Here is a 115,343-nt window from a genome sequence, read left to right on the forward strand (position 1 = left end):
GTACAAAACAATAATCGAATTTGAACAACTAAATAATAATCAAAGAATAGCAGCGTAGCGCTTAACTAGCCGTACAGTTTTTTGTTGCATATCCAAAACCCACTAAATTCGACAAAGACATCAGGTTCAACATAGCGTAAATTCGATGTTCCGTCAGAACTCCACTTTTCCCAGAACCTAATCCCAATCAACTCACCACTTATCCCTGGGAGTTTATCGTGGTATAACGACTTCTTCAAGATCTTCCAAAAGATTTCTGTTGGGAGATATTTTAGCAAATCGAACACGCTGGCTGTAAGGCTATCTTCGCAAATCTTCAGATGCCCTTTGCTTTTTGTAAAAAAACTTATCACTGGTTATTCTTTTATTTAATGTCCTGTCTATAGATTGTTTACTCCCCTGTCCGGGAATCCCCACCTTCGCTGTCCCACTTTTGTAAAGCTGCCTCTGTTTCTCACCTTGCTTGTTTGTTCCAAACAAAGCACGAATCACAGATTCGCGCTAGCGAGGGGCATCAGAAATCACTAACTTTTCAAGCCGCTAGGTAGCCGAGACGCAGGTTTGACACCTGTAATTTGGACTCGCCGTCGAAACTGCGTTTCGGCGGTGCTATAGAAAGCACCCATGCCTCAAATACTCACTTCACGCCCTATGCACTATGACAGATTGTTAGCTGTTCGGCATTTATTCACAGTATTTTTTTGCATCATTAATTTCATAGCTATCATCTCTTGGTATTGTACTATAACAATTAATTATTACTTGGTCTTTTATCGATAATTTTTCAAATGGAACAAGTAATTTGGGAAATAGATTAATGTAATCTGCGATAAAAATCCCTCCCAAAAAAGCTGTTATTTTTAAATTAAAGTTTCATTACTGTCCCATTAAATTCTAATAACGTTCTTTGAAAACACTGAAGTTTAGTTAGTTGCAGGCGATTTTCGATTAAACGGATTTCAATTTGCATTTTCGCTATTCATCAACAGATTAGCAAATGCATAAGGATAAATACGTTTTTGCTCAGTTAGCATCGTTCCTTGATAGGAATAAGTTCAACTACATCGTTCGTAAGTATGACGGAGACAAATACGTGAAGCATTTCACTTGTTGGAACCAATTGCTTGCTCTGATGTTCGGGCAATTATCAAATCGTGAAAGTTTGAGAGATCTAATTGTCGCACTTGATGCTCATCATTCCAAATCTTATCATTTGGGCCTAGGCAAGAATGTTTCAAAATCTTCCCTAGCCAGAGCTAATCAGAACAGAGACTATCACATCTTTGAAGAGTATGCGTACTATCTGGTAAACGAAGCCAGGCAGAAACGAGTTTCTGACATCTTCAAGCTTGATGGTAATGTCTACGCTTTTGATTCAACCACCATTGACTTGTGCCTTTCCGTATTTTGGTGGGCGAAGTTTCGTAAGAAGAAAGGTGGAATCAAAGTACATACATTATATGATGTCGAGACGCAGATCCCAGCATTCTTTCACATTACTGAAGCTTCTGTACACGACTCTACAGCGATGAAAGAAATTCCATATGAATCGGGTTCTTATTACATATTTGATCGTGCATATAATCACTTCAAGATGTTGTATAAGATTCGTCAGATAGAAGCTTTTTTCGTTGTCAGAGCAAAGAAGAACCTTCAATACAAGATAGTCAAATGGAAACGAAGGTTGCCCAAGAACGTGCTTTCAGATCTTACCATTGAATTGACTGGCTTTTATCCCAGCCAATACTACCCTAAACATCTTCGCTTAGTCAGATATTGGGATGAAGAACAAAAGCGTGAGTTTGTATTTTTAACCAATGCAGTGCACATTTCTGCTCTTCAAGTTGCTGACCTTTATAAGAACCGATGGCAAGTCGAGCTGTTCTTTAAATGGCTAAAGCAACATTTGAAAATCAAGAAATTCTGGGGAACCACTGAAAATGCTGTTCGGATACAGATTTACGTTGCTTTATGTACCTATTGCTTGATTGCAATTGTCCAAACAGACATGCAACTTGACAGAAGTACACATGAGGTTTTACAAATATTGAGTATATCATTGACCGACAAAACTCATCTTCGAGACCTCTTTGAGAGAACTAAATTTCAAAATGACAAAGAACGTTTTAGGCTTAATGAGCCAAATTTGTTTAATTATTAATAACGTCCCAATTTTAATGGGACACTAGTGTTAAAGTTTGTTAAATCAAGAAAAGTCATTTCTTCTCTCTTAAACATATCGGCATATTGAAATACCGAAACATTTGTCGGATGAGCATACAATGAAAAATAAGAATAGAAGTTGTCAAAAAGTCCCTCTTTTATTTCCATTGTTTCTGTAAGTCTTTGCCAATGGAGAATCTCAATTTTATCACCATTAAAATGTAATAAATATTTTTTCTCTTTGATTGCTTGTTCTATTACACTTTTCTCACTATCTCCTTGTTCTAAGTATATTTTACTATTCCTAATTTCATCAATTATATTGTCTATGTCTTGTTTTTCTTGTGCTATTTTATTTAAGTTTTCTTCCATTATGGCTTGTTGTTCAAATCGTTGTCGATATTTCAGTCCAGAAAGAACCCATAATAAATAAATGATGTATCTAAAGTCACGATTATCTGTAGCTCTAAACATTAGGTTAAAAAGACCAACAGTTTCAAATATGTTTCGAACAAGTGATACAACAACTGTAGGGTCAATAATTCTATTAAGTTTTACTCCAGTGTTGTTTGAATAAGTAATTCCAGACACAGCACTTTTAAGGTGTAGTATCTTAGTGAAAATCATTTGTGAAATCATTGCAGCATCAGCTTCTTCTTGACTTGAAAAATCTAATTTATCGTGGTAATCTATAGATGATAATAGAAAGTTACTATAGATGTCTAGTAATTCACAACTATCTTCAATATTTCTACACATCATAAGTCTAAATACTGTTGCTCTTAATTCTAATAAATTTATCTTTTCCATATCTGAATAACTTATCTTGATGCACTGTTTTATGCTGACAGCTAACTAATATATGTGTATGATCAGGATTGCAATAAATCGCCAGAGGTTTTGATTTCTTGTTCGTGATCGTACCACAATGTATTTTTCTAACCGTTCCCGATGCTTTTCCGCAATTAGATTTTGTTTACCATATACTGCAAATACAATTTGAACAATTAGTTGGGTGTATGTATTGGCCATGATCGTTTCGTATAAATCAGTTAAGCTATTCTTTTTTTAAGAAACTAGCTCTATTGAATTTTATTGTATCTCCAGCTCCGGAGGAGCGCCATCTTTGTAGCTCAATCGCCCGATGCTGAAATCCGAGCTCCGGAGGAGCGGCACTTGCCAGGCTGTTGGTTTTAGTTACGCTCCTACGGAGCTCCTGGCGCTCAACGCCCGAGCTTTTTACAAAGATGCCGTCCCTCCGGGACTGGACCATGATTTTTTACTCCCTTCAATTGTTTGCACTCCGAAACAGACATCGAGTCACTCATCTTCAACTACTTTCTTATTCCGAATTGCATGCACCTCGTTTAGCAATTCAATGTTTTTCTTTATTGATTTGATGTCAACATTCAGCATAAATTCTTTATATCGATTATAAGTATACCCAATGTCGTTCTCCTCGAATTTCTTTTTTATTGCCTCAACTTTTTCATCATCTTTCACTGAAAAGAAAAGGGCTGAAGTTGGTTTCATTCTTTTACAAAGCCAATAAGCATTTCGTCCGTCAATATTAATGCTGATATAGCTTTGCGTATAACGAAGGTCAATTCGATCATGCTTATCTTTTAATAAACCATATATTTCTTTTGCATTTACATTAGTCCATGGAGAATCAGAATTCCACGTTGCTTCATTTACTTGTTTTGTATCCTCTTCATCTTCCTCCGGTTCAATATAAATATCAATGATTTTTGAAAAATTTAAAATTTTCTCTCCATTAACTTCCAACAAATCCGCTTGAATTGCAACCATTGGAATATTTAAACTCATTAATTGTATAACATTAAAATATCTTCGATCAAATGATTCTGCTATCAATACGCAGAAATGTTGTCTCTGCGGATATTTTCGCTTTTCATTATCCCAATATTCAATCGAACGAATGATATGAGAAGGATCTGTTTCTCCTAACATGACTTCTACTTCATACATCAAGTTCTCTGTTGGTTCCTTCAATAAAATATCTAGTCGTCCCCCGCTTGATTGCTTCTTTTCTTTATTTACAGCAACTAAATCTCCAAGACCTAAAACTTTAGGATTTTCATAAATAATATCTTGAAGCCAATATTCATCTTTTCCCGCATTCCGAATAAATATCTTTTTCCCGATTTTAATTTCACTTTCCATTTTGATCGTTTTTGATTATCGTTATGATTATTGCCTTGATCCCTCCTAGCTGGCGCACTTGTATAACAAGTACCTCAATCTGTCAACTTACTTGTTTGCTTCAAACAAAACACAAATCACAGATTTATGCCAGCAGAAGGGGGATTCTATTTATTAAGCTCTTTTTCTAATTTGTTCAGCCACCCAATTTACAAAATCCCTCCAAAACTTACCATAAGCTCCATTCAATTTAGCTTGATTCTTAATAATTATATTAATGCCTGATTAACAAGAATCCGGCAAGTCTTCATTTAAAAAAAATAGAGGCGATAAACCCTCCGGGTCCGATTAAAATCGGACGCTTCCGCTCTTTTAAGGCATCCCCGATGCGGTTGGAAACCATCACCCAAATAGATGTTTACAACAAACACAAACGCCTTTTTACTCTCCCCTGAATTAAATCAATCCGAACGGATCGATTTAATTCTGTCCCCTCTCTGCGGGCAGAGCGGGGAAATCCAGAAGCTACAAGTAGACTACAAAAAACACCATCAACGAATAAAAATGAAGTTTGATCAATTCCGAAAAGTCGGGAGGCGGTTGGCCTGGTTTTATCGAGACCGGAATCAAACGGAAAGCTTAGTGAACCCGGGAAGCTCAGACGCGAGTCGGAGATCACCCGGATGAACTTAGCTTTTCGGCAGATGGCGGTTGAAGATAAAAATCAGCCATGACCTTTTTGTTTCGTTTTTGTGTCACTACAAAAATGAAAACCCGTCCGGTAGGACAAAAGATCCGCGTTGATCAAGAGTAGGCGAAAAAAACAGCAGGCTCTGATACGCCCTAGAAGGAACTTTCAAAGTGCATACCAGCAGCCCGCTGTAACTCTCCCCTGAATTAAATCAATCCGAACGGATTGATTTAATTCTGTCCCCTCTCTGCGGGCAGAGCGGGGGAATCCAGAAGCTACAAGTAGATTACAAAAAACATCATCAACGCACAAGAATGAGGTTCGTTCAATGCCAAAAAGTCGGGAGGCGGTTGGCCTATTTTTATCAAAGCCGAAATCAAACGAAAAGCTTAGTGAATCCGGGAAGCTCCGCCGATAGAAGGAGATCACCCGGCTGAACTTAGCTTTTCGGCAGATGGCGGTTGAAGATAAAAATCAGCCATGACCTTTTTGTTTCGTTTTTGTGTCACTACAAAAATGAAAACCCGTCCGGTAGGACAAAGTTCCTCTTTAATCAAAAGTAGAAATAGAAAAAGCAGTCGCGTTTGGAACAACGCCCACCAACACAAGGTTGCTACGAAATGAGTCGTGGCTTTTGATTGGAGCAGAATCGACATTCAAAGCATCCCCGATGCAGTTGAAAATCGCATCACCCGGAGCGATTTTCACAAAAGACCTTCATGATTCGGAGGAAATCACCAACAAGAATGAAAGTTTAGTCTGTTTCGACGATGCTGTTGTCGTTGTCTCGAAAAGTTATCGGGTTGTCGTTCCTCATCTAATGCAAAACCAGTTATTGGCATGGCAATTTAGCCCCGCTGCGTCGTAATATATTCAAAAAAAAAAGAGTAGATCTCTATCTACCCTTTTCAAACCTAACTAAACCAATAAAACTAATCAAACCTAAACTTATGAAATAAAATCTACGACAAAGATAAAGCAGAATGCCGGTGTGTGCGTTAACACAGCGTTAAGGAAACATTAAAGAAATTGTAACTCGTACACGAAGCAATCGGCATTTCTGCCCGGAAAGCGCTTGTTCCCGCCTTATCGGGCTAAGGCAACCGAAGATTGCTCATGCCATCCCCGTTAAAACTCCGGGACCAATTGCGAGCTTCCGGCTTGTTAACCTCCCCAAACCGGAAAATAACGAGCCTAAACTGTTTTGCTCACCGCAATTGCTCATTTTCGATAAAAAGGTCCGGACATCGCTTCCGGACCTTTTAAGTCTATTCCATTTTGATAAAAGTACCAATCAATTTATGGTAAAAACAGCACTATTTCTGCTTCAGTAAATCACGAATTTCAGTTAGTAACAGCTCTTCCTTGCTGGGAGCCGGAGGTGCAGGAGGAGCTACGGGCTTGGCTTCCTCTTTTTTCTTCATATTGTTCATGGCCTTGATCATCATGAAGATTGCAAAAGCAATGATGATAAAATCGATGGCCGTTTGAATAAAGTTACCATACAGAATTGTCGCGCCCTTGGTAACGACCTCGCCGGCCTCATTCAACACATCTTCCCGAAGCACGTATTTGAACTCTTTAAAGTCAACACCTCCCAGAAGCATTCCGATCGGAGGCATTAATACGTCGTTGACAAAAGATGCAACAATTTTGCCGAATGCACCACCGATGATGATACCAACGGCCATGTCGACCACATTGCCTTTCATGGCAAATGTCTTGAATTCTTTCATAAAACTCATAAGTGAAGATTTAGGTAAAACAATATCTTCAAAAGGTACGATATAGATGTATGAAAAACAATAGGCTTTCAATGCCTTACAGCAGAAATACAAGATGGTTCCGGCATGCTGTTCGTAACATCGCCAACGGCTGGCATGGTACATAAAACCTAAATTTGGGAAGTGGAAGGTTCTTCGGTTTAGAGCAAAAAAAAAGAGTAGATCTCTATCTACCCTTTTCAAACCTAACTAAACCAATAAAACTAATCAAACCTAAACTTATGAAATAAAATCTACGACAAAGATAAGGCAGAATAGAAGTGTGTGCATTAACACAGCGTTAAGGAAACATTAAAGAAAATGTAACTCGTACAAGAAGTAGCGTAGCCCACTAGCGGCTACAAAAGCGTAACAAACTATACGGCAAGGCATTAAACCAACAGCCCGGATTTAATCGTCAGCAGAAAAATAACGTTCGGTATTTGTTGTTGAAACAATCGGCTTGCTAAAAACGAATCAACTTGTAGCAAACAGGCTAAAACGGTACGGGAGCGGTAAATTTCATTCGTTGCCCGGTTTGGGGATGAATGATTTCGATCGACTCAGCGTGCAAGTATAAACGATCGGCAGCAGTTCCGTACAGTTCGTCGCCGACAATCGGCGTGTTCAATCCATCGATATGCGCTGCATGAACGCGCAGCTGGTGGGTACGTCCGGTTATGGGGTAAAAGTAAACGCGCGTTTTGCCATTTTGCCGGGCAATAACTTCCCAGCGGGTTCGCGCCGACTTGCCGTGTTCGAAACAAACCAGCTGTTGCGGGCGGTTGTCCAGATCAACCCGAAGCGGCAAATCGATCACTCCCTGCTCCTGCTCCAATAAACCATTTAAAACAGCCACATAGCGTTTTCGGGTTGTTCGCTTCATAAACTGGCTCTGCAAGGCCTTGTGAGTTACCGGATCTTTGGCGACCAGCAAAATGCCCGAGGTCGACATATCCAACCGATGCACCAGCAGAGGTCCCTGTGCATCGGGGCGCATCTGCCGTACCCGTTGAAGCACCGAGTCGGTAATTTGCTTGCCCGGAACCGACAAAAACTGCCCCGGTTTATTGACCACCATAATCCAGGCGTCTTCGAAAAGAATTTCCAGCTCCCGCGGCTGGTTCAATTGACTGGTCAGCGGATCGGGCTCCATGTCCAGCCCTTTCAGCATCTGCTTCATAAGGGGAGCACACTTACTGCGGCAAGGCGGATAAAACTGTTTGTGTTTGCGAACTGCCGACTTTGGCGAGGCCCCCCACCAAAACTCGGCCAGCGCAATGGGTTTCAACTGTTGCTGAAAAGCGTATTGCAACAACTTGGGTCCGGCACAATCGCCGGCGCCAGCGGGCGGCAGCTCCTCGCCCTGCTCCCGAAAAATGGCGGATACGGTTTTCAGTTCCTGCCGGTAGTTCAACAAGCGAAACTGGTCGAATATTTCGCCCTGTAAGCGGGCTGATTGCTCTTTTCGTTGCTGCTTCATGGCCTCGAGAGGAGCCAGCAAACCGGCCAGTTGCTTTTGCAGCTGCTCCAATTGTTGCTTATGTTCCGCGATTGCTTTTTTCGAAGCCAGCTTCTCCAGCTGACTGTCGCGGTTTAGTTTTTCAAGTCGTTCTTCCAAAGCTGCGCCATCCAACATTGCTGCAGCTTCCATGCGCTGTTTTTTGCGCGCTTTCTTTCCGGCTTTCAATCGAGCTTTCCACTGGGTCTGAACAAACTCCAGCTCTTGTTGGCAAGCCCCCAGGCGTTCTTTCGCGGATCGAAGCTCATCGCTGTTTTCCAACTTCCCGATCGCCCTGTTTAATTCGTTCAGTTGCCGCTCTCCAAGCTTGAAAAAGCCCTGCGGATTGAGTAAATCGTAAACCGGAGGCACAAAGCCGGGAATAGCGTTCCGTCCGTCAATGGCTCCGGAAAAACCTGCCAGATAACCAAGCGAACCATCCGCGGCCTGTACCACCAAAACGCCAAACATTTTTCCAACACCGATACTTCCCTGCCCCAACCCAAACCAATCGTTCCATTCCGGATGCGATTGGATCGTTTGCTGCAACTCTTCCGCCGCAACACGGCACAAGGAATGCGGTTCGTAAGTAAACACATAAGGAAACCGTTGGGGAAGAGCGATATCACCAATATCGGATTTGAAAGCTGTAAAGGACGCTGTTTGCACGATTCTGAAAATATTTTTGCAAAGGTAGGGATTAAAGACAAGACTTGCTTAAATAGCCATCAGTATCGGGAGTGAAGTTAGAGTCGCTGCATTAAAGTGCCTCTGCACTTCGTTATTAGCTTGACCGGCACTTTCGGTTCCGGTCTTTTGAAACAACAGGACCCTCAAGCATGCGAGTTGACCTTCTTGGATCCCTTCTGCAACGAACAAGGCAACTGGCATGCAGTTATTGATATCAATTCTAAATAGATATCGTTTAGCGTTTGTCGACACCGAAGAAAAATCAACTCTTTAAACACGATACAACAACCACTTACACACAGCAACCACAATAAACAGCACCGAAAAAACAGCAATTATCCGAAATAAAACCGAATATGTTTTAGAACACTTATCGATTTGCTTAAACGTTTAAGCATTATTTTTGAACTATCAATCGTTGAAAGCTAATATTAAACATCGAATTCTGCCTGATATGAAAAAGACCGTTTCACTGAAAGACATAGCCGCTAAAGTTGGAGTTTCGACAGCTTTGGTTTCATACGTTCTGAACGGAAAGATGGAAGGCCGAATTAGTAAAGAAGTTGCTGCCCGCATTAAGGCTGTTGCCAAAGAATTAAACTACAGCCCCAACCAAATAGCCAAAAGCCTGAAAACAAACAGGACCCATACGCTGGGACTGCTACTGGCAGATATTGCCAACCCTTTCTCTTCGCAAATAGCTCGCATTGTTGAGAACGAAGCAAACAAGATCGGCTACACGGTTATTATTGGAAGCTCTGACGAGCAAGTCGATAAATCGAGAACCTTAATCGAATTATTCCTGAACCGGCAGGTTGATGGTTTAATCCTTTCATTACCGGATCACTCGGAGGAAATTGTTACCGACCTGAAAGAACGGGAGATTCCTTTTGTATTGCTTGACCGATACTTCCCGGAGATTCCTTGCAATACCGTTGCCGTTGACAATTACGCTGCTGCCAAAATAGCCGTAAAACACCTGTTGGATAATAAGAAAAGTAAAATCGGACTGATCAACTACGATACTAGCTTGGCTCATTTGAATGAACGCTTACGCGGTGCGGTTGACATCTGCCAGGGCAATGAAATGGTTGGTCTGGTTCGCTTGGGACATATTCAGGAAGATGTAGAGGCAGCGCTTAAAAGCTTCCTTGCAAACAATGTAGAAGCAATCTTCTTCATGTCCAACTTATTAGCGATATCCGGCCTGAAATATTTAAATAAACACCAAATTGCAATTCCTGAGCAACTTGCTGTTATCGCCTTCGATAAAACAGATGCTTTCGACCTGTTCTATACAACAATCACCTATATCAATCAACCACTGAGCGAACTGGGCGCCGAAGCAGTCAATCTGTTGAATGAATCCATCAAAAGGAAAGGCATCAACAAAACAGTTTATTTAAAAGCTGAGCTTGTAAAGCAAAACTCGACAGCTACTTAATATTTTTTTGCAAAACTGTTTAAACGTTTAAACTAAGTACACTTAAATACACAAGAATTATGGACGCCAAAAAATCAAACTTAAAAACAATCGTATGTTACGGTGAAGTCTTATGGGATATCTTCCCTGATGCCACAAAACCGGGCGGGGCCCCGATGAATGTCGCATATCATCTGAAGAAATTTGGCATTGACAGCCAAATGATCAGTAGTGTTGGTTCAGACTCGCTTGGTGAGGCGCTTTTAAACCAGCTGCAAGACTGGAATATCCCAACCGAAAACTGCCAGGTGAATGAAAACTTCCGCACCGGCTTTGTTGAAGCCATCGCTGGTGAAGATCATGAAATGACCTATGTGATTCACGAGGATGTTGCCTGGGATCAAATTCAACCGTCAACCGCTTATGATACGCTGGTTGAGCAAGCTGATGCCTTTATTTTTGGCACTTTGGTATGCCGGAATGAAAGGTCGCGCAACACACTTTACAAACTGCTGGATAAAGCCACGTATAAAGTGTTCGACATCAACCTGCGCCCTCCGTTCTACTCGCAGGAAATAATTGAGCATTTATTGGGCCAGTGTAACCTTTTGAAATTAAATCACTCGGAACTGGAACTGATTATCTCGTGGTACACTAGTAACCATCGCGATGAAGCGAGTGCCGTTCAGTTTCTTCAGGAGAAATTTGATATTGGTGAAGTGATTGTTACCAAAGGAAGTCGTGGGGCTACCTACTACGATGGCAATCAATCGCATACGTCCCCTGCCTGCAAGGTCGAAGTAAAAGATACTGTTGGCGCCGGCGATTCTTTTCTGGCTGCTTTCCTCTCGAAAAAAATTCAAAATGAAAGCATTGAAACAAGCATGAGCTACGCAACAGCTCTTGGAGCCTTTGTAGCCTCTAACGAAGGAGCTTGCCCTGCCTATACAATCGATCAAGTTGAGCGATTTGCAAACCTGAACACACGCGTTTCCGCTTAAAATCAATACATAAACCTTAACGAATCAATCATGACAACACTTAATTTAGCAGCAAAATTAAAATCAAAAAATTATGGGCAGATTCTTACCGAGTCCATGAGCATTTCCCGGAATAACATCATTCCTTTCATTTTGGTGACCCTTCTATTTGGCCTTTGGGGCTTTGCGAATGCAGTAACCGACCCCATGGTACAAGCTTTCAAAAAAGTGCTGGAGTTGTCAAACTCACAGGCTGCCTGGGTTCAGATGGCTTTTTATGGTGGTTACTTTTGTATGGCACTTCCCGCGTCCATCTTTATGAAAAAATACTCCTATAAAGTTGGGATCCTGATCGGATTAGGATTATATGCAACAGGCGCCTTATTATTTTACCCCGCTGCAATAAACGAACAGTTTTGGTTCTTCTGCTTAAGCCTCTATGTTTTAACATTTGGATTAGCTTTTCTTGAAACAGCGGCTAATCCGTACGTGCTTGCCCTGGGAAGTCAAAAAACAGCAACAAGACGTTTAAACTTAGCCCAGTCTTTCAATCCACTGGGGTTACTTGCCGGATTGCTGGTTGCCCAACAATTTGTTCTTCGGAATTTAAAATCAGATGATATTGCTGATTTCAGAGTCTTGGATGAGGTTTCTAAAGTAATGATAAGAACCACTGATTTAATGACGATCCGTAATCCCTATGTTATACTGGGATTGGTGATTATTGGCGTTTTTGTTTTGTTTCTTGTCAATAAAATGCCACAGTCTAGGGATAACAATGAAAGTAGCTCTGAAAATACTTCACAGTCGATTAAGGCTCTGGTCAGAAATAAGAAATACATCACCGGAGTCTTGGCTCAAACCTTATATATTGGTGCCCAAATTATGAGCTGGACTTATATTTATCACTATGCTGAAGCAATAAACATCGATAATCTAACTGCCGGCTATTATCAATTCGCTGCATTTGTCCTGTTTACTGTTGGCCGACTGGTCGGCACGTTCCTATTAAAATACATTAGCGGTGCAAAACTGCTGGCTCTGTTTAGTCTGTTAGCCGCTTCCTGTATAGCCGGAGCAGTATGCATAAACAGTGGTGTCGGATTGTATTGCATTGTGTTGACCTCTTTCTTCATGTCGATTATGTATCCAACCATTTTCGCGACCAGCCTTGGAGGCTTATCGGAAGAAGAAGCGAAGATCGGTTCGGCAGGTTTGGTGATGGGAATCGTTGGTGGTGCTTTAATGCCCAAATTACAAGGTATGATCATTGATATTGCCGGTACAGGTGTAGCCGATATTCGAATCATGGGCCTCCCGGAAGTCAACCTCTCATTCATACTTCCCTTGATTAGCTTCGCTTATATTACCTGGTATGCGTTATATGGCTGCAAGGATAAGTCGGCAACTAAACTTCAGTTCTAATTTTTATTTGACCGATTTGTTTAAACGTTTAAACTTTTCCAAAAATATCATTCATTAAAACGATTCAATAAACAAAAATCACCGACAGGATCTCACCCCGTTTGGACTGTCAAACAAGGAGACCTTATTATGAAATTCAAAATCCAACTTATAGCAATGATGATCACATTTTGTCTCTCAGCGGGAGCACAAGTTGTGATAACCAACACAAACTTTTCGATGGGAACCACCGGCCGAATTGGTATCGGCATGTCTCCCAACGGAGAGGGAAATCAATGGAAACCTTTAAACCTGTCGGGACAGGGTTCATTGGCTGGTCGTATGGAACAATACGATTATATGGACTTATTACCGGCCATCCATTTTACACCGCAAACGGAGGATCAGGATGCGACGGATGTTACACTGCAGGTTCGTTTGGGAATGTACTCGGCCAATGGCCAGTTTATGGGTAATGTGAGCACCCGTTCTCCCGAAGGTTTAACCTTTATTCTGCCCGAAACTTATGTTGAAGCACGAAATATTATGGGAAGTGATTGGTCGGCCTGGGTAGGCGTTCGTTTCCGTCGTTACGACGACATCCACATCTGCGATTATTTCTATTTTGACGATCACTCGGCACAAGGAGCAGGCGTTAGCTATAAAGATACCGAATTCGCCATCTACATGCCTTCCTCTTCTGACTCTGCCGGCGTTTACCCTTACAATTATGAAGTTACTGTTGAAGGTGCCACAAACCCGGCCATTCGCCAACGGATGGTGTTCGTCGGTGAACATACCCTGCGCTTCCCGAATGGCAATTCTCTTAAGCTGTTGGGTGAATATCACACCGTTGCTGCAAATTCCTTAAACGCAAATTATTCCTATCCGTCGGATTATGGTTGGGTACTGGGAGCTAAATTCAATTCACTCCTAAAAACCAGAATGCCCGGATCGTTCAACCAGCTTGCGGTACGCTACGGTGCCGGAATTGCCAACGGTGGCGACAACGGGAATACCTGGACATGGGCGACTTACGGTGCACCTAACAGCTCGGGCAAATATACCGGCGCTTACTCATTCACGGCAGTCGAACACTTCCTGCTAAATCTTCACAAACGATTTAGTTTAAACGGATATGCTGTGTTTACCCAAAGTAAAGGTGGCGCATCAAGCATCAATAAAGCAGAGTTCTTCAACGGGAACCAAATTTTTAACCGCAAAAGAGATTTTGTGGTTGGCTTCCGCTCACTCTACTACGCAACCGACTGGTTGCACTTAATTAATGAAGCACATTATGCAACACGCAGAGATGGTGATAATCCTACGGCTGCAATGCTGAAATTTTCGTTCGCGCCGACGATTGTCCCTCTGGGGAAAAAGAATCCCTGGTGCCGTCCTCATATTCGCCTGGTATTCTCAGCTGCACGTTACAACGATTATGCCCGCGACAATCAATACTCGCCCTACCTGAGTATAAATCATCAGCGTTGGGGAACATACATCGGGATAAAAACGGAAATGTGGTTATTCTAACTTTTATTGACAATCAAATTTACAATCATGCCCAAATTCGGAACCTCTTATTTATCATTTATACCGTCCTGGTCGCCTGAAGGAGGCGCCTATGCCATCGGGAAAACAGCGGAATACGGATTCGACATGCTCGAAATCAGCCTGCCTCCCTCGCTAAACTTTGATACCCCAACGGTGAAGAAACAGTTGAAGACAGCAGGCATCGACTGTCGGTTAACCTTAAACATTCCGCGCAATTGTCATCTGCCGGCGCAGCCTAAAAAGGCGCTCCAGATGATCAAAGGTGCTCTCGACATCGTTGCTGAGATGGAAGGTGATTTTCTCGGGGGGGTATTGCATTCCGCTATTGGAGAATTCACGCGCAAACCGTGCTCTGCTAATGAGCGTGAAATCGTTAAAGAAGTCTTTTTTGAACTGGCCTCTTATGCTGCCGAGCGTGAAATTACAATCGCTCCCGAACCCATTAACCGCTATGAAAGCTATGTCCTTACTTCGGCGAGAGAGGTGTTAGATCTGATCGATGCGACACAAGCGAAAAATATCGGGGTTCACCTCGACACCTTTCACATGAATATTGAAGAAGCCAATTTCTACGATCCGGTTATTAGCTGCGGAAATCGCTTAAAGCATCTCCATATTACGGAGAGTGACCGGGGAATGACCGGGGAAGGAAACGTTTGTTGGGATGACTTTTTCAAAGCACTCAGCGAAATCAATTACCAAGGTCCACTGGTGCTGGAAAACTTTTCATCACAAATAAAAGAACTGGTTGGTCCAACTTCGTTGTGGCGCCCCTCAAAATACAATTCAGAAGACTTGGCGAAAGGGAGCCTTGCTTTCATGAAAGCAATGGTAGAAAAGTGGTATTAATACAGAGCGGGGCTAATCTTACCTCGCTCTTTTTGTTTACATCCAGATCGAACGCGTCCTTTTCGATATTCGAGATTGGCAAGAGAGATGTTCTGCCCGAAAAAGATGAGCCTGCTTTCTCAAATTCTCGCAGCTGGCCTTTCCTTCGGTTTGGAGCAAAAAAAAAGAGTAGATCTCTATCTACCCTTTTCAAACCTAACTAAACCAATAAAACTAATCAAACCTAAACTTATGAAATAAAATCTACGACAAAGATATGCTGAAAAACACAAACATCTGTTAAGCCAACATTAAGAAATGTGCTGCGCAGCATATTTTCAAATTTTGAGATTTCAATCCAATCATTTTCCCGGAAAGTTATCATCTCCCAAAAACCAGGAGGACCGTAAACCTGCTTCCCGTTCCCGCGGGTCGCCCGCAAAATCTTTTATCTTTGCCTGCAATGGTCTTTGTTGACGCAAAAGCCATAGATCATCATCGATCGTTAAGGTATAAAACGCTAAATCATATTCCCGTGGATTTACAGATAAAAGAAGAAGTTATTGGCTTATACGAAAATCATTTTGGCGAAGAAATGACCGCCTTTGAATTATTGCCGGGCTCGGGCTCCTATCGCGAATATTGCCGGATGAAAAGTAAAAACCATCAGGCTATTGGCGCCTACAATGCCGATGTGAAGGAAAATCGCGCCTTCATCAGCTTTAGCCATCACTTTTTTACCCAGGGGATGCCGGTTCCGGAAATTTATGCTGTCAATGCCGACGAGACCTGCTACTTACAGGAAGATCTGGGCGATTTAACCCTCTTCGATTATCTGAGTAAGACGCGTGAGCGCGAAGGTTTTTCGCCGAAGATTGTGCAGGTCTACAAGCGTGTTTTGCAAGAACTCCCCCGGCTGCAAATTTTTGCTGGCCAGGGCATTGACTACAGCGCCTGTTACCCGCGTGCTGCCTTCGATGAGCAATCGATGATGTGGGACTTAAATTATTTCAAATATTACTTTCTGAAGCTGGCCAAAATTCCCTTCGACGAACAACTGCTGGAAGACGATTTCAAGACTTTCACCCAATACTTGTTGCAAGCTGAGAACAATTACTTTTTGTACCGCGATTTCCAGTCGCGCAACATTATGCTTCGCGACAACAAAGTTGCTTTCATCGATTATCAGGGCGGACGTAAAGGGCCGCTGCAGTACGATCTGGCATCGCTGCTTTACGATGCCAAGGCGGATATCCCACAGGATATTCGCAACCAGCTGCTGGACTTCTACCTGGATGAACTGGAGAAATACCAGGCCGTGGATCGCGATCGTTTCAAGGCTTTTTACTCGGCCTATGTGCTGATTCGCATTATGCAGGCCATGGGCGCTTATGGTTTCCGTGGTTTTTACGAGAAAAAAGAACATTTCCTGAAGAGCATTCCTTTTGCGCTGGACAACTTGGACTATCTGTTGGCCAATCACAGCATTCCGGTTCCGCTCAAGGAGCTTTTCAAGGTTTTAAAGGCTGTTTCAGAATCGGATTACCTGCGCGAAATCGGGCAGCAGAAACAAGAGCTCACCGTTCGTGTGTGCAGTTTCTCGTACAAAAAGGGACTGCCCGAGGACCCGTCAGGAAACGGGGGCGGCTATGTGTTCGATTGCCGGGCCATTCACAATCCGGGTCGTTACGACGAATATAAGCAGCTGACCGGCAGAGACCAGGAGGTAATCGACTTTTTGGAAAGCCGCTCGGAGATTGCCGATTTCCTGAAGCATGTTTACGCTTTGGTCGATCAGTCGGTGGGAGTTTACCAAAAACGTGGTTTCACCAATCTTTCCGTCAGCTTTGGCTGTACCGGCGGCCAACATCGCTCGGTGTATGCAGCTGAACAAATGGCCAGGCATTTGGAGAACAATTTCAAGCTGAAGGTTGTTTTAACTCACCGGGAACAGGATTTTTAAGTTCGCTGGTTCCCGCCGATCATTAAAGAGAAAGAGGAATAGCAAGAATGGGAAAGACAGCATGTAAGAAAGACGACTACAAAGAACCGGAAAACCCGAAATACAGATGTAAAAAGTGCGGAAGCAAGGCCAAAAAAGAAGACAAACTCTGCAAACCGAAAAAAATAAAAGACGAAGACTAGTGCCAACCGGCCTTCTGGGGGCAGCCATGCTTGTTATGACTGCCTGGGGACCGCTTCCGGCCCAAACAAATGGCCGGCAAGCAAACAAGGCACCTGCCGACAGTATTCAACTTACCGAAATCAGGGTGCAGGCCTTCCACTATGGACAACGGTTAACTGAAACGCCCGGAGCCATCAGCCTGATTGGCAACGAAGAGATTTCGGCTGTTCCTTCGCAACAAATCGACCATGTACTCAATCAGCTGCCCGGCGTCGATATGCAAAGTGGCAGCCTGAATACCAACCGACTGAGCATTCGCGGTGTTGGCAGCCGATCGCCCTACGCCTCCAACAAGGTACGGGCCTATTTCGAATCGATCCCCCTGACCAACGGGAGTGGCGAAACCACGCTGGAAGATCTGGATCTTTCGCTGATTGGATTGGTTGAAGTTGTAAAAGGCCCCAGCTCGGGCTATTACGGCTCGGGACTGGGAGGCACCATCCTCATCCGGACGGATGACCGGCAAAACAGCGGATTTTATACCGAAGGAAGCCTGGCAAGCTATAACCGCCAAAACTACCGGGCTGGCATCCGCCTGAAGGAAACGTCCTGGAGCCACGCCTTCTTTATTGATCGGTTACAAGCGGATGGCTATCGGGAGAATAATGAGACCGAGCGAAGTAATTTCAGCTATCTTGGAACGTTTCGTAACGAAGATCATCGCTTTAAGCTCATCTTGTTGCAAACCGATCTGAAAGCCTTCATCCCCAGTTCGCTCGACTGGGATACCTTTCACGATAATCCGAGAGCTGCTGCTGCAAACTGGGCTGCGATAAAAGGTTATGAAGATTATCAAAAGCAACTCGCCGGCCTGTCGGTGCAGTCGAACTGGCATCATGGCCTAAACAGTACGATCAGCCTTTTTGGCCAGCGAAAGGCTCAGGAAGAGCAGCGTCCGTTCAACTTTCTCGAAGAAGACAACCACTACCAGGGCTTTCGCGCAATTATCGAAAAAGAGTATCCACTAAACGCCGTCCTGTTGACCACCAGTTTGGGCAACGAAAGCTTTTGGGAAAACTACAACTGGCACACATTCGAGGCTACTGACCATCGCAGGATCCTGAGCGACAACAAGGAGAAGCGCAGCTATGCCAACTTCTTTGCGCAAATCCTGCTCAAAACCGAAACGCTCCGACTATCGGGAGGCATCAACCTGAATACAACCAACTATCGCTATGGCGACCAACAAACTAACGACGGCGACCAATCGGCCAGCCATCGTTTCAATCCGGTGGTCTCCCCTCGCCTTGCTGCAAGCTATTCCGTATCGCCTGCTGTCGCGTTTTATGCAACAATGAGTCATGGCTTTTCGCCTCCCAGCCTGGAGGAAACGCTGCTTCCCGACGGTGAACGAAACCCGGACATTCAACCCGAAACAGGATGGAACTACGAATTGGGCAGCCGGGGAACGATCGGCACTTCTCTTTATTACGATCTTTCGGTTTATTACATGAAGATCGAAAACCTGCTGGTTGCCCGCCGGACTGCGGAAGATGCTTATATGGGAATAAATGCGGGAACAAGTGAGCACCCCGGAATTGAACTGCGACTGAACTACCGATGGATCAATCAGCCAACAATAAGCAGCAAGTTTCAGTTTAGCGGAAGCTACAGTCCCTATCGCTTTAAAAACTTCGTAGATGATACAAACGACTACAGTGGCAACGATTTAACCGGAAGTCCCAAAGAGCGATTCAGCGTGGCGCTGGATTCGAGCTGGCTGCAAAAGCTGCGGCTACTGATTCAGTACCGGTATACAGGCGCGATCCCGTTACGCGACGATAACAGGATTTATGCCGATGCCTGGCAGGTGGTTCATGTAACCGCGAGCTACAAAAAAAGCTGGAAACAGTTCGAGTTGAATTGCAGCGCATCGGCACTGAACCTACTGGATGAAAAGTATGCGTCGATGCTGCTAATCAATGCTTCTTCGTTTGGAGGACAACAGCCCCGGTACTATTACCCGGCTATGCCCCGCAGCTTTGCAGCCCGCATCAGCCTGAAGTATTTATTCCGTTAGTTGCGTTTTTTATCCGTTGCCCTCATCAATTGCCCCTGTTCCTGGATGGGTTTATCCATTTTCAAGTTCACGATCCAGCTAATTTCCCCGGCTCGGCAGGCAGCATAAATGCGTGAAGCATTCCGCAACGAAGGCCTGTTCGGTTTATCGTCCGTACCCCGATTTAACAATGATTAGCGGGACGTGCCGACATTGGGCAACGGACATCAAAAAAGGGCAAGCCATTGGCTCACCCTTTCATATATTCTCATGAAGATCGCTTACAATACTGTTTTACAAGCTTCAATCAATTTCTTCGCATTGGCGTTTCCGGCATCCAAAGCAACGGCTTTTTGCAGTACATCATAAGCCGCCTGGAACTCCACTTTAGAATCAGCTACAGCCTTTGTATAAGCCTCATCCGTTGTTTTGATGGTTCCGGCCTGAACTTGCTGGTTAGCACCATTCAGGATCTTCACACCTTTTTTATACAGCGAGTTCCCTTCGCCAACATAAACATTGGCCAGGGCACCTGTAATTTTATCGTTACCCGGGAATTTTTCAGCTCCAGCTACCAATACCGCTTTATACTCGTCGTTCTTTTTCAACTTACGCAAAGCCATCGCTTGATAGAAGATCGCATTTTCGCTGTTGTAAGCACCGGCATCGGCAGCAGCGAAGAAGGTTGCAGCCGCAGCATATTTTTTCGCTTTGTAGGCAACAATCCCTGCATTGTAGTTCAAAGCAGGAGCTTTGTCGGCATCAGCAGCAGCAATTGCTTCTTTGTAAGCGGCAATCGCGTCATCGTCTTTATCCAATTTAGCCAGCGAGTTCGCTTTATATTCCAGTGCCGAAGCCTTGTTGGCATCTGCGGCAATCGCTTTATCGAAATATTTTACGGCAGCGTCGTATTTCTCAGCTTGCATGGCAGCAAAGCCAATATTAAAGTTGATGGCGTCGTCAACCTGTACCTCTCCCAGATTATTCATCGCTTTGTCGTACAATTCGAAAGCTTTGGCATAATCTTTTGCCGTCAATGCGTCGTTCCCTTGGTTAATCAATTCTGCTGCATCCTGCGCAAATACGGTGAAAGCCCCCAACAAGAATACAACTCCTAATAAAATACGTTTCATAAACAATTCTTTTTTAGATATTTTAGATTACTTATTCAATTAATGTTTTCTGATTTTTTTTCGCGTGATTCCCAAAAATAGCAATAATGATGAAAAATCAAGCTTAAAAAAGCTTAAGAGTGAGATTTAGATAAACAAAACAGAGCTCGCCAGCCAGTGAACAGGCGAAATGAATATCGGAAAGCAAGGCTGTATACGGTCAGCAACATCCGCTAAAAATGTGCATTTGGCACCCCTCATCATCTCCCTCCCATTGAACATGGCAAAGCTGCTCGGCCTTTACGTTCGCCAACATTCAGTGGAAAAGCCGAACTGTGGGCACAGCTCGATTATTTAACGATGTCGGCAAGTTACGGACTGCAATCTTTCATGCCGGGCGAGTTTACAGGAACGAATAGTCTGGTGGGACTGCCCCGCACAGTGCAACAATTTGCTTGCGGGAGTTGAAGCTACAACAGGCTCATTGCTGTTCGATGGTGCCAAGCCCATCAACCGATTGGTTCACCTGCGGCGTACCGGAATAGCTTATTTTACCCATTCCTTCCAAGCGGGCATTCAGGTATTGGTTTACATGGATCGCAGCAAAGCCCACCCCCTCGATATGAATATCGGCTGTGTCGGTTTCAAATTCGGAAGCTTTCAAATACGACGCCCCCGACAAGCGAGCCGTAAGCTGCCGGCTCACGCCTTGCAGCTCGTAAACAACACCACCCTCCCCGCTCAGGTCGAGCTTACGGGCTTTCATCTTCATTTTAATATTGGCACCACCTTCAACGCTAACGGCCAAATCCTGCAAATCCAGATAACCGTCGGTTTTAATCGTTGCCCCGCCCTCAATGCGAATCTGGTTCAGATCGAGAAAGCGAAGGATCACTCTGGGACTATTCAAACTGAATTTATCGCGGGTTAAACGAAGCCATCCGGTGGAAGGATCACTTTTCACATCAACGGTTTCGAGCGTTTCTTTCAGCCCCCGAATCCGCAAACCGCTCTGCGGACCTTGTTCGAGCAGAATGTTGAAATTTCCCTTTACGTATAACTTATCGAAGGTTCCAGGGGCGAAAATCTTTTCTTCTTCATCCTCAACACGAGCGTAGTTGCAGGACGATAAAGAGATTCCCAACATCAGAATCCAGCATATTGAAATAAACAGGCGCATATTAATTTTCATGACGGCTTAAAGCTAGTTCGAAAAAACTCCTCCTCCGCGTCCCAATCGACTAAGAACGGATTAAAACAGGTAAGCTGCGCCAGAGGGCCGTATGTTGACCGAAAGCCGAAGCTGCCCTAGCGCAGGTAATCGCGGATCAGAATTTTAAAATAAACCAGCAGATAAACAATGCTAAGCAGAATGATACCGTAAATCAGCCAGTCGACCGTTTGCACCGCGGGCGGAAAACCGGTTGTCATGTAGCGGGTAACAAGCATAAAAATAAGCAGCAAAAACTGGAACAACACCATCTGATGCTTTTTGCGCTGAACGGCGAAAAACGCCACGGCAGCCCACAAAACAGCAATACCGCCATACACCAGCGCCAGCGACGGATAGCCATCAGCAAAACTTAGCGCACCGGTAATGAATGGAATTAACGCAACAAAATAAAACAGGCGCTGAATACTTTTAATCAAGTTCCGGGCCTTCGCGGCATCGGTAAAACGCGGGAAAATCCCTCCCCGGGAAGATGCCCCGGCAGCTTTCCCTTCCTCCGGGCTGAGACCTCGATCGTGGGCAAGCTCGCGCGCAACCTCCAGTGCAAGATCCTGATAGCCTTCGGGATGTTTCAGGATATGTAACAACTCCTGGTCGGTATACTTTTGGTAACGTTCAATTAATTCAGCCTTTTCGGGAAACTCCATGGTACGTATTTTCGGGTAAAAGTAAAGCTTTAAAACTTATTAACGGGAACAATGCCGCTGATTTTATACCTTTGAAGATAGCCATAAAAAGTATAAAATTTAAAACGATGAACAATTTTACATTTCAAAACCCGGTAAAGGTTTTGTTCGGCAAAGGACAAATCGCTCAAATTCGGGAACAACTTCCGGCGAACAGTAAAATCTTGCTGACCTACGGCGGAGGAAGTATTTTTAAAAACGGTGTTTACCAACAGGTTAAAGAAGCCACAAACGGTTTTAACATTTTGGAGTTCGGCGGCATTGAGGCAAATCCAAAATTCGAAACACTGATGAAAGCCGTGGCGATCTGCAAAGATGAGCAAATTGATTATCTGCTGGCAGTGGGCGGCGGCTCGGTGCTGGATGGCACCAAATTTATCGCCGCTGCGGTTTGTTTTGAAGGTGCCGACCCCTGGGACATTCTGGCCAAACAAGCTGAAGTGAAAGCCGCCTTGCCCATCGGTGCAGTGCTTACGCTACCCGCAACCGGCTCGGAAATGAATGGCAACTCGGTTGTCTCGCGTATCGAAACCCAGGAAAAGCTGGCATTCGGTTCGCCGATGGTGATGCCTCAGTTTTCTGTGCTCGATCCGGAAGTGATCTTTTCGCTTCCCGACCGTCAGGTTGCCAATGGTGTTGTTGATGCTTTCGTCCACGTGATGGAACAATACCTAACCTACCCGGTGAATGCCCCTTTGCAGGATCGCATGGCCGAAGGTATTCTGCACACATTAATCGAAGAAGGCCCCAAAGTACTAGCCAACCGCAACGATTACGATGCAGCTGCCAACTTTATGTGGAGCGCTACCATGGCACTAAACGGACTAATTGCTGTTGGTGTTCCGCAGGATTGGGCCACCCACCTGATTGGCCACGAACTGACGGCTTACCATGGCATTGACCACGCCCGCACGCTGGCTATTGTTCTGCCGGGAATGATGGATTTAAAACGCGAAAATAAAGAAGCTAAACTGCTGCAGTACGGCGAGCGCATCTGGGGCATCAACCAGGGTACAACGAATGAGCGAATTGACGCAGCCATTGCCAAAACCGTGGAATTTTTCGAATCAGTCGGCATCAAAACCAAACTTCCCGATTATGATGTGCCCTCTGAAACCATCGGTAAAATTGCGGAACGTTTCGAGCAACGAGGATACAAAGTTGGAGAACACGGCGACATTGGCCCAAAAGAAGTAAGTGAAATTCTGGAATCACGCTTGTAACCCAACTTCATATTTAATGAGCGGAGCGGGCGGTTCGGCATCACCCGCTCGTTAAATCCATTTGAGATCCCCTTAGTCCAACAGTTCGCGAGCTGTTTTTCGGGCGGTCTCCGAAGCATTGGCTCCACTCAGCATTTGCGCCAGCTCGTCAATCCGTTCATCAACGCCCAATTGCCGAATGGATGTATAGGTGCGGTCTGCTTCGTCATATTTATAAACCTTAAAGTGATGTTCGCCCTTGCCGGCGATCTGCGGCAGATGGGTAATGTTGATGATTTGCACATCGGTTGACATTTCCTTCAGAATTGCTCCCATCTTCAGAGCCACCTCGCCGGAGATTCCGGTGTCAATTTCGTCGAAAATAATTGTCGGCAGCGACTTACTACTGGCAACCAATGCCTTTAGAGCGAGCATTACCCGCGAAATTTCACCACCGGACGCAATCCGGGCGATGTCCTGAAGCGGCGCATTTTTATTGGCCGAAAAGGTGAAACTCAGATCATCCGTTCCCCAGGGGCCGGGCTGTTTTAGGTCGTCGAATTTTAAGCGAAAGACGGCATTCTCCATGCCCAGTTTTTGGAGCCCCTGCTCCACCATCTGTGAAATTTTTGCAGCCACCGCCCGCCGACGCGTGCTCAACTCGGCGGCCTGTTCATCCACCCGGGCTTTCAACTCGTTCAACCGGCTGGCTGCCGCTTCTATTTCCTCATCAAAAGAGCCAATCTGGCTAATCTTCTGATCATATTCATCTTTCAGTTGCAACAACTCATCTACCGAGTCGACCCGGAATTTTTGCTGCAAGGTGTAAAGGGTATCCAGACGATCGGCAACAAACTGAATGCGAGCCGAATCGTGCTCCGTACTTTCGGCCACATCGGTACTATCTCCAACCAAATCTTTCAATTCAAGATAGCAGGATTCGAGCCGTTCGGTTAGCTCGCTGGCTTTGGGCAACACATCCGCCAACTTAGCAAACTGACTGATATGTTCTTTTAAACGAACCAACAAAGCCCCTTCGTCGCCATCCATATCGGTCGCAAACTGTCCAAAGGTTGTTTTGATATCCTCGGCATGCTCCAGGGTTGCCTGCTCGGCTTCGAGTTCGTCCTGCTCGCCACTTTTTAAGCGGGCATCGTCCAGTTGCTGAAACTGAAACTGAAAATAATCCAGATCAGCTTTCGCCTTCCCGGCCTCTTCCTGTAAATTCTTTAAAAGTTGTGTTTGCTTTTGGCTGGCACGAAATGATTGACCGTATTCTTCTAAAAGCAGGCTGTTTTCGGCAACCAAGTCGACGAGGTTCATCTGAAAAGATTGATTCCCCAACTGCATGTTTTGATGCTGCGAGTGAATATCAATCAAACACACCGCCAGCTCTTGCAGTACCTTCAAGGTCACCGGCGTATCGTTAATAAAAGCACGCGATTTTCCCGCGGGGCTAATCTCGCGACGCAAGATCGTTTGGTCGTCGTAATCCAACTCCTCGCGCTCGAAAAAAGCCTGCAACCGGTAATCCTGAATATTGAAAATACTTTCAACCGTACATTTTCGCTCTTTATCCCGCAAGACGTTCAGATCGGCGCGTTGCCCCATAACAAGGCCCAGGGCTCCCAACACAATCGACTTCCCGGCACCGGTTTCCCCCGTAATAATATTGAAGCCCTTGAAAAACTGAATATGCAGTTCATCGATCAGGGCATAATTGGAAATATGCAACTCTAAAAGCACCTGTGATTCTTTTTATTCGTTATCTAAATTGAAGGTATTGTCCTGCTTAATTTTCTCGTATTTCGACCCGTTCGACGGATCAATCTCATTCAATATCGACAATACGCGATCCTTTTCGGAGGTATAGGAACCCGAGAAGATGTTTACAAGTTCATCGGCTTTGGCATCAAAAAATATGGGAAACAGGTAGATATTGGGTCTGTTTCGATACACGCGCTGCAACAACCGCAGCGACTCGGCAATTTCCGAGCGTCCATCTTCCAGCTTGTCGCTCATCAGATCGAGCCCCAGCCGATGGTAGCGGTAAATACATTGTCGAAAGCCGGAGTACGAGCGATTTAGCAAGTTCTCGGCCAGCCAATAGCGATTTCGTTCACTCTCGTAAGCTTTCCAGCCGGCATAAATCGAACTTTGCGAATTGTTGACAATCTGCTGCGCTTTCTGGAAATACTCGGTTCCTCCTTCCGGGGCAAACGAATCGTAATCCATACCAATAATAATATAGGCGTAGAAGGCCATAATATTGGTCAGGTTATCCCTGTTGGAGGTGATGTTGAAATCCATCGGCTGAAACTCTTCGTAACGCACGCGGAACTCCTTATCCTTAATATTGAGTAAGGTTGTTTCGTAGGTGGAATTGAAGACGGGGCGGCGCAGCTGTACGGTCATCGAGCCTTTGAACTCGTCGGACGAGATCATCTCGTCGAGCTGAATAAAAATGTTGCACTCAATACGTTCGTCGATATCGTAAACGTGATCGGTCCATTTTCGGTTGTTCATAAACTCGTACAAATCGGCCTGCATTGTACGGAAGACATTTCGATTGACTCCCTGAATTTTGGAAGCTGAAACACTCACATTACAACGCAATTCCTGCGCATGTACGGCGGAAAGCGCAAGTATAAAAACGACAAGCAGACTACTCAGTTTCTTCATAGCAGTTCGTTAGGGCGATGAAGTAAAATTAAGATAAAAATCCGGAAGTCGTACGGTAATTAAAAACAGCTTGCCAGCTGATCGACAATATCGCAGGCTACTTCCGTCTTCATCTTTAACTGAAAATCAATCGCTTTATTGTCTTTTGTTAAGATGGAAATTTTGTTGGTATCCACGCCAAAACCGGCACCTTTATCCTGTAAGGAATTCAAGACGATGAAGTCCAGATTTTTGCGTTTCATTTTCTTAAGTGCATTGGCCTGCTCGTCGCGGGTTTCGAGCGCAAAACCAACCAATACCTGCCCTTCCTTTTTCATTTGGCCCAGGCAGGCGGCAATGTCATCATTGGCCTCCAGCTCAATGGTCATGTCGGAATTTTGTCGTTTGATTTTTTCTGTTGCCGGAAATTTGGGCCGGTAGTCCGCTACGGCGGCGCACATCACCGCGCCATCGGTTTGAGGAAATATTTCCAGCGCGGCTTGTTTCATTTCCTCTGCCGACACTACATCAATCCGCTCAATATTGGGATGTTGAACTTGCAGGCTTACCGGTCCGCAAACCAGGCTCACACGGGCTCCCTGCTGTGCCAGCTCCTCTGCCAGCGCAAAGCCCATCTTGCCCGATGAAAAATTGCCGATGAAACGCACCGGGTCGATCTTCTCATAAGTAGGTCCGGCCGTTACCAGGAAGTGCTTATTCAGAAGCTTTTTTTTTTCGTCGAAGTAAGCGACAACCTCTTCAACAATCTTTTCGGGCTCCTGCATCCGGCCTTTACCATGCAGGCCACTGGCCAACTCTCCTTCGCCAGGCTCCAGGATGATATTCCCGAACGACTTCAAGGTCTCCAGATTGTTCAATGTTGAAGGATGCTGAAACATATCCAGGTCCATGGCAGGTGCAATCATTACCGGGCATTTAGCCGACATATAAGTTGTCACCAACAGGTTATCGGCAATTCCGGTGACGAATTTCCCCATCGTGGCAGCCGTTATCGGGGCTATCAACATCAAGTCGGCCCACATTCCCATATCGACATGCGAGTGCCAGGTACCATCGTTTGCGGCAAAAAATTCAGAGGCAACCGGTCTGGTCGACAAAGCACTCATCGTAACGGGGGTAATAAACTCTTTGGCTGCTGGGGTCATCACCACCTGCACTTCGGCGCCTTCTTTCACCAGTAACCTTAAAAGATAAGCCGCCTTGTAGGCAGCTATACTTCCGGTTACACCTAAAATGATATGTTTTCCTTGAAGCCTCATAAAGGCTGTATTTTTTGTTTGACGATTATTTGCTTCTTTCTTATTAACGTCCTGCTCAGCCGTTCCTTCTTATCATTCAATCGTGATTGCGAAATCTAAGCTTCAACAATGACAACAAATGATAATTCAGTGGCCTTCAGACGCGACAAGAAAACAGAAGCTTTCAATCTGAAATTATAATCCTTTGCGGTTTTCTTTAGCAGGGTTACGGTGATAAATCTGCTTTTGTTTATATTCTTCGCAAGCAATCAAAGTAGGCTTAGGCAAACGCTCGTAGTACTTTGAAATTTCAATTTGCTCACGGTTTTCAAAAACTTCTTCCAGATTATCAGAGTACGAAGCAAATTCCTGCAATTTTTGGCTCAGTTCTTCCTTCATTTCCGAAGAAATTTGGTTGGCACGTTTGGCAAGAATCATAACAGTCTCATAAACATTGCCTGTTTGTGATTCCAACTGCGTTAAATCTCGTGGAACTGTAGTGCTTTCAGCTTTGATCTTTTTGAAATCCATATTCTAATATTAATTAATATCTTCTTCGTAATGTAATAAGTTGGCCAGCGTTTTGTAGAACTTTTCAGCCTCTTTTCGGTGGTCACTACCGGGGTATTCGTCGACAAAGGTAAAATATTCATCCAAAGCATCGCTTAAACGAAGCTCCTTTTTTTCCTCTACCGATCTGGTTGCCAGATAATACTTCGCCCGCAGCAACATAAACATCAGCTCTTCGCGATACTTGGTATCCGGAAAATCTTTCAGCGAATTGGTCAAGGCAACAGTTGCAGCCTTGTAGTTTTCCAGGTCGTAATACAGTTTACCGGTCAGATAGGATTTGAAAACAAGCTTATCGCGCAATTCAATAATCAGGCGGTTGGCCTCTTCAACCTTATCGCTGTGCGGATACAGGTTAATAAATAATTGCAGGGCATCAATGGCCTGTTGCGACACTTGCTGATCGAGCCGCGGATTGGGGGATTGCTGGTAAAAACAATAGCCCACCATATATTGCGATTCTTCGGCGTATTTACTTTTCGGGAACTCGTTCAGCAAGGTCCGGAACCAGTGTCCGGCCATCATGTAATCTTGCATGCCCAGGAAACTTTTGGCATAATAATAATAGACCTCATCAGCCCGGCTGGTTCCCCGATATATATTCACCAGCTCTTTCAATAAAGTTGACGAACGAACATACTCGCCGTCCTCGTAGTATTCAAGAGCCTTTTTGTATTTAAATTCGTAATCAGTACTTTTTACGATCTTGTTAAAATCGCCACAAGCCGTTGTTAACAGCAGTAACATCAGACTTATGAATCCGTATTTCTTCAGACTTTTTAGCATGGCGGCAAAGATACATTTTTATTAAAAATTGAACGCTAAAATAGAGAAGAAAACTCTTTAAACGGAAAGCTTTAGTATAATTTAACAGATTTGGAGAGTGATTAAAAAAAATTACTTTTGTACCGTTTAATTTTAAAGCAAATAGAAGTGGATATTTTTGATAAGTTTACATCTAACAAAGGAAATATCGGCCAGTATATGAAGCGGGCTCATGGCTATTTCGCATTCCCCAAGCTGGAAGGTGAAATCGGACCTCGCATGAAATTTCAGGGTAAAGAAGTACTGACCTGGAGTTTAAACAACTATATCGGTTTAGCGAACCATCCTGAAGTTCGCGAAGCAGACGCCAAGGCAGCTGCTGAGTGGGGACTAGCTTACCCAATGGGAGCACGCATGATGTCGGGGCAAACCAACTATCACGAACAGTTGGAGCACGACCTGGCGGCTTTCGTAAATAAAGAAGATGCCTTCCTGTTAAACTTCGGCTACCAGGGGATGCTCTCGATTATCGATGCGGTATGTGGCCGTAACGATGTGATCGTATACGATAGCGAAGCTCACGCTTGTATTCTGGATGGTGTTCGTTTGCACATGGGTAAACGTTATGTATTCCCGCACAACGATATTGAAAACCTCAAAAAACAACTGGAGCGTGCTACCAAATTAGCCGAAAAACAAGGTGGTGGTATTTTAGTTATCACCGAAGGTGTTTTCGGTATGTCGGGCGACCTTGGAAAATTGGACGAGATTGCCGCACTGAAAAAAGACTTCAACTTCCGCCTGTTGGTTGACGATGCTCACGGATTTGGAACAATGGGTGCTACCGGCGCCGGTTCTGCCGAACATTTCCACGTTCAGGACGAAGTAGATATCTTATTCTGCACTTTCGCCAAATCAATGGCTTCAATCGGTGCTTTTGTTGCAGCTAAACGCGATGTGGTAAACTACCTTCGCTACAATATGCGTTCGCAAACATTTGCCAAATCATTACCAATGCCTTTGGTTATCGGAGCTCAAAAACGCCTGGAATTGTTAAAAAACAAACCTGAGCTGCGCGAGAAACTATGGACAATCGTTGATGCCCTTCAATCGGGATTGAAAGCTGAAGGTTTCGACCTGGGCCGCACCAACACGCCGGTAACTCCGGTTTACATGAAAGGTGGCGTTGTTGAAGCAACCAACGTTGTTGTTGACCTGCGCGAAAATTACCAGATTTTCTGTTCGGTTGTTGTTTATCCGGTTATCCCGAAAGGTGAAATCATCCTTCGTTTGATCCCGACAGCAACACACAGCCTGGAAGATGTTGCATACACCATTAAAGCTTTTGCTGAAGTACGCGACAAATTAGCTGCCGGCGAATATAGCGGCGAAGAGATTCAGGCTATGGGACACCTGTAGTTCGAAAATCACGTTTACAACACAATAAAAAAATCCCCTCGGAGCAAATTCCGAGGGGATTTTTTGTTTTATCAGCAAGGCGGCTTAGGCGTTTTTTTCGGACAAATACCGCTCGGCATCAATAGCAGCCATACAGCCCGAGCCGGCCGCAGTAACCGCCTGCCGGTAGTGCGAATCCTGTACATCGCCACAGGCAAATACACCAGCCACGTTGGTTTTCGAAGTTCCGGGAATTGTTTTAATGTATCCAACCTCGTCGGTGTCCAAATATTCGGCTACAAAATCTGAATTGGGTTTATGGCCAATAGCCAAGAAGAAACCATCGATTTTGATTTTCACCTCTTCCTCTCCTTCTTCTCCTTTATTCTTCACCAGCGTAGCTCCTTCAACCACACCATTACCAAATAACCCCTTGGTTTGGTGCTTCCACAGGATCTCCACATTGGCTGTATTTTGCACACGCTCGGCCATCACTTTGGAAGCACGGAGCTCATCGCGACGAACAATCATATAGACCTTATTGCACAAGCCGGCCAAATACATGGCCTCTTCAGCAGCCGTATCGCCACCACCAACAACAGCCACATCTTTTCCCCGATAAAAGAAACCATCGCAAGTTGCACAGGCCGAAACACCACTACCGGCATATTTTTGCTCATCTTCGAGCCCCAGGTATTTGGCCGTTGCTCCGGTTGCCAAAATCACCGTCTCAGCCTCAATCAGCTTCTTATCATCAATCCAAACTTTGTGAATCTCCCCGGAGAAGTCAACCTTCGTAGCCAAGCCAAAGCGAATATCGGTTCCGAAGCGCTCAGCCTGCTTCTTCAAATCTTCCATCATAGCCGGCCCAGTGATACCTTCGGGATAACCGGGGAAATTCTCCACTTCGGTGGTTGTTGTCAACTGACCGCCGGGCTGCAAGCCTTCATACATTACGGGACTCAGATTGGCACGTGCCGCATAAATTGCTGCCGTATATCCAGCCGGACCGGAGCCTACAATTAAACATCTTACCTTTTCAGCTCCTTCAGCAGGATTTGTATTTGATTTTTCACTTTCACTAAGATCTAATGACTTGAACATGTTTTACGCTTTAATAATTTTTCAGACAAAAATACACTTAAGCTCGCTAATTTCAACATTCAGATCTTCAATAATATTGAATATCTCATAGATTTGGTTTATTTAAAATTCTTCTGATTTTAATTCATTTTTATTTTGAAGTAAAGGATGGAATACTTACTTTCGCAGCACATTAATCAGAACACGGGATGTAGCGCAGCCTGGTAGCGCACTCGTCTGGGGGGCGAGGGGTCGCAAGTTCAAATCTTGTCATCCCGACAGATTGAAAGACAAAGAGTTACGAATTTATTTCGTAGCTCTTTTTTGTTTTCCTTGTCGCAGTTTTGTCGCGATATTCGTAAAACTAGATGCAAATAAATATTAACTCGGAACCTGTTAATGTGTGCTTTAAGAGCAGCTTTATTAATTATGCCGTCAGAGCAAGCACCCCTCACAAGCGCAAAAAGGAAATGATCTACTTGCCTTAAATCGGGTGGAATCTTCGTTAATGAAATCCAAATTTTTCCACAAACGTTATAAGCATCATATCAACCTAATCCTTGTTATTCCAGTAATTCACCGAAAACCTTAAACGATATCAGCCAATGCAAAAAGAACAGGAAGCAATTTCGAACTATCAAAAATGATTCAATTTCAAGTATAATAGGCTTTCAGTTTTCTCTCATATTCACCCTACTCCGGCATCTCCTGCTCCGTTAATCTTATCAATAATACTTACAAGCTTAACGACCTGGCCATCATCAAAAACACCTACTATCCCCTGATCATTGATATCGGTAAACGGAGGCTCAAATAACATTGCTTTATCGATTGTTCCGTTTTTCGTCAGATAACTGATGATGCTATTAATGAAAGTAACCTGATCGGCCGACAATGTTCCACTTTGAATGAAGTCAGCGAAAAGCTCGTTAGCTGTATTGATATCCAAGCCCAGAATACTGCGAATAAACGTCACCAGAGGTAGATCTCCATACTCCTTTTTAAAGTCGTCTTTCGTGCCAAGGCCATCTGCAAACAACAAATTCTCCAGCAGCTTGAGTTCGTCCTTCGTGATTACTTCATTCTTCTTGATCTTTTGAATGACCAGGAAGCTGGCATTATTCCGAACAAAACTTTCGACACGTTCCCGGTAACCAGGCATCGTTGAGACCTTTGGAATCAGCTCGTATTCCTGTATATCTGCATCGTGAATTTCATCCTGGAAATTTGTATAAACATCCTTGGTCTTATCGCGGTCCAAAAACTTGATCAACTCCCGCATATCCGTCCTCACTTGTTCCAGTCGCCGCATATTAACCTCTGACCAAAACTCATCAGTTTGCACAGCATTAAGTGTGACCATCTTATCTGCAATCGCAGGAATATTCTTTTTCTTAACCAGCTTTCTTGCTACACCGGCTATTCTTGTGATCAAATTCTGTTGTCGAGGTGATGTGTTGACAATCGCAAGCTGCAAGTCCAGGATGATCATATCAAATCGTTTCGCCAGCTCATCGCTATCTTCATTTAGTGCCGGAAGATTCGATAAGTGTTCACAGATTTCGGCGAAGTCAGTTTGACTTATCAACTCCCACCTGGCGCGGTTCTTAAATTCTTCGACATAGCGAATCTCTTTGCGAACGATAAAACGCTCACGATTAAGATTTGCGATTTGCTGATGAAGCTCATCCAACAAGACTTTAACATGTTTCAGATCGTCGTCTGTTGATTGTTCTGCGGCAACGAGTGCCAGTGCGAGTTCTAACTTGGCCTCGAATATCCGTTGAGAAAGGCTCTTGCCTACTGTTTGCAACACACCCTCCGGGAATTGATCGAAGAACTCGAAGTTCTCACAAAAATCAAAAATCAGGAAATAAGTTTTATCCTCATCAGGAGCAAACAGATCGGGGCACAGACGGGTTCCGCGGCCGATCATTTGCCAATACTTAGCAGCTGATTTTACAGGTTTGAAAAATACCAGATTCACAACACGCGGCGCATCCACACCGGTGTCCATCATATCAACCGACACAGCAATTTGCGGATCAATCTCTTCCTTTGGCAAACAAAAGCTTTCCAGTAAATCCTGAGCTTTCGTCTCATAATTGTCGATCACCCTTAAGAACTTACCACTGTACTCCGGATAGTTTTTATTAAACCGATCTTCAATAAACAACGCATGCTTATGACTCTTAGCGAAAATAATCGTCTTCCCGAGCTGATCACCACCATGCGTTTTGACCCCATTGGTCATCAAAAACTCTAGGACTTTGTCTACAGTATCGTTATTAAAGAGCCAGCTATTTAAGGCACTACCCTCAATTTCATCAGGTGATTCACCTTCTGTAGGATCTCCAAACTTCTCTTCATATTCTTCTTTTTCCGCTTCTGAAAGATCTTTATAACGAATACCTTCACGCGGAAACTTTATAGGAACTGATAACGCCTTCGGCGGCACTAAATATTTATCCCGAACCGCTTGATTGAGCTCATAAGCAAAAGTTGGATTATTATCCTCAATATCGAACAAGCTGTATGTGTTTCTGTCTACATCAGTCTTTGGTGTTGCTGTCAAACCAATCAGCAAGGAGTCAAAATATTCAAAAATGGCTTTATACTTCTGGTAGACCGAGCGGTGCGCTTCATCAATAATAATCAAATCGAAATGGCCCGGGCTATAAAACCGTCCGTTTTCCATCTTCAGACTATCAATTTTATTCATGATCGTCGGATAGGTTGAAAACACGACCCGGGTTCCAATATCTTCCTTCTCCTGGGTTAAGTCAATTGCTGAAAGATTCGGAACATGTTCCTTGAAGGCGTTCTTTGCTTGTGTCACCAAAGCATTCCGATCTGCCAGGAACAACACGCGCTTCACCCAATTACACTTGGTAAATAGATCGACCATGGCTGCTGCAGTCCGGGTTTTCCCGCTACCTGTAGCCATTACCAATAAAGCTTTTCTGGATCTGCCTTTTAGTTTCGAATGGTACTTATAAGCAAATGCTTCAGATACCCTTTTGATTGCTTCAAGCTGATACGGTCGCCCGACAATGCTTGTATTAACTTTGAAAGTCCGCAGATCCGTGCGTGATTTACGACGGTCAACTGCCAGCTGTAATTCCTCTTTTGTATAGAATCCCGAAACCTGACGCTCCGGATAAAAAGTATCATCCCACAGGTACGTTTCAAAGCCATTCGTATAGAAAATTATCGGCCGTTGCCCTGTCATCTGCTCTAAGCACTTCGCATACAGTTCAGCCTGATGCTTTCCTTTACGCGGATCCACCATGGTCTTCTTTGCTTCGATAACTGCTAAGGGCAATCCGTCATCGCCCCACAGCACATAGTCGGCATAACCAATACCGCTCGGATTTGTAGAAAGCGGCATACCTGTCACCTCAAATTCCAGCTCCCTACCGTTCCGCAATTTTTCCCAGCCGGAATCTTTGAGCAAAATATCTATAAAAGCCCTGCGAGTTTCAGCCTCAGACGGGCCTCCTGGGATTGCCTGTTCAGCAACCGAAAGTTTCTCACGCTGAGCTTTCCGTTCAGCAATAATCTCTAGTTGCTTTTCCTGTTGTAACTTTAACAGATCATTTTCACTGGCTAATTCCTTGGCTCTTTTTTGTTGCTCAACCAATTGCTTCTGCTGCTCTTCCAACTCCAGCAACAAGCGATCCCGTTCAGCCTTTTGCTTCTCTTGTTCTTTTCCGTCCGGAATCAACGTCTCATCAAAAGGTGGAATGACCGGGTTATCTTCACTATAATATCGGCTCAGGAAACCTAAAAAGTGGAATAGTGACTTTAAGGCAATTAGCGACTCATTGCGGCTGACAGTTTTCCCATGTGCAGCATTGTTGCCGGTCAACCGTATTAAATCAATTTCTTTTGATAAGCCAGTCCCCAATAAAGTGGTAAAATGGAAATCCTTGATTAAGCCAACCAAGTTCGGTTTATAAGGCAGTTCGAGGGAATGTTCGTTCTCGTATAACCAATAGACTGCTTGCTCCAATACACTTCGGCACAAAATTGCTCCGTACTTTGGAGCCGTAAACGCATACTTTTCTGCCTCTGCTGCATCATTCGCAATCTTAAACCAGTTATTCTTTAAAAAGTCAAAATTTGAAGCCATCTAAACTTATTCATTAGGGTGAAGCCGGCGCGTGCTTCGATAGCCCGAAGCAAAACGTGGACAAGCAATGGCGTAATTTATATATTTTTTTTGTTGCCTCCCAATATCGGGTGGCGGGAACTCCGCTTCCCGGCAATATCGGGTGGCGGGAACTCCGCTTCCCGGCAAATTGGGTGGCGGGAACTCTGCTTCCCGGCAATATCGGGTGGCAGGAACTCCGCTTCCCGGCGTTTTTTAAAAGCGGCGAAAAGGAATTCGCCGCACCCGGAATCCGCCTAACCCGAAATTCAACCACACGCCCACGAACCAGGCCATTGCCGCCAATCGTCCACCCACCCGGCTTTTACCGGATTATTCAGCGTATACATTACGGAACGATACAAATGCACATCATCGCGGATAGTGGTATCGAAATTCTCGGGCTGCCAGATGGATCCGCGGCGTCCGGCAAGCTGATTGATTTGGGTAGCCATGAATTTCTTCACCGAGTGCATCAGATCCTGCAAATAAACGGGCTTCCCGGCTTCATCGACAGGCAACGTTCGCAACACCCAATGAACATGGTTCGGCATGACACAGAAAGCAATGTTCTCAATTCGTTTGTCATTCCAAAAAGATAGTGTTTGGCGCATAATCGGGAGGTTTTCTGCGCTCACCAGGTTAATGGTAGGGTGTGTGCCACGGTCGAGCAGGCGGTTGTAGGCGGCCACATACTTTTTCCGGGTCGAACGATAGTCAGCCAGTATTTTGTTAATGACGTAGCTTGACGCACGCTGCTGTTTCAGCATTTGAAGTTGATTATCCAGCTCCTGCAAACGTTTGGTATACCGGGCACACGCTTTGGGTGGGACAGACTCCAGCAAACACCAGGTAACAAAATACGCTTGCCCGGGCTGCTGAAAATGGGGCAAATCGTTTCTGTAGTGTTCTTTTTTTTCCATGTCGGGCTATCATTTTAAAAAAAAGATACGCATTTTTTACAACAGCATCGGCTGCCGGGAACAAATTGGGTGGCGGGAACTCCGCTTCCCGGCAAATCGGGTGGCGGGAAATCCGCTTCCCGGCGTTTTTAAAAGCGGCGAAAAGGAATTCGCCGCACCCGAAAAGGAGCCGCAGCCTAACTCATACCAACTCCCCTTTAAACGCCCGTTGTAACAAACTTTGAAACAACTCCTCTGCTTTTTGCAGGCTGGCTTGTGCTTTTGCTTTTTGAGATGAAATTACCTCCAATGCCTCCTTGAAATCCACTTGTCTTTTTAATGGAGGAAGTATCATCTCAAATGATTTCATAATTGATGTATTCAAATTTGGTTGGGTACCATCAGGAGCTGACCTTCTAAAATATTCAGTGATTGAATTCAACGATTTCAACAAAAATATCTTGTCTAATTTTGTTTCATCAATATCTGACATAGCCAACCAACCATCATGAATACACCCCTCAAAAGAAATAATCCTCGCAAAACCTAGGCTAACACCACAATTCGCAAATATCAAACTTCCCGGAGGTAATAATCTTGTCTTTTTAAGACCTTCTTCTATAATATGCTCCTTGGTACTATGCAAATAAATATCATCTCCTTTTGTTGCATCGCCAATCTTTATCCATGGGTAAGATCCTCCCAAATAATTATCGATCGGCCTTGGTGACCCCCCACGAACAATTGTCATCAATTTTTCCAAGGGTTGTTTCTCCCACCCCTTCGGATTGCTAACCGGGTCGCCAAACAGATCCAGGAAGAGCGATTGGGCGAGTTGGTCGTATTTGGCCACCAAGGCTTTGGTTTTTTGCCGGTATTCGTCGGCTGCATCCAAAATCGCCGCTATCTTTTGCTGAACTGGTAATGGCGGGAGTGGAATTTGAATAGAATTTAATGCAGATTTGGTAAGCTTGCCTCGCGTTGCTCCGTTGATATAAAGATTAAGATCCGAATGATTTAGATAATACAAAAGGAACTCCAGATTCAAGTTATTCTTAGCTGTAAGGACATGTGCGTGGTTGTTGACCCATACCTTACCATTGTATATTGTTGCACATTTCTCATTGCGCCCCCAACTTCCACCATCTTCTGCGACACATAAAATTTTCTCGTCAAAAATATATTCGTCAATATATCCCATGATATTGTTTGCCCCGATGTAAGGATAGACAGGATTACTTTCTTTTTCGGCTCTTTGAGTCGAGTTAAGAGGAATCCTTCTGCTGTCTAGGTTATTAGTTACATCCTTAAGTTCTGTAAATTTCCAACCTTTCATCCCAACAACTCCTCCAACTTTTTTAGAGCGTCTGCACGTTCAGCATCCAATTGGCGTAACTCAACCATAATTTCTAATGGCGAATCGAACTGCACTTCCTCATGTTCAATTTCCTTATAGCGATTAATCGAGAGATCCCAATCGTTTGCCTTAATTTCCGCAAAAGGCACTAGAAACGACCGCTCGGTACGTTCGCGCTTAGCTTCGTTTTCTAGTTCGCTCCAGCGTTTCAGGATATCGGGAATATCGTTCTCCTTAATCGGGTTGCGCTTATCGTCGAGCGAGAGGCCGTCGGCTCGCATATCGTAAAACCAAACCTTATCTGTACCGCCCGAGTTGGTTTTTGTAAAAATAAGTACGGCTGTGCTCACCCCGGCATAAGGTTTAAACACCCCGCTGGGCATCGAGATCACAGCCTGCAAACGTTGCCCTTCAACCAACTCCTGACGGATCTGCTTATGCGCTTTCGACGAGCCAAACAGCACGCCATCGGGCACAATCACCGCACAACGGCCACCGGTTTTCAAGGCCCGTAACATGAGGCCCAGGAAGAGCAATTCCGTTTTCTTGGTTTTCACCTTTTTCAGAATGCTGCTTTCCACCGAGTCGTAGTCCAGGCTTCCTTTAAAAGGAGGATTTGCGAGAATCAGCGTAAACTGGTCGTCCATATCGGCATTGGCTTCACTCAGCGCATCCTTGCTAATCAAGGTCGGCGTTTCAATGCCGTGCAGCTGCAGGTTCATGGCTGCAATGCGCATCATGGTAGCATCGAACTCCGAACCGGTAAACATGCCGTTGTTGTAATGCTCGCGAAATGCCGCATCGTTAAACCAGTCCTTGTGGTTTTCGTGAATGTATTCACCGGCAGCCACCAGGAAACCCGCCGTACCGCAAGCCGGGTCGCATATTGTATCGTCCTGCTTGGGCTGCATCATCTCCACCATCATTTTAATAATGTGCCGAGGCGTGCGGAATTGCCCGTTGGTGCCCGCCGTAGCCGTTTTCGACAGCAGGTACTCGTACAGGTCGCCCTTGGTGTCGCGGTCTTCCATCTTAATCTTGTCGATCTGCTGCACCACCATATCAAGCAGGCGCGGCGTGGGAATCATAAAGGTGGCCCCTTTCATAAATCCGGCAAACACCGAGCCTTTGGCACCCACATTCTTCATAAAGTCGAATACACCATTCTCCTTTTGAAACAGGTGGTACATAACTTCAGGATCTGCATTTTTAAACGAACTCCATCGCAGCTCCTTTTGTTCGTCGGTATAAATCGGATCTTTTAAGGGTACTCCTACCAGGTTCGCCTTTTTCTCTTTCAGCAGCTGAATCTCGTCGAGCCGACGGATAAACAGCAGGTAAGTAAACTGTTCGATGACGGTGAGCGGGTTGGCAATACCTCCCGTCCAGAAGTCCGTCCATATCTTATCAATCTGTGATTTGATTTCTCCGGTTATCATGGGTTGTTGATTTTCAAAATTCAGGTAAAAATAGCCTTTTCAGCGGGCTTTGAAGCCGTTTATTTCGCTAAATCAACCCTGCTCGTGCGGACTTATTGACTGCGACTGATTTACCAGTCAGACGCAGCCATCATTCCACTATCAAGAGTTCGCTTATTTCTGACATCTTTGATCACGCTTTGTCATTCGAATCATCGTAGAATCCTTTTCTAAATCCTTATTCTGACGGTATGAAATTGAATACGACATCGAAAATCAGAGATATACAATGAACAAGAACGACATTAACCTTTTTAAAGAATATCAAGATCAAAATAACCCTAATTTAGGAAAAGGAAGTCCGACAGGCTCCTATCATTCTGGTATATTTATCGTATTGGTTATAATCGGAGTCGGCTTGAGACTGAATAAAATGTTTAATCTCGTGCAGCACAGTATCAACCAACTGTTCCGGTGTCGTATGGTTTTTTGTATAGATGCAAATTGAACCATTTAAATAGCCACTCCGACTTTTGCACTCATAATATCGAATTTCGAAACCAGATAAAACAAACCAAGTTGTGCCACCCATTTCGGGAGAAAGTGTGCCACTAATTTTAGATGTTTAACTTTCGTTTCGGATCAAGATGTTCGTAAGCAGTCGCTAAACTACCCCGTTATCATCCGGACGGCAAATTGAAAATGGACAACAAGCTAACCGAAAATGCCATCCGCCCCATCGCCCCGGGACGGAAGAACTGGTTGTTCTGTGGTAACGACAGCGCTGCCGAAAATGCGGCTGTTATCTATTCCATGATGGATTGCTGCCAGGCTGCCGGCGTGAACTTCCGAGACTGGATGGTTTTCGTGCTGGAAAATACCCACCACTACGACCATGATTACACGAAAGACTTGGCCAAACGACTGCCGCACAACTTCTCCCCCAAAGCCAAAGTCACTCTTAAACCGCTCAAAGTTCTCCGAACATTTTAGAGAAACCCGGATAGAAAACGACTCGGTTTATAAAAACAAGACGGGTTTTAGCCGAATGGTTAACCTCAATCCGTCAAAAACGCCGAATATCCAACAATCCGACTACCTGAACATCCGAGCATCACGCCATACAATTCCTTCGGAGATCCTCTAGAGATCCTTTACGGAAAGTCCGGGGTTTCTGTATGGTTTCTGTATGCTTTCTGTATGGTTCCTGTATTCTTCGATATAGAAAGCTAATAGAAACCTAAGCGTTATCTACTAAAAAGTACAGACCTTTCAAGAAGGATCTCTACGGCAAGGGTAAAGCTATCAGGATGATTTCAGCGAAGCAGTGAGCTGCGAAGCTCGCTGGCTTTTGTTCCTTATGGCGATGAAGTGCTTGTTCGGATCGGTTTCCATGTCGCAAGAGCTTCGGATGGCCCAATCTGCGGACGATTCGCCAGTTGCCCGTTTTCGATAGAGGATCAACCAGCTGAGCCGGCAAGCCCGAAAGGACGATGGCCTGCTGGGGAAATCGACCAGCAGCTTGAGTTCGTCGTTCGTGCTTCCTTCTTCTTGATCTTTTGAACAACCAGGATATTGTCCTTATTCGAGCAACACTCGCTACAATTTACCGGCGCCAGACATCGTTCATACCTCTGAAAATTCACCATCCTTTCATGGCCTGCCCATACTTCAAAACGCCCCCCAACGCCCCTCCACTGTGATTCGCAACGAAAAATTGACACAAAAAAACGAGTAATTACAAGAATGTGTTTGCAGGCAGGTTGTGAACTCCTTATTTTTTACCGAACTTGAGCCGGTCGCATTTTCTGCCGGTTTCTGGTGATTCCTTTGGGGGAAAATGACCATTTTGACGTTTTATTATTAACAGACGAATTAAATCAATTTATCAAACAATCATTATATCGAACAACAATGAAGAGAAGACTATTAGCTGTCGCCTTTTTGCTGGCGGGCATAGGGGCGCAAGCCCAGGACTACTGGCAAAATCCAAAAGTGAATGAAGTAAACAGAGCTCCGATGCACAGTGCATTTTTTGCCTACGAATCGAGCGATGCAGCCGCTGAGGCCTGCAAAGAAAACTCGGTCAATTTTATGAGTTTAAACGGAAGTTGGAAATTCAACTGGGTGCAAAATGCCTGGCAACGACCAACTGACTTTTACAAAGTTGACTTAAACGACCAGGGATGGGACAACATTCAGGTTCCCGGACTTTGGGAGCTAAATGGTTACGGCGACCCGCAATATGTGAATGTGGGCTATGGCTGGCGCGAACAGTACAAGAACAATCCGCCAATCGTGCCGGAAGAGAATAACCATGTAGGAACATACCGCAAGGAAATTACCCTTCCCGCGGGCTGGAACGGCAAAGAAATTTTTGCTCATTTTGGTTCAGTAACCTCCAACATCAACCTGTATGTAAACGGTAAATTTGTTGGGTACAGCGAGGACAGCAAGCTGGAAGCCGAGTTTAACCTGACAAAATATTTAAAGCCGGGAAAAAACCTGATCGCTTTTCAGTCTTTCCGCTGGTGCGACGGAAGCTACCTCGAAGATCAGGACTTCTGGCGCTTCTCGGGTGTAGGTCGCGATTGCTACTTGTATGCCCGTAATAAAACGCATATCCGCGATCTGAAAGTAACGCCGGATTTGGTGAATAACTATACCGACGGAACATTGACGGTAAAAATGGATTTGACAGCCAAAGCTTCGGTAGCGCTGAAACTAACCGATAACAAAGGCAATACAATAGCCGAAAAACAAGTTTCGGGTGCGGGCGAGCTCAGCACAACAATCGAGATTGCCAATCCCGAAAAATGGTCGGCCGAATCGCCGGTGCTTTATCAGCTTACCGCCAGCCTCATGCAAGGCGAAACAGTAAAAGAAGTGATTCCTGTAAAGGTGGGTTTCCGCAAAATTGAAATGAAGAACAGCCAGCTTTGCGTAAATGGCCAGCCCATCCTCATTAAAGGTGTAAACCGCCACGAACTGGATCCGGATGGTGGTTATGTGGTATCGAAAGAACGCATGATTCAGGATATCCTGATGATGAAAAAATTCAATGTGAATGCGGTGCGTACTTGTCACTATCCGGACAACTCGCTGTGGTACGACCTGTGCGATCAGTACGGTATTTACGTTGTTGCCGAAGCCAATGTCGAATCGCACGGAATGGGTTACGGCCCCGAAACGCTGGCTAAAAATGCCGACTTCGCCCTGGCACACCTGCAACGTAACGAACGTAACGTGCTGCGCAATTTCAACCATCCGTCGGTTATTGTGTGGTCGATGGGTAATGAGGCCGGTTTTGGTCAAAACTTCGAGGCTTGCTACAAATGGATCAAAGCCTACGATGCTTCCCGTCCGGTGCAATACGAGCAGGCTCGTGAAAATGAATTTACCGATATCTTCTGCCCCATGTACTACGGCTACGAAGGTTGCGAGCGCTACGGCCAATCGGACAGTAAAAACAAACCGCTGATTCAATGTGAATATGCCCATGCCATGGGCAACTCCGAAGGTGGCTTTAAGGAATACTGGGATCTGATCCGCAAATATCCGCTCTACCAGGGAGGCTTTATCTGGGACTTTGTTGACCAGTCGATTCACTGGAAAAACAAAGATGGCCAGTGGATTTATGCCTATGGTGGTGACTTCAATCCGTACGATGCTTCGGATAATAACTTTCTGGATAACGGACTGATCAGCCCCGACCGTAAACCAAACCCCCATTACTACGAGGTTGGTTATTACTACCAGTCGATCTGGACGTCACCCGTCGATTTGAAAAAGGGACAGGTGGAAATTTACAATGAATATTTCTTCCGCAATCTTAAAAACTTCTACCTGCAATGGGAACTGGTGGCCGACGGCAAAGTGGTAAACACCGGAATCGTGAATGAACTGGATGTACAGCCACAGCAAAAAGTAACCATCGATCTGGGTATGACTGTTCCTGCCGATCTGGATGCCCAAGAAGTATTTGTTAATGTAGCCTATAAGTTGAAAAATGCGGAGCAACTACTGCCCGCAAACTACACGCTGGCCCGTCAGCAGCTGGCGGTGAAAGACTGGGCTTTTGAAGCCATTCAACTAACCAACAAGCAACCCGTTAATCAAGAGGTTGTGACTCCAAAGCTGGTTGAAAACGATCGCAACTATCTGTTGGTAAAAGGTGAGAACTTCCAAATCGATTTCAGCAGACGATCAGGCTACCTGTGCCGCTACCTTGTTGACGGAACGCCTGTGTTGCAGGAAGGTGCCGAACTGAAACCGAACTTCTGGCGTGCACCAACCGATAACGATTTTGGCGCCGGTTTGCAATGGAAATACGGTGTTTGGAAGAACCCCAAAATTGAATTAAAATCGCTGAACGCAGAACTTACGGCCGAAGGTATGGTGGAAGTAAACGCAGCTTACGAACTGCCTCAGGTTGACGGCAAACTGCAATTAACTTACCTGATTAACAATGAAGGTGCCGTGAAAGTGAGTCAGCAGCTAACAGCAGGAGCCAAAGAAAAGGTTGCCGATTTATTCCGTTTTGGTATGAAACTGGAAATGCCCGCCGACTATCAGCATATCAAATATTATGGCCGTGGTCCGGGCGAAAACTACATCGACCGCAAGGATTCGGAGTTCATCGGCTTGTACGACCAAAACGTTTGCGAGCAAGCCTATGCTTATATTCGCCCACAGGAAACGGGCACCAAATCCGATGTTCGCTGGTGGGCACAAACCGCACACGATGGCACCGGTCTCTGCTTCAAATCGGACGCAGCATACTCTATTTCGGCTCTAAACTACACCATCAATTCGTTGGATGATGGCGCCGAAAAAGATCAACGTCATTTCGCGGAAGTAACAAAAAGCGACTTTGTGACTGTTTGCATCGATCAGAAACAAATGGGACTTGGCTGTGTAACCAGCTGGGGTACTTTGCCGCGTAAAGAATACCGCATGCCCTATCAGGACTACGAATTCAATTTCCTGATTCAACCGGTTAAGCAGGTTTACCCAATTTATTAAACCAAACCGGATTAAACATTTTATTCCGAAAAGGATGAATCTCACTTCTGAGGTTCATCCTTTTTTCTTAAAGTCTCACCACGCTGAAGCGCTAACTTGCCATGCCAATAACTGGTTCTGATTAGAGGTGAAACGACAACCCGACAACTTTTGAGAACAACGAGAACAACAGAGGCGAGAAACACGACCAGAATTTAAAAAACGCATCAAACGAGGCTACCAAAACACTAAAAATCAAGGCATCTCAAACATCTAAAATCTAAAAACCCAACGATCTATTGGTTAAGAAACGACATAAAAAAAGCCTGCAAATCGATTGACTTACAGGCCTTCATTATTTTTTATCTTTCAAATTGTCGGGATGACTGGATTCGAACCAGCGACCCCCACGTCCCGAACGTGGTACGCTACCAACTGCGCTACATCCCGATCGCTTAACGGGAGGCAAAAATAGTATTTTCATCGAAAACAAAATCAAATCTGCCGATTTAATTTCAGTCGAATTCAATATTTTTTTGATGGCTTCACCCCACGCCTCCACCGCTCTGTTCGCTTATCCAGACGTTTATTCCTGATTTATAATTCGTTTTAAATCGAACTTGTGCTCAACCGCGATAGTCGCCGCAACCGGGCGACGATCCTCAACGATTCCCGCTTTTCGGACCGAAGTAAGATTCGGCTATCCCTTTCCGTTCAAATAATCGCTCAGGTAGCGGTATTCTTCGGTCAGCTGACCATCTTTCAAAATAGTCGCCCGCTTTATAACCCCCTCCTCATCGGTTCCGAAAAGCGCCGGAAACACCTTGGTATACATATCTCGGGCAAACGATCGCGAAGCATCCATAGGTAGTGCTGTCGGTAAATTATCGACCGCCATAACGGTGATGTGTTGCGGGCTACTGAAAGGCGGCTGCTCTGTCAAATCATCCGGCTTAATATCGTAAAACGGATCGTCGATAGAGCTGGTTCGGATGGTTGTCGGAATTGGCCCCTCCAGGTCGCAGCTTATGTCGGCAATCAACGAAATGCCAAAATCCTTTTCATTCAAATCGTCGGCCGTAAAAAATACCGGCGATTTATCATTCCAAAAATGGCAGGCAACAAACACATCGGCCACCGCCAGGTAGGGATGAAAGTTGGAAATATAATCGATCGGATCATTATAAAACTCGTGCAGATTAAACGAGCCATCTTTCTTCACAACATAATCCTCCGGATCGAGGCGCGTAAAAACAGCGTGATCATACTTGTGTTCCAGAAAGTCGCGCGGGCTAACCTCTGCGATACCTTTCTCGCGGATAATCTCCAATGCCCCGGCTGCAACACGGCCGCCGCCCGTAACAACGATCTTTAACGGAGGCATTTCAAACTGCCTCAACTGGTGGTGCAACTCCTGCATATCGCGACACTGATCCGGTCCGGGAATGTCCAGTTTCAGAAAACGCCGGGCAATTCCTTTAAAGGCATAATAAGCCCCAACAACGCCGGCCCAAAACCCAAAGGCCACGAGACGGTTACCACTCGTATCGGTAAAATATTCGTAGTCGATCAGGCTGATTTTCTTTTCTGCCATCGCCGCAAAAAAAGACTGATTGTAGCCTTGCTTCTTGGCGACATGGGCAAACATGATGTATGTTTTGCCGGCTGTCATTGTCGCGGGTTCAACCTCTTTCACGCCGATTAACACATCGCAGTGCGATACATCTTCCACCACCGGAAATCCCAGAGCCTTATACTCTTCATCCGTGTGAACCCGCAACTCACTGGTTTGAACAAATAACTCAACGTCGGGGTAATTTTCCCGGATCCATACGGCAGTCTCGGGGGTAATAGCCACCCGTCGGTCCTTCCATCTTCTGGTTTCTCTCAATATACCAATTTTCATAGGCTGTACTCACGTTACGTTTAGCAGCAAGATACTCAAAAAGCGGTGCCCGACAAAGGCTGCAATCGATTTACAAACAGTAAAACCTTTTGAAATTGCACCAGTAAAACCGAATAGAGAGGCGTTCTTGCATATATTCCGGAAAATATGCTAAATTTGCAGCCCATTCTACCGGGGATGACTGGTTTTGACAGCGGGTAGAAGAGGTATGTAAGCATGCCGAGCTTTGTTTGTTGGCTCGCAAATCCTAATGATCAAACTTTTAATTGGCGAAAATAACTACGCTCTTGCTGCGTAATTCTACCGAGTAGATTACACTTAATCCCGGCACAAGGTGCCAGGACAAGACATTACCCGGGTGCTATTTTCCTGAAGCGGCCCGATCCGGTGATGCAAGTAAATCGGGAATAGTGAAAGTTTTGCTTCGGAGCTTTTGCGAAAATTTAGAAGCTAAGGCAGTGGTCGGTGGCCTTGATCCAGCCCCTGCTCGAAAATTAAGTCGAGGCTAAGCATGTAGAAAGCGTATTGCTTCCTCGTTTGGACCCGGGTTCGACTCCCGGCATCTCCACGAAAAACAAACGACACAACTGAAAGCGGGCACATTAAATGTGTTCGCTTTTGTTTTAGGCAACAATAAAAATTTAAAATACTGACCGAGTACATAATATATTCAAATCAATCCGCGAAAGGCGAATACTTTGATTTTAAAATATTTCATTGAAGATTCGTTCGATTTCAACTACTTCCTCATCCGTCAGCTCCACAAATTCCTTCGTACGTGCCCTTTTCAAGAGCGTGCCTCTCCCCTGCTCCAAAAATCGGACTAATGTTGCCACCAACTTATCCGGCATTTCAAACTGATCGTCGATGTACCGCTTAAATTCATCGTACTTTAGAATATAGTCCACCTCTTCCGGGATTATTCGATTGACGGTATCCAGTGCACATTCAAATAAGAACTCCGCTTGGCGAGTGCAGTCAAAATACCTGTAATAGTCAATCGTATCATTCAGAACTCTGACATTATTGTCCGGTGTCGCCTCCCAATCGATCAAGTCCAAAACCGGATGAGAATAGCTTTCCAAAACTTGTCGATACTCATCAATCTTATCCAGGATCGAAGCCGATATCGGGAAAATCACACCTGGATGAGTCAAATTCAGTTTCGCCAAAATGTGATGAATCAGATAACGATGAATCCGGCCATTTCCATCGGAAAAGGGGTGAATAAAAACAAAGCCGAAAGCAATTGCCGCAGCTGTCAAAACAGGATCGAACTTTTCGCTCTCCAAATACTGACTTGTTGATATCAATCCATCAATTAATTGATCCAAGTCTTCCGCCTTCGCTGAGACATGATCTGGTATCGGTTCACCAGTTGCACGGTCCCGATCTCCAACAAAGCCACCTTCGGTCCGAAAGCCCATCTTTGTAAATCGTTTACTTTCGATAATGATTTCCTGAAGGCGCAACAATTCCTCTTTTGTCAGTGAATGCACTCCCGCTTCTCCAATAGCTTTCCCCCATCGTAAAGCACGATTTGTTCCGGGATTTTCGCCTTCAATGGTAAACGATGCCTTGGAGTCCTTCAGCAACAAGAATGAAGCAGCCCGCTGCATAACATCTTTGTGAATACTACTTAAGTAATTGCTTTTCTGATCCTGCAATTTAGCCTCCAGGTAATTTTGAAGCTTTTCCGTTTTGTGAATTAACGGGCAAAAACCTGGAGTGCCCGGTAAATTATTTAGAATACGGTGACGAGACGATCTCACGCCTGATACTGCATACTGAAGTTTCTCGTCAATGAGAGGCACAAAATTCCCCTGCTTCAAGTCAGGAATATCAAGCATCTCTCCCATTAGCCATTCATACAGAAACCAAATTCTCCTGCTGTATTGGCTTGTTGGCTCTGACTGGACCATGCCAACAACACCTGCTGGCTGCAATTTTTGAAATAGTTTTTTGAAGATCAACAGGTTGATCCCTTCATACTTTAGGGCAAAAACTAATTTTCGATATAATGAATCATCTGTTTTATACTTCGGTGTAAAAACCATCCATCCATCGGCTTCATACTTTCTTCTTTTCTCACTAATCAAAGAAAGACTATCCGGGATAGGCACAGCCAATTCAAAATGATTAATGATGGCTCCATAGCCTTCCAAATACCCAACCTCAGGTGTAAACCGTCCGTGAAAAACAGTTATCTTAGGAGAAATACAATTATCTATCATGATATTTCGTGAAAAACGATTATTCCAAAGATAAGAGAAAAACAATTATTTGCTGTGAAAATTGATTACAAATAGACACAATGGGAGAAATTTGATTAAAATCATTTACCTAATTCATAAAACGGAAGAATAATTTGACTACCTTTAAAATGCCCGTGAAAGCAAATTGAAGTAGAAAAAGGCCTGTTTTCGAGGTGGCAATTCGGGAGCTTTCAGCTTATGTAAAAATAAAACATCAATATTTGCAGGGGTTTCAGGCTTAAGTTCCGTTCCCGGCATCTCCACATTCGCCCTCCTGAGCTTTAGCAACGGAGGGCTTTCCTTTTTTATAGCCAATGCATTAAGCAAAAACACCCGAGAACTCCGACAAACACGATCCATCAACTCGCTAAACGACTCCTCATCTGGGCTGTTTCGTTTGTAATCGGATTGAATAGTCCCCGTCAACCAGGCTGATGCCGAACCCTGCATCCTACTAATCGCCCCCCTGTCCAATATGCAAGAAGCGCGCAATGTTCATTACGCGCTTCTTTGAAGAGGTTTACTACAAGCCGTATTATTCAAAAATCTCCTTCTCGGTAACAAACCCTTCAGAAACAACAGTCATTTTAATGTTTTCCTTATAAACAACCTGGCCCTTCACTAAAACCGACGGCACCTGAACCTGCCCGTTGTTCACGGTAACCGCATAAACCGGCTCTTTGCCTTTAGCTAGTTTTATAGCAGCCTGTGCGGCATAATAGGCCATTTTTCCCAACGGTTTATACACGGTCATGGTTTGGCTTCCGATCGCAATGTTCTGCACCGCATTCAAATCCGCATCCTGTCCGGCAATCAGCATGGTTCCATCCAAATCCCGTTCGCGCAGTGCATTAATAACTCCGGTAGCGAGCACATCGGCTCCGGTTAAAACGGCATCAATTGTCGTATCCTTCTGCATTAACTCATTCATCACACGATAACCTTCCTTCGCATCCCATTTATTGGTAAACCCACTATAAACAACATGAACATCCCCCTTGTCGACCAAAGGTTGAAGGATATCCATCCATCCCAAATAAAGTTGATAAGAGTTATTATCGGACTCCGGACCGGTCATTAACACATAGTTCCCCGCTGGTTTGATTTTCGTCAGGTAGCCTGCCTGTAGCTCACCAACCTGTATATTATCGGCCGACACATAGAAATCAAGATCGCAATCGCGAATGATCCGGTCGTAAGCCACCACCGGAATATGACTTGACTTTGCCATCTTCACAATCCCTTGTGCAACAATCTTATCCGCGGGAATAATAACAAGAACATCAATCCCGCCATTAATCATCTCGAGGGCTTGCTGAAACTGAAGATCAGGATCTCCCTGGGCATCTTTAACCACAACATTACCTTTGAGTTCGTCAACCATTTTAACGAACGAATCCCGGTCCTTCGACCATCTTTCCACTTCGGTATTTGCTAACAAAAGCCCTATTTCCGGCTTTGTATTACAACTTGTCAAAATGATCAATATCAAAAAAGCGGTGTATAAAAACGAGTGCGATTTCATAACGGAGAGGTTTGAATTAATACTATTCTCCATTACGAAGTACACAACGAATATGTTAAGATTTTAAAAACATCTTTTAAAACGAAACAGCAGGTTGATCACGTGCTCTTTGCCCTCACCCATGAACATCAGGCTGATTATAGACTTAGCAAACGAATAAAACCAGATCGCACGAAGCTGAAGCCATACCAGTTTGTTACAATGTGAGTCGTGGCTTCAGCTTCAAGCTCAATCGCAATTCAAAGCATCCCCGATGCGGTTGGAAACCCTGCCTACCGCAGGCAGGCGCATCACCCGGAAGGACTTTCAATAAAGACACCGATGATTCCGGCGAATCACCAGCAGGGATGATAGTTTAGTATTTCTCGACGATGCTGTTGTCGTTGTTTTCAGCAGTTGTCGGGTTGTCGTCCCACCTCTGATCAACACCTTTATTGACATGACGCCTTAGCCCTCTGCGTAGTAAAACTTTCAGAAAAAAGAAAGACTATTGAAATTGAACGAATAGAACAGTTTGCCTTTCGAGGTTTTACGAATGAACGACCTTATTTTTTATGCTGCCAGCAGTATTTCGAGCCTTGTGCCGCCATTCGCTTGCATCGGCTTCCGGATTTTGTTTTTGCCGCGCACTGCACCGGGCTGCCGCTCTTTGGCGTGGCTGCCTTTTGAGCCGGCGCCTTAGCATGAAGTTGCGAATGACCGGCAAAGCCCCAACTTGCCGGATCAACCGATGCTTCGAGTTGCTTTTCCCGGGCATCGGGCAGCTTTGCGAAAAGATCCAGCTTGGTCAGCTCCTCTATCCGGTCTACCGAAACAATAAAATCGCTAACAGGCCGGTTCGAGCCCTCGTTGGGAAGCACAAAGCCAATCATCCCCTTCCCGGGACAATACACCGCCTTATAATAGTATCCGGGCACGGTAACCCGACCGGGACCGATGTGCCCTTTATTATTTGCCAAAATACCGCCAGTTACCACATAGGTCAGCTCGGCATCTTTTGCCCATTGCCGCACAAGAGCTTCGAGTTTCTTCCAAATGCCCCGATTAAATGAAGGTTCCTGCGGCGACATATTCGACAGATAGAACGATTCGGACATGGAGCGGGCATTAAACACCATGTCGCCGGCAGGGCACAAGTGCCCCCGATCGTAACCACTGCCGGAATAATCGGCCAGGCTGGCAGAGCCGGTGCGCACTGCCGGATCGGCTCGAAAAGCATCCTTGCGTGGCTGACTGCCGGCCAAAAAGTCGGGTGTCAACACATAATACACCCAATAAGGCTGTTCATCCTGCTCGGAATAGGCCAGGGTATAAAAACTATGCTTTACGATTTCGCCGCAGGCTGCCGGCGACAAATCAACAACAGAACGGTTAACGGGAGCTTTTTGCGCAAATACAATTTGGCTGAGTAAGATCGCCCAAACGAGCGTCAGAAACTTATTCATGGGGTGGTTGCTTCTAAAATTTATCGGTGTAAACAAAAAATCGCTTGATCCGCCAAGCAAATGCCTCAACAAAACCAGAGGCGATTAGCGCAAATGTGCTGACACCCCAAAGATTATCAGCACCCGCACCAACACAAAAAACCTTCATGATTCATGGGAATCACCAACAGGAGTGAAAGTCTACTATTTTAGACGATGCTGTTGTTGTTGTTTTCAAAAGTTGTCGGGTTGTCATTCCTCATCTAATCAGAACCAGTTATTGACATTGTGCCTTAGCATCTTTGCGTGGTGCACTTTCAGAAAAAACCTTCATGATTCATGGGAATCACCAACAGGAATGAAAGTTTAGGATTTTCGACCAGGCTGTTGTCGTTGTTTTCAAAAGTTATCAAGTTGTTGTCCACAACAGCGTCAACGAGCAAGGAGATCTTTTGATCAACGAGGAGTCATGGAGATCGGTTTCCCCTTTCATTTTTATAAAGAACGGAATCAAACGAAAAGCTTAGATCAGCCGGCGAAATTAGCTTTTCGGAAGAGACAGGTTGAAGATAAAAATCAGTCAATTGCTTCAGCCGATTACCCATCATTGTCTTATTCGCGCATCGCTTACATCAAAAGCCGGATTTAGCCCCCAGCCAACCGAAGAAAAAGCAAACAGACTGAACATCGGCCCGGCAATGTAAACTAAACCTTAACTAATCGATCTGTCAGCTAAGCTTGAATTAACACTACAAGACTCTCGACAAGCCCAGACTCAAACGACAATTTGCAAGCCATCTCGCCATTACAAATTCATTTAATCAGTCCGTGTACGAATCCGAATTACATTTCAAAACCAAGTACAACCTTAAACTATCAAAATGCCCGTTAGAGATCGATGAAAAGATGAAAACATGAACATTATTCTATATTTTCTAAGTGTAAATTTTAAAACATCTTATTGAAAAAGTCGATGAAAGTCATAAATAATTTCTATTGTTTCTTGTAATTTTGCCTTTGTAAAAACCAATAGGGTTACAATTATAACTTCAATTCATTAACATTTTTGATCACTACCTATGTCAAAAAAGCTTTTAATAAGAGATCTGACTCTGAGAGATGGCCAACAATCGTTGTTTGCCACTCGTTTGCGCCAGGAGCAAATCGACAGAGTTCTCCCATTTTACAAGTCTGCTAACTTTTACGCCATGGAGGTATGGGGTGGAGCGGTGCCGGATTCGGTTATGCGCTACCTAAACGAAAACCCGTGGACACGGTTACAAACCATTAAAAAAGCGGTGGGCGATGTTAGCAAACTAACTGCACTATCTCGTGGCCGTAACCTTTTTGGCTATACACCTTACACCGACGAAATCATTGATGGTTTCTCTCGCAATGCAATTCAATCGGGCTTGGGAATCATGCGTATTTTCGATGCCCTGAACGATATCAATAACGTTAAATCGACCATTAAATACGTCAAACAACACGGAGGTATTGCCGACTGTGCGGTTTGTTACACCATTGATCCGGAGCCGGAGAAAAAAGAAGAGCCGGTTGTTGAAGAACCTAAAAAAGGGTTCCTGGGCAAATTGTTCGGAAAAAAAGCACAAGCACCAGCAGCTGCTGCCGAGCCTGCTTACAAGCCCGTATTTACCGACGCTTACTTCCTGAACAAAGCCAAAGATCTGGAAAAGCTGGGTGCTGATATGATCACCATCAAGGATATGAGCGGTTTGATTCCGCCGATGCGTGTTGCCAAATTGATCTCTGAGTTCAAGAAAACCCTGCAAATTCCGGTTGATTTCCACACACACTGTACACCAGGTTACGGTCTGGCAGCTGTTTTGGCCGCAATCATGAACGGTGTTGATATTGTAGACACCAATATCTGGAACTTCGCGGGTGGACCTGCTGCTCCAGCCATTGAACTGATTTACATCTTCTGCCAAAAATTAGGCATCGAGTTGGATGTTAACATGGAAGCCGTTGCGAAGATCAACAAAGAATTGTACAATATCCGCAAAGAACTGGCCGACATCGATGCCGGCAAACAGTTCCCGAAAGCATTCAACCCATTAACCGATAAATTACCTGCTGAAGTAGATGCATTATTCAACAAGGCTATTGCAGAATGCAAAGCCGGAAACGAAGATGCTTTATTAGCCGCTTGCCACCAAATTGAAGCTTATTTCAACTTCCCAAAACCCAACAAACTGGTTCAAACAGCTCAGGTACCCGGAGGTATGTATACCAACATGGTTGCTCAGCTGAAAGCCTTGAAATCGGAAGACATTCTGGAAGATGCCATGAAACTGATTCCTCAGGTTCGTATGGACGCCGGTTTGCCTCCGCTGGTAACACCAACATCTCAAATTGTAGGTGCACAGGCCGTTAACTGCGCAATGGACGTTAAAAACGGAAAACCGATGTACACCAACGTATCCAACCAGTTTAAGAGCCTGGTAAAAGGTGAATACGGTGAAACACCAATTCCGGTAAACCCTGATTTCCGTGAGAAAATTTGTGGTCACCGCGATGAGCGCCCATTCGACACGTCGACTTACAAAATGCAGCCAAACCCAACATTAGATGAATTTGGCGGTGTTAAATTAGCCGAAAACGAAGAAGAAGTACTGTTGCTGGAATTGTTCCCGATGGTTGCCAAAGGTTACCTGACAGGGGTGAAGAAAGCTGCCTGGGAAGCGAAAAAAGCGTCGGAACCTCAAGCTGCCGCAACAACAGAAGCACCAAAAGCATCAGCTGCCAAGAAAATTGTTGGCGAAACAATTGTTACTCCACTGCCGGGTCGTTTACTGAACTACCTGGTTGCTCCGGGCGATAAAGTAAAAATGGGCCAGCCTGTGGCAATTGTTGAAGCAATGAAAATGGAAAATACCATTACCTCAACAGCTGAAGGTTATGTGAACAACCTGGTTGCTTCGGTTGGTGAAAACTTAGCCGGCGAAGCTGTTATCATGGACGTTGTTGCTGAGCCTGTAGCCAAAGCAAGTCAGGAAAAACCCAAAGCAGCAACAAAAGTAGCCGTAGGGCCTACAACCGGAGTTACAGTTCCGATGCCTGGTAAAATTCTGGACATCCAGGTGAACCCGGGCGACAAAGTACAACCGGGACAAGTTATCCTTGTATTGGAAGCTATGAAGATGGAAAACAGCATCACTGCTGAAGTTGGTGGTACTGTAAACGAAATCTTTGTTGAAGTTGGCGAAACGGTTGCCGCCGATACAAAAGTACTGGACCTGGTAGATGCTTAATTGACGAAGTATTCTCGAAAAACAACCATAAAAAAAGGTTTGGGGCTGAGCCTCAAACCTTTTTTACATTACAGGGTATTATTGATGCAAAAACCTTCATGATTCCGGGGAATCACCAACAGGGATGAAAGGCGAGGGTTGTCGTGGTTGTCACAAATTGTCGGGTTGTCATTCCACCTCTCATCAAAACCAGTTATTGACATTCGACTTAGTGTCTTCGTGTGGTCGACTTTCACCGAAAAAGCGGGGCATAGTGGCGCCCCGGCTTCTCAGACTTGCACTCCAGTAAAGAAAAAAGAAGATTTTACGGAAGTGGTGGCCAATACAAAAAGAGCTTACTTCAGCTCCCCTACAATCTTTTTCCCGTGATACTCGCTTGCGCCAATCGTCCGGCAAAGCTCATCAATATTCTCGCTGGTCACCTTTCCGGCAACAACAACCTTCAGCTTATCGCCACCCAAAGCGGTCATCTGTTGAAGCAGCTCAGCCCCTTCGGCAGCCGTTTGCGCTCCTCCCGAAGTCAGCACGGCATCAACCTCGGGTACTTCCCGGTATAAACGTTGAAAATCGGCCCACGGGTCCTTCACGCCATCAATGGCTTTATGCACACAGACATTCATCGGCTTTGCCGCCTGCGCCAAACGTCGGATTGCCGCAATATCCAATTCGTTATCGGCCGTGGTCATACCGAACACCACGCCATAAACGCCCTTGGCCTTAAAAAAAGCAATCTCTTGCTCCATTTGTCGGATCTCCTCTTCGGAATACAGAAAGCCTCCGGCTCGCGGTCGCACCATTGCTTTAATCGGAATATTGACCTTAAGCATCACCTGCTCCAGCAGTTCTACCGATGGGCTAAGTCCATCGTTGGCCAGATCGGAACAAAGCTCCAGGCGATTAGCCCCGTTTTGTTCGGCCAGCACACATTCTTCTACGGTCTCAACACATGCTTCGCGCACTAAAATTTCTGACTTCATCTTTCATGTTGATTTAGGATATAATACGGCAAAGGTAAGAAGGAGAATGTTCAACGAAGAACCACAGCGGATAAATTTATCATTTTCGCAGCAATGAAAGTGGAGAATTTGCGGATACCGGGTTGTCGTGCTTGTCAGATGTTGCCGGCTTGTCGTCACAAAACATGCACCGAAGCAATTTCAGACTGGTTCTTATCGATGATGACAGGCGCCCCGGAAGCTTCGTGCTATCCCGGAGGGATGCTATTGGAGTAGATTCAAAAAAGACCTACATGATTCCGGGGAATCACCAACAGGGATGAAAGTTTAGGATTCTTTCAACTATACTGTTGTCGTTGTTTTCACAAGTTGTCGGGTTGTCGTTCCACCTCTCATCAAAACCAAGTATTGGCTTTGCAACTTAGCGCCTCTGGGTGGTAAGACTTTCAAAAAAAGGGCAGCTATCGTCATAGCCACCCTCTGCAATATCTACTCTATTTCTGAATCTGACATTTATTTTGTATGCTGATCTAAATCTTTTTGCAATTCAATGGTTGCCATCACAAAGGGGCCAACACCCTTGGGGTCGTTATCCCGAATTTCTGTTGACGTGTAGTACTCAAACGATCCGTCGCGATAGGGATTACCGCCCAAACCAGCCACAGCACAACATTGAGTGAGCGACAGACTTCCATCTTCCTCGGTTTTAATAAAATTCCTGACAATGCCGTCAAATCCCTTTTTCGCCGCTTCCATGTAGCTATCATCCACATAGCCCATCCGGTTTGCTTTAGCAAAAGCGTATACAAACATCGACGAGCAGGTCGACTCCAGATAGTTGCCTTCCCGACCGGGAGCATCCATTACCTGCCACCAAACACCTGTTGTGGGATCCTGCGCTTTCAGAATTGCTGCATAAACCGATTTCAGGATCCCGATAAACTCGGCTCGTTGCGGATGATCTTCCGGCACAAAGTCGAGAATATCGACCAAAGCCATGGCATACCAACCTTGTGCCCGTCCCCACACATGTTGCGAAAGACCGGTAACTGAGTCGGCCCACGCTTGTTCGCGACTTTCGTCCCAACCGTGAAAATTTAAGCCGGTAATGCTGTCGTGGGTATGTTTCTGAATGGTGAAAACCTGATGCATGGCATGATCGATGGCCTCGGGCTTATTAAATACTTTGCCATACTGCGCATGGAAAGGGTCGGCCATATAAACACCATCTAGCCACATCTGGTAAGGATAGATTTTCTTATGCCAGTAACCGCCATCCGAGGTCGTTGGTTGACTTTCCAACTGGGCATAAAGCGTATCCATAGCCGTTTTGAAGCGTTGTTCGCCGGTTTTCGCATAAATCTGGAAAAGAATCTTTCCCGAGTTCACCAAATCCAAATTATACTTTTCCTTCTTGTAGGTTTTAATCGAACCATCCTCGCCAATCATTTTATCGGCATAAGCAAAGCCATAATCGTAGTATTTCTGATCTCCTGTTTCATCGGTTAAACGCTGCAAGGCCAGGCTAACCAATCCCTGCGTGTAACTCCATTTGGGTTTCGAACTCCAGTCCAGCATCGAGGCATCCGGAAAGCGGGCCATATCCGAATCAGCGAGTTTTATTCCCAACTCGATCGGACGTTGCTGATCTGCTTTTTTAGTTTGGCTACACGAAGTAGCAACAAAAAATGATGCGGCGAGCATCGTGGACAATAAAGGTTTAAATACGTTCATAGGTCTTCGCTTGTTAAAAAATATACACTCATCAACAATAGCAAAAATAGCGGGTCAACTGCTCTCGAACGACCGACATTTTACCTTTTTATGGGGGATAAACTACCGAAAAACAGGGAATATCAGCGTATTGATGAAATACACCAACAAACTGCCCGATTAGCGGCCATCTAGCGGCTGATCTGAAACTCATAGTCCCCCGAGCCAAGCATCACCTCCACATAACCATCTACCTGACCGATCAGTTCCAGATCACGATGCGAACGCAGTGCTCTGCCATCCTCGCGAATCTGATCGACCGATTGCGCCGGGATAAAAACCCTGGCGCTTGTATTCACGGGTATGCTAAGCTGAAACAGCAGCTGCCCCTGCTCCCATTGCCAGTGCGACACAAGCTTGCCATAATAAGTTTGAAATTCGGCTTCTACAAAATTCAGCCTTCGCGTAACAACCGGTTTAATCTGAATTTCCTTAAATCCGGGCACTTCGGGTGCCGACTGAATACCCGCAGCAACGCCATACATCCACTCGCCGATTGCACCATAAGCATAATGATTAAAAGAATTCATCCCCGGGGTTTGGAGCGTTCCGTCAGGCTTAATGCCATCCCAGCGTTCCCAAATCGTGGTGGCCCCCATGGTAACCGGGTATAACCACGAAGGGTACGATTTCTCCAACAGCAGCTGATAAGCCAGATCGCTGTGCCCAAAACGCGACAAGACGTGACACAAATAGGGAGTGCCCAAAAATCCAGTCGTTAAGTGATCGCCATAGTCATGAATATTTTGCACCAGGCGCTCTACTGCATCGGCGCGCATGGCTTCGGGCAACATATCGAACTGCAAAGCCAGCACATAAGCTGTCTGTGTTCCGGAAACCATCCGCCCGGCAGGAGTGACATATTCGTGCAGAAAGGCATCTTTTATATGGGTCAGCAACGAATCGAAATAGCTCACTTCATAATTCTTTTCAAGCACTTTTGCCGCGTTGATCAACAGCTGCGTAGAATGGGCATAAAAACACTGCGCAATCAAATCTTTATCCGTTGCGGCGGCTCGCCCGCTGTTATCATCCTCGGGACGGTAAAACAACCAGTCGCCGAACGACTGCTTCGGCTTCCACAAATTATTCTGCGCACTGTTTTGGATGTACTTCACCCACTTTTTCATACTCTCGTACTGATTTTCCAGCAATACCTTATCGCCGTAGGTGCGATACATCACCCAAGGTGCAATCGTAGCCACATCGCCCCAGCCCGGGCTGCATTGCTCATCCAGTATGTTTGGGATCACATTGGGAACACTGCCATCGGCAGCCTGGTCGGCAGCCAGATCCTTCAGCCACTTGGCGTAAAAACTATTTACGTTGAAGTTGAAAGCTGCCGTTGCCGCAAAAGCCTGAGCATCGCCGGTCCAGCCCAGACGCTCGTCGCGCTGCGGACAATCAGTTGGCACATCCAGAAAATTGCCGCGCTGGCTCCATTGAATATTGTGCTGTAATCGGTTTACAAAGTCATCGGAACACGAAAAGCTGCCGGTTTGCTGCATATCCGAATAAAGCGCAAAAGCTGTAAAATTCTCGGCTTTTAACTCGCCGGGATAGGCTTCAACTTTAATGTAACGAAAGCCCTGGAAGCAAAAATGAGGTTCAAAAATTTCCTCTCCTCCACCTTTCAGGATATAACTGTTGGTCTGCTTAGCCGTCCTCAGGTTGGCCGTGTAAAAATTTCCTTCTTTATCCAGCACTTCGGCGTGCTGAATGCGTATTTGATCGCCGGCTTTGCCTGTCGCTTTCACCTGCACCCAGCCCACCAGGTTTTGCCCAAAATCGAGCACCTTTTCGCCTTTGGGCGTGGTGAGTATTTTTACAGGCGAAAATTTCTCCTGCTTGCGAATCGGTTCATTTTCGGTGGTAACCAAGTTGATAACCGGGTAATTTGCCAACCGGATGGCCGCCCAATCAACATCCACAAAGCCCGGTTTCGACCAGCCCTCCTGCTCCAAACGGGCATCATACTGCTCGCCATCATAAATTTCGGACGATAAGATCGGCCCCCGCGATGAAAGCCAGCTGCCGTCGGAGATAATCTGCTCGGTAGTACCATCGGTATAAATCACCTGCATCTGAAACAACAGCGCCAACTCCTTCCCATAGTTGTCCGGTTTGGGGTTGAAACCCAGTTTCCCGCGGTACCAACCGTCGCCCAGGGTCACACCAATGGCATTCTTACCTTCATTCAGCAAATCGGTCACATCGAAGGTTTGATACTGCAATCGCTTATTATAGCTGGTCCACCCCGGGGTGAGGTATAAATCGCCAACGCGCTTTCCGTTTATCTCGGCTTCGTACATCCCGCGAGCTGTGACAAAAGCCACCGCCAGCCGAACCGGCTTCTGAAGGGCAAACTCTTTGCGCATAATCGGAGATTGGCGACTGCTCCGGTCCTGCACTCCCGCCTCTATCCATTTGGCCTGCCAGTGCTGCGGGCCCATCAGCCCCATGATCCAGTAGTTAGGCGTGCTCCACTTCGAGGCTCTGTCATTCTGATCCCACACGCGCACCTGCCAATAATACTTGCGTCCGGGCTTGAGCGTGTTACCGGTAAACTGGACAAAAACCGACTGATCGGAAGGGATCTTGCCGGTGCTGAAAATCAGATCGACTCCCTTCTGCAGCGACTCCAGGCTTTCGCTCACCCGAATGTCGAAAGCCGACTGCCTCATGTTCCGCTTCGACGATTCCAGGGTCCACGAAAGGCGCGGATACAACACATCAATCCCCGTCGGATTGATCTTATTTTCAACATATAACTGAGTGACTTCTACTTGAGCAATCGCCGGCATAAAAAACAATAGCGCAGCAAAAAGAAACAAGGATTTCTTGATACCTGATAGCATAAGTTATTTGTTTCGTTAGGTTACAGCTTCTTCATCCTTCATCCAACACCCCTACAAGGCCATTATTACGGGATTAAGGGTGAAGAAGTGGACTCAAATGTACAAAGGATATTTTCAATTTAAAACCGGAAAAGTAAAACTTACTATTCTGAAAAGCCATTCACGTACTGGTTAATTGCCCAAGCTGATCGCAACCGATGCTTCGGTGCACCCGGCAACAGTTGCAAAATCCATCCGATGAGGACACCGGTCTCCGCCTTCGAAAATCGCCTTGCTCGCTAGCAATACCGTCTTAGGTCAACTTGTGGATGAAGTGGCACGGATGGATTAATCAGGTGGGCTGCCAACTGCCGGGAAAAATAGGGCGCGAGCATACAGCCTTTTGAGCCCAGGCCATTAAAAATTCCGAGCTGCGGATGATCGGGATGCAGCCCCGCAACAGGCCTGCGGTCGTGCGTAGTAGGACGAATGCCTGCCCGTTGACCGCTAATCCGGTAGTGTCCGTTGAAAACCTGCTCCAGCTTTCCCGTCAACTCATCTCGGGCGGCTTCCGTTGGTTCTTCATCCAAATTATCCCAATCATAGGTTGCGCCAAGCCGAAATTCGCCCCCGCCTGTGGGCATCAGGAAAAAAGCCTTATTCAGAATAAAATCTGCCCGGTAACGGTCTGCCACCAGATTGAGCACTTCCCCTTTGGTATGTTTAAATTGAATCTGTTGAAAGAAGGGATTCTGCGAGGCCCGGTAACCTTCACAAAAAATGAGCTTGCGTCCTTCAAGCGGCCCGTACACCACCCGGCCAGGATGCAGGATCATCCGCTCGTATTCGAAATTAAGCTCGTACAACAAGCACTTTGCCTTCAACCACGACCGATAAGCGGCCAGGAATGTTTCCAGATCCACCCGTCCGGCTTTTTCAACCCAGCCGCTACCCTGCTCGAGTTTCAACTCCGGGTAGCGCGTAAAATCGGGCGCTGCGTTCAGGTATTCAGCCAACTCATTGTCGGCAACTTTCTTCTGCCAGAAGCTTGCCTCCCCCGAGCCAAAAACTTTGCGAATTTTCATCGGGTAAAAGATTCGGCAGCCCAGCAGCTCCTCCAGCTCGGCAAAGGTACTCGCCAACTGTGGATAGAGGTCATCCACCAGCCAGCTGCGCGTTAAACGTCGAAAAACAACCGGATTCACCAGACCGGCAGCCACTTCCGAGGCCTTCCGGTAATCCGGCGAATCAATCACCGCCACTTTTTGGCCCCGCTTTAACAGTTCATAGCTCAGTAAACTTCCGGCAAGCCCCTGCCCAACAATTATAAAATCTGATTTCATAACCGTCAGGACAGTTTGCTGCGGAATTTGTTCAGCAAGAACAAGATTTTTGGACTACTTAAACCACAGTTCAACAAAAACAGGCAGGTGATCCGATGGATATTTCTGATCGTACGAATCGGACAGCACACTGTATTTCCCGACGCCGTCAACCTTTCGGTTCACAAAAATGTAGTCGATACGTTTGTCGAGCGCACTGTTAAAATCGAACGCGTTGAACGTGCCTTCCGGGCCTAGCGGCTCGGCTGCTTCGTCGCGGCTATCGTTCATTTTGCGGGCTAACCATTTTATCGGATCGCTGTCGGGTTCCAGGTTGAAGTCGCCGGTCAGCATAACCGGAAGCTTATCCTTTCTATTGAGTGTTCGGATCTTATCGAAAATTAATTTGGCCGCTTCCTTACGAGCCTGATCTCCCACGTGATCGAAATGGGTGTTAAACACCCAGAAGTTGCGGTGGCTGTCGTACTCTTCCAGTTTAATGTAAGTACAGATCCGGGGCAAGGCCGCATCCCAGCCTCTGCTGGGCACATCAGGCGTTTCGGATAGCCAAAACCAGCCCTGCTCCTTAAGCTGAAAGCGCCGTGAGTCGTAAAAAATCGGTGCATATTCGCCGGCATTTTTTCCGTCGTCGCGGCCTACCCCTACCCAATCGTAGCCAGGCAATTGAGAGGCAAGATCGTTCACCTGTCCCAGCAATGCTTCCTGCACGCCAAGCACATCGGGCGCATAGGTCAGCACCAGCTCGCTCACCTGCTTTTTGCGCAAAGGCCAGGCATTCTCACCATCATCCGGATTATTATAGCGGATATTCCAGCTCATCACTTTCAGATCGATTGCCTGTGCTGCAACTGACACCAATAACATCAAAATCAGTAGGCTTTTCTTTTTATTCACGGGTATCATCATCGTCGGAATTACATCTGTTAAAGGCAAATTTATGGGTAGATTGTTGCTGCTCAACAACCGTATTGCGTTGTTCGGCTGATCCCTTCAGCACATAGTCGTAACAAAATTGAATGATTTCATCCCGGTAATCGGTCATCGCCGAGCGATACACCTGGTGGTCGACTCCGCACAGTGTGAAAAACCAATAGGGCTTATCCAGCTGCTGCAAACGTTCTGCAATTGTTTGCGAACCATCTAAAAGCAGATAGCCCGGAGCAGTTTCATCACAAAAGTGATGCGGAGCCGTAGCATAGGGCACCAGCTCATCGTCGGTGCCATGAAACAAGAGCGCGGGAACGGCAGAGTCGTTATAAATAAGGCTTGTATCCGGAATAGCTCCGGCCATGCTAATGACCCCGGCGTACGACACTGGCCCCGAGTCGAGCCCATAGCAATAAGGCGGCTGAAAAGCCGTGTTCAGTGCCGTTTCGGCTCCGGCACTACTGCCAGCCAGGATAATCTGATGGGGGTCGATGGCAAACTGCTCCCAACGCTCAATCAAAAAATAAGTCGCATCCTGCACATCCTCAACTGCGGACTGAAAGCTGTTCAGCTTTTCTTCTGCCGGGCACTCGCAGCCAAAGCCCGTATCCTTTCCGGCGCGCGTAAGCCGGTAGTCGACCGAAGCAACGACATAGCCACAGGCGGCCATCTGCCGACAAAAATCAACGATGTAGGCCTCGTTACGCGCGCCGCCAGCAAAACCTCCACCATGAATATAAACCAGCACCGGCCGGTCGTAAGCGCCGTCGAAGGCAGGCTGGTACAAATCCAGATCCAGCACCTGCTCATCTTTTTCGGCATAACTGTAAGTGTCCATCACCACCGAATCGGCAATTTGTTCGCGATAGCGTTCTTGCGATAGCGAGGGCTTCCAAACCAACAGCAGCAAACAAAGCAAACAGGATGTGTAGTTCATAGCAAAACTTATCGTTGTAGAATTAAGGTTAACTGTGCAGACTTTGCTAAATTAGGAAAAAAATCTGCCGCATCAATTCCCCGGTGGAAGTAGCAGCTTTTGCAATCGAAATGAAAGGCCAACACGTGTTGAACGGGACGCCCCAATGCCTTTGCTCTTGAGTGCCCCGGGCAAGATGCCCTGGCATCATTCAATGTTATTGTTAATAAATATAAACCGGTATAATTCGATCGTTTATGAAAATCTCTTATTCCCTAATACTGGCGGCCTTGCTGATTGGCGCCTGCCAGCCGCAGAAAAAGGCTGAAAACATGAAGAAAATGCAGCACCCCAGTCACAAGTACACTTTTGTCGACCTGCAATCGAACGCCGTTAATTACCTGGAGACCAACTACGTCCCCATTTATTCTGACATTTACCATATCGATGGCACCAAGCGCTTTCTGCTCACCTCAACGCTTAGTATCCGCAATACATCACTAACCGATACGGCCTATGTTTTTAGCGCGAACTATAACGATTCGTACGGCAAGCAGTTACGGAAGTATATCGACTCAACGATTTTACTGAAGCCGCTGGAATCAATTGAATTTGTAGTGGAATACCAGGAAGATCAAGGAGGAGCCGGCGCCAGCTTTTTAGTGGATTGGGGCGCCCGCGAAAATGCCGGCCAATTGCTGATTCAGGCTGTAATGACCGGAACCAGCAATCAGCAGGGACTTTCATTTTTAACCGAAGCTAAAATTGTGAAACAAATGTTCCGCGATTAAACTGCTTTTTGTTTCAACCCTTCAGCGGCTTTATACAAGGCCTGGTCGAAGGCCGACAACACATTGTCGCGTTCAATCAGCTCGAAAAGCTGTCCTTTATCCAGGTCTTTCATCACATTGGGTCGAACACCCGACAGGTAGACTTTGGTGCCACTGTTTTGGATTTGCTTCACCACATCCTTCAGGTTATGCAAACCGGTTGAGTCGATAAACGGCACGTGGCGCATGCGGATAATCAGCACTTGCGATTTCAGTCCAATCAGCTTCAGTGTTGAACTGTATTGTTTGGCCGATGCAAAAAAGAAGGGCCCGCTAATTTCGTAAATACCAATCCCCTTGGGCAAATCAGAATAATTTTCCAACACATCCGAGTCAATTTCGAACTCCGGATTTGCGCCTGCATCAGCCATTCGTTTCATAAACAGTAAGGCCGAGAGGACAATACCAATTTCGATAGCGAAGGTCAGATCGACCAAAACAGTCAGAAAGAAGGTCACCAGCAGGATCAGAATATCGAAGGCTGATCCTTTCAGAATGGACACAAACGAGCGCCATTCGCTCATATTGTACGACACCACAATTAGGATACCGGCCAGGCACGACATGGGGATGAGCTTGGCCAGGCCACCAAAAAAGAGCATGATAAACAGCAAGGTCACCGCATGGATAGCTCCCGAGACCGGCGTACGTCCGCCATTTTTCACATTGGTCGCTGTACGCGCGATGGCTCCGGTTGCGGGAATTCCACCAAAGAAGGGCGTTACCACATTGGCAATTCCCTGGGCAATCAGTTCGGTATTGGAACGGTGGTTCCCCCCGATCATCCCATCGGATACCACTGCCGACAGCAAACTTTCAATACCGCCCAGCAGAGCGATCGTCAGGGCTGGTGCCAGGTACAAATGCAGCTGGCTAAAGTCGAGGCTGGGCACCGACAGGCTAATCGTCTGCGGAATATCGCCAAACACGGTTTCAATCGTCGCTACTGGCATTCCCACCAACTGAACCACCGCTGTTACCAGCACAATAGCTACAAACGAGCCGGGAATCTTGGTCGTGATCTTTTTAAAATAAACCGAAATCAGGATGGTCACAACGGTAATCACCAAAGCCGTAGGATTGAGCTGATCGAGATTGGAGAAATAAGTTCCCCACTTAGCCAAAAACTCCGATGGCATATCTTCGAGCTGCAAGCCCAGGGCATCTTTAATCTGAGTGGTAAAAATAACCAGGGCAATACCGCTGGTGAACCCAACAACCAGTGGGTGTGGAATAAATTTCAACAGGGAGCCCAGTCGGAGCAAACCGAAAGCGATGAGGAAGAAACCCGCCAGGATGGTTGATATGATCAATCCATCGAGACCATAAGTTTGCAGAATACCGTAAACAATAACGATAAAAGCACCGGTTGGGCCACCAATCTGCACACGGCTACCCCCCAGCACCGAAATAATAAACCCGGCAACAATCGAGGTGATCAACCCCTTTTCGGGCGACACTCCCGAGGCTACCGCGAAGGCAATCGCCAAAGGCAAAGCTACAATACCGACAATAATACCGGCAAAAAGGTCTTTGGTGAACTGCTCCCTGGAATATCCTTGTTGTAATACACTAAATAATTTAGGATGAAACAGCTTTTTCATAAACTAATGTTTAAAAACGAGGCTGCAAATGTAGAGACATTTCATCCTCGTTATGCTCTACAGCACATTTTTCTTTTCTATTTATAATGAATTGAAATAAAAAACGGCGTTTTCCGGCTTCCGGCATTCGTCAATGCAAGCATAAAATCTCCTTTACAGCATTTCCGGATTCAATTGGCATTCGTTGCTGACGTGTTGCCTGGGTGAAAATTTCACAGCATCCAAAACAGTTACCGGAGCCTTTCTGAAAATTTTACAGCTCACCGGACCAACGGGAAGGCTGTTCAATCGCCACACCATCGCGCAACACCACTTTGATCCTTCATTTCCGGAAATGACTTCCGCCCGACAGAGGGGCAAAGATATTGTAAAGCAGCTTTTGATTTTTAATCCGGAACATTTCATAACTTCAACTTCCAAACCAATCAGCCGAATGCTGCTTGGCTACAAACAAAAACTGATAAAACAGAACAACATGGCTCGAAATTACAACACAGACAAAAAAGGAAATTCCTGGGCTGAAACCACCAAGCAGGCCGTTTGGGAAAAAGGACGGCCAATTCCCAATTTCGCCCCCGAGGAATGGCGCTGGGACGTATGCGGAAAAGTAATGCAATACTCGCAGTACGGCAACCGCGAATCAGAACACGGCTGGGAAGTTGACCACATTAACCCGGTTAGCAATGGCGGCTCCGACGAGCTGGACAACCTGCAACCCCTAAACTGGAAAAACAACACCCACAAGGGCGACCTAATTGAGTGGGAGCACCGTAAGAATTAAAGGGCTCCCTGAGTTCCAACACTTCATCGCCGGTTGCTGTTCCGAAAGCTGCTGAAGGTGAAGACCTGTACTTGCGATCCGACGATTTAGTCCGGCATCGCCTTTTTTTGACGACCATCCGTGACCGGTGCTGGCTGGCAATGCTCCCCGGATTCTACCCGCGTCACAACTCTCCGGGATCATGAATTGCTTCCAGCTGCTATTGCGCCACCACCTGCATCAGTAGCCCGCACATCCATGCTCCGTAGGTACCAAGTGCGTACCCCAATACGGCCAGCAACACTCCCACCGGCGCCAGTGCAGGGTGAAATGCAGCCGCCACAACGGGCGCACTGGCAGCACCGCCAATATTGGCTTTACTACCCACGGCCAAAAAGAAGAAGGGGGCTTTTATCAGTTTGGCCACCAGAATCATCAAGCCAACATGTATAGCCATCCAGATGGCTCCAACAGCAAACAAACCAATATTATCGAAGATCTTCGACACGTCCATCTTCATACCAATGGTAGCCACCAGAATATAAATGAACACCGTTCCCACTTTTGAGGCTCCTGCCCCTTCGTAATTGCGGAGTTTGGTAAACGACAAGCCAATACCGATGCTTGTTGTCAGAATAATCAGCCAAAAGAATTTCGAGGTGAGACTGAATTTATTCAATGCCGGCGCATGCAGCTCAATATAAGGAGCAATAAAATCGGCGGCCAGGTGAGCCAGACCGGTTACTCCCAGCCCAATGGCCAGGATCACCATCAGGTCGGTGGTGCTGGGGATGCGGGCAATCTTTTGACTAAACTCGTGCATGTGGTCTTTCAGCTGATTAACACTCGTGGCATCGGCCTTAAAAAAGCGGTCGATGCGGTGCGATTTGCCCACACCGATCAGGATGAGCGCCATCCACACTTCAGCCACTAAAACATCCACAGTAATCATGATAGAGTACAGATGATCGGAGGGTTTAAAAATTTCGTACATCGCCGCCTGGTTGGCTCCCCCGCCAATCCAACTACCGGCAATGGTGGTCATTCCCCGCCAAACGGCCTCGGGGCCGGCGCCGCCAACCAAATCGGGGTTGATGGCCGAAGCAAGCAAAATGGCTATCGGGCCACCGATAACCACGCCCAGCGTACCGGTCACAAACATGATCAGCGCCTTACTACCCAATTTGAACACTTCTTTCAGGTTGATACTTAAGGTGAGCAACACCAAACTGGCAGGCAACAAATAGCGCGAGGCCACATAGTACAGATTGGAATTTTCGCCGTCCACAATCTTGAAGGTCGTTAACAAACTGGGCAGGAAATAACAAAGCAGCAACATGGGCACCACCTTGTAAAACTTGGCAAAAATTGGTTTCGACGACGAGCTGGTGTAGAAAATACCAGCCAATAGCATGATTAACAAACCGAAGGTTACGGCATCACTCTGAATAAGGGCACTTGCGTGTTCTGTATGATTCATGTTTCTGTTTTACCTGTTAGCATCCACTTTCCGGCATACAAGAGGTCCGAAAAAGGGATATATTTTCTGAACAAGCCGCCAAAAATAAAGAACTCCCGTCACTGTGCAAGGATAAACGCGACCGTTTAATGATTATTTGAAATTTAAACGGCTTGATTGATCAGGACTTGCCTTTGAGAATTTCCTGCAAACGGTACATCTCGTCGCGCAAGCGGGCTGCCTCAATAAAATCGAGCTCTTTGGCGGCCGCTTCCATTTCCTTTTTGGTTTTGGCAATGGCTTTCTCCAACGCCGGAGCACTCATCATGGCCACCACCGGGTCGGCAGCCACATCGGCCGGCCGTTCCTCCTGCTGGTAAGCCTGCTGCTTATTGCTGCGGTATTCGTAACCAATAATTTCGCGCGTGGCTTTTACAATCGGCTGAGGAGTAATACCATTCTCCTCGTTGTAGCGCATCTGTTTGCTGCGGCGGTAATTGGTCGAGTCAATGGTCTTCTGCATCGAATCGGTGATTTTGTCGGCATACATAATTACCCGCCCGTTCACATTCCGGGCTGCCCGGCCGGCGGTCTGCGTCAACGAACGTTCCGAACGCAGGAAACCCTCCTTGTCGGCATCGATAATAGCCACCAAGGATACCTCGGGCAAGTCGAGCCCTTCCCGAAGCAGGTTAATCCCCACCAGGACATTGAAGACGCCTTTGCGCAGATCTTCCATAATTTCGATGCGCTCCAGGGTGTCGATATCGGAGTGAATATAACGGGTTTTGATGCCCATATTCAGCAAATACTTGCTCAGCTCTTCAGACATGCGCTTGGTTAGAGTCGTAACCAGCACCCGTTCATTTTTCTCAATACGCTGGTGAATCTCATTCATCAGATCATCAATCTGATTTTCCGACGGCCGCACCTCAATCACCGGATCCAGCAAGCCTGTTGGGCGAATCACCTGCTCGGCCACCACCCCTTCCGATCGTTCCAGCTCGTAGTCGGCCGGCGTAGCACTGACAAACAACACCTGGTTGACAATGCTCTCAAACTCCTCGAATTTCAGCGGCCGGTTGTCGATCGCTGCCGGCAGGCGAAAGCCGTATTCCACCAGATTTACTTTTCGGGAGTGATCGCCTCCGTACATCGCACGTATTTGCGGAACCGTAACATGGCTCTCGTCCAGGATGACCAGAAAATCGTCGGGGAAATAATCCATTAAACAGAAAGGACGGGAGCCGGCATCCCGACCATCAAAATAGCGAGAGTAGTTCTCCACACCGGGGCAATAACCAAGTTCCCGCATCATCTCCAGGTCAAACTCAACGCGCTCTTCAATGCGTTTGGCTTCCTGTGTCTTTCCAATCTCGCGGAAAAACTCAACCTGCTTCACCAAATCATCCTGTATTTCGCGGATAGCGGCTTGCATACGCTCTTTGGTAGTCACAAAAATATTGGCCGGATAGATGATGGTTTCATCCAGCTTTTCGATGATAGTTCCATCCACCGGATCGAAACTGCATATTTCCTCAATCTCGTCGCCCCAAAACACCAGGCGCACCGCCTTATCGTCGTAGGCCAGAAAAATGTCGACCGTATCTCCTTTCACCCGGAAATTGCCGCGCTGAAAATCGGCCTCATTGCGCGAGTATAAAGCATCAACCAACTGATGCAACACCTGGTTGCGGTTGATGGTTTGGCCCACCTTCACCTCGGTAACATTGGCATGAAAGTCCTGCGGGTTACCGATACCGTACAAACACGACACCGACGAAACCACCACCACATCGCGCCGCCCCGACAATAAGGCTGACGTAGCACTTAAGCGTAATTTCTCAATATCCTTGTTAATCGAAAGGTCTTTCTCGATGTAGGTATCCGTTGTGGGCAGATAAGCTTCGGGCTGGTAATAGTCGTAGTAAGAAACAAAATACTCAACGGCATTATCCGGAAAGAACTGTTTCATCTCGCCATACAGCTGGGCTGCCAGGGTCTTGTTATGGCTCAGTATTAAGGTTGGCCGCTGCACCTTTTCGATGACGTTGGCCATGGTAAAGGTTTTGCCCGAGCCGGTAACCCCCAGCAAGGTCTGAAACGGAACGCCCTGCTCAATCCCCTCAGCAATTTGTTTAATCGCTGTGGGCTGGTCTCCCATCGGTTTATAAGGTGCAACAACTTTCAACTGCTTCATAACAAAACTTTTCCTCTTATATTTAGCTCGGCTTAGCGTTCCAAGGTCAGGTAAACCGGAAAATGATCGGACACACCACCGTAATAGTTGGGGCCTCCGTAGGTTCGGTTAGGCGAAACCTCGCCCTTGGCATTGGTATGTTCCATCCAGCTTTCGCGAAACACCACACCAGCTGGCGAACTTAACCGATAGCCTTTTTCATCCAGCAAGTTGGATGAAACAACCAGATTATCGAGCATATTCCATTTTCCGCGATAATTATACGTCCCCTGCCCGGCTTCGGCCAAAGGCGCCATCAGGTTCACCAAATCAGAACCGGCTCCCGGGCTGCCAGCTCCCAATACCAAACGCAAACTTTTATTGAATGGTTCATCATTCATATCGCCCATAATCACGATGCACGCATCTGGATCGTCGGCAACAAGCTGATCGACCTTCTTCTTCAAGGTTTCGGCAGCGATCACCCGGGCTGCTTCTGTTTTCCCGAGCCCGCCAATGCGCGATGGCCAGTGGTTCACAAAAAAGTGAAAGCTCTCGTTCCGGAATTTCCCCCACACATGCAGAATATCGCGGGTGGCAAAGCCCGGATCAACGGCAATGGCCTGGTAGCCGCCCAGCTTAAAGGTAGCGGGCCGGTAGAGCAAGGCCACATCGATACCACGCTTATCGGGACTTTCACGATGGGCAATTTTGTATTGCCCCGGAGCCAAGGCTTTGGTGTTCACCAAATCGTCCAACACTTGTTGGTTCTCCACTTCAGCCAAGCCAATAATTTCAGGCAAATCGTCGGGACTAATATCGGCAAGCACACGGGCAAGATCATCCAGCTTCTTCTGATAGCGCTCCGGCGTCCATTTCTTCTTAGCTGTGGGCAGAAATTCGTTGTCGTTCGTTTGCGGATCGTCAACCGTGTCGAACAAATTTTCAACATTATAGCTCACCACCGTCAGACGCTTGGCATCCTTAGCCGTGCGACAAGAAACAAACAGCACAACAAGCGCCACAACAAGTCCGTATTTTGCCATAACCCGATGAATTAATTATTTACCCGTTGTTACTTCGTAATATTTGGTCACATCAGTAACCATCATTCCTGCGGTGCGTGCAGCTTGCATGCCCAGCACCCCATCTTCGAACACCTGGCAGGCAGCAGGCTCAACGCCCATCTGCTCGGCACAGCGCAAAAAAGTCTCCGGATGCGGTTTATAGTTGTTCACATCCTCGTAGGCCACAATAATGTCAAAATATTGATCCAGCCCGATCAGCTCCAGCGACTTCTTCGCCAGGCGTTTCAATCCACCGGTTCCCACTGCCATGGGCAGCTGTCCGTGGTATTTTTTAATGATATCGACAACCGGCTCAATCGGTTGTGCCAGGTGCATATTGGCCTCGTACTCGGCCTCTTTGGCATCGCCCATCTCCTGCGGGTCAATCTTGGTTCCAAACAATTCATTCAGCTTCTCCACCGTTGGGTAAAGCGGAATTCCGGCCAACTGATCAAACAACTCCACGGTAAAGTCGATTCCGTAGCGTGCTGCCGCATTGCGCCAGGCCACAAAGTGGATTGGCATCGTATCCGAAATCGTCCCGTCTAAATCAAAAATCAGCCCCTTGGCATTCGGATCAATGTTTATTATCATAGCTTTAAAATATTATTTTGAAGGGCAAAATTACACAAAACAGCCATACGGATTTCATTTTTAACTTTACTAAAAAATTAACACATTTGCCTCAAAAGCTTATCCCATGGATCGACAACTATTTTTGACTTTGACCACCAGCTCGCAATGGGCCCTGTTTTTGGCTCTGGCCGCCATTATTTTTTCCTGGATCGAAAAAAAGCGGTGGATGCAGCTTGCCGGGCAAGCACTCTTTGTTGTGTTAGCCATTTTTTCCTTCTGGGTGATGAAAACCGATATCATCCTTGTTCCGGAAGCAACAGCAGGCGTGCCCGCACCACCGGAAGCCCAGGCGCTGCGCTTTTTCCTGGGGCTGACAATCTGCGGAGGTATTGCCCTAATTGGCTTGGTTTTGAACGGGATCAAATCATCCTTTGCCAAAATCCCCAACCTTATTCTGGTGCCCTTCGGACTGATGCTCTTCTTTATGGTGTACAATTTACAACGCTTATAGGAATCGCGGTCCGGTTTTTCGGGGGGACCACCGCTGCGATAACATTTGCAACCCGAGCCGACTCTTCCATCCTTCGGCTTGTCGCCTGCCCTCCCAAGGTTTATCAGCCCCTGCCGAAAAAACCTTCATGATTCCGGGGAATCAGCAAAAGGGATGAAAGTTTACTATTTTCGACGATGCTGTTGTCGTTGTTTTCAAAAGTTGTCGGGTTGTCGTTCCACTTCTAATCAAAACAAGTTATTGACATGGCGCGTTAGCACCTCTGCGGAGTAAGACTTTCACAGAAAAAAAATTGACCCGATAGCTTCGCCACCGGGTCAATCATCCATACGCTATTCCGGCAAGCCGGATGTATTCAATTTGAATTATTTCAATTACTTTTTCGAGTCGAGGCAAGCATGGTAAATCCCCTCGAACAACTCCTTGGCATCGCCTGCCGCCATGGCCGAGAAGGCCACACGAATAACATTGTTCAGGTTGATAATGCCAATACTGTATTTCTCAATCAGGATTTTGCGGATTGTTTCACCATCCAGACCATCGGCTAACTTCACGCACATAAAATAGCCCGAGTTATAGGGCAAGGCAGTGAAACACTCCTGATACTTATCATCTTTCAGGGCTTCTTTCACCGCATCGTAACGCTTTTTCATAATCGCGTACTTATCCGCTTTCTGTGCTTTGTATGCCGGATCTTCGAAGGCTGCAAACAACAAGGATTGCGAAATATTGGCCGAGTTGGAGATATTCCCGCGCACAGCACCGGCGGTCTTAGCCTCCATGGCGGTATAAAAATCAGCATCGCCACCTTTAATGCCGTAAGTGATGAAACCAACGCGGAATCCCCACACATAATCTTCTTTGGTTGGACCATCGATTTTTACAGCCAGCACGTTCTCGTGCAGATCGTTCAGGTAGGTAAAAATACTTTGTGTTTCAATGCCGGTTTCGTAAACCAAGCCAAAATAAGCGTCGTCGCAAAGCACAACAATCTTGTTGCCTTTCCCGGCCGATTCTTTAATAATCGCGGCCATCTGCTCTGCTTCGGCAACTGTTGGCGAGTAGCCGGTTGGGTTGTTGGGGAAGTTCAGGATCATCACCTTCTTGCCGATACCACCTTCCTCAAGGCTGGCTTTTAAAGCGACAAGATCCAGCTGTCCCCCTTCGAACAACTTGTATTTTTGAAGCTCCGCACCATATCCGTGGCTTAAAATCAGGTTATAGTTTCCCCAGAACAAATCGGGCACAATCACCTTGTCGCCCTGTTCAACAAACATATAACCGGCCATGCTCACCCCGTGGGTCAAGGCATTGGTAACCACCGGCAAGCTAACCAACTTATCTGCAAGCCGAGGGTTTTTTTCGTAGATCATGCTTCTCCATTTAGCCCGAATATCGGGACGACCAAAACTTGGTGCATAAGGAAAAACCAGTGACGGATCGAGTCCGATTTTATTTTCGAGACTCTCCAGTCGCATCGGCGTACCATTGTCCTCCACCGCAGCGCCAATCGTTGCGTTAATCCGGACACCTTTGGCCTCTGCTGTCTGACCGAGAATACCTTTTTTAGGAAAGAAGATATTTTTACCGCGTTCCGAAAGCATTTCATATACAACCGGATTTTTCTCGCGAATGACGATGTTTAACTCTTCAGCTTGAGGATTCATTATTTGTGTTTTAATATACTTAGTTTACGTGTTCTTCATAATGGCCAAAACAGGCGCAAGATATTAAAAAAACGGGAAGAAGCCTTTGTTTCGTTTCAATTTAAAACCAACAACTCCAATTCCCTGTCAATCTATAATCTCAACACCACGACAGGCCTGTCAAAGATTACTCAAACGGTGCTTCATTCAGAATAATCATCAGAATTGCGGCATGGCAACATGCTCCAATTTCCGGCCGCAAAGATAAGCGATAAGCAGCCTGCGCGAATACTAAAATACATCAAAAAATACAGAATTGGAGGTTCCCTGAAGCCCATGCAGGCATGCTATTCAACAAGTGGCAGGGTGAAACTCACCACCGTACCGAGGCCTAAAGTGCTTTCGATGAAAAAAGTTCCCTTGTTCTTTTGCAGAAACTCTTTGGCCAGAATAAGGCCAATCCCCACACCTGGTTCATTGAGGCTGCCCGGGTTTGAAAACGGAACCGATGAATTGGCGCGCAGCAGGTTTTCCTCCGACATGCCAACGCCTTTGTCCGAGACGGTGATCCGCATATCGTCGCCTTCTTCCTCGGCTGAAATCCGCACCTCGCCTCCCTCGCGCGAAAACTTGATGGCATTCGACACAAAGATTCTCAAAATTGCCCCGGCCATATCCACATCGGCATAAACTTCGGAGTTACTTTTCATTTTCAGGAAAAAGGAAAGCTTTTTATCTTCAATCTGAGGGTGGTACAGCTCAACCACATCGCGGTAGATTTTCTCAACCTTAACAGCCCGGGGCTGGTAGCTGATGGTTCCGGTTTGGCTGGTCGACCATTTCATCAGATCGCCCAGCAAACGGTAATTCTGCTGCGAGAAATTGGCCAGACTTCGGATCAGGTCTCGCTTATGCTTTTCATCCAGTTCATCGTACTCATCGTTCAGCAAGTTGGCGATGCCTGCAAAACCGCCAATGTGGTCACTCAAATTATTCGATATCAGCGACACAAAACGCTCCTTACTGACTGCCAAATCCTTAAAGCCCTGCTGGCTTTGCACCAAGGATTCCGAGAGCTTTTCAATTCGGCGGTACAAAAAATCGAAGGCATATTCGTTGGCATAAGCCATCAGGGTGATCAGAAAAAAGATGATGCCCAAACGGCCGCCGTTGTCCATATTATAATGCGGATACCAATCGAGATCGGCAAAAAGGATAAAGCCCAGCAGGTTGACCGTAACAAAGGTAAGCAGGAGCAGCAAGCCCTTGCGACGCCCTACCAGCAAGATGGTTGGCAGGGGAATTAAAATCGTAAAATAAAGTCCGGTACGGTCAATACCGCCTGTTTGCGCGAAAAAAGTAGTCAACAACATGATGGTGACAACAAAAAAGGTTGTCACAAAGTGGAGCATCTTTTTTTCTTTAAACAAATAGTAGAGCAGCGAACTAACCACCAAGGCAATGGAGTTGGCGATTAAAAATCCAAAATCGCCCGACAGCGCATTATAGATCATAAAGCCGAGCATGAGGGTAACGAAAAAATAAGAAAAAAGATAGAGCAAAAAGCTTTTCTTCTTATCCTCGAAACTTTCGTAGGAACTCAAATCGGCATTTGAAACCAAATAATAAAGAAACTGCTTGAATTTCGTCACGTGTTTGTATCCCCTTAGTTTTTCAAGCTAAGTTAAGGCATTTAGGGGAACCAGCAGTTCGTGAAAATAAAATTATTTGAATTTAATATTCGCCCGAAACATCGGTCAATACTTCATAACCGTCGGCCGTAACCAAAATCGTATGTTCAAATTGGGCCGAGAGCTTGCCATCGCTGGTGCGGGCAGTCCAGCCGTCGTATTTATCCACCTTGCAGGTTGCACGGCCTTGGTTGATCATCGGTTCAATGGTAAAGGTCATTCCGGGAGCCATGATGGGCCCGGAGTTGCGGCGGGCAATATGGTCGACCTGTGGCGACTCGTGAAAGTCGATGCCTACCCCGTGACCGCAAAACTCGAACACCACGCTGAATTTTTGCGCCTTGGCGTAACGGCCAATCACAAAGCCAATGTTTCCGAAATGATTGCCGGGACGCACCTGCTGGATGCCCAAGTCGAGCGAATGTTTAGCCGCATCGACCAGTTTTTGCGCGGCCGGACTAATTTGCCCAACGGTATACATGCGGCTGGTGTCGCCGTAATATCCGTCGAGGATGGTTGTCACATCGATATTCAGGATATCGCCCGGCTTAAGGATGGTTTTCTTACTGGGGATACCGTGACAGACCACTTCATTGAGTGATATACAGGACGATTTCGGATAACCGTGATACCCTAAGGTCGCCGATATCGCGCCATTGTCTTTAATAAACTGACTGATCAAGTTATCCAAATACTCGGTACTGACCCCTTCCTTCACATATTCTTCGATCATAACCAGCGCTTTAGCGGCCAGTTGACTACTTTTACGAATACCTTCAATCTGTTCGGGGGTCTTTATAATAATATCGCTCATGAAAAAAAATTTGCGCAAAAATGGCTATTGCTGATTTATTTTCAAAGCTGAACAATACTTTTGTGCAAAAAGTTTAAAAAACTTCATACTGATTATGCGAAACCGAGCCGACTGACCGGAAGCCAATTTCCGACAATAGCCACCCCTCGCACACCGCACAAACAACAAAACAATCGTCCGATGGAAAAATACACTCAAACGATTCAGATTCCTTCCTACCAAACCAACCAATTTGCCGAAGCAACGGTACCCGCCATTGTGAACCACCTGCTGGAGGCGGCCTGGGCACATGCGCAAACGCTGGACTGGGGTTACGACCTGCTGCAGAAACACAACATGTTCTGGGTGCTTTCGCGCATGTATGTCGAAATAGGGCGGCTGCCCCGTTGGCAGGACACCATCACGCTGAACACCTGGTCGGCGGGCACCGATGGCATGTACGCCTACCGCGAGTTTATGCTGACAGCCGAAAACGGCGACACCATCCTGACGGCCAACTCGGCCTGGCTGATCCTGGATACAGAGAGTAAGAAAATCGTTCGGCTGCGCGACCAAAAAGAGACCTTCCCCCGCTTTACCGGCAGTGGCATCTGCCGCGAGCCCAAGCGACTGCGCCACAAGGTGGACAAAAGCGAGCTCAGTTACGTGCCGGTCAAACACAGCGACATCGATGTGAACCATCATTTTAACAGTGTGAAGGCGCTGGAGCGTGTGCTGGACGACTACGGCATCGAGTTTCAGAATGCCTACACGCCGGCCACCATCGAGATGAACTACCTGAAAGAAGGTCTCCCGGGCGATCAGCTGGCCGTGGTGAAAGATTGGGTGGACGACGAAAAATACCGCTCGACCATTGTGCGAAAAGACGACGACGCCGAGCTAAGCACCTTCGAAATTATTTGGAAGAAGAAGGACTGATGCCCCCCGCCGGAGATGGAGGAGCTGCACCGGGTGCTGCCAATAGCAGCGGCCAGATGCTGAACTAATTTCAGCAGGCCGCAAAGCACAACGACTGTCGCTTAGCCGTTCAACCAATCCTGAATGCGCTCCAGCTTTTCGGGCAGCGGCATATAGCCATCGAGCCAGTGGATAGGCGTGCCCTGCCGTTCCATACGGCGGAACCAGGTCATCTGGCGCTTGGCAAACTGGTGGATGGCCGTTTCGAGCCCCTTGAACATTTCGTTATAGGTTAGCTCTCCCACCAGGTGCAGGGTCAGGTATTTGTACTCGAGGCCGTAGTAGGTCAGCTGTTCGGGTGTTAAGCCGCCATCGAGCAGGGCCTGCACCTCGTCGAGCATGCCCGCATCGAGGCGTTGCTTCAGGCGTTCGGTAATGCGCCGGCGCCGGCTTAAGCGGTCGAACTTCACCCCCACCACCAGGCTGTTAATGTCGGGCATCGAGCGGTCAATCTCGGGGTGATCTTTCAAATAGCGTTCAATTTCGATGGCCCGGATTGCCCGCTTTTTGGTTTCCACATCGGTGGTATTGTGCAAATCTTCTTTCAGGGCCTTCAGTATTTCGGTCAGCTCCGCCAGCTCTTTGGTCTCCAGCTCAGCGCGCCGGGCCGGATCGGGCGGCACCTGTATCAGCTTATAATTTTTCAGCACCGCTTCGACATACAAACCGCTGCCGCCGCACAAAACCGGAAACTTTCCGCGTTGGCGCACATCGGCATAAGCTTGCAGAAAATCCTGCTGATACTCGTACACATTGTATTCGTAACCGGCCTCCTTAATGTCGATCAGGTGATAAGCAATGGGCTGCCCGTCGATCACATAATCTTCATAATCCTTGCCGGTTCCCAGGTCCATGCCCCGGTACACCTGCCGCGAGTCGCCCGAAATAACCTCCCCGTCAAGCAATTGAGCAGCATGAGCTGCCACGGTGGTTTTTCCCGAGGCCGTAGGGCCAACAATAGCGAGCATTTGATATTTGGTAGCAGACATAAGGATTCAATTTTGAGATTTGCAAAATAATGTATTTTTGTAACGCAAAGTAAACGAATATGGATTTTAAAGCACAATTGAATTGGCTGTTTCTCGAATCGTGGTCGCTGCTCACGGCTCCCAAGGACTTTTGGAAAATCAAATTGGCAAAGGGTTTCTCCAAACCCGTTGTTGGTTCTTTTTTTCTACCCTTAACCGTTCTGGTTGGGCTGGCCGTTTTTTTGGGCGAGCTGCTGTGGAAAAGCGAACCGCTGCTGTCGTACGCCCTGCTGAAGGGCCTGCGCGAGGCTGTGAGCTACCTGCTTCAGTATTTTGTTGCTGCGGCGGTGCTGTTTCGTCTGCTTCAGAACCATAAAGGTACCGGCAATAAAAAATGTCTCGACTCGGTACTGGCCTACTCGCTGCTGCCCTTTTTGGCAGCCTCAACCATCATCGGCTTGTTCCCCGGACTTTATGTGCTGGGCATCGCAGGCCTGTATGGCTTCTATTTATTTATAACCGGAGCTCAAACCTGCCTCGAAATTCCGAAAAACGAACAGGCCCGGTTTATTCTTCTCGCACTATTACTGATTGTGCTGATTTTCGGTACAATCAATTGGATTAGTTGGAAAATTTTTCAGGCATTCTTCCCCTATGGCGCATAAATCAGCAAATATCAATATCAAAAACAAACGGGCCTATTTCGAATACGAAATTCTGGAAAAGTTTGTAGCCGGCCTGCAATTGGTGGGCACCGAAATTAAATCGATCCGCAACAGCAAAGCTAGCATTGTGGAGGCTTATTGCCGCTTTCAGGGCAGCGAGCTGTGGGTGGTGAACATGAATATTTCGGAGTACGACTTCGGAAATATTAACAACCACGAAGCCCGCCGCGACCGCAAGTTGCTGCTGAATAAAAAAGAACTGGAAAAACTGCAAAAGAAGATCAAGGAAAGCGGTTTCACCATTGTTCCGCTGCGACTGTTTATGAACGACCGCGGACTGGCCAAGCTCGAAGTTGGTCTGGCGCGCGGGAAAAAGCTGCACGACAAACGCGAAAGCCTCAAGTCGAAAGATGCCAAGCGCGACATCGACCGGGCCATGAAATACTAGCCCCACAACAGCATCGGGCCGAACTTACGGGAGCTCCACCCGGGCTCACGGAGCTTCCACCAGAACTCACGGAAGTTCCACCAGGTTTTACGGACGTCCCACCAGAACTTACGGAAGCTCCACCTGTATTCAACAAGGCTCCACCTGCGTTCAACAAAGCCCCACCTGAACTTACGGAGGTTCCACCAGAGTTCACGGACATCCCACCAGAACTTACGGGGGCTCCACCAGAACTTACGGAAGTCCCACCTGCATTCAACGAAGCTCCACCAGAGCTCAACGAAGCCCCACCCGGCCCGGGAGCTCCCCAATAGCCGGCAGCCGGCCAGGCTCGGGCACTCTATCGGGCGCGCCCACTTAGGGCACAATCTCCATCTGATCCATCGGGATAATTTCCTCGCCACGGAAGCGCAACAGCAGGTTAGCCACCGCCAGGGTATCCTTCTCGCAGTAGCGCACAATGCGGTCGATATCGTTTTCGCCGTAATAAACGCCGGCCACCTGGCTGCCATCAATATCGTCCTTGGGGGTGGGAATGTCGAAGGCGGCACACAACACACTCAGCGAGGTATAATTTTTATAATCGCCAAACTTCCACAGTTGCAGGGTGTCCATCAGCTTGTCCTTCACATCCCAGGGTTTCATGCCGGCAATATTCAGAATAGCCGGAAGCCGCAAGCGGTTAATCAGCGTGCGTCGCGCAATGTACGGATAGTCGAACTCCTGCCCGTTATGGGCACACAGGCACTTGCCCGGATGCGCGGTAAAGCGGTCGAGCATATTGTTGAAATCGGCCAGCAGCTTGCGTTCATCATCATCGTAAAACGACTTCACCCGGTAGTAGCGCTCGCCCTTCTTTTGCACCACATAGCCCACCGATATGCACACAATGCGCCCAAACTCGGCGTAAATACCGGCGCGCTCGTACACATCGGCTGCGGTCTGCTCGTCGTTTCTGAAATAGGTCGATTTTTTCTCCCACAGCTCCCGAAACTTCTCGGGCACATCGGCAAAAACAGGGTACTGTGGCACGGTTTCGATGTCCAGAAACAGCACATCTTCAATATTCAGATTATTCAGCATCGTATTTAAAGAATTTGTTTGATAAAATTGGTCAAAATGCGGATGGCCACCTCGTTGTTGCCGCCTTCGGGCACAATCAGGTCGGCAAAGCGCTTGGTGGGCTCAATAAATTGCAGGTGGCTGGGGCGCACGGTTTCCTCGTAGCGCTTCAGGGTTTCCTGCACATCGCGGCCGCGCTCAACAATGTCGCGCCTAATTACGCGCGCCAGGCGCAGGTCCGAGTCACAATCCACAAACACTTTAATGTCTAAGAGTTTTCGCAGGCTGGCATTGGCCAAAATCAAAATCCCTTCAATAATCAACACCGGTTTGGGTTGAATGGTGGTTGTTTGGTCCGTGCGGGTGCAGGTCAGGTACGAGTAGTGCGGCTCGTCAACCGACTGGCCCTTCTTCAACTGCTCAATATGGCGGCTCAGCAGGCTGAACTCGATCGAGTCGGGATGGTCGAAGTTGAGCAACTGCCGTTCTTCCAGCGGCAGATGGCTGTTATCCTTGTAGTACGAGTCCTGCGAGAGCACCGCCACCTCGTCGGTCGAAAACTGACCGGCAATTTTTTGCACAACCGTTGTTTTTCCCGAGCCGGTACCCCCGGCAATTCCAATGATGATCATATTCCGGCAATTTTGATAACCAAAGATAGCCCTTGCATTTATATTTTAGTTAACGTTGGCCAAGCTTTATGGCTGCTTAGTTTGAAAGTATTAAATTCGCAGCCAAATTAATCACTTAAAGGAAACGCACGCATGATTAATCACGTTGTACTTTTCAAATTCAAAGCCTTCCCGGCCGACGAAAAACAAGCCAAACTAAGCCAACTGAAAAACGCCCTGCTCGGGTTGAAAGACAAAATCGCCGAACTCCAACATCTGGAAGTGGGCACCAACCACGAGCTGGACGCCAAGTCGTACGACCTCTGCCTGATCAGCCATTTCAACAGCCTGGCCGATCTGAAGGTCTACGCCGTTCACCCCGAACACCTCAAAGTGCTCGAACTGGTGAAAGCTTACACCGAGCTTCGCGCCGCGGTTGACTACGAATTTTAGCATATTCAAAATAAATACCTATCCATGCAGAACCTTTATCCATTAAAGTTTAAAACACGCTACTACGACAAAATCTGGGGCGGACAAAAATTGAAAACCGTCCTGAACAAAGATTTTGGCGACCTGCCCAATTGTGGCGAAAGTTGGGAATTATCGGGCGTCGAAGGAAACATCTCCGAAGTGAGCAACGGTTTCCTGGCTGGCAACAACCTCGAAGAGCTTATTGAAGTGTACATGGGCGACCTGGTTGGCGACAAAGTATTCGACCGCTTCAGCGTTGAGTTTCCGCTACTGATTAAATTTATCGATGCCAACGACGACCTCTCGGTGCAGGTACACCCCGACGATAAACTGTCGAAGGAACGCCACGGGGCCTACGGAAAAACCGAAATGTGGTACGTGCTGCAAGCCGACAAAGGCGCCAAGCTGAACTGCGGCTTCAACCAACCCATCAGCAAAGAAACCTACCTGCAAAAGGTCGAAAATAAAGAAATCATGGACGTGCTCAACTTTGTTGAAGTGCAACCAGGCGACGTTTTCTTTATGCCCGCCGGACGTGTTCACGCCATTGGCAAAGGCATTGTAGTGGCCGAAATTCAGCAAACATCCGACGTCACTTACCGCATTTACGACTACGACCGCGTGGATGCCAACGGCAAAGGCCGCGAGCTGCACACCGAATGGGCCGTTGATGCCATCGACTTCAGCTACCACGAAAACTACAAAACAGAATACAAGGCTGAAAAGAACGCGCGCGCCGAAGTGGTGAAATGCGACTATTTCAACACCGGCCTCATCGAGTTCGACCAAACCATCGAAAAAGATATCTATGGTCTCGACTCGTTCGTGATTTACATCTGCGTGGAAGGCGAATACGAAATCAGCACACCCACACACACCGAAACGGTGAAACTGGGCGAAACAATTCTGGTTCCGGCATCCGTACACCAGTATAAGCTGAAACCAATCAGCCCGAACGTAAAAGTTTTGGAAGTCCATTTATAAGAGTCGTGAGTCGTGAGTCGTGAGTCGAGAGTAATGAGTCGTGAGTAATGAGTAATGAGTCGTGAGTAATGAGTAACAAGTTACCAGTAACGAGCAACCAGTAACCAGTAACGAGTAACGAGTAACAAGCTACAAGCTACAAGTCGCGAGTCAACGAACGCACTCGTGGCTCCTGTCTCAAGACTCACGTCTCCTGTCTCACGACTCAAGACTCAAGACTCACGTCTCAAGAAAAAAAAACAATTTTAAACAAAAGGAATGCTGGAAGTTAAAACGGCCCGCTTTTTAATGAGTAACTCGAGCGTACACAAGTGCCCCGAGGCTAACATGCCCGAATTTGCCTTTATCGGCCGATCGAATGTAGGCAAGTCGTCGCTGATCAATATGATCACCAACCATAAAAAACTGGCTAAGACTTCAGGCCGCCCGGGGAAAACGCAACTGATCAACCACTTTGTCATCAACGACAACTGGTACCTGGTCGATTTACCCGGATACGGCTACGCCAAAGTGTCGAAAGACCAAAAAAACAAGTTTCAGGCCTACATTGCCGATTACATTATTAACCGGGCCAACCTGTACTGCCTGTTTGTGTTGATCGACAGCCGCCACGAACCCCAAAAAATTGATGTGGAGTTCATCGAATGGCTGGGCGAGAAACAAATTCCTTTTGCCCTGATCTTCACCAAAGCCGACAAGCTGGGGAAAAACCAACTGCAAAGCAACGTTGCGCATTACCGCAAACAGTTGCTCAAAAGCTGGGAAGAATTACCCCCCATCCTGTTGAGCTCGTCAACCAGCGGATTGGGAAAAGAAGAAATCCTTGGTTTTATCGCAGAAACCGCCCCTGAATTAAACAATATCGATTAACGCTTCGCCGAGAAGCTAAAAGCCTGAGGATGCGCAAATAAAAATGCAGCATGGCGGCGTGTTTTTTACACGACCATTTGAAGTTTTTTTTACCTTTGCGACCATCTTCAAGGCACTTAATAAAAAACGTTAATATGGGAAGCAAGAAACCCCTTAAGATTTTCACCGGAACAGCCACAACGTATTTAACATCAAAAATTTGCAACAGCATCGGAGTCGACTTGGGAACCTCAAGTTGCCCGGTATTTGCTGACGGAGAGTTCGAGCCCTGCTTCGAAGAAACAATCCGTGGATCGCATGTTTTCCTGGTTCAGTCAACCTTTCCACCCAGCGACAACCTGATGGAATTGTTACTGATGATTGATGCCGCCAAACGTGCATCGGCCTACAAAATTATCGCTGTGCTGCCCTACTTTGGTTTTGCCCGCCAGGATCGCAAGGACAAACCGCGTGTTTCAATCGGCGCCAAACTGGTAGCCGACTTACTTTCAGCGGCCGGCGTCGACCGTATTATCACCATGGACCTGCATGCCGATCAAATTCAGGGATTCTTCAATGTTCCTGTTGATCATCTTTTTGCATCGGCATTGTTCATTCCGTTCATCAAAAAAATGGGTCTGCGCGACGTTGTGATCGCCTCGCCTGACGTAGGTGGTACCAAACGCGCCAACACCTATGCAAAAATGCTCGGCGTCGATATGGTTATTTGCCACAAATCGCGCGCAAAAGCCAACGTCATCGACAGCATGACCCTGATCGGCGATGTTCGCGATAAAGACGTCATCCTGGTGGACGACCTGATTGATACCGCCGGAACCATTACAACAGCTGCCGGCCTGATGGTGAAAGAAGGGGCTAACTCGGTTCGTGCCTTTGCTGCTCACGGATTGCTTTCCGAACCAGCTTACGAACGCATCGAAAACTCGGCATTGCAGGAAGTGTATTTCACCGATTCAATTCCGCCAAAAAGAGAGTCTTCAAAAATTAAATACATCTCAGTAGCCGATGCTATCGGAGAAGCCATCATGCGGGTATATAAAAATGAGTCTATCAGCTCCTTGTTTTTCAAGTAATTTTATATCTTTGCACCGCTTTTTCCGCACGGCATGAAGTTATGTATGCTGTTTGCCCTTTCACCGAAAAGGGAGGACTGAGTACCATAATTATTAATTTTAGATTTATACAACAATGAAATCAGTAGCGATTACAGGCGAATTAAGAACCGCCATTGGTAAAAAAGATTCTAAGAGATTAAGAAACGAAGAAAAAGTGCCTTGTGTACTTTACGGTGGCCAAGAGCCCATTCACTTCCAGGCCGATGTTGCGGAATTCCGCAAAGTCGTTTATACGCCGAACGTTTACTTGGTAAACCTGACCATTGCAGGTAAAGAGTATACTGCTATTATGCAAGACGTGCAATGGCACCCGGTTGACGAACAACTGCTTCACGTTGACTTCCTGGCGATTGACGAAACAAAACCAATTAAAGTTGAAGTTCCGATCAAAGTAACAGGTTATGCAAAAGGTATGCGTGCCGGTGGTAAAATGAAATTGAACCTGCGTCGTTTGAAAGTGAAAGCTTTGGCAAAAGACCTTCCGGATTCAATTACATTGAAAATTGACGATCTGGAATTGGGACAATCAATTAAAGTAGGTCAAATCGAGGTTGAAAACATGGAAATCCTGAATTCAAAATCAATTCCTGCTGTAACCATCATGATTACACGTGCTGCACGTGCTGCCATGAATGCCGCTGCCGCTGCTGCTACTCCGAAGAAAAAGTAATTCAACCTTTTTCTGAAGCATAATTGCAACGTATCAATTGGCATTTAAAACGGATACTATTTTAGAATGAAATATCTGATAACCGGGTTGGGAAATCCGGGTAAGGAATACGAAAACACCCGTCATAACATCGGGTTTAAAATATTGGACGCTCTGGCAGATGCGTCCAATATTGTTTTTAGCGATAGCCGTTACGGCTGGGTTGCTGAGTTTTCGTACAAAGCCCGGACTTTCATTTTATTGAAGCCAACCACCTACATGAACCTTAGCGGCAAAGCTGTCCGCTACTGGATGCAGGAAGAAAAAATAAAAACGGAAAATCTGCTGGTACTTGCCGACGACCTGGCACTGCCCTTCGGCAGCTTGCGCCTGCGCGGCAAAGGGGGCTCGGCGGGTCATAACGGCCTGAAAAGCATTGAAGAATGCCTGGGGAGAAATGACTACGCCCGCCTGCGCTTCGGCATTGGCGACGATTTCCACCGCGGGCAACAAGTCAACCACGTGCTCGGCGAATGGAGCAAAGACGAAGCGCTGGATTTGCCCCTGAAGATTGACACCTGCATTGAAATCATCAAAAGTTTTGGCACCATCGGCGTGGCCCGAACAATGAACGAATTCAACAAACGCAAATAATGGAACAACAAGTACGAATCGATAAATGGTTATGGGCTGTGCGGCTTTTTAAAACCAGAAGCCAGGCCACCGAAGCCTGTAAAAAGGGGCGGATTATTGTCGATAAAATACAAGTTAAGCCATCGCGGATGATTAAAACCGGCGATATTGTACAAATCAAAAAATCGCCGGTCACCTACAGCTTCAAAGTATTGGGCTTGATTGAAAAGCGCGTAGGTGCCAAGCTGGTGGCCGAATATATGAAAGATGTCACCCCGCCCGAGGAACTGGAAATCCTGGAAATGCAGAAGCACATGCTTACCCTGCAACGCGACCGCGGAACCGGCCGCCCAACCAAAAAAGAGCGCCGCGATCTGGACGACTTCTTCGAAACCGACGACCACAACAACTGGGACGACTGGGAGGCTTAATTGATTCGTGATTATTGAAATTTCAAGAATGTCTTTTCATTCCTGAAATTTGGAATTTGAAACCTGATTTTTTGACATTATGCTGATTGCTAAAGAAAAACGGAAAACAAATATCGCTGAATACATTCTCTATATCTGGCAGCTGGAAGATCTGTTCCGCGCTTTGGATTTCGATATGGAGAAGATTGGATCAACCCTGGTTTCGCAGTTCAAGGTGGACGAAAACACGCGACTCGACATTTACCAGTACTATAAAAACATGGTATTGATGATGGAGAAAGAACAAGTGAAGCAAAGCGGCCATATTCAGGCGATTGTCAACCTGACCAGCGACCTGAACGACTTTCACCTGAATCTGTTAAAATCGACAGCCGACCCGGCTTACCGATCGTTGTACCAAATTGCCAAGCCGCTGCTCGATGAGTTTCGCTTAAAAAGCAACGATGTGAATGCCGACGATGTTCAGGTTGCCCTGCAGTCGCTTTACGGGCTCATCCTCTTAAAACTTCAGCAGAAACCCATCAGCCCGGGCACCGAACAGGCAACAGCGCATATCAGCAAGCTGATGGCTCACCTGGCAGCACGATACAAACAATTTGAAGAGGGAGATTTTGAACTCTAACAGCGTTTCCGGATTATAAGAAACGCTCCTGCATCTTCGCATCCGGCACAAAACACGATTTTCGCCGGCCAAACCAGGCATATCGGCGGGCAGCGATCCACCGATAAATCGCTTTATTCCAGCGACGGGGCAAAAAGCGCCCAATAGTGAAAATACGATGAACACCGCCCAGGGCGGCAGCAATCCGAAATACAGCATCGGCGTACAGGTAGGCCTGGTCACCCTCAATGAGCACCACGGAATCGACAGAATCGGCTATCTGATAATCGGCTCTTAACTTCCGGCCTGTCGGGCTGTTGAGCGAACAAAATAAGAAACGGGCTTTCGGATCGTGCCGAAGAATATACTGAACCAGGCCACTGCACAAGTGACAATATCCGTCGAACAAAATCAAACTTTTGCCTTCCGGAACCGGCATCACTTATTGTTTTTAAAATCTTTGATTAAACCGTCGCATAGCCAGTTGGCCAGCGCCTGGCGGTTGTCGCCCAGCATAAAACGTTGCTGATCGCGGCTGTGATTGATATTTCCCAGCTCAATAAACACCGCTGCCGGATAAGAGTATTTCAACACAAACAGATTCCGATCCGATACTGTTCCGTGATAGCCCCGGTTAGGTTGGTGATAGTCGTATTTTTGCTTGAAGGTTTGCTGCAAGTTGGTAGCCAGCTTTTTGCCGGTTTTACTGCGTTTATCGTGATAAAAGAACACATCAATATTTTCACCTTTACTTCTGGAGTCGACATGAATAACCACCAGCCGTTGAAAACTGCCTTTGTTCGCCACATATAACTTATTTACCGCATCTTTACGCTGCCGCAAGCGCGACATCTGACTGCGCGGAATCGCTCGCCCCGGGTAACAAAGCTCATTCTGATCGTGCGCCAGGATTCGCTCATCACGAATTCCGTCTTCCTTATCCTGAATAATCATATAAACTTTGGCCCCCCGTTCTTCCAAGGCACGCGACAGGCGCAAGGTAACATCGTAGGCATACTCATCTTCACACAGCAAGTGATTCCCCAGATGACCTATCGCCCCCGGATCGGGTCCGCCATGCCCACTAATCAGGTAATAAACCGCCCCTTTCAGCGAGTGATCTTCAATAATAACCCGCTCGTACTTACTGCCATAAAGCTTATTTACCACGCTGGCCTTAGCCGACGAACTGCCGGCGGCTACCGGTTGCGCACTGGTCTGCCCCTGGCGCGAGTCGTCGCCACCTGCCTCAACCGGCAAACGATAAGTCTGCCCGATGAACACGGCATTGTTCCGCCCCAGTTTCTCCTTGTTCAAGGCGATAAACGCATTCAGGTATTTGCCCGGCGCCAGTCCGTGACGCTTTAAAATTGAATAGATACCGTCGCCGCGTTGCGCTTTCGCCGTGGGGTAATCCTGGGCCTGAGCAATCGTTACACTTAAAAAAGTTAATATGATTATCGCACAAAATTTAGGCGCTTTTAGCCGGAAATAATTTACTTTTAACTCTTTCATTCTTTTATTTGTTAGAATAAGAACCCTACCCCTTTGGGAAAGTTTAAAAATAATCACTGTCTTTCGGTGAAATAAAGATTACAAAATATTTGAGAATCGATAATCGCATGCATAAAATTATTTACCTAATCGCAATTATTTCAGTTCTTTCTTCTTGTAAAACTAAGTTGATTGTAACGGATTTCAAAGCGGAGAACATCGCAAATTACCAAAACATTTCAACCACCGACTCTTCATTGCTGGCCTTTGTCAATCCCTATTCAACCGAGATTAACCGGGAAATGCAAACCGTAATTGCCATAAGCGATGTTGAACTGGTTAAGAAAAAACCGGAAAGCCTGCTTACTAACTACATGGCCGACATTCTGTTATACGAAGGGCAGATCTATGCTTCCAAACATCAGGCACACCCCATTCCCGAGCTTGCCTACCTGAACTACGGAGGGCTTAGAACCGATTTACCCCGGGGAAAAATTACTGTTGGTAAAATTTTCGAACTTATGCCTTTTGAAAATGAGATGGTACTCCTTCGGCTGAAAGGTGACGATTTGAACGCCATGGCCCGGATGATTGCCGCCAAAGGAGGCGACAGCGTGGCCGGCATCACCCTGACAATAAAAGACGGTAAGCCCGGCTTGTTTTTAATCAACAATAAGCCGGTGCAGAATAACAAAGAATACTGGATCGTTACCAACGACTATGTAGCCAACGGAGGCGATAATATGACGATGTTCGGGAACAGAACCATGTTCATCAACACCGGCATCAAACTACGCGACTGCTTCATCAACCATTTGCAGCGCGACTACGATGCCGGGAAAATAATTTCACCTAAACTAGACGGGAGGATCAGCCATGAGTAGCAGAAGACGATTTTTAAAACAGTTAGCCGCAGCAACGGCTGGCGCAGGTATCCTGAGCATCCCCCAACAGGTTCTTGCTCATAAAGGGCTCAAAAAACTAACAATCCTGCATACCAACGATATTCATTCGCATATCGACCCGTTTTCGCCAAGCAACCCAAGCTATGCCGGCAAAGGAGGGCTGGCGCGTATGTCGGGTTTGATTCAGCAAATCAGACAGCAGGAAGAAAATGTGCTGCTGCTCGACTCGGGCGATATGTTTCAGGGAACACCCTACTTCAACTATTATAAAGGTGAACTCATTCTGAAGGTGATGTCGGAAATGGGCTACGAAGGTTCCACCCTGGGGAATCATGAGTTCGACAATGGACTGGACGCCTTGAACAATGCGCTGGATCATGCCAAATTCCCGTTTATCAACAGCAACTACGATTTCTCACAAACCAAGCTTTACGACCGCTTCAACCGCTATGTTGTTTACCGGAAAAATGGAATTAAAATCGGGGTGTACGGCTTGGGCATTGAACTGCAAGGGTTGGTGAGTAACAGCAATTACGAAGGAACCATTTACAACGACCCGGTGGAAGTGGCACGCGAAATGGAAGGCTTCCTGAAGCTGAACAAACAATGCGATCTGGTGATTTGCCTGTCGCACCTGGGATACCGATACGAAAGCAATAAAATATCGGACGTTCGTCTGGCGGCCGAAACCCGATATACCGACCTGATTTTGGGAGGACACACGCACAGCTTCCTCGACAAACCGGTGCAGGTAAAAAACGCCGATGGCAATCCCGTTATCATCAACCAGGCTGGCTGGGGAGGCATGGTGCTGGGCCGCCTGGACTTCTATTTTGATGCGGCCGCAAAACAAGCTCCCCTGGCCTACTACGAGGCAATACCCAACCAGGCATGAACCAACAACTAAAAAACCTGCTGTTAACAGGGCTGGCTGCCCTGCTGCTGAGTCTCCCCTGGCTGGGAATTGCTCCCGGCTGGCTGCTGCTGGGTGCATTGGTCCCCCTGTTTATTCTGGAAGACGAGCTCGAACGAGCACATCCATTCAATCCCTACCTGATTTTCAATTACGCCTTTGCCGCCTTTTGGCTTTGGCACCTGATAACCGTATGGTGGGTTCTAAAAGTAACCCTATGGGGTATTCTGTTTCTGTCAACGGCCAATGCCGGCATCATGGCTGCTATATGGTGGTTCTTCTCCCGGATGAAAAAGCGGCACAACCGCCAACTGGCCAACATAGCCCTTATCGCGCTATGGTTGTCGTTCGAGTTTCTGCACCACCGCTGGGAAATCGAGTGGCCCTGGCTATGCCTGGGAAACGGCTTGGCCGCTCAAAACAAAATTATCCAATGGTACGAGCTAACAGGGATGGCCGGAGGAAGCCTATGGATCCTCTTGTCGAATATACTGATCTTTTCGGGCTGGAAAAAACTGAAAGCGCGGCAATATCTGCTAACGATGGGATACAGTCTGCTGTTGCTCCTTCTCATTGGTCTTCCGCTAATGTGGTCACTACACCGGTACGCAAACTATGCCGAAGAAGGAAAATCGATCGAGCTGGCCGTGCTGCAACCCAACATCGATCCGTTTACTGAAAAGTTTAGCGGGATGACCGCCCGCGAGCAACTTACCATTCTTTTACACCTGAGCGACTCGGTTGTAAGTCCCCAAACACAATACGTTGTGGCACCCGAAACCTGCCTGCCCGAACTCGATGAAGACAACCGGCTGGCTGAAAATCCGTTTATCCGCCCCTTTGTTGGCCGGGCAAAACAAGCACCCCGCCTGAACTTTATCCTGGGCGCCATGAGCCGCAAGCAAGTGAACACCAGCGCAGCCCTTCCGGCAGCGGCCCGGTACGACAGCGTGAAAAAACAGTGGTACGAACTATACAACTCGGCCCTGCAAGTGGGAAGCGCCGACACAATCGCCATCTATCACAAAAGTATTCTGGTTGCCGGAGTCGAAAAAATGCCCTTCCAACGCTATTTCCGGTTTCTACAATCTCTTAGTCTGGATTTGGGCGGCACCACAGGCAGCCTGGGGATTCAACAAAGCCCCACCGTATTTGAAGCGACGCACCGGGTAGCACCGGTCATTTGCTTCGAATCGCTCTTTGGGCAACACCTGACGGCGTTTGTAAAAAAAGGCGCGCAGTTTCTGGCCGTTATCACCAACGACGGCTGGCTTCCTCAACCATCCGGCTACCGGCAGCATCTGCACATCAGCCGAATACGGGCTATCGAATGCCGCAGAAGTGTCGTCCGCTCTGCCAACACGGGCATTTCGGCAATCATCAACCAACGAGGCGATGTCGTTCAGCAAACACTATGGAAGCAACGAACAGCCTTTCGCGGAACCATTCATCTCAACGATCAACTAAGCTTCTATGTGAAATACGGTGATTATATCGGGCGCATTGCGCTCTTTACGGGAAGTTTATTGCTACTCTATTTCATAAGCGGTAGCATTATGCGAAAACAATAAAAAAATCCGCACTAATTCGATTGCGCAAAATCCCTGAACTACAGGATTTGAGTGCCGGAATGATCAAACTTCCACCGGTAGCGAACTACTCACCCCGATATTGATCGGGACTACAAGGCCTGTTTTTACTTTCCTAAAGCTTTCTCGGTTTAATGTAAACTGTTGAATTTGCCAATAATGAACTAATGCGGAAATATCTTTGTGTTAGAACGTTTTCTTGATTCAAAGATAGCTGCAATCGCCCTGTTCTGCAAGCAAAATAGCGGTTTTTATAACATCGAAGCGTTATCTGACTGATTTATAACGCCATCTTTTTAAAAGCCGCTCTTACGTAAAACAAAGCCTGATTTTTACCGTAAAAAAGCCGTTTAAAAATATTTCAAATTCTTTCAAACTGAAACTCAGCAAGCTCCTCTTCAATTCAGAAAAAAGTGCGTTTTTTTTACATTGTTTGTTTTGCAGAAGTAAAAACTAGTTCTATATTTGCACCGCATTCAGAGAGAAACACACCGCATGAATGCTGAGTTCTAGAAGAGATTGAAGGAGAAAGACATTTAGTCACGATATTTCAGGAGAGATGGGTGAGTGGCTGAAACCACCGGTTTGCTAAACCGGCGTACGGGTCATTCCGTACCGGGGGTTCGAATCCCCCTCTCTCCGCGTTCAATTATACTTTCGGGATGTAGCGCAGTCCGGTTAGCGCACCTGCTTTGGGAGCAGGGGGTCCCAGGTTCGAATCCTGGTATCCCGACACTAAAAATAAAGGAGTTAGACGAAAGTTTAGCTCCTTTTGTTTTTTGTACGGTTAAAACGTAGGGCTAAATTTATCCTCTTGCGAGTTAATCCATTCTACATCATACGAAAAACTAAATGCCTTCCGTCCTTTTGCCTGCTGTGCCGATAATGTTCCAATACATTTAGGAGATTTCATACCTTTCCAATCGGCATACACCCATATATCTGTCCTGTCTGCCATCTCTATTTTCCGATTAACTTTAAATTCTGCAACTTTCTTCCAAATTCGTCATCAGCTGCCAGCTTCAGGAAGTCATCCTGCAAACCCAGTACCCGGAAAACATTAAATTTTCATCTTGTTGTTTATTATCAACAAATACAGCCATAACGTTTCCAATAAACAACATTGATTAAAATTCAAGAGGAGCTCTGTATTTCAGATTTAGGCTGATAATAAACAAGCTGCCAAGAAATACTGGAATCTCAAACAAAAATATTTCAATTACGGCCTATCACAGTAAATGTGACAATTCACGAATAAATTCAACACTTATTGCGATTGCAAACAACAAAACAACAATTGTATTGTCGATTGAAAACGACCGAATTTTTAGTTGATTACCTATCAAAGAGCTTAATAACTGGAAATCATCTCAGGAGACTATTCATCCTGAAAAGCATATTGCCACCTTTTGTATGGGTTATCAAAATTGACTTCTGATGGATTAAACGTCTCAGGACTCCATCCTTCGCCAACCCAAGCCTTCATCTCGTCGTATTCGTCATGATCCGGATTAGTCAGCACCGACAGTACATTTTCATACCCATGGATACCTCCGCAATCTTCCGGCGGGCAAGCCCGTTCCCCTTCCAGGCATATCGGATATTTCGTCATAGGATTGCAGTACAAATATCCCTCCAGCATGACGGTATGAATCCAACCGTCACCATAATCATATTCATAAGTAGCTTGAACGCCTAAATCATTAAAATAGGTTGTAGTCAGTATTTCCCAACCAGGAAAAACTTCCGGCAATTCCCCGAATCCTGAAAAATCAGGAATACCTATCCGAACGGCCTTCCGTTTCCCTTTACCTTTTATCTCAAAGTGATGCAAGTGACAATCCTTCCATCCCATAGCATCCTGAATGGCGACATGCAAATCCCAGAAGTTGTAATTCGCTGGAACCTGTATCCGTCTCCAGATTTTGGGAGTAATACCCTTCATTTCAACCAGAAACTGCAATACATGGTGTTTTGAACCGGAATCGGGAAATCTGAGATAATTCAATCGGTAACCTTGCGCTTCAAAATTTTTTTCAAATTGACTTGCCATAGTGATCTGGAAATAAGTGGAATATTTTTGACTAAATTACTTCAAAATATGTGATTAAGCTTTTCTATGCCTTGCGAATACCGGGGCTGTTTTCTCTTAATTCAGGAACTCTTTCAACATCGACATAATGAGTTGAATAGTTGTCCTCAATCTTTTTGTCGCCTGATTTGCTAAATCGCAACCTTCGTTTAATTCCTTTACCGAATTGATCGTAGGCTGTCCATGAGGACTTTAAATTCAGCTCTATCGCGTAGGTTCTAATCAGCCTGTTAATAAAAGTCAGCTTACCCAAGTTTGTTTTGCAGACTTTTTCAAGGTACTCAACACGCCCACGCCGCCAATCTTCGTAATTCCCCTGGGACAGATATCCCAATTGCATTAGTACATCTATCGAACAAACATATCCTTTTTCATAACGATTTGAATGAACCAATCTTTTGACCTCTTTTTCTAAAGCTGCATTATTCATTGGAAATCCTGTTCGTTTGAATCAACTTGCTCTTTAACCCAATCAACGTAACGCATTTTCTTGAAATCAAAGCCAATCATCAAAATTGGGCAATATCTTTATATCTGCGGTTTTAAGATTGAAGTAACATCTCATCCCGCAATCCAGGTAATCCGCAATCTCTTCTAGCTGTTTTTCTGTGGGTTTCATGAATTTAACCGATTTGCAGGTTTCGAATCATCTATTGCGAAGACTATCTGTTTCGGTTTAATATAGTTACCACCAGACGTTTTACAATATCATCTTCTTCAGTCTTGCTCGTAGCAATAAACAAAGTCAAAGCAGCCAAGGTATTGTTATCGATAATTGGTGTTCGGTCAGGCTTCAACAGCGCATTGTTTTGTTCTAAAAAATAGACAAAACAAGCTGCAGCTATTCGCTTATTTCCATCTACAAATGAATGGTTTTTTGTAATAAAATAAAGGAGATTAGCAGCTTTTTCTTCAAGTGTCGGATATAGTTCAACATCGCCAAAGCTCTGACCAATTTGAGCGATTGAGCTTTGAAAGCTATCATCCTTGGGTTGCGCAAATACATCTGATTCAAAATCAGAATACATTTCATGAATCAAATCTATATAGTCATTAAACGAAGGATAGATGAAATCCTGCGTTATCGTCCCTGCTGTATCCAGTCTCTCATGGTCATAGTCATCCAACAATGCCAAACCTTTCGAAAACAATTGAAAAACGGCCCGATTTTCATCGTTGGTGGCTTCCTCTATAGCACGGCTTACAATTCGTATTCCTGCTTTTAGATATTCTACTTCCTGTTGTTTCTGAGCCAAGCGCTTTTCATTTATAGCGTAGCCCTTTACGAGATAGTCTTTTAAACGTTGAGTCGCCCATTGGCGAAATTGTGTTCCTTGAACTGACTTAACCCGATAGCCGACAGAAATGATGACATCGAGATTATAAAATTCAGTTTCAGTTAACTGCTCTTTTCCTTTAATAGCGCCATGTTGAGTGGTATGTGCAAATTTTGCACATACCAAGTCTTTTTCCAACTCACCCTCCTTGAAGACATTACTGATATGTCGAGAAATGACGGTTCGATCACGGCTAAACAGCGAAGCCAGCTGTCTCTGGTTAAGCCAAACCGTTTCGTTATCAAACAAAACATTAAGCTCTGTCTGATTATCACCTGTTTTATATATCTCGAATTTGCTTTCCATATTACAAACTTATATGAACTTGCCCGAAATTACATCAATAAACCTGGTTAATATCCAAGAGTATATTACAGCTAAAGAGACAATATTGTAGGTTTACATTCTCCTTCCCCTTTTATTCCGCTTCATTTGTTTGTGCCTATTGAGCTTTCCCGTGGCCGCTTCATCATCCTTACCGTATTGATAAACCAAAGCCTTCAGCAGTTCTCTTTTAAAATTCTCCGGGAAACCGATCTTCTGATTCATAACGAACTTGACTTCGTGACCCAAATTCCTCTCAGCATAAAAATTAGGACGTTCCTCAAATTCCGAAAGCCGGATCGGATAGCGAACCGGATTACCGGTTCCATCAGTCACAAAAGCAGCATAACCCCTTCCGAATGGTCGGATCTCGATGTCAAACATTTTCAGCGCCTCATCATACATCGCTTTTGATCTGATAAAATCCATTTGATTGAGCTGCCCAAATAAACTCTCCAGGTTTTGCTTCAGGTTTCTGCTGGAGCCGGAAAAGCGATAGTTTAACTTCTGTGGATTTTCTTCTTTGGTGAGCCCATATTTCTGTTCCAGGGACTTGATAAATCGTTGCGTTTTTTCACGCTCATAATTGTCTTTGATTTTTTTGCCGGTATCACAATCGATACGGGTAGAAACAATATGAAAATGTATCCGGTCAATATCGGCATGTTTGTACACCAGGTACGGCTGATTCCCATAGCCCAGGTGTTCCATTAACTTACTAATCTCATTTCTGATACCGGTATCACCCAAACGAACCAAATCGCTCACAGTCGGATTCACTGAAATATGCAGCCCCGGCTTTTTAACCCGGGTATTGCGCTCTTCGATCTCCTCAAAGATCCGGTACCGGTCATTCTTGTCTCCAAGGAACGGATTCATAACCGGCATATTCTGACTGTGATAAAAACTCGCTTTCTGCCTCTCTACCTTCCGTTCGTTGTAAAACAAAGCGTTTTTCGTAGTGCAGGCCTGGTGGATTTTAATAACCATGATGACTCCTCCCCTTTTGTCAATTACCTCAAATGCTTTTGCAAAAGAATCAGACAGTCTCGCATCCTGTCAAAGGCCTGTTTCAGCAGTTGCCGGTCCTGATCACTCACCCGGTAACCGGAAAAGGAGTTCATGTGTTTGGAAAGCTGGTTCATGTTCACACCGATCTTGTTGAGCTCGTAGTCCAGACTCTTTAACTGATTTGCAGTCTCTGCATCCAGGGAAATCTGTCTGCTATCTACTGTCCTAAAGACCCGGCTGCGCAAAAAGTCACTCATGCAAGGATATTTCCCCCGTTTGGCCAACGCTCGTAAGCGAAGCTTCTCTTCCCGGGTTAACCGGATAAGCAGCATTTCACTACGGGCTTCTTTATCGTCTAATCTGGGGCGCATAAGTAACTTTATTGGTTGCTAACGGAATTTTGAAAGAGGGGAATCACTAGGCTTTTCGGGGATTGGGCGCTGGCCCCGCAGGGCAAGGTGAAAAGGTTTTTGTATATACAAAAACACATCTTACATTCCCCTCTTTCTATAAGATTTCCCATTTCTAAAGATAGCTCATCAACCGAGCAAAAACCAGTGCCAAAACACTACAAAATCAACCACTTAACACGGCAATACAAAAATGGGCGCGATTAATCCAATATCGGAAACCACGAATTTAGAGTCGACTCGGCATCAGAACTCCCGGCAATGCTCCCATACTTTTAGGTCGATACAGTCGATGCGGGTACAGTTATCTTCAAGCTGTACGATGATGCCCGCGTGTACTTTGCCCATCATACAATGAGCAGGTAGAAATTTCACCGTTTGTCCAACCCGGGGGCATTCTCCTTCAATTGTTCCCTGGAACGACAGCACCATACAGATTCCAACGTCAATGAAGTTTTCGTCACACCCCAATAGTTTACAGGGGCCAATTACCCAAACATCCAATAAGCCATGATTTGTGCTGATGATACGGCCGAAATGAATAATCGGGCAGCCCAGCGGCCGATAGCGGATGATCTGCCCTTCTTCGAGTTTAGTCGACGAAAAGCAGGCCAGCGTTTCGCGGCAGGAGCTTTCTCCCGGAAGCGGATGAAGGCGGAAGTCGGCCGTTACACCATCAATTAAACCCTGTGGCTTTTGATGTTTTTTGCAACTGAAGTCGTTTAATATCGAAGTCAGTATGCTTTTATTTTCACGAAAACGATCCTGTTTCAGGATTGGGCAGGCAGCCAGCGAGCTAATGCCGGCTTGCAGCTGTTGAGCAAACTCGCTGCAGTTGCGCGCCCCACAAGCTCCGCAGTTAAAGCCCGGAAGTAGTTCGAGTATATTTTTTGTCTTTTCCATGCTTATTCTCCCACGTATTCCTGCAGACCGTTAATATGCCGTAACACGCCTCTGTGGTGTTGCTGATGAATGCGCATTTCGCCGACGCATAACGTGCAAATTGAAAATGGCGCATTGTGACGCAGTTTCTCTTGCTCGTGCGCAAATGAATTAGCTTCGTCGAAACAGGAAGCAAGCTCCATGGCTCCTTTGCCGGTTAGCCCGTTAGCCTCAATGATGCGGCAGTTGGGATTCATCTCCAGGATGCGTTCGCGGAAAATCTCTCGTTCGGCCTGCGAGATAACATCGCCTTTGGTAATAACAACCACATTGGCAGTGCTTAAAAAGGGGCCGACTTTAAGAGGTGTGTTAGGTCCGGTTGTTGCATCGATCACACAAACCCCCAGGCAATTCTCGGTATACGGAGCACAACGGTGGCAAAGGCCGGCTGTTTCCACGACAAGGGTTTCCGATTGGTTGCGGTTGGCAAAATCAATCATCTCGCCCAAGTTATAAATGGTGTAATGGTCGGGACACATGTCGCGCGAGAGCCCCATGAGGGTGGGGATGCCAATATTCTGAAAACGAAGATGGTCTTCGGTGTACAGACAGTCGACTTTGACGGCTGAGACATTGCGTTTCTCGTCGGCTAAAACTTTTAAAGTATGCAGCAACACGGCTGTTTTTCCGGCGCCGGGTGTTCCGGCAACAATAATAACTTTCATATAATCTTTAGATGAATTCTAGTATTTGGTTATTCAGCAAACTCAGGAGAAAGAGTTTCCGCATTGAAAAAGGATGACGTGATTTCCTGGCCATGGCGCACTTTCTCCCGGATTTGCAGTAGCTCCTGATCAATCCGGGTTAGGTGGACCGATAGTTCCATTTCCTTTTCGGTTGTAGCAATAACTTTCTCCACACCGCCTGTTTTCATGATGATGCGGCGCTTGGTCATTAAGGCTAATATTGGGTCGTGGGTAACCACCAGAATGATTTTTCCGTTCCCGGAAAGCAGCTTCAGCGCTTCGTGTTTTTTGATCCCCGCATTTTCAATCTCGTCGATGAGTACGATGGGGGAGTCGCTGATAAAAGCAACATCCGCTACCATCAGCGAGCGGCTTTGACCTCCGCTCAGGATGGTCAGGTTCATATCTTTACGGATTGGTTCACCGGTTAGTGCGTTGGCTGCCTCAATCACCTGATCAACTAAATTGGGATTCTTACCCCGGCATTTGGCATGCAGCTTCAGAAATTCCTCGACGCTCATGTCGGCCAGGAAATTCATATTCTGCGAAAGCTGGGCGATCAGTTTCTTTTTGGGATCGTAACGCAGATCCGGATCAGGGATGCGGCCATTGAGGAGAATTTGGCGGTTAGTGGTTGTGTCGCGTTGTGCCAGTTGCTCGATGTCTTCAATCAGCGCACTTTTACCGCTGCCGGTTGGGCCAACAATCCCGATAATTTCGCCGCAGTGAATATCGAGCCGTTCAAATTTTTCGGTTTTGCCGGTTTTGTTTCTCCCGGCCAGGATGCTTATACTTTGGATCATGGTTCTTTTTTTGATCAAAAGTACGCGAGCGGGCAGGACTGGACAACCATGAAAAAGCGTAAATCCGGGCCTACGTTTTTTCACCTAGGCTGGTCGTTAAATCTGGTAGTAATCGTTCTTGATGGCGTAAATAACCAGGCTGGCCGTGTTTTTTGATTGTGTTTTCTGAAGTAGATTTTCGCGGTGTTTATCGACAGTGCGTTTGCTAAGCTCCAGGCGATCGGCAATTTCCGGATTCGACAAGCCGTCGCAAATAAGCCGAAGGATTTCGGCCTCACGCTCCGTAAGCTGCTGCTCGGTATGTGGCTTGCTTTTCGTCCGATGCCCTTTCAGAATAGCCTGCAGGATTTCGAGCGAGAAGTAATTTTTGCCGGCCAAAACGTTTTCGATGGCCCGCTTCACCTCTGCAAAATTGGAGTTCTTCAGCAGAAATCCGTTTGCACCGGCGTCTATCATGCTGGCATAATAACTCTCGTCGGAGTACATCGAAAGGGCGATAATCTTCAAATCGGGACAACGTTCCAGGGCTTGCCTTGCAGCATCAATCCCATTGACAACCGGCATTTCAATATCAATTAGCGCCAGTTCTACGGGATGTGTTTTCAAACCATCGAGAAACTGTTGCCCGTTGTCGGCTTCATAGATCGTTCCAATAGTGTCGATCCCCGATAACAGAAACTTCAGGCCCTCGCGAAACAGGCTGTGGTCGTCAACTAAATAAATAGCAATCGGATTCATTTTGCAGGAACTTGAATGGTTACATGAATGCCTTTGCCGGGCGCTGATTCGAGCTGGAAGATTCCCTTCATCGATTTCACCCGGGAACGAATATTTTCCAGGCCCATGCCTTGGTGCTCCGAGAGTTGATCTGGTTCAAACCCTTGTCCGTTTTCGTTGTAGGTCAGGCAGAGCATGTCGGTTTGTTGGCTTAGGCTGAGTTGAATGAGGGTCGGGCGCCCGTGTTTAAGACTGTTGTTGATTAATTCGGAGACAATCCGGTATAGCGTAATTTCCACTTGATAGGAAAACCGATCGCCGCCAATCGTTGCTTCGAACTGAAACCGAATGTCGGAATTCCCGAGCAGCTGGTCTTCGAAGCTTTCGATGGCCGTGGTCAAGCCAAAGTTTTGGAGCAGGTGCGGGCTTAGCTGGTTCGATATTTCTTTAAGCGAAACAATCGCCTGGTCGGTTGCGGAGGTCGAACGTTGCACAATCAGCTTGTTTTGTTGGTCGAGGCTTTGCAGGTCGATGGCGCTTAGGCCCATTTTAATCGACGATAGCACAGGCCCCAGTCCGTCGTGCAAGTCGCGGGCAAACTTTTGCCGGGCTTTCTCCTCGGCCTGAATCACCGCTGACAATACTGCCGATTCATTTTCTTTCCGCAGTTCATCGATACGGTCGCGAAGGTTAAAAATTTCGCGGATATAGATCAGGCCAACGAAGATCAGGATGGAGATGAAAATCCCCAGCCAACTGTTTACTTCTTCTTTCTGAAAAACAGGTGCATTCCCGAATAATGTCGAAAAATCAAACAGTCTCCGAATGGCCATCAAGACAAATCCCCCGGAGATCAGAATCCAGGAACCGTTGAAACGGGTACGGCGAATTAAGCTGACTGCAATGATAGCTGCCCCGATTTGAATGAGCATAGCAAACAGCAAAGCAACTTTGAGCAACATGTGTTTTTTTGTGTAAAGCTAGTGATTTACTCAGATTCGTTCATCGATATGGCTGTTTGATTCCCATTGATCATGAAATAACGTATACCAGAAAAAGAGGCACTCTTGGACATTGGATGACTTCTAAGTAAAACCAATTAAGCAGAGTTTGATTTGCACGCAAGATCATTCCCCAAAGTTGTGGAGCTTCATTCAGCCTTGCTCTGAAAAACAATTGCTCTAACTCGTGAAAACCAGCACAACAGGATAAGCCCAAATCGTCTACTTTCATCCTGTTTTGTAATTCCCAAAATTCTATTGGTTCTCCCCGGCCACATAACCAAAATTGGCCGTGATTCCGCCATCGACAAACAACAGATGTCCGTTTACAAAATCGCTGGCTTTTGAGGACAGGAAAAGGGCTGCGTAGCCAACATCCCCGGGAGTTCCCCACCGTGCTGCCGGCGTACGGGCCATCACCAGATCGTTGAACGGATGCCCACCTTCGCGGATGGGCGCAGTTTGATCGGTCGCAATATAGCCCGGGCCAATGCCGTTAATCTGCACATTGTATTTTGCCCATTCACAGGCCATATTGGCCGTTAGTAACTTCAGCCCGCCTTTGGCTGCTGCATAAGCCGACACGGACGTGCGCCCGTAAATACTCATCAGCGAACAAATATTGATAATTTTCCCTGCACGCTTTGCAATCATCCCCGGAGCCACTCGCTTTGAAACCACCAAAGGGCCCACCAAATCAATGTCGATGACCTGCTTAAAATCGCTCACCGCCATTTCTAAAATGGGCACCCGCTTGATGATCCCGGCATTATTGACCAAAATATCTACGGGTCCCAATTCCTGCTCAATCCGTGAAATTCCTTCATCCACCGCCAGTTCGTCCGAAACATCAAACGCCACGGTTAACACATCAATCCCGGCTTCAGCAAACTCAGCTTTTGATTTTTCCAGCTTTTCGGCCGACGTTCCGTTAACACAGACCTTTGCTCCGGCATCTGCGAGTACTTTTGCAATTGCCATTCCAATACCATGGCCCCCGCCGGTCACCAGGGCTACTTTCCCCGATAAATCAAATAAGCTTTGTATCATATTCTTCGATTATAAACGATTGGGATGAAGTTAATCTTCTTTAATTTGAATCGCAACCCCACCACTGCCTTTCAAATCGAAAGTCAATTTTTTTGAGGCACTGACTTCTTCTATTTGAATATTCACCTTGGTACGACTCTTCAATTGATCATCGTCCGAATAGATCGTAGCCTTGTATTTTTTATCTGCTTCGAGAAATGTAAGAGGAATTTCAATTGTACGGGCATCATTGTTGGTAATCGCTCCAACAAACCATTCATCACCAGAACGACGGGCCACCGTAATGTACTTCCCTACTTCGCCATTCAGCACTTTGGTATCGTCCCACACGGTTTTCACCGCATCGAAAAAAGCGATTTCCTTTTCACCCTTGTAAAACGAAGGCTTATCGTACCAGTACAAGAATTGCAGTGGACTATAATACACAACCGACAGCGCCAATTGATGCGCATGCGTTGTTTTGATGCGGTTGTTGTAATAGCAGATGGTGTAATCGCCAGCGCCGGCCAGATAACGGGTAAACGGTAACACGGTGTTGTGTGTGGCATCCGGCATTTCTTCGTTTCCCCGAATCCCTTCCTGGGTCAACAGGTTCGGGTAGGTCCGGCTAAATCCGGTTGGGCGGTATTCATCGTGAATATCGACCATCAGCTGGTATTCCGCGGCTTTTTTTACCGCATCGTGCATCCAGTTTGTCCATCGGTTAGAGCCAATCTGCACAAAGCCGAACTTGATTCCTTTGATTCCCCATTCGCGGCACTGAGCAAAAACTTCATCCAACTTGTCCGTCAGCGCCCGTTGGTTGATGTAAACAAAAATGCCGATTCCTTTGCTGGCTCCGTAGTTCACCACTTCTTGCATATCCAGGTCGCGGGTTGGCGAAACAGATGTTGCATCGCTGGCCACCTTCATTTCCGGACCATACCAGCCGGCATCCAGATGGACATATTGCAAATTGCGTTCTGCTGCAAAATCGACACATTCTTTAGCTTCCGTGGTTGTCAGGTTTGAACGGATTACCTTACCGGGCTTTATCCAGGAAGTATTCTGAATCTGATTGGGCGTGTTCAGATTCAATACCAAATCATTGTTTTCGAGCAACTCGCCTGGGGTTTCAGCAACCATAATTACCCGCCAAGGGGTCGAGTACGGACTGATAGCATCCACCTTATCATACATCGTCAAATCGATGGTGTTGGCTTTTTCATCATCCAATTTAAACTTGCCGCGGCTGTAATCCACCATTTGCGCTTCAAGTAAAGCAACACTTAAGCCGTTTTTTAATTCCAGGGTCAACGGGCGTTCACACTCATCGAGCCAATCGTTTAAAGGCAAATAGCTGTAAGGGCCTTGCGCCCAGCGCTCGTACCAGGCCATCGTTCCCTCGGGTAACGTGAAACTGGTTTGTTCGCCTGCGATGTGCAAAAACAAACCATTGGATGTTTCGGGGAAATGATAGCGGAAGGCAATGCCTTCGTTGTAAGCACGAACGACCAAATCCATTTGATAGCTGCGACGCTTATCGTAGCTGGTTCCACCATGGCCTTCTTCCATTTGCCCCGACTCCTCATACTTGGCAAAGTGCAGCACCATTTCGGTGTAGGAATCACGTACAACACTCCGTTCACCATACACCGGCGTCCAGATCGTATCCGTTGCTGATTGCTCAACCGACTTCAATCCGAGATTTTCGCACCACAACTGAGCCTGGTCGTTTTCAATTCCCAAAGCCGACTCAAACAGCTGGTTTTCGATCAGGATTCCCAACTCCGACTCCAGCACAACCGGCTTTCCACCGAAGCTCACGGTGTAGTACATCTGGGTTTTGTTTTCACCAATTTGTTTTTGGTAAAATTCAAATTGAAGTTTACCGTCTGGCGATTTTAGCTCGTTTTCGGCAACTACTGACTGAGCCTGGACTTGTATATTTATTTGCCCCACAATGGCGAGGGCTAATGTCAATGCGATTAATAGCTTTCTCATCTAGTCGATTTTTATTTTGGTTAGTTTCAGTTCTGAATCATAATCTCCGTCCACCCTACTGTCATTCACCAGGATCGACTTCGCCGGGTTCTTGTTATAGACACTCAAATAAACACCGCTTTGTCCTTCAAAAATCATTTGGGGTGACTGTCCGAAATTTTCAATTTCAGCGGTGTATTTTGACAAGGCGTGAATCAGCACCTGTCCGTCGCGACGCAGGTAGCTTCCATGCGTCATAAATAAGTCACGGATATTGTCTGCCTTGTTAAGTTCGGCTCCCTCTTTAAAAGTTATTGCTGTCAGGTAGGCATCCGTTTCCCATCCATTCATGTTGATAATACTATTCCGGTGCTTGATTCGACCGTCGGCCAACAGGTTGAAATAAACCTCTGTTGTCTCACCGTTTTGAGTAATCCGAACACCCAGGTAATCTTTTCCATCAAAGCGTTCAACCTCCGGCAGATTGTCCTTATTTTCTTCGTCTTTAAGAATAATAGCTGTGATGAATTTACTGCGGTCTGTCTTCTCAAAATGACTGACCGACCAATACGGCAATCTATTTTCGGGGTGATGGTCCTCATATCCCCATCGTTCTTCCAAGGTCATCTTCTCCGGGAAATCGTGCGGCAAGCCTCCATTGGGGAAAGTCTCCGGATAAAGCGGTCGAACCAACACTTCAGCATCTTCCTGCTTCACGGATAAATCCAATCCGCGACGTTTCGATTCGCCGTTATAGTGCAGAAGCCACTCAAACTTGCCGGCTTCGCGAGCCAACAAATCATCAATGACCAAAATCACATTGCCAACCCACAAAAAGCTGCGATAATTACGATCCAAATTTTGAGAGTACGGACCTGTTGCATTGGCTAACACATATTTGAATTTGCAACCATCCACCAAATTATGAATCGAAGCATGATTTACCGAACCAAAATAGGGTGATTTTCGACTTTCACCTTCACCATTAAACAACACCACATTATGGGCTTCGCTCTGGCAATAATACTCGGTGTAAAGCGGGTTTCCGTAAGACGAGTTCCCGGAGTCGATAATCAGATTTTTACCCTTGTGAAATAAAATGTACGAACCGGCATCGGCGTGGGCATGGTTCCAGGTCAGGCCTGATTTCACCGCCAGCATCGTGGCATTATCGCTCCATGAATTGCGCATGGTAGCCCAACCCATATCGGGATAGATAAACGATTTCCCCAAATCGGGTTTATAATCGTCAACAAGTTTCGGTAGTTCCGGGTAAAGAATTAATCCGTTCGCAGTTCCCAATTGGAGCCCTTCTTTATCGTCGCCCTGCGCAACCTGGTTGATATACCAGGCATAGCGGTCTTTACGGTAGCCCAGGTTCCAAAGAAGGACCGCGCAGGCATTTCCGTTTCGATCAATGTGACCATCGCCAAAATTCACTGACATCGGTTTACCGTCTTTTACATTGTAGGTGGTCGAAATGAAAAAGTCGGTCACCTTATCCAGGATCGGAAGATCATTTTGTTTGAACTTCGGCATTACATTATTCAGCGCCAAGCGAAAGATTAAATACTGAGAAACACCAAAATTGGCATAATTGATACTCTCCCAAAAACCACCATTCCGGTCGAAAGTTGGTATTTTATTCTGAAGCAAATCGCCGGCATAATTGAACCATTCGGGGGCAGTAGCTTCGATTTCTTTCAACCAACGCTCAGCCTCGGGAACTTCGTTACGGATAGCCAGAGAGGTGAAACCAGCAATGTAAACACAAGCGCTCCACCAGTTGTGCCCCATGGTATCGAAAGTATGAATATTGGTATCAGCATTCAGCCAATCGTGCATTTGCGGCTGAACCCCCAGTCGGGCGAGTCCTTCTGCTACCTCCTGCCGCTCCGACGGAGTCAGATAGTTGTAGGCACAATCAAAGCCAATGGACAGGAAAAACGAGTTGTGAGCTACGCCTAAACCGCCTTGCCAACTTGGGGTACGGCTTAACAACTCGCTTCCTTCCCAAGTCGTTTTTTTAACCTGATCCAGCAGGACCTTTTTAATCGCTTCAGCATATTGGTCATCGCCGGTCATGCGATAAACCAAGCCTAAAACCTGGCAATCAGCAGCACCGAAACGATCGCAATCAATGAGTTGATCGGCTGCATCCTTCTGTTTCTGCCACGCATCTTGGATTTCTTCATTTTTTTCAATCAGCCTTTTCAGCCGATCAATATTGGCATCGGTATGGATTAGATATGCCCGCTTTTGTGCAAACACGGCACAGCTTATAATACTGACCAATACCAACAAAACTAATTTTCTCATTTCAAATATCTTTTACTGGTTTACTTACTTTGAATAAAGAAACTTTGCTCAGCCGGAACAGCCGACTGAATTTTGGGCTCGGTCATTCGGCCATACTGCCAGGCCACAACCGTCACTTTTACCGGGAATCTTGCTTTCGGTGGAATTTCTCGGAATATCAACTTTCCATTTTCTACCTCAGCAGATCCTTCTTTTACATAGAAATAAACCGGCAGGCCGGAACTGGAACTAGCGGTGAGCGATAACTCTTTCACTCCTTCAACCTGATCAGGTATCGGACTAAACGAGATTGTTTGCTCCTCACCGTCTTCCTGCTTAATCGGAATATGTAAATTGAATTGCTGTACCGAACTTTTGTATTTGTTGTCGCCGGGGTGATGCGCCAACAACCAGATGTCGCCGGTCCGTTTCGAGTTATTCAATCCCATCCGGTAAAAACGGACCGTGAATGTGCTGTCGTTTACCTTCTCAACCGGGCCACAAATGCGATCAATAACCGGTTTTCCCGAAGCGTGATCATTTGACGAGCGACTTCGCAGGGTATCTGTAAAAGCAGCTTTCAAATGAAAAGTGAGACCGTCTGCCTCGGGTTCGAACCTACCCGTGGTACGGGCATGAAGACTTTCATTAAACGACAATAACCCGCCATTTTGCATAAAGCCGATATACTGTTCCCTCTTTCCACGCTCGCGGGCATAATACCCTTCTGTCGCCCCGGCCATCTCCTTGTCGAAATACCAGAAAGCATCGTGCGGATCGCCTTTGTAATTCAAAAACCGAGCAGCTTTTGCGCGTTTCTTTTGGTTGGGATGCCACCGCTCGGCCAACCAACCATCTTGCGGGTTAAGTTTATTTAGATGAAAAGTGGAATCAAGCGGTTGTTCTTCCTGCAAGCGGTATTTCGCTGCTTTTTTCAGGAAAAGACAGAGATAGTCCACCACTTCATCCGACACATCAAAATGGCCGTGTCCGGCGTCGCATAAAAAAGAAATGCAGCTTCCCGGGTACATCATGCGGAAAGCCAATGCCGGGTTGACGCGGGCTTCCCACCATTCGTACTCGCCTTCAACCATGAGAGCGGGAATTCCGTCGATATTCCGGTTCCGTCCCCATTCCAGGTTTTCCCGGCCGTAACCAGTCAGGTTTGTGCGCGGAGCATCGCCGTGATACGAAATAATTGCCAACGTACGATCGGGATTCCAAGCCCCAAAGTTCCAGGGGAAGGTAGCCATAGCCGAATGGCCCAGCGGCACCACAGGCGCCTGATTTATTTCGGAATAGCCACTAACATCGGCTAAATCTTCCAGCATTTTATCGAACAGGTTCTGGCAACCGTTCTTAACATCCCACTGTTGATCGATTCCCGGCGACAACCATACAATGGCAAAGTCCAGTTCGGCCATTGTTTCCCTGAAAACCGGATGGTCGAAAATTGGTTCTTCACACATGTTGTGCTGTCCGAAAACAACAGCACGAACCTGCGTGCAGTTCTCCGGAATCCACAAAAAGGCGGTAGGATGCTCGTTGGTTTCCGGCGAAATAAAGCCCGTAAGCGGAACAGACCATTGATAAACGGCGGCCTGCACTGAGGACAGTGTCATCAACACGACACAAAATATGATCAGATAGATTCGTTTCATTTCACTTTTAATTCATTTACAAAACCGCCAACCTGCATGTTTGCGTCAGCTATCTTTTTAACCGAATTCCCATTAATCGTTAGCCCATCAATTAGAATCTTTTTCACGGCTCGTTCACCGTCAAAACCCTTTATCACCGATGGATTGGCGAAGTTTCCGTTGTATTGAATCTTCTTCAGCAACACATTTTCAATACCGCGACCGGGAGCACCGCTGTATTTTTCGTTATAAACAACCCGGAAATTGAACAACTGCCCTTCTTGAAAATCTTCGACCCGAATATTTTCGTAAGTTATGTTCCGGACCAGGTTATTGTCGCTGCAGGTAATAGCCATACAGCCCTGGTAATCCCGATCGTCCTCGTCGTGTTCCAGGATGTCGATATTGGTGAAGGTGATATTTTCGATGGTATCGCCACCGACTTCGGCATAACCGTGCAATCCAATATTGGTTGGATGAGCAATATCTGACCAAAGCGTGGAATTTTTAATCTGATAATTGCGGGCGCTTCCGCAAAAATCCCAGCGATGCCCGTAAATGGCAATGCAGTCGTCGGAGTTACGCATAAAGACGCCATCAATCACCACATTGGAGCACGACATCAAATCGACGCCATCGCTCCAGCCTTTGCAACTAAACGACTTGATATTCCGGACGGTGAGCCCGGTTGTTTGCCCTCCGTAAATGGTGTAGTGGCTGGGGTTGATAAATACAGGGCCATCGACCGTTACATTTGTAGAATGACGTATTTCAACTCCCCGTTCGGATTGGTAAATGATTCCGTGACCGATGATACGAACATCCTCTGCGCGGTCAATAAGCAGTTTTGCACGGACAACCGCTCCTCCATCAATATAGACCGTTTTGCCCGAGCTGATGTGAAACACATCGCCGGGTTGATCCTTGGGTTGATGAATGCCCGGGCCAAAATAGATTACATTGGGATCATCCAGATTTGGCTTCTCTTTCAATATTGAGTTGGCAAATAAATGCAGGTTATGCAACTTATCGCCATTCACTTCAAGCGAAAGCTTGGTTGGCTGGCTCAAACTGAATGAAATGACCTGTCCATTAACCGCCGGAACAATGCCCAGCGAAAGCGGGCGAATTTGGACTGAGTTTACCGCTCCGTTATTCTTTCGGACACGTACTTCAACTTCCCCTTCAAAATCGAAATTCACCATCGAGGCCGTTTGTACGTTATCCAGATCAACCTGGACTTTCCATTCAAACAGATCCTGCCAATCGCCACCGGGTTCACGAACCTGAACGGTAAAATCGTCGTTGTGAGCGGAATATTTCAAACCGCCCGGAGCATCGTAAGTAATTACATGCTGCGCCTGTAGCATACAGCATAACAAGACCAATAGAATAAGCAAGTTTATTTTTTTCATTTTTTACTTCAGTTTCCAGTAAACACTATACCGTTCGTGGTGAATATCGTAGAGCGGTCGGAAAGTCAGATCTTTTCCAACCAGTGCTTTGTCTGTTTTAAATGTCAACGGTTTTCCGTCAACAGGAACCAACCATTTCGACACCGACTTGCCCTTTGCGTCCAATTCATTGGTTAAACCGGCAGGAACTTTAAAATCATAAGTATAATAGTCGTTGTGCAAATTGGGGTTCGAGAAAGGGGCCGGTGATTCCATCCCCTCAGTTCCTATTTCTGCAGCCAATACAATCGGGCCATACGAGATGGATACAAGATCCGGATCATCAGAAGGAGTCATTTTCAAAGTCATCGGGTAGTCAATATCCACGTGGTCGCCATCCTGCCAGCTGCGGGTAATTGCGATATAGCTGCCCGGTTTTTCTTTCACCCGGATTTTCTTACCATTTATCGTAATGGTTGCACCTGAAGTGGCCCACGATGGGTAACGAACTTTCAAAGTGAGATTTTTCGGACTGTCTGTTTTAATTGTCAAGCTACTTTTTCCTTCCTCCGGGAAAGTAGTTTCTTGGATGACCTGAACACCTTGCTCCTCCCAATTTAATTCTGAAGGAATAAACAAGTTTACAAATAACTCACTGCCCTTGTGATAATAAATCGCCTCGCCATATTTTGCATGATTCTCGAAACCGGTGCCAACACAACACCAAAACGAACGGTCGTAAGTACTGTAAACCTTATGGGCACCGGGTAGCATCGGCAGAAAATAGGCGACCATGCCCGACTCCGGGTCTTGCTGTCCCAAAATATGATTACACAACGCTTTTTCGTAATAATCCGCTTCTTTCACATCAGCATCGAGGCAAAACAGGTGGCGGGTCAGTTTCAGCATGTTGTACACATTACATGTCTCGCCGGTATATCCTGTTAAATGTTGCGATTGATGATCCGGCTTGAAGAATTTTTCCTTGTCGCTATTGCTGCCGGTACAGAATGAATGATGATCAACTACAGTATTCCAGAAAAATTCAGCGACATCTTTGTTTTGCTTGTCTTCGCCTATTTCGTAAGCCCGGGTCAGACCAATCAATTTTGGAATGAAAGTATTCGCATGTTTCTTTTCCAGGTTATCTTCACCAGCTTGTAATGGGTTCAGAGCATCTTCGTGATAAAAGAATTCGGCCAGCCATTTGTAATGCTCATCACCGGTAATCTGGTACAGCGCATAAAATGAATCGTTCATTCCGCCAAACTCATTGCGAAGCATCAATTTGCGTTGGTCCTGGCTTAAGGGCTTCAATTTATTGTATGCCCAATCGCCCATCTTTTTCACGACTTCCAAAGCCCGCTGATTGTCGCAATACAGGTACTGGTCAATCAAACCCGAATAGATTTTATGCAGCGTGTACCAGGGGGCCCATACGCGTTGACCGGCAATATTCCGGTTGATCAGGTTCTCCGGGAAAGCACCTAAATACCCATCCCCCAGTGCTTCCTGAACTTCGGCCAGACCAGCCACTAAACTATCCGCTTTCAGTTTGTATTGATCGTCTCCGGTAGTTGCATACAACATCGCCAAACCAGAAAGAATATGGCCGGTTGTGTGACCACGTAGTTCACAATCCAGTGACTCCCATCCCCCGAGCTTTTCCACCGAATCATAACCACCTTCCAGACCGGCATACACACCAGCATTGGTTCTGAAGCTGTGCAGCAAGCGATCAACTCCCAGCGACATGATCCATTTTTCTTCGCGCTCCATATTCTCAGTAAAACGGGAGGGCAAAAGTTGGATATCGCTCATTTCAAAAGCATAAGCTTTTACCGGCGCTGTTTCTTTTACTGTCAGTTTATCCTGATGCTGTCCGGGATATTGAGATTGGGCAAAAGCCCCGCCCGTCCCCAGAATGAAGGAGAAAATTATTAAGATGATTGCAAGTTTAATTAATTGTTTCATTGTTTCTCTTTTTATTGGATAGTGAGGGCTTCACAGAGAGTGAAGCCCTCACCCTAAACCTCTCACTATTATTATTTACTAATTCTGAACCAATCAAAGTCAGCCCAGCCGCCGATGCGATAGCCGGGTTCTGAGGTGCAAAAAATTCCGAGTTTTGCGCTACTCCACAAAACCCGTGAGGCGTAAAAAGCTTTTCCGATTTCCTTAAATTGTTCGCCGTCTTGGCTGTAGCTAAACCGACAGTGCGCATCGGGCCCTTCTACCTTTACCCTCAGGTAAACTTCGTTCGAACCAAGGCGTTCTTTACCCAGGCTTTTTTCGAAACCACCCTGGTTCGCAGCTTCGTTTTGAAGCTGCTCCGCATAATAGCCATCGGCATCTTTGCGGATTGCCAGGTAGGAATAATCATTGCCCAATAGGATCAGTCCGGCTTGTTTTCCTTGCCAGACATCCCACTCAATATTCAGTTTGACTTTGGTGGTTGCTGTAAAATTCTCGGCCGGCAAGCGCTGCGTTAAAATATTCGGCACTTCCCACAACGAAGCGTCATTGGTGGGTTTCGGTACAGCCAGTAAACGAAGGCTTCCTTTTTTTGGCATTGAAACGCTCCAGGTGACTTTTTCATTGGCATTCCAGTTCCACTGCAAACCCGGACGTGCCGAGTTAAATTCATCTGATTCGGCAGGACTGCAAACCGGCCACTCACGACCGACATTCGGCTTTTTCTGTGTACGAACCAGTTCTCCGCAACCATCGCCATCTTTGTCTTCACCCATGACCGGCCAATCATTCACCCATGCCACCGGGTTTAAATGAAGAATACGCCCGTAAACACCACGGTCCTGAAAGTGAACAAACCAAGGTTCACCGGTTTGCGTCTCCAGATAAGCTCCCTGGTGCGGGCCATTGATATCAGTCGAACCTTGTGCCATAACGATTTTCTCTTCGTAAGGCCCGAAAATGTCTTTTGCCCGAAGCGCCAGTTGCCAACCCTGTTCCACCCCGCCGGCAGGCGCCAGGATGTAGTAATAGCCATCTTTCTTGTAAAACTTCGGACCTTCAACCGTGTGGTTATGACCGTGTCCGGAATAAACATTGTATCCATGATCCAGGATCGTCCTTGCATCGGGCGACATACGCCAAACGGTCAGAATACTGTTAACGCCGGCACGAGAGCCTGCCCAGGCTGTCACCAAATAAGCGTTGCCATCATCGTCCCAAAGCGGACTCGGGTCAATCATACCCTTTCCCGCTTTAACGAGTACCGGTTTTTCCCACTCACCAAGCGGATCTTTGGTTTTCACCCGGTAAATACCCAAATCAGGATCTCCCCAGAAAATGTAATATTCACCATTGTGGTAACGGATGCAGGGAGCCCAAACCCCTTTGCTGTATTGCGGACTGTTGTAAACCTCTTCCGGAAGAACCGGCAAGGCATAATTCACGATTTGCCAGTTTACCATGTCTTTCGAATGTAAAATCGGTAGTCCGGGAGAGCTGTTAAAGCTTGAGGCAGTCATGTAAAAATCATCGCCGACCCGAATCACATCCGGATCGGAGTAGTCGGCTTGCAAAATCGGGTTGGTGTAAGTTCCGTCACCGTTGTCGGATACATACACTGACGAAATGTATTTGGATTGAAAGCTCTCTTGTGCCTGATTTTCATTCACCGGCTTCGAATCCGGTTGGCAAGCTACCACCAACAATCCCAGCGCCAGAAGAATATCTATTTTTTTTAGACTGTACATTCGTTATTAGTTTGATTTGTTTTCATTGATAAAGTCCATGACCAACTGATTGAAGGCTTTCGGATTTTCCAGGTTACTCACGTGCCCGGCATCGGGTACTATTTTCTGAATCGCAGAGGGAATACATTCATTCAGTTTTCGCGGCCCTTTGTAATCCACCTCACCGGTTAACACCATGACCGGCACGTCAATTTTTTCACTTTTCAAGATTGCAACGGCATCGTTCCCTAAAACCAGGCGCGGCTCGATATGCAATGGCTGCCATTGGCTCCAACGGTAGATCATATCCCAAACCGGGCGGCGAATGTTCTCCAGATTTGAACCTCCTTTGCTCATCAATCCGGCCAGCCAATCCCATTTTTGCTGAAGGATGCCATTTGCTTTTAATGCTGCAATTTCGTCCCGTCTCCTGGCTATTCCTTCCGCGGTCCAGGGTTCGCTTGGCCCCGGAACGGGAAAAATGTCGCCACTGGCCGCGGTTGCCGTCAAAATCCGGTCCTGGTGCAAGGCCAGCATATCGGTTACAATAAACCCGCCCATGGAGAGGCCAACCAGATGTGCCTTTTCCAAATGCAGCGAATCCATCAGTGTAATCAGGTCATCGACATGCCTAAAAGGCTGGTTCTCATCCGGCATGGACGAGCGTCCGTAGCCCCGGCAATCGTACACAATTGTTCTGAAATGTTTGGCAAACACCGGGAACTGCGGCTCCCATTCGCTGTGGTCAAACGAATGACCGTGAATGAAGATAAGCGGCTCACCACTCCCAGCCTCCTGGTAGTATATCGTACCATTTTCAACCGGCACGACGCCCCTTTCTACCGAATCAGGTAAAGCAGCTTCTTTATAAACATCGCGCACTAAAATTGGCAAAACCGGACTGCTGTAAAAGGATGAGAAACCAGCCTGATTTGCCTTTTCAACATTAACATGCGTAATAAAAAAACCATAGGTATCGGTAGTTTTGTCAATCCAGGGATAAGCTCCCGCCCAACTCGGGCTGCTGATTAAAACGGCATTGTCAAGCGAATCCACTTCCTCCCGCCATTCACCAAGTCCGTAAACACCCTTGTGCTGTTCGGCTCGAACTTTCCGAACGTAATCCGGAGTAATGATTTTAGCGCCACGCAGCTGGTCGGCCTGCATTTCGGTAATCGCTTTTTCTGAAAGGATGCGTTTACCGCGAAACACGCCGTTATTAAAAATCATATCGAGAAAGGCCGTATAATCGTGTAAGGTTGAACGGGCGCCACCTCCCAGCATCGGACTATGCCCGTCCACTGAATCGACCGGTGTAAAGTGCGTATTTTTCATTCCCAACGGCTGGGCAATTTTTTCCTGAAAAAGCGTTTCCCAGTCCTTACCGGTCGCCAGTTCTGCCATTCGTCCTGCAACCTGCATGGCCAGTCCACCATAATGAAATTCCGCCCCGGGAACCGTATCGGCCGGAAGATCGACAATATGTGCAACCGATTCTTCCAGCGTTTGGTAATCGTCTTTTTTCACTCCTTGCGGTTGGTAGTCGGGATAACCTGCCGTATGTGAAAAGAGCTGGCGCAACGTTGCGGTTCCTTTTACATCGGTAAATTCGGGAAGCCATTTCGTTACCTGATCGTCCCACGAAAGCTTCCCCTCATCGACTACCGCTGCGATTGCTGCCGCCGCGAGCCATTTGCCTGCCGACGCAATGTAAACCTGTGCTTCAGGCGTATAATTACCATAGCAGGTATCGAGAATTACTTGATTGTTCCGGGCTATCATCAGCCCCGCACCGTTATAATAACCACTATCGACCCAAGCTTGAACCGTTTGATGGATCGGTTGGAAATCGTATTTCTGCGTTTCGGTACCTTCTGGATGAAAATTGCAACTACAAAGGCAGAAGCAGAAACATTGGATCAGTAATGTATTTACGCATTTGATACTCATCGATTGTATTCATAAGTGAAGCTTCCGAAAAAATCGTTAGCTGGTTTGATTCACTCAGAACAAGCGTCAGGGTTATCACTGGTAAGTTGAGACTGGCTTCTGACTAAACAAATTCGACTTGTTTAATCACGCTTATGAATTACGTATTGCCTGAAACTACTATGGACAACGGAAATAAGAAACCCTTCTTTCTTAACCAGTCGATAACACCTGAATATGCCCGTTCCTTGC

The 115,343-nt window shown here is 46.4% G+C and carries 87 protein-coding genes, 4 tRNA genes, 1 other RNA gene and 1 pseudogene; 34 read left to right on the top strand and 59 right to left on the bottom strand.

Annotation, left to right across the window (positions count from 1 at the left end; translation table 11 throughout):
* Window positions 1-997: 997 nt before the first annotated feature.
* Window positions 998-2,161 (top strand): IS4 family transposase, encoded by a 1,164-nt coding sequence (locus C8N47_RS01805; protein WP_107820823.1) that lies wholly within the window; start codon window positions 998-1,000, stop codon window positions 2,159-2,161.
* On the opposite strand, the gene C8N47_RS01810 is transcribed toward C8N47_RS01805, so the two are convergent.
* The 4 genes from C8N47_RS01810 to C8N47_RS01845 all read right to left on the bottom strand — a co-directional run bounded on the left by C8N47_RS01810 (window position 2,158) and on the right by C8N47_RS01845 (window position 8,953).
* Window positions 2,158-2,973, bottom strand: coding sequence for a hypothetical protein (locus C8N47_RS01810; protein WP_146161408.1), 816 nt, complete (start codon window positions 2,971-2,973; stop codon window positions 2,158-2,160). The two genes, C8N47_RS01805 and C8N47_RS01810, sit on opposite strands and share 4 nt — an antisense overlap.
* Before the next feature lie 510 nt (window positions 2,974-3,483).
* On the bottom strand, window positions 3,484-4,350 hold the full coding sequence (locus C8N47_RS01825; protein WP_107820826.1) for a hypothetical protein: 867 nt from the start codon (window positions 4,348-4,350) through the stop codon (window positions 3,484-3,486).
* Window positions 4,351-6,336: 1,986 nt separating this feature from the next.
* The gene (gene mscL, locus C8N47_RS01840; RefSeq protein WP_107821085.1) at window positions 6,337-6,765 is read right to left on the bottom strand and encodes a large-conductance mechanosensitive channel protein MscL; all 429 of its coding nucleotides are present in this window, start codon (window positions 6,763-6,765) and stop codon (window positions 6,337-6,339) included.
* Between the two features lie 514 nt (window positions 6,766-7,279).
* Window positions 7,280-8,953, bottom strand: coding sequence for an RluA family pseudouridine synthase (locus tag C8N47_RS01845; RefSeq protein WP_211316010.1), 1,674 nt, complete (start codon window positions 8,951-8,953; stop codon window positions 7,280-7,282).
* A 475-nt stretch (window positions 8,954-9,428) separates the two neighbouring features.
* Here C8N47_RS01845 and C8N47_RS01850 point away from each other — a divergent pair, with 475 nt between their 5' ends.
* From C8N47_RS01850 to C8N47_RS01880, 7 genes are all read left to right on the top strand, one after another.
* Window positions 9,429-10,418 (top strand): LacI family DNA-binding transcriptional regulator, encoded by a 990-nt coding sequence (locus C8N47_RS01850; RefSeq protein WP_107821086.1) that lies wholly within the window; start codon window positions 9,429-9,431, stop codon window positions 10,416-10,418.
* A gap of 59 nt (window positions 10,419-10,477) precedes the next feature.
* Entirely contained in the window at window positions 10,478-11,398 is a 921-nt protein-coding gene (locus tag C8N47_RS01855) for a carbohydrate kinase family protein (RefSeq protein WP_107820830.1), read from the top strand.
* 30 nt (window positions 11,399-11,428) lie between these two features.
* On the top strand, window positions 11,429-12,802 hold the full coding sequence (gene fucP, locus C8N47_RS01860; protein WP_245915652.1) for an L-fucose:H+ symporter permease: 1,374 nt from the start codon (window positions 11,429-11,431) through the stop codon (window positions 12,800-12,802).
* Window positions 12,803-12,958: 156 nt separating this feature from the next.
* Window positions 12,959-14,317, top strand: coding sequence for a carbohydrate porin (locus tag C8N47_RS01865; protein ID WP_211316012.1), 1,359 nt, complete (start codon window positions 12,959-12,961; stop codon window positions 14,315-14,317).
* Between the two features lie 27 nt (window positions 14,318-14,344).
* Window positions 14,345-15,187, top strand: coding sequence for a sugar phosphate isomerase/epimerase family protein (locus C8N47_RS01870; protein ID WP_211316013.1), 843 nt, complete (start codon window positions 14,345-14,347; stop codon window positions 15,185-15,187).
* A gap of 514 nt (window positions 15,188-15,701) precedes the next feature.
* Window positions 15,702-17,129: a RapZ C-terminal domain-containing protein gene (locus C8N47_RS01875; protein WP_245915653.1), complete on the top strand. Its 1,428-nt coding sequence runs from the start codon at window positions 15,702-15,704 to the stop codon at window positions 17,127-17,129.
* Window positions 17,130-17,310: 181 nt separating this feature from the next.
* The gene (locus C8N47_RS01880; protein WP_107820832.1) at window positions 17,311-19,371 is read left to right on the top strand and encodes a TonB-dependent receptor; all 2,061 of its coding nucleotides are present in this window, start codon (window positions 17,311-17,313) and stop codon (window positions 19,369-19,371) included.
* Window positions 19,372-19,631: 260 nt separating this feature from the next.
* On the opposite strand, the gene C8N47_RS01885 is transcribed toward C8N47_RS01880, so the two are convergent.
* From C8N47_RS01885 to C8N47_RS01895, 3 genes are all read right to left on the bottom strand, one after another.
* Window positions 19,632-20,483 carry a tetratricopeptide repeat protein gene (locus C8N47_RS01885; RefSeq protein WP_107820833.1) on the bottom strand — a complete coding sequence of 284 codons (852 nt, stop codon included), beginning with the start codon at window positions 20,481-20,483 and terminating at the stop codon, window positions 19,632-19,634.
* Window positions 20,484-20,943: 460 nt separating this feature from the next.
* Window positions 20,944-21,654: a head GIN domain-containing protein gene (locus tag C8N47_RS01890; protein ID WP_107820834.1), complete on the bottom strand. Its 711-nt coding sequence runs from the start codon at window positions 21,652-21,654 to the stop codon at window positions 20,944-20,946.
* Between the two features lie 116 nt (window positions 21,655-21,770).
* On the bottom strand, window positions 21,771-22,340 hold the full coding sequence (locus tag C8N47_RS01895; RefSeq protein WP_107820835.1) for a hypothetical protein: 570 nt from the start codon (window positions 22,338-22,340) through the stop codon (window positions 21,771-21,773).
* A 107-nt stretch (window positions 22,341-22,447) separates the two neighbouring features.
* Between C8N47_RS01895 and C8N47_RS01900 the strand changes: the two genes are divergently transcribed.
* Window positions 22,448-23,602: an iron-containing alcohol dehydrogenase gene (locus C8N47_RS01900; protein ID WP_107820836.1), complete on the top strand. Its 1,155-nt coding sequence runs from the start codon at window positions 22,448-22,450 to the stop codon at window positions 23,600-23,602.
* Window positions 23,603-23,674: 72 nt separating this feature from the next.
* On the opposite strand, the gene recN is transcribed toward C8N47_RS01900, so the two are convergent.
* The 5 genes from recN to C8N47_RS01925 form a co-directional block, all read right to left on the bottom strand.
* A complete protein-coding gene (gene recN, locus C8N47_RS01905; RefSeq protein ID WP_107820837.1) occupies window positions 23,675-25,327 on the bottom strand; it encodes a DNA repair protein RecN in 1,653 nt (550 codons plus the stop codon).
* 12 nt (window positions 25,328-25,339) lie between these two features.
* Window positions 25,340-26,263, bottom strand: a complete 924-nt coding sequence (gene porD, locus C8N47_RS01910; RefSeq protein ID WP_107820838.1) for a type IX secretion system protein PorD — start codon at window positions 26,261-26,263, stop codon at window positions 25,340-25,342.
* Between the two features lie 59 nt (window positions 26,264-26,322).
* Entirely contained in the window at window positions 26,323-27,522 is a 1,200-nt protein-coding gene (coaBC, locus tag C8N47_RS01915; protein WP_107820839.1) for a bifunctional phosphopantothenoylcysteine decarboxylase/phosphopantothenate--cysteine ligase CoaBC, read from the bottom strand.
* 174 nt (window positions 27,523-27,696) lie between these two features.
* The gene (locus C8N47_RS01920; RefSeq protein ID WP_107820840.1) at window positions 27,697-28,032 is read right to left on the bottom strand and encodes a DNA-directed RNA polymerase subunit omega; all 336 of its coding nucleotides are present in this window, start codon (window positions 28,030-28,032) and stop codon (window positions 27,697-27,699) included.
* Window positions 28,033-28,041: 9 nt separating this feature from the next.
* Window positions 28,042-28,857: an outer membrane protein assembly factor BamD gene (locus C8N47_RS01925; protein ID WP_107820841.1), complete on the bottom strand. Its 816-nt coding sequence runs from the start codon at window positions 28,855-28,857 to the stop codon at window positions 28,042-28,044.
* A 117-nt stretch (window positions 28,858-28,974) separates the two neighbouring features.
* Here C8N47_RS01925 and C8N47_RS01930 point away from each other — a divergent pair, with 117 nt between their 5' ends.
* Entirely contained in the window at window positions 28,975-30,255 is a 1,281-nt protein-coding gene (locus C8N47_RS01930; RefSeq protein WP_245915654.1) for an aminotransferase class I/II-fold pyridoxal phosphate-dependent enzyme, read from the top strand.
* Window positions 30,256-30,339: 84 nt separating this feature from the next.
* On the opposite strand, the gene trxB is transcribed toward C8N47_RS01930, so the two are convergent.
* Window positions 30,340-31,338, bottom strand: a complete 999-nt coding sequence (gene trxB, locus C8N47_RS01935; protein ID WP_107820842.1) for a thioredoxin-disulfide reductase — start codon at window positions 31,336-31,338, stop codon at window positions 30,340-30,342.
* A gap of 184 nt (window positions 31,339-31,522) precedes the next feature.
* Between trxB and C8N47_RS01940 the strand changes: the two genes are divergently transcribed.
* Window positions 31,523-31,596, top strand: a tRNA-Pro gene (locus C8N47_RS01940).
* Window positions 31,597-32,005: 409 nt separating this feature from the next.
* On the opposite strand, the gene C8N47_RS01945 is transcribed toward C8N47_RS01940, so the two are convergent.
* The 4 genes from C8N47_RS01945 to C8N47_RS01965 all read right to left on the bottom strand — a co-directional run bounded on the left by C8N47_RS01945 (window position 32,006) and on the right by C8N47_RS01965 (window position 39,168).
* Window positions 32,006-35,452 (bottom strand): DEAD/DEAH box helicase family protein, encoded by a 3,447-nt coding sequence (locus C8N47_RS01945; RefSeq protein ID WP_107820843.1) that lies wholly within the window; start codon window positions 35,450-35,452, stop codon window positions 32,006-32,008.
* Window positions 35,453-35,739: 287 nt separating this feature from the next.
* On the bottom strand, window positions 35,740-36,393 hold the full coding sequence (locus tag C8N47_RS01950) for a transposase (RefSeq protein WP_107820844.1): 654 nt from the start codon (window positions 36,391-36,393) through the stop codon (window positions 35,740-35,742).
* A gap of 181 nt (window positions 36,394-36,574) precedes the next feature.
* The gene (locus C8N47_RS01960; protein WP_107820846.1) at window positions 36,575-37,708 is read right to left on the bottom strand and encodes a restriction endonuclease subunit S; all 1,134 of its coding nucleotides are present in this window, start codon (window positions 37,706-37,708) and stop codon (window positions 36,575-36,577) included.
* Window positions 37,705-39,168, bottom strand: coding sequence for a type I restriction-modification system subunit M (locus C8N47_RS01965; protein WP_107820847.1), 1,464 nt, complete (start codon window positions 39,166-39,168; stop codon window positions 37,705-37,707). Before C8N47_RS01965 ends, C8N47_RS01960 begins: the two co-directional genes overlap by 4 nt.
* Before the next feature lie 645 nt (window positions 39,169-39,813).
* Here C8N47_RS01965 and C8N47_RS01975 point away from each other — a divergent pair.
* Window positions 39,814-40,140, top strand: a pseudogene (locus tag C8N47_RS01975) (IS66 family transposase); the annotation flags it as partial.
* Between the two features lie 921 nt (window positions 40,141-41,061).
* A complete protein-coding gene (gene lacZ, locus C8N47_RS01980; protein WP_107820850.1) occupies window positions 41,062-44,172 on the top strand; it encodes a beta-galactosidase, LacZ type in 3,111 nt (1,036 codons plus the stop codon).
* A gap of 356 nt (window positions 44,173-44,528) precedes the next feature.
* Here lacZ and C8N47_RS01985 read toward each other — a convergent pair.
* A tRNA-Pro gene (locus tag C8N47_RS01985) sits at window positions 44,529-44,601 on the bottom strand.
* A 250-nt stretch (window positions 44,602-44,851) separates the two neighbouring features.
* Window positions 44,852-46,042: an NAD(P)-dependent oxidoreductase gene (locus C8N47_RS01990; protein ID WP_170111260.1), complete on the bottom strand. Its 1,191-nt coding sequence runs from the start codon at window positions 46,040-46,042 to the stop codon at window positions 44,852-44,854.
* A 188-nt stretch (window positions 46,043-46,230) separates the two neighbouring features.
* On the opposite strand from C8N47_RS01990, the gene ssrA reads away from it, so the two are divergent.
* Window positions 46,231-46,628, top strand: a transfer-messenger RNA (tmRNA) gene (gene ssrA, locus C8N47_RS01995).
* Window positions 46,629-46,761: 133 nt separating this feature from the next.
* Here ssrA and C8N47_RS02000 read toward each other — a convergent pair.
* The 3 genes from C8N47_RS02000 to C8N47_RS02015 form a co-directional block, all read right to left on the bottom strand.
* Window positions 46,762-48,291, bottom strand: coding sequence for a Fic family protein (locus C8N47_RS02000; RefSeq protein ID WP_107820852.1), 1,530 nt, complete (start codon window positions 48,289-48,291; stop codon window positions 46,762-46,764).
* A gap of 556 nt (window positions 48,292-48,847) precedes the next feature.
* Entirely contained in the window at window positions 48,848-49,753 is a 906-nt protein-coding gene (locus tag C8N47_RS02010; protein WP_170111261.1) for a substrate-binding domain-containing protein, read from the bottom strand.
* Between the two features lie 629 nt (window positions 49,754-50,382).
* Window positions 50,383-51,282, bottom strand: a complete 900-nt coding sequence (locus tag C8N47_RS02015) for a DNA/RNA non-specific endonuclease (RefSeq protein ID WP_107820855.1) — start codon at window positions 51,280-51,282, stop codon at window positions 50,383-50,385.
* A gap of 1,187 nt (window positions 51,283-52,469) precedes the next feature.
* Between C8N47_RS02015 and C8N47_RS02025 the strand changes: the two genes are divergently transcribed.
* On the top strand, window positions 52,470-54,536 hold the full coding sequence (locus C8N47_RS02025; RefSeq protein ID WP_425436613.1) for a biotin/lipoyl-containing protein: 2,067 nt from the start codon (window positions 52,470-52,472) through the stop codon (window positions 54,534-54,536).
* 335 nt (window positions 54,537-54,871) lie between these two features.
* Here C8N47_RS02025 and C8N47_RS02030 read toward each other — a convergent pair whose 3' ends face one another.
* The 6 genes from C8N47_RS02030 to C8N47_RS02055 all read right to left on the bottom strand — a co-directional run bounded on the left by C8N47_RS02030 (window position 54,872) and on the right by C8N47_RS02055 (window position 63,309).
* Complete coding sequence (locus C8N47_RS02030) at window positions 54,872-55,513, bottom strand: copper homeostasis protein CutC (protein WP_107820857.1); 642 nt, start codon at window positions 55,511-55,513, stop codon at window positions 54,872-54,874.
* A 492-nt stretch (window positions 55,514-56,005) separates the two neighbouring features.
* Window positions 56,006-57,226 carry a glycoside hydrolase family 88/105 protein gene (locus C8N47_RS02035; protein ID WP_107820858.1) on the bottom strand — a complete coding sequence of 407 codons (1,221 nt, stop codon included), beginning with the start codon at window positions 57,224-57,226 and terminating at the stop codon, window positions 56,006-56,008.
* A gap of 170 nt (window positions 57,227-57,396) precedes the next feature.
* Window positions 57,397-60,123 carry an alpha-L-rhamnosidase gene (locus tag C8N47_RS02040; protein WP_107820859.1) on the bottom strand — a complete coding sequence of 909 codons (2,727 nt, stop codon included), beginning with the start codon at window positions 60,121-60,123 and terminating at the stop codon, window positions 57,397-57,399.
* A gap of 278 nt (window positions 60,124-60,401) precedes the next feature.
* Window positions 60,402-61,445, bottom strand: coding sequence for an NAD(P)/FAD-dependent oxidoreductase (locus tag C8N47_RS02045; protein WP_107820860.1), 1,044 nt, complete (start codon window positions 61,443-61,445; stop codon window positions 60,402-60,404).
* Window positions 61,446-61,499: 54 nt separating this feature from the next.
* Window positions 61,500-62,309: an endonuclease/exonuclease/phosphatase family protein gene (locus C8N47_RS02050; RefSeq protein WP_211316014.1), complete on the bottom strand. Its 810-nt coding sequence runs from the start codon at window positions 62,307-62,309 to the stop codon at window positions 61,500-61,502.
* A 22-nt stretch (window positions 62,310-62,331) separates the two neighbouring features.
* Window positions 62,332-63,309 (bottom strand): alpha/beta hydrolase, encoded by a 978-nt coding sequence (locus tag C8N47_RS02055; protein WP_107820862.1) that lies wholly within the window; start codon window positions 63,307-63,309, stop codon window positions 62,332-62,334.
* Window positions 63,310-63,545: 236 nt separating this feature from the next.
* On the opposite strand from C8N47_RS02055, the gene C8N47_RS02060 reads away from it, so the two are divergent.
* The gene (locus C8N47_RS02060; protein ID WP_107820863.1) at window positions 63,546-64,079 is read left to right on the top strand and encodes a DUF3124 domain-containing protein; all 534 of its coding nucleotides are present in this window, start codon (window positions 63,546-63,548) and stop codon (window positions 64,077-64,079) included.
* Here C8N47_RS02060 and C8N47_RS02065 read toward each other — a convergent pair.
* Window positions 64,076-65,722 (bottom strand): SulP family inorganic anion transporter, encoded by a 1,647-nt coding sequence (locus tag C8N47_RS02065; RefSeq protein WP_107820864.1) that lies wholly within the window; start codon window positions 65,720-65,722, stop codon window positions 64,076-64,078. The two genes, C8N47_RS02060 and C8N47_RS02065, sit on opposite strands and share 4 nt — an antisense overlap.
* 475 nt (window positions 65,723-66,197) lie before the next feature.
* On the opposite strand from C8N47_RS02065, the gene C8N47_RS02070 reads away from it, so the two are divergent.
* On the top strand, window positions 66,198-66,503 hold the full coding sequence (locus C8N47_RS02070; RefSeq protein WP_107821091.1) for an HNH endonuclease signature motif containing protein: 306 nt from the start codon (window positions 66,198-66,200) through the stop codon (window positions 66,501-66,503).
* A gap of 199 nt (window positions 66,504-66,702) precedes the next feature.
* Here C8N47_RS02070 and C8N47_RS02075 read toward each other — a convergent pair whose 3' ends face one another.
* From C8N47_RS02075 to C8N47_RS02090, 4 genes are all read right to left on the bottom strand, one after another.
* The gene (locus tag C8N47_RS02075) at window positions 66,703-67,962 is read right to left on the bottom strand and encodes a DUF819 family protein (protein WP_107820865.1); all 1,260 of its coding nucleotides are present in this window, start codon (window positions 67,960-67,962) and stop codon (window positions 66,703-66,705) included.
* A gap of 160 nt (window positions 67,963-68,122) precedes the next feature.
* Window positions 68,123-70,141: an excinuclease ABC subunit UvrB gene (uvrB, locus tag C8N47_RS02080; protein WP_107820866.1), complete on the bottom strand. Its 2,019-nt coding sequence runs from the start codon at window positions 70,139-70,141 to the stop codon at window positions 68,123-68,125.
* 32 nt (window positions 70,142-70,173) lie between these two features.
* On the bottom strand, window positions 70,174-71,166 hold the full coding sequence (locus C8N47_RS02085; RefSeq protein WP_107820867.1) for an endonuclease/exonuclease/phosphatase family protein: 993 nt from the start codon (window positions 71,164-71,166) through the stop codon (window positions 70,174-70,176).
* A 15-nt stretch (window positions 71,167-71,181) separates the two neighbouring features.
* Entirely contained in the window at window positions 71,182-71,781 is a 600-nt protein-coding gene (locus tag C8N47_RS02090) for an HAD family hydrolase (protein WP_107820868.1), read from the bottom strand.
* A gap of 106 nt (window positions 71,782-71,887) precedes the next feature.
* Here C8N47_RS02090 and C8N47_RS02095 point away from each other — a divergent pair, with 106 nt between their 5' ends.
* Window positions 71,888-72,274, top strand: coding sequence for a hypothetical protein (locus C8N47_RS02095; protein ID WP_146161410.1), 387 nt, complete (start codon window positions 71,888-71,890; stop codon window positions 72,272-72,274).
* A gap of 374 nt (window positions 72,275-72,648) precedes the next feature.
* On the opposite strand, the gene C8N47_RS02100 is transcribed toward C8N47_RS02095, so the two are convergent.
* The 3 genes from C8N47_RS02100 to map all read right to left on the bottom strand — a co-directional run bounded on the left by C8N47_RS02100 (window position 72,649) and on the right by map (window position 76,425).
* Window positions 72,649-73,941, bottom strand: coding sequence for an aminotransferase class I/II-fold pyridoxal phosphate-dependent enzyme (locus tag C8N47_RS02100; protein ID WP_107820870.1), 1,293 nt, complete (start codon window positions 73,939-73,941; stop codon window positions 72,649-72,651).
* Between the two features lie 326 nt (window positions 73,942-74,267).
* Entirely contained in the window at window positions 74,268-75,572 is a 1,305-nt protein-coding gene (locus tag C8N47_RS02105) for a sensor histidine kinase (RefSeq protein ID WP_107820871.1), read from the bottom strand.
* 82 nt (window positions 75,573-75,654) lie between these two features.
* Window positions 75,655-76,425 carry a type I methionyl aminopeptidase gene (gene map, locus C8N47_RS02110; protein ID WP_107821092.1) on the bottom strand — a complete coding sequence of 257 codons (771 nt, stop codon included), beginning with the start codon at window positions 76,423-76,425 and terminating at the stop codon, window positions 75,655-75,657.
* 180 nt (window positions 76,426-76,605) lie between these two features.
* Here map and C8N47_RS02115 point away from each other — a divergent pair, with 180 nt between their 5' ends.
* Entirely contained in the window at window positions 76,606-77,343 is a 738-nt protein-coding gene (locus tag C8N47_RS02115; protein ID WP_146161411.1) for an acyl-[acyl-carrier-protein] thioesterase, read from the top strand.
* Window positions 77,344-77,444: 101 nt separating this feature from the next.
* Here C8N47_RS02115 and miaA read toward each other — a convergent pair whose 3' ends face one another.
* Window positions 77,445-78,371, bottom strand: a complete 927-nt coding sequence (gene miaA, locus C8N47_RS02120; RefSeq protein WP_107820873.1) for a tRNA (adenosine(37)-N6)-dimethylallyltransferase MiaA — start codon at window positions 78,369-78,371, stop codon at window positions 77,445-77,447.
* 59 nt (window positions 78,372-78,430) lie between these two features.
* Here miaA and C8N47_RS02125 point away from each other — a divergent pair, with 59 nt between their 5' ends.
* Together C8N47_RS02125 and smpB are read left to right on the top strand one after the other, a co-directional pair.
* Window positions 78,431-79,015, top strand: coding sequence for a YIP1 family protein (locus C8N47_RS02125; protein ID WP_107820874.1), 585 nt, complete (start codon window positions 78,431-78,433; stop codon window positions 79,013-79,015).
* The gene (smpB, locus tag C8N47_RS02130; RefSeq protein WP_107820875.1) at window positions 79,005-79,463 is read left to right on the top strand and encodes an SsrA-binding protein SmpB; all 459 of its coding nucleotides are present in this window, start codon (window positions 79,005-79,007) and stop codon (window positions 79,461-79,463) included. Before C8N47_RS02125 ends, smpB begins: the two co-directional genes overlap by 11 nt.
* Before the next feature lie 357 nt (window positions 79,464-79,820).
* On the opposite strand, the gene C8N47_RS02140 is transcribed toward smpB, so the two are convergent.
* Together C8N47_RS02140 and udk are read right to left on the bottom strand one after the other, a co-directional pair.
* On the bottom strand, window positions 79,821-80,546 hold the full coding sequence (locus C8N47_RS02140) for a ribonuclease H-like domain-containing protein (RefSeq protein WP_107820877.1): 726 nt from the start codon (window positions 80,544-80,546) through the stop codon (window positions 79,821-79,823).
* 5 nt (window positions 80,547-80,551) lie between these two features.
* Window positions 80,552-81,157: a uridine kinase gene (gene udk, locus C8N47_RS02145; protein WP_107820878.1), complete on the bottom strand. Its 606-nt coding sequence runs from the start codon at window positions 81,155-81,157 to the stop codon at window positions 80,552-80,554.
* Between the two features lie 132 nt (window positions 81,158-81,289).
* Here udk and C8N47_RS02150 point away from each other — a divergent pair, with 132 nt between their 5' ends.
* From C8N47_RS02150 to C8N47_RS02185, 8 genes are all read left to right on the top strand, one after another.
* Complete coding sequence (locus C8N47_RS02150) at window positions 81,290-81,589, top strand: Dabb family protein (protein WP_107820879.1); 300 nt, start codon at window positions 81,290-81,292, stop codon at window positions 81,587-81,589.
* 24 nt (window positions 81,590-81,613) lie between these two features.
* Complete coding sequence (locus tag C8N47_RS02155; RefSeq protein WP_107820880.1) at window positions 81,614-82,594, top strand: type I phosphomannose isomerase catalytic subunit; 981 nt, start codon at window positions 81,614-81,616, stop codon at window positions 82,592-82,594.
* 258 nt (window positions 82,595-82,852) lie between these two features.
* Complete coding sequence (gene yihA, locus C8N47_RS02160) at window positions 82,853-83,464, top strand: ribosome biogenesis GTP-binding protein YihA/YsxC (RefSeq protein WP_107820881.1); 612 nt, start codon at window positions 82,853-82,855, stop codon at window positions 83,462-83,464.
* A 134-nt stretch (window positions 83,465-83,598) separates the two neighbouring features.
* The gene (locus tag C8N47_RS02165) at window positions 83,599-84,537 is read left to right on the top strand and encodes a ribose-phosphate pyrophosphokinase (RefSeq protein ID WP_107820882.1); all 939 of its coding nucleotides are present in this window, start codon (window positions 83,599-83,601) and stop codon (window positions 84,535-84,537) included.
* 115 nt (window positions 84,538-84,652) lie between these two features.
* The gene (locus tag C8N47_RS02170) at window positions 84,653-85,249 is read left to right on the top strand and encodes a 50S ribosomal protein L25/general stress protein Ctc (RefSeq protein WP_107820883.1); all 597 of its coding nucleotides are present in this window, start codon (window positions 84,653-84,655) and stop codon (window positions 85,247-85,249) included.
* A gap of 66 nt (window positions 85,250-85,315) precedes the next feature.
* Window positions 85,316-85,882 (top strand): aminoacyl-tRNA hydrolase, encoded by a 567-nt coding sequence (gene pth / locus C8N47_RS02175; protein WP_107820884.1) that lies wholly within the window; start codon window positions 85,316-85,318, stop codon window positions 85,880-85,882.
* A complete protein-coding gene (locus C8N47_RS02180; RefSeq protein WP_107820885.1) occupies window positions 85,882-86,292 on the top strand; it encodes an RNA-binding S4 domain-containing protein in 411 nt (136 codons plus the stop codon). Before pth ends, C8N47_RS02180 begins: the two co-directional genes overlap by 1 nt.
* Before the next feature lie 79 nt (window positions 86,293-86,371).
* A complete protein-coding gene (locus tag C8N47_RS02185) occupies window positions 86,372-86,914 on the top strand; it encodes a DUF4924 family protein (protein WP_107820886.1) in 543 nt (180 codons plus the stop codon).
* Between the two features lie 13 nt (window positions 86,915-86,927).
* Here C8N47_RS02185 and C8N47_RS02190 read toward each other — a convergent pair whose 3' ends face one another.
* Window positions 86,928-87,332, bottom strand: a complete 405-nt coding sequence (locus C8N47_RS02190; protein ID WP_107820887.1) for a thiol-disulfide oxidoreductase DCC family protein — start codon at window positions 87,330-87,332, stop codon at window positions 86,928-86,930.
* Entirely contained in the window at window positions 87,332-88,408 is a 1,077-nt protein-coding gene (locus tag C8N47_RS02195) for an N-acetylmuramoyl-L-alanine amidase family protein (RefSeq protein ID WP_107820888.1), read from the bottom strand. The genes C8N47_RS02190 and C8N47_RS02195 overlap by 1 nt, the downstream gene beginning before the upstream one ends.
* Window positions 88,409-88,515: 107 nt before the next feature.
* On the opposite strand from C8N47_RS02195, the gene C8N47_RS02200 reads away from it, so the two are divergent.
* The 5 genes from C8N47_RS02200 to C8N47_RS02220 all read left to right on the top strand — a co-directional run bounded on the left by C8N47_RS02200 (window position 88,516) and on the right by C8N47_RS02220 (window position 92,527).
* Window positions 88,516-89,271 carry a 5'-nucleotidase C-terminal domain-containing protein gene (locus C8N47_RS02200; RefSeq protein WP_107820889.1) on the top strand — a complete coding sequence of 252 codons (756 nt, stop codon included), beginning with the start codon at window positions 88,516-88,518 and terminating at the stop codon, window positions 89,269-89,271.
* Entirely contained in the window at window positions 89,264-90,187 is a 924-nt protein-coding gene (locus C8N47_RS02205; RefSeq protein WP_107820890.1) for a metallophosphoesterase, read from the top strand. The genes C8N47_RS02200 and C8N47_RS02205 overlap by 8 nt, the downstream gene beginning before the upstream one ends.
* On the top strand, window positions 90,184-91,776 hold the full coding sequence (gene lnt / locus C8N47_RS02210; RefSeq protein WP_107820891.1) for an apolipoprotein N-acyltransferase: 1,593 nt from the start codon (window positions 90,184-90,186) through the stop codon (window positions 91,774-91,776). Before C8N47_RS02205 ends, lnt begins: the two co-directional genes overlap by 4 nt.
* A gap of 571 nt (window positions 91,777-92,347) precedes the next feature.
* Window positions 92,348-92,436: transfer RNA gene (locus tag C8N47_RS02215), tRNA-Ser, on the top strand.
* 16 nt (window positions 92,437-92,452) lie between these two features.
* A tRNA-Pro gene (locus tag C8N47_RS02220) sits at window positions 92,453-92,527 on the top strand.
* A gap of 645 nt (window positions 92,528-93,172) precedes the next feature.
* Here the strand turns inward: C8N47_RS02220 and C8N47_RS02225 are convergent.
* The 18 genes from C8N47_RS02225 to C8N47_RS02310 all read right to left on the bottom strand — a co-directional run bounded on the left by C8N47_RS02225 (window position 93,173) and on the right by C8N47_RS02310 (window position 115,112).
* Window positions 93,173-93,847, bottom strand: a complete 675-nt coding sequence (locus C8N47_RS02225) for a plasmid pRiA4b ORF-3 family protein (protein WP_107820892.1) — start codon at window positions 93,845-93,847, stop codon at window positions 93,173-93,175.
* Between the two features lie 64 nt (window positions 93,848-93,911).
* Window positions 93,912-94,316 carry a hypothetical protein gene (locus tag C8N47_RS02230; RefSeq protein ID WP_107820893.1) on the bottom strand — a complete coding sequence of 135 codons (405 nt, stop codon included), beginning with the start codon at window positions 94,314-94,316 and terminating at the stop codon, window positions 93,912-93,914.
* A gap of 232 nt (window positions 94,317-94,548) precedes the next feature.
* Window positions 94,549-95,529, bottom strand: coding sequence for a virulence RhuM family protein/type II toxin-antitoxin system death-on-curing family toxin (locus C8N47_RS02235; protein WP_107820894.1), 981 nt, complete (start codon window positions 95,527-95,529; stop codon window positions 94,549-94,551).
* A gap of 93 nt (window positions 95,530-95,622) precedes the next feature.
* Entirely contained in the window at window positions 95,623-96,537 is a 915-nt protein-coding gene (locus C8N47_RS02240; RefSeq protein WP_107820895.1) for a relaxase/mobilization nuclease domain-containing protein, read from the bottom strand.
* 23 nt (window positions 96,538-96,560) lie between these two features.
* Window positions 96,561-96,929: a plasmid mobilization protein gene (locus C8N47_RS02245; protein WP_107820896.1), complete on the bottom strand. Its 369-nt coding sequence runs from the start codon at window positions 96,927-96,929 to the stop codon at window positions 96,561-96,563.
* 285 nt (window positions 96,930-97,214) lie between these two features.
* Window positions 97,215-97,871, bottom strand: coding sequence for a (Fe-S)-binding protein (locus tag C8N47_RS02250; RefSeq protein WP_107820897.1), 657 nt, complete (start codon window positions 97,869-97,871; stop codon window positions 97,215-97,217).
* Window positions 97,872-97,873: 2 nt separating this feature from the next.
* Complete coding sequence (locus tag C8N47_RS02255; RefSeq protein WP_107820898.1) at window positions 97,874-98,575, bottom strand: GTP-binding protein; 702 nt, start codon at window positions 98,573-98,575, stop codon at window positions 97,874-97,876.
* Window positions 98,576-98,604: 29 nt separating this feature from the next.
* Complete coding sequence (locus C8N47_RS02260; protein ID WP_107821093.1) at window positions 98,605-99,399, bottom strand: ATP-binding cassette domain-containing protein; 795 nt, start codon at window positions 99,397-99,399, stop codon at window positions 98,605-98,607.
* A 96-nt stretch (window positions 99,400-99,495) separates the two neighbouring features.
* Window positions 99,496-100,137, bottom strand: coding sequence for a response regulator (locus C8N47_RS02265; RefSeq protein ID WP_245915655.1), 642 nt, complete (start codon window positions 100,135-100,137; stop codon window positions 99,496-99,498).
* Window positions 100,134-101,078: a sensor histidine kinase gene (locus C8N47_RS02270; RefSeq protein ID WP_107820899.1), complete on the bottom strand. Its 945-nt coding sequence runs from the start codon at window positions 101,076-101,078 to the stop codon at window positions 100,134-100,136. The genes C8N47_RS02265 and C8N47_RS02270 overlap by 4 nt, the downstream gene beginning before the upstream one ends.
* 294 nt (window positions 101,079-101,372) lie before the next feature.
* Window positions 101,373-102,167 carry a gluconate 5-dehydrogenase gene (locus C8N47_RS02275; RefSeq protein ID WP_107820900.1) on the bottom strand — a complete coding sequence of 265 codons (795 nt, stop codon included), beginning with the start codon at window positions 102,165-102,167 and terminating at the stop codon, window positions 101,373-101,375.
* 30 nt (window positions 102,168-102,197) lie between these two features.
* Window positions 102,198-104,150: a glycoside hydrolase family 97 protein gene (locus tag C8N47_RS02280; protein ID WP_107820901.1), complete on the bottom strand. Its 1,953-nt coding sequence runs from the start codon at window positions 104,148-104,150 to the stop codon at window positions 102,198-102,200.
* Complete coding sequence (locus C8N47_RS02285) at window positions 104,151-106,448, bottom strand: heparinase II/III domain-containing protein (RefSeq protein WP_107820902.1); 2,298 nt, start codon at window positions 106,446-106,448, stop codon at window positions 104,151-104,153. It abuts the gene before it with no gap.
* 20 nt (window positions 106,449-106,468) lie between these two features.
* Window positions 106,469-108,088 carry a hypothetical protein gene (locus C8N47_RS02290; RefSeq protein WP_107820903.1) on the bottom strand — a complete coding sequence of 540 codons (1,620 nt, stop codon included), beginning with the start codon at window positions 108,086-108,088 and terminating at the stop codon, window positions 106,469-106,471.
* The gene (locus tag C8N47_RS02295) at window positions 108,085-109,482 is read right to left on the bottom strand and encodes a glycosyl hydrolase family 28 protein (protein ID WP_107820904.1); all 1,398 of its coding nucleotides are present in this window, start codon (window positions 109,480-109,482) and stop codon (window positions 108,085-108,087) included. Before C8N47_RS02295 ends, C8N47_RS02290 begins: the two co-directional genes overlap by 4 nt.
* 3 nt (window positions 109,483-109,485) lie before the next feature.
* Window positions 109,486-111,435, bottom strand: a complete 1,950-nt coding sequence (locus tag C8N47_RS02300; RefSeq protein ID WP_107820905.1) for a glycoside hydrolase family 127 protein — start codon at window positions 111,433-111,435, stop codon at window positions 109,486-109,488.
* 71 nt (window positions 111,436-111,506) lie between these two features.
* On the bottom strand, window positions 111,507-113,183 hold the full coding sequence (locus C8N47_RS02305; protein ID WP_107820906.1) for a glycoside hydrolase family 43 protein: 1,677 nt from the start codon (window positions 113,181-113,183) through the stop codon (window positions 111,507-111,509).
* A 6-nt stretch (window positions 113,184-113,189) separates the two neighbouring features.
* Entirely contained in the window at window positions 113,190-115,112 is a 1,923-nt protein-coding gene (locus C8N47_RS02310) for an alpha/beta fold hydrolase (RefSeq protein ID WP_211316015.1), read from the bottom strand.
* Window positions 115,113-115,343: the final 231 nt, after the last annotated feature.

The organism is Mangrovibacterium marinum (assembly GCF_003046625.1).
Taxonomy (GTDB): Bacteria; Bacteroidota; Bacteroidia; order Bacteroidales; family Prolixibacteraceae; genus Mangrovibacterium; species Mangrovibacterium marinum.

What these genes read in the sequence shown, in the direction of transcription:
- C8N47_RS02100 (WP_107820870.1), bottom strand. Translation starts at nt 73,941, where the DNA reads ATGAATCCTCAAGCTGAAGAGTTAAACATCGTCATTCGCGAGAAAAAT.
- C8N47_RS02275 (WP_107820900.1), bottom strand. Translation starts at nt 102,167, where the DNA reads ATGATACAAAGCTTATTTGATTTATCGGGGAAAGTAGCCCTGGTGACC.
- C8N47_RS01825 (WP_107820826.1), bottom strand. Translation starts at nt 4,350, where the DNA reads ATGGAAAGTGAAATTAAAATCGGGAAAAAGATATTTATTCGGAATGCG.
- C8N47_RS02155 (WP_107820880.1), top strand. Translation starts at nt 81,614, where the DNA reads ATGCAGAACCTTTATCCATTAAAGTTTAAAACACGCTACTACGACAAA.
- C8N47_RS01900 (WP_107820836.1), top strand. Translation starts at nt 22,448, where the DNA reads ATGAACAATTTTACATTTCAAAACCCGGTAAAGGTTTTGTTCGGCAAA.
- miaA (WP_107820873.1), bottom strand. Translation starts at nt 78,371, where the DNA reads ATGTCTGCTACCAAATATCAAATGCTCGCTATTGTTGGCCCTACGGCC.
- mscL (WP_107821085.1), bottom strand. Translation starts at nt 6,765, where the DNA reads ATGAGTTTTATGAAAGAATTCAAGACATTTGCCATGAAAGGCAATGTG.
- C8N47_RS02190 (WP_107820887.1), bottom strand. Translation starts at nt 87,332, where the DNA reads ATGCCGGTTCCGGAAGGCAAAAGTTTGATTTTGTTCGACGGATATTGT.
- C8N47_RS02195 (WP_107820888.1), bottom strand. Translation starts at nt 88,408, where the DNA reads ATGAAAGAGTTAAAAGTAAATTATTTCCGGCTAAAAGCGCCTAAATTT.
- C8N47_RS02090 (WP_107820868.1), bottom strand. Translation starts at nt 71,781, where the DNA reads ATGATAATAAACATTGATCCGAATGCCAAGGGGCTGATTTTTGATTTA.
- C8N47_RS02170 (WP_107820883.1), top strand. Translation starts at nt 84,653, where the DNA reads ATGAAATCAGTAGCGATTACAGGCGAATTAAGAACCGCCATTGGTAAA.
- C8N47_RS02045 (WP_107820860.1), bottom strand. Translation starts at nt 61,445, where the DNA reads ATGAAATCAGATTTTATAATTGTTGGGCAGGGGCTTGCCGGAAGTTTA.
- C8N47_RS02245 (WP_107820896.1), bottom strand. Translation starts at nt 96,929, where the DNA reads ATGCGCCCCAGATTAGACGATAAAGAAGCCCGTAGTGAAATGCTGCTT.
- C8N47_RS02060 (WP_107820863.1), top strand. Translation starts at nt 63,546, where the DNA reads ATGAAAATCTCTTATTCCCTAATACTGGCGGCCTTGCTGATTGGCGCC.
- C8N47_RS02200 (WP_107820889.1), top strand. Translation starts at nt 88,516, where the DNA reads ATGCATAAAATTATTTACCTAATCGCAATTATTTCAGTTCTTTCTTCT.
- C8N47_RS02050 (WP_211316014.1), bottom strand. Translation starts at nt 62,309, where the DNA reads ATGTTATTGGTGTCAGTTGCAGCACAGGCAATCGATCTGAAAGTGATG.
- C8N47_RS01810 (WP_146161408.1), bottom strand. Translation starts at nt 2,973, where the DNA reads ATGGAAAAGATAAATTTATTAGAATTAAGAGCAACAGTATTTAGACTT.
- C8N47_RS02115 (WP_146161411.1), top strand. Translation starts at nt 76,606, where the DNA reads ATGGAAAAATACACTCAAACGATTCAGATTCCTTCCTACCAAACCAAC.
- yihA (WP_107820881.1), top strand. Translation starts at nt 82,853, where the DNA reads ATGCTGGAAGTTAAAACGGCCCGCTTTTTAATGAGTAACTCGAGCGTA.
- C8N47_RS02150 (WP_107820879.1), top strand. Translation starts at nt 81,290, where the DNA reads ATGATTAATCACGTTGTACTTTTCAAATTCAAAGCCTTCCCGGCCGAC.
- C8N47_RS01925 (WP_107820841.1), bottom strand. Translation starts at nt 28,857, where the DNA reads ATGCTAAAAAGTCTGAAGAAATACGGATTCATAAGTCTGATGTTACTG.
- C8N47_RS02310 (WP_211316015.1), bottom strand. Translation starts at nt 115,112, where the DNA reads ATGAGTATCAAATGCGTAAATACATTACTGATCCAATGTTTCTGCTTC.
- fucP (WP_245915652.1), top strand. Translation starts at nt 11,429, where the DNA reads ATGACAACACTTAATTTAGCAGCAAAATTAAAATCAAAAAATTATGGG.
- C8N47_RS02055 (WP_107820862.1), bottom strand. Translation starts at nt 63,309, where the DNA reads ATGAACTACACATCCTGTTTGCTTTGTTTGCTGCTGTTGGTTTGGAAG.
- C8N47_RS01865 (WP_211316012.1), top strand. Translation starts at nt 12,959, where the DNA reads ATGATGATCACATTTTGTCTCTCAGCGGGAGCACAAGTTGTGATAACC.
- C8N47_RS02180 (WP_107820885.1), top strand. Translation starts at nt 85,882, where the DNA reads ATGGAACAACAAGTACGAATCGATAAATGGTTATGGGCTGTGCGGCTT.
- pth (WP_107820884.1), top strand. Translation starts at nt 85,316, where the DNA reads ATGAAATATCTGATAACCGGGTTGGGAAATCCGGGTAAGGAATACGAA.
- C8N47_RS02065 (WP_107820864.1), bottom strand. Translation starts at nt 65,722, where the DNA reads ATGAAAAAGCTGTTTCATCCTAAATTATTTAGTGTATTACAACAAGGA.
- C8N47_RS02295 (WP_107820904.1), bottom strand. Translation starts at nt 109,482, where the DNA reads ATGAAAAAAATAAACTTGCTTATTCTATTGGTCTTGTTATGCTGTATG.
- lacZ (WP_107820850.1), top strand. Translation starts at nt 41,062, where the DNA reads ATGAAGAGAAGACTATTAGCTGTCGCCTTTTTGCTGGCGGGCATAGGG.
- C8N47_RS02265 (WP_245915655.1), bottom strand. Translation starts at nt 100,137, where the DNA reads ATGAATCCGATTGCTATTTATTTAGTTGACGACCACAGCCTGTTTCGC.
- C8N47_RS01965 (WP_107820847.1), bottom strand. Translation starts at nt 39,168, where the DNA reads ATGATAACCGGAGAAATCAAATCACAGATTGATAAGATATGGACGGAC.
- porD (WP_107820838.1), bottom strand. Translation starts at nt 26,263, where the DNA reads ATGAAGAAACTGAGTAGTCTGCTTGTCGTTTTTATACTTGCGCTTTCC.
- C8N47_RS02240 (WP_107820895.1), bottom strand. Translation starts at nt 96,537, where the DNA reads ATGGTTATTAAAATCCACCAGGCCTGCACTACGAAAAACGCTTTGTTT.
- C8N47_RS02280 (WP_107820901.1), bottom strand. Translation starts at nt 104,150, where the DNA reads ATGAGAAAGCTATTAATCGCATTGACATTAGCCCTCGCCATTGTGGGG.
- C8N47_RS02225 (WP_107820892.1), bottom strand. Translation starts at nt 93,847, where the DNA reads ATGGCAAGTCAATTTGAAAAAAATTTTGAAGCGCAAGGTTACCGATTG.
- C8N47_RS01950 (WP_107820844.1), bottom strand. Translation starts at nt 36,393, where the DNA reads ATGGAAAAAAAAGAACACTACAGAAACGATTTGCCCCATTTTCAGCAG.
- coaBC (WP_107820839.1), bottom strand. Translation starts at nt 27,522, where the DNA reads ATGAGGCTTCAAGGAAAACATATCATTTTAGGTGTAACCGGAAGTATA.
- C8N47_RS01805 (WP_107820823.1), top strand. Translation starts at nt 998, where the DNA reads ATGCATAAGGATAAATACGTTTTTGCTCAGTTAGCATCGTTCCTTGAT.
- C8N47_RS02290 (WP_107820903.1), bottom strand. Translation starts at nt 108,088, where the DNA reads ATGAAACGAATCTATCTGATCATATTTTGTGTCGTGTTGATGACACTG.
- C8N47_RS02025 (WP_425436613.1), top strand. Translation starts at nt 52,470, where the DNA reads ATGGAGGTATGGGGTGGAGCGGTGCCGGATTCGGTTATGCGCTACCTA.
- C8N47_RS01885 (WP_107820833.1), bottom strand. Translation starts at nt 20,483, where the DNA reads ATGAAACGTATTTTATTAGGAGTTGTATTCTTGTTGGGGGCTTTCACC.
- C8N47_RS02205 (WP_107820890.1), top strand. Translation starts at nt 89,264, where the DNA reads ATGAGTAGCAGAAGACGATTTTTAAAACAGTTAGCCGCAGCAACGGCT.
- C8N47_RS02040 (WP_107820859.1), bottom strand. Translation starts at nt 60,123, where the DNA reads ATGCTATCAGGTATCAAGAAATCCTTGTTTCTTTTTGCTGCGCTATTG.
- C8N47_RS02285 (WP_107820902.1), bottom strand. Translation starts at nt 106,448, where the DNA reads ATGAGAAAATTAGTTTTGTTGGTATTGGTCAGTATTATAAGCTGTGCC.
- C8N47_RS02030 (WP_107820857.1), bottom strand. Translation starts at nt 55,513, where the DNA reads ATGAAGTCAGAAATTTTAGTGCGCGAAGCATGTGTTGAGACCGTAGAA.
- C8N47_RS02230 (WP_107820893.1), bottom strand. Translation starts at nt 94,316, where the DNA reads ATGAATAATGCAGCTTTAGAAAAAGAGGTCAAAAGATTGGTTCATTCA.
- C8N47_RS02250 (WP_107820897.1), bottom strand. Translation starts at nt 97,871, where the DNA reads ATGGAAAAGACAAAAAATATACTCGAACTACTTCCGGGCTTTAACTGC.
- C8N47_RS01870 (WP_211316013.1), top strand. Translation starts at nt 14,345, where the DNA reads ATGCCCAAATTCGGAACCTCTTATTTATCATTTATACCGTCCTGGTCG.
- C8N47_RS02185 (WP_107820886.1), top strand. Translation starts at nt 86,372, where the DNA reads ATGCTGATTGCTAAAGAAAAACGGAAAACAAATATCGCTGAATACATT.
- C8N47_RS02270 (WP_107820899.1), bottom strand. Translation starts at nt 101,078, where the DNA reads ATGTTGCTCAAAGTTGCTTTGCTGTTTGCTATGCTCATTCAAATCGGG.
- C8N47_RS02035 (WP_107820858.1), bottom strand. Translation starts at nt 57,226, where the DNA reads ATGAACGTATTTAAACCTTTATTGTCCACGATGCTCGCCGCATCATTT.
- C8N47_RS02015 (WP_107820855.1), bottom strand. Translation starts at nt 51,282, where the DNA reads ATGAATAAGTTTCTGACGCTCGTTTGGGCGATCTTACTCAGCCAAATT.
- C8N47_RS02095 (WP_146161410.1), top strand. Translation starts at nt 71,888, where the DNA reads ATGGATCGACAACTATTTTTGACTTTGACCACCAGCTCGCAATGGGCC.
- smpB (WP_107820875.1), top strand. Translation starts at nt 79,005, where the DNA reads ATGGCGCATAAATCAGCAAATATCAATATCAAAAACAAACGGGCCTAT.
- uvrB (WP_107820866.1), bottom strand. Translation starts at nt 70,141, where the DNA reads ATGAAGCAGTTGAAAGTTGTTGCACCTTATAAACCGATGGGAGACCAG.
- C8N47_RS01945 (WP_107820843.1), bottom strand. Translation starts at nt 35,452, where the DNA reads ATGGCTTCAAATTTTGACTTTTTAAAGAATAACTGGTTTAAGATTGCG.
- udk (WP_107820878.1), bottom strand. Translation starts at nt 81,157, where the DNA reads ATGATCATCATTGGAATTGCCGGGGGTACCGGCTCGGGAAAAACAACG.
- map (WP_107821092.1), bottom strand. Translation starts at nt 76,425, where the DNA reads ATGAGCGATATTATTATAAAGACCCCCGAACAGATTGAAGGTATTCGT.
- trxB (WP_107820842.1), bottom strand. Translation starts at nt 31,338, where the DNA reads ATGTTCAAGTCATTAGATCTTAGTGAAAGTGAAAAATCAAATACAAAT.
- C8N47_RS01890 (WP_107820834.1), bottom strand. Translation starts at nt 21,654, where the DNA reads ATGAAAATTAATATGCGCCTGTTTATTTCAATATGCTGGATTCTGATG.
- lnt (WP_107820891.1), top strand. Translation starts at nt 90,184, where the DNA reads ATGAACCAACAACTAAAAAACCTGCTGTTAACAGGGCTGGCTGCCCTG.
- C8N47_RS01920 (WP_107820840.1), bottom strand. Translation starts at nt 28,032, where the DNA reads ATGGATTTCAAAAAGATCAAAGCTGAAAGCACTACAGTTCCACGAGAT.
- C8N47_RS01895 (WP_107820835.1), bottom strand. Translation starts at nt 22,340, where the DNA reads ATGGAGTTTCCCGAAAAGGCTGAATTAATTGAACGTTACCAAAAGTAT.
- C8N47_RS02235 (WP_107820894.1), bottom strand. Translation starts at nt 95,529, where the DNA reads ATGGAAAGCAAATTCGAGATATATAAAACAGGTGATAATCAGACAGAG.
- C8N47_RS02305 (WP_107820906.1), bottom strand. Translation starts at nt 113,183, where the DNA reads ATGTACAGTCTAAAAAAAATAGATATTCTTCTGGCGCTGGGATTGTTG.
- C8N47_RS02140 (WP_107820877.1), bottom strand. Translation starts at nt 80,546, where the DNA reads ATGCTGAATAATCTGAATATTGAAGATGTGCTGTTTCTGGACATCGAA.
- C8N47_RS02165 (WP_107820882.1), top strand. Translation starts at nt 83,599, where the DNA reads ATGGGAAGCAAGAAACCCCTTAAGATTTTCACCGGAACAGCCACAACG.
- C8N47_RS01850 (WP_107821086.1), top strand. Translation starts at nt 9,429, where the DNA reads ATGAAAAAGACCGTTTCACTGAAAGACATAGCCGCTAAAGTTGGAGTT.
- C8N47_RS02085 (WP_107820867.1), bottom strand. Translation starts at nt 71,166, where the DNA reads ATGGCAAAATACGGACTTGTTGTGGCGCTTGTTGTGCTGTTTGTTTCT.
- C8N47_RS01960 (WP_107820846.1), bottom strand. Translation starts at nt 37,708, where the DNA reads ATGAAAGGTTGGAAATTTACAGAACTTAAGGATGTAACTAATAACCTA.
- C8N47_RS02070 (WP_107821091.1), top strand. Translation starts at nt 66,198, where the DNA reads ATGGCTCGAAATTACAACACAGACAAAAAAGGAAATTCCTGGGCTGAA.
- C8N47_RS02000 (WP_107820852.1), bottom strand. Translation starts at nt 48,291, where the DNA reads ATGATAGATAATTGTATTTCTCCTAAGATAACTGTTTTTCACGGACGG.
- C8N47_RS02260 (WP_107821093.1), bottom strand. Translation starts at nt 99,399, where the DNA reads ATGATCCAAAGTATAAGCATCCTGGCCGGGAGAAACAAAACCGGCAAA.
- C8N47_RS02125 (WP_107820874.1), top strand. Translation starts at nt 78,431, where the DNA reads ATGGATTTTAAAGCACAATTGAATTGGCTGTTTCTCGAATCGTGGTCG.
- C8N47_RS01855 (WP_107820830.1), top strand. Translation starts at nt 10,478, where the DNA reads ATGGACGCCAAAAAATCAAACTTAAAAACAATCGTATGTTACGGTGAA.
- C8N47_RS02255 (WP_107820898.1), bottom strand. Translation starts at nt 98,575, where the DNA reads ATGAAAGTTATTATTGTTGCCGGAACACCCGGCGCCGGAAAAACAGCC.
- C8N47_RS02300 (WP_107820905.1), bottom strand. Translation starts at nt 111,435, where the DNA reads ATGAAACAATTAATTAAACTTGCAATCATCTTAATAATTTTCTCCTTC.
- C8N47_RS02075 (WP_107820865.1), bottom strand. Translation starts at nt 67,962, where the DNA reads ATGAATCATACAGAACACGCAAGTGCCCTTATTCAGAGTGATGCCGTA.